114 protein-coding genes and 3 pseudogenes (2 of these 117 only partly in view) are annotated in these 108,747 nt (G+C 63.7%); 72 read left to right on the top strand and 45 right to left on the bottom strand.

Annotated elements, in window-relative coordinates; translation table 11 throughout:
- Both ACVIHF_RS23230 and ACVIHF_RS23225 read right to left on the bottom strand, forming a co-directional pair.
- A protein-coding gene (locus ACVIHF_RS23230; protein ID WP_253607666.1) for a helix-turn-helix domain-containing protein crosses the window boundary here: on the bottom strand, positions 1-107 show its 5' end (the start). Its footprint begins 925 nt before the window's first position; only the first 107 of its 1,032 coding nucleotides appear in the window; it begins with the start codon at positions 105-107; the stop codon falls past the left edge of the window.
- 13 nt (positions 108-120) lie between these two features.
- The gene (locus tag ACVIHF_RS23225; protein ID WP_092083044.1) at positions 121-942 is read right to left on the bottom strand and encodes a DeoR/GlpR family DNA-binding transcription regulator; all 822 of its coding nucleotides are present in this window, start codon (positions 940-942) and stop codon (positions 121-123) included.
- A 352-nt stretch (positions 943-1,294) separates the two neighbouring features.
- Here ACVIHF_RS23225 and ACVIHF_RS23220 point away from each other — a divergent pair, with 352 nt between their 5' ends.
- The 7 genes from ACVIHF_RS23220 (at position 1,295) to ACVIHF_RS23190 (ending at position 10,333) form a co-directional block, all read left to right on the top strand.
- Positions 1,295-2,638: an aspartate aminotransferase family protein gene (locus tag ACVIHF_RS23220; RefSeq protein WP_456792602.1), complete on the top strand. Its 1,344-nt coding sequence runs from the start codon at positions 1,295-1,297 to the stop codon at positions 2,636-2,638.
- Positions 2,639-2,688: 50 nt separating this feature from the next.
- On the top strand, positions 2,689-4,056 hold the full coding sequence (locus ACVIHF_RS23215; protein WP_456780073.1) for a glutamine synthetase family protein: 1,368 nt from the start codon (positions 2,689-2,691) through the stop codon (positions 4,054-4,056).
- Between the two features lie 35 nt (positions 4,057-4,091).
- Complete coding sequence (locus ACVIHF_RS23210) at positions 4,092-5,477, top strand: aldehyde dehydrogenase family protein (protein ID WP_076834237.1); 1,386 nt, start codon at positions 4,092-4,094, stop codon at positions 5,475-5,477.
- 16 nt (positions 5,478-5,493) lie between these two features.
- Entirely contained in the window at positions 5,494-6,666 is a 1,173-nt protein-coding gene (locus tag ACVIHF_RS23205; protein WP_168856093.1) for an iron-containing alcohol dehydrogenase, read from the top strand.
- Positions 6,667-6,669: 3 nt separating this feature from the next.
- Positions 6,670-7,500: a type 1 glutamine amidotransferase gene (locus tag ACVIHF_RS23200; RefSeq protein WP_253607669.1), complete on the top strand. Its 831-nt coding sequence runs from the start codon at positions 6,670-6,672 to the stop codon at positions 7,498-7,500.
- A complete protein-coding gene (locus tag ACVIHF_RS23195) occupies positions 7,497-8,723 on the top strand; it encodes an allantoate amidohydrolase (RefSeq protein ID WP_456792601.1) in 1,227 nt (408 codons plus the stop codon). Before ACVIHF_RS23200 ends, ACVIHF_RS23195 begins: the two co-directional genes overlap by 4 nt.
- Positions 8,724-8,980: 257 nt before the next feature.
- On the top strand, positions 8,981-10,333 hold the full coding sequence (locus ACVIHF_RS23190) for a transposase (protein WP_456792600.1): 1,353 nt from the start codon (positions 8,981-8,983) through the stop codon (positions 10,331-10,333).
- Between the two features lie 290 nt (positions 10,334-10,623).
- Here ACVIHF_RS23190 and ACVIHF_RS23185 read toward each other — a convergent pair whose 3' ends face one another.
- The 3 genes from ACVIHF_RS23185 to ACVIHF_RS23175 all read right to left on the bottom strand — a co-directional run bounded on the left by ACVIHF_RS23185 (position 10,624) and on the right by ACVIHF_RS23175 (position 11,719).
- On the bottom strand, positions 10,624-10,788 hold the full coding sequence (locus tag ACVIHF_RS23185) for a hypothetical protein (RefSeq protein ID WP_158074243.1): 165 nt from the start codon (positions 10,786-10,788) through the stop codon (positions 10,624-10,626).
- 267 nt (positions 10,789-11,055) lie between these two features.
- Entirely contained in the window at positions 11,056-11,253 is a 198-nt protein-coding gene (locus tag ACVIHF_RS23180; RefSeq protein WP_076834229.1) for a hypothetical protein, read from the bottom strand.
- 85 nt (positions 11,254-11,338) lie between these two features.
- The gene (locus ACVIHF_RS23175) at positions 11,339-11,719 is read right to left on the bottom strand and encodes a hypothetical protein (protein WP_253607672.1); all 381 of its coding nucleotides are present in this window, start codon (positions 11,717-11,719) and stop codon (positions 11,339-11,341) included.
- A 160-nt stretch (positions 11,720-11,879) separates the two neighbouring features.
- Between ACVIHF_RS23175 and ACVIHF_RS23170 the strand changes: the two genes are divergently transcribed.
- Genes ACVIHF_RS23170 through ACVIHF_RS23155 form a run of 4 tightly spaced genes read left to right on the top strand, consistent with a single transcriptional unit; the run spans position 11,880 to position 15,435 of the window.
- On the top strand, positions 11,880-12,197 hold the full coding sequence (locus ACVIHF_RS23170; RefSeq protein ID WP_083715219.1) for a DUF485 domain-containing protein: 318 nt from the start codon (positions 11,880-11,882) through the stop codon (positions 12,195-12,197).
- Positions 12,194-13,888: a cation/acetate symporter ActP gene (gene actP, locus ACVIHF_RS23165; RefSeq protein ID WP_256558674.1), complete on the top strand. Its 1,695-nt coding sequence runs from the start codon at positions 12,194-12,196 to the stop codon at positions 13,886-13,888. The genes ACVIHF_RS23170 and actP overlap by 4 nt, the downstream gene beginning before the upstream one ends.
- A 23-nt stretch (positions 13,889-13,911) precedes the next feature.
- A complete protein-coding gene (gene fahA / locus ACVIHF_RS23160) occupies positions 13,912-15,267 on the top strand; it encodes a fumarylacetoacetase (RefSeq protein ID WP_456792599.1) in 1,356 nt (451 codons plus the stop codon).
- Between the two features lie 15 nt (positions 15,268-15,282).
- On the top strand, positions 15,283-15,435 hold the full coding sequence (locus tag ACVIHF_RS23155) for a hypothetical protein (RefSeq protein ID WP_176936898.1): 153 nt from the start codon (positions 15,283-15,285) through the stop codon (positions 15,433-15,435).
- Here ACVIHF_RS23155 and ACVIHF_RS23150 read toward each other — a convergent pair.
- Positions 15,398-16,474, bottom strand: coding sequence for an AraC family transcriptional regulator (locus ACVIHF_RS23150; RefSeq protein WP_253607674.1), 1,077 nt, complete (start codon positions 16,472-16,474; stop codon positions 15,398-15,400). The two genes, ACVIHF_RS23155 and ACVIHF_RS23150, sit on opposite strands and share 38 nt — an antisense overlap.
- A gap of 249 nt (positions 16,475-16,723) precedes the next feature.
- Between ACVIHF_RS23150 and ACVIHF_RS23145 the strand changes: the two genes are divergently transcribed.
- The 8 genes and pseudogenes from ACVIHF_RS23145 to ACVIHF_RS23110 all read left to right on the top strand — a co-directional run bounded on the left by ACVIHF_RS23145 (position 16,724) and on the right by ACVIHF_RS23110 (position 24,527).
- Positions 16,724-17,491 (top strand): enoyl-CoA hydratase/isomerase family protein, encoded by a 768-nt coding sequence (locus tag ACVIHF_RS23145; RefSeq protein ID WP_057020596.1) that lies wholly within the window; start codon positions 16,724-16,726, stop codon positions 17,489-17,491.
- Positions 17,492-17,493: 2 nt separating this feature from the next.
- Positions 17,494-18,705 carry a CaiB/BaiF CoA transferase family protein gene (locus ACVIHF_RS23140; protein ID WP_456792598.1) on the top strand — a complete coding sequence of 404 codons (1,212 nt, stop codon included), beginning with the start codon at positions 17,494-17,496 and terminating at the stop codon, positions 18,703-18,705.
- Between the two features lie 803 nt (positions 18,706-19,508).
- Complete coding sequence (locus tag ACVIHF_RS23135; protein WP_456792597.1) at positions 19,509-19,922, top strand: hypothetical protein; 414 nt, start codon at positions 19,509-19,511, stop codon at positions 19,920-19,922.
- A gap of 3 nt (positions 19,923-19,925) precedes the next feature.
- Positions 19,926-20,189: pseudogene (locus tag ACVIHF_RS23130) on the top strand (helix-turn-helix domain-containing protein); the annotation flags it as partial.
- A gap of 216 nt (positions 20,190-20,405) precedes the next feature.
- Positions 20,406-21,656, top strand: coding sequence for an acetyl-CoA C-acetyltransferase (locus tag ACVIHF_RS23125; RefSeq protein WP_456780078.1), 1,251 nt, complete (start codon positions 20,406-20,408; stop codon positions 21,654-21,656).
- An 18-nt stretch (positions 21,657-21,674) separates the two neighbouring features.
- Positions 21,675-22,457, top strand: coding sequence for an SDR family NAD(P)-dependent oxidoreductase (locus tag ACVIHF_RS23120; protein ID WP_028336964.1), 783 nt, complete (start codon positions 21,675-21,677; stop codon positions 22,455-22,457).
- A gap of 20 nt (positions 22,458-22,477) precedes the next feature.
- Entirely contained in the window at positions 22,478-23,245 is a 768-nt protein-coding gene (locus ACVIHF_RS23115; protein ID WP_057020591.1) for a crotonase/enoyl-CoA hydratase family protein, read from the top strand.
- A 121-nt stretch (positions 23,246-23,366) separates the two neighbouring features.
- A complete protein-coding gene (locus ACVIHF_RS23110; RefSeq protein WP_253607676.1) occupies positions 23,367-24,527 on the top strand; it encodes an acyl-CoA dehydrogenase family protein in 1,161 nt (386 codons plus the stop codon).
- 37 nt (positions 24,528-24,564) lie between these two features.
- Here ACVIHF_RS23110 and ACVIHF_RS23105 read toward each other — a convergent pair whose 3' ends face one another.
- Positions 24,565-25,242: a GntR family transcriptional regulator gene (locus ACVIHF_RS23105; RefSeq protein ID WP_456780079.1), complete on the bottom strand. Its 678-nt coding sequence runs from the start codon at positions 25,240-25,242 to the stop codon at positions 24,565-24,567.
- A gap of 145 nt (positions 25,243-25,387) precedes the next feature.
- Here ACVIHF_RS23105 and ACVIHF_RS23100 point away from each other — a divergent pair, with 145 nt between their 5' ends.
- Positions 25,388-28,789 carry a molybdopterin-dependent oxidoreductase gene (locus ACVIHF_RS23100; protein WP_456792596.1) on the top strand — a complete coding sequence of 1,134 codons (3,402 nt, stop codon included), beginning with the start codon at positions 25,388-25,390 and terminating at the stop codon, positions 28,787-28,789.
- A 53-nt stretch (positions 28,790-28,842) separates the two neighbouring features.
- Positions 28,843-30,297 (top strand): short-chain fatty acid transporter, encoded by a 1,455-nt coding sequence (locus tag ACVIHF_RS23095; protein WP_456792595.1) that lies wholly within the window; start codon positions 28,843-28,845, stop codon positions 30,295-30,297.
- A 42-nt stretch (positions 30,298-30,339) separates the two neighbouring features.
- On the opposite strand, the gene ACVIHF_RS23090 is transcribed toward ACVIHF_RS23095, so the two are convergent.
- Positions 30,340-30,537, bottom strand: a complete 198-nt coding sequence (locus tag ACVIHF_RS23090; protein WP_143271242.1) for a hypothetical protein — start codon at positions 30,535-30,537, stop codon at positions 30,340-30,342.
- Positions 30,538-30,657: 120 nt separating this feature from the next.
- Between ACVIHF_RS23090 and ACVIHF_RS23085 the strand changes: the two genes are divergently transcribed.
- Positions 30,658-30,879 carry a hypothetical protein gene (locus tag ACVIHF_RS23085; RefSeq protein ID WP_253607681.1) on the top strand — a complete coding sequence of 74 codons (222 nt, stop codon included), beginning with the start codon at positions 30,658-30,660 and terminating at the stop codon, positions 30,877-30,879.
- A 9-nt stretch (positions 30,880-30,888) separates the two neighbouring features.
- On the opposite strand, the gene ACVIHF_RS23080 is transcribed toward ACVIHF_RS23085, so the two are convergent.
- The 3 genes from ACVIHF_RS23080 to ACVIHF_RS23070 are packed head-to-tail and all read right to left on the bottom strand — an operon-like array spanning position 30,889 to position 35,418.
- Positions 30,889-31,614 (bottom strand): formyltransferase family protein, encoded by a 726-nt coding sequence (locus tag ACVIHF_RS23080; protein ID WP_456781884.1) that lies wholly within the window; start codon positions 31,612-31,614, stop codon positions 30,889-30,891.
- Positions 31,615-31,652: 38 nt separating this feature from the next.
- On the bottom strand, positions 31,653-33,011 hold the full coding sequence (locus ACVIHF_RS23075; protein WP_456792594.1) for a hypothetical protein: 1,359 nt from the start codon (positions 33,009-33,011) through the stop codon (positions 31,653-31,655).
- Between the two features lie 58 nt (positions 33,012-33,069).
- Complete coding sequence (locus tag ACVIHF_RS23070) at positions 33,070-35,418, bottom strand: hypothetical protein (RefSeq protein WP_456792593.1); 2,349 nt, start codon at positions 35,416-35,418, stop codon at positions 33,070-33,072.
- Positions 35,419-35,882: 464 nt separating this feature from the next.
- On the opposite strand from ACVIHF_RS23070, the gene ACVIHF_RS23065 reads away from it, so the two are divergent.
- The 12 genes from ACVIHF_RS23065 to ACVIHF_RS23010 all read left to right on the top strand — a co-directional run bounded on the left by ACVIHF_RS23065 (position 35,883) and on the right by ACVIHF_RS23010 (position 46,220).
- On the top strand, positions 35,883-36,089 hold the full coding sequence (locus ACVIHF_RS23065) for a hypothetical protein (RefSeq protein ID WP_253625916.1): 207 nt from the start codon (positions 35,883-35,885) through the stop codon (positions 36,087-36,089).
- Positions 36,086-36,787, top strand: coding sequence for an RNA polymerase sigma factor (locus ACVIHF_RS23060; protein WP_028336955.1), 702 nt, complete (start codon positions 36,086-36,088; stop codon positions 36,785-36,787). The genes ACVIHF_RS23065 and ACVIHF_RS23060 overlap by 4 nt, the downstream gene beginning before the upstream one ends.
- Before the next feature lie 140 nt (positions 36,788-36,927).
- Positions 36,928-37,752, top strand: a complete 825-nt coding sequence (locus tag ACVIHF_RS23055; protein WP_028336954.1) for a flagellin — start codon at positions 36,928-36,930, stop codon at positions 37,750-37,752.
- A 63-nt stretch (positions 37,753-37,815) separates the two neighbouring features.
- Complete coding sequence (fliD, locus tag ACVIHF_RS23050; protein WP_456792592.1) at positions 37,816-39,513, top strand: flagellar filament capping protein FliD; 1,698 nt, start codon at positions 37,816-37,818, stop codon at positions 39,511-39,513.
- Positions 39,513-39,956 carry a flagellar export chaperone FliS gene (locus ACVIHF_RS23045; RefSeq protein ID WP_253607687.1) on the top strand — a complete coding sequence of 148 codons (444 nt, stop codon included), beginning with the start codon at positions 39,513-39,515 and terminating at the stop codon, positions 39,954-39,956. The genes fliD and ACVIHF_RS23045 overlap by 1 nt, the downstream gene beginning before the upstream one ends.
- 103 nt (positions 39,957-40,059) lie before the next feature.
- Complete coding sequence (locus ACVIHF_RS23040) at positions 40,060-40,566, top strand: hypothetical protein (protein ID WP_456792591.1); 507 nt, start codon at positions 40,060-40,062, stop codon at positions 40,564-40,566.
- Between the two features lie 231 nt (positions 40,567-40,797).
- Positions 40,798-41,457: a flagellar hook assembly protein FlgD gene (locus ACVIHF_RS23035; RefSeq protein WP_225647635.1), complete on the top strand. Its 660-nt coding sequence runs from the start codon at positions 40,798-40,800 to the stop codon at positions 41,455-41,457.
- 19 nt (positions 41,458-41,476) lie between these two features.
- Positions 41,477-42,766: a flagellar hook protein FlgE gene (gene flgE, locus ACVIHF_RS23030; RefSeq protein WP_028340077.1), complete on the top strand. Its 1,290-nt coding sequence runs from the start codon at positions 41,477-41,479 to the stop codon at positions 42,764-42,766.
- Positions 42,763-43,017, top strand: a complete 255-nt coding sequence (locus ACVIHF_RS23025; RefSeq protein WP_456780086.1) for a hypothetical protein — start codon at positions 42,763-42,765, stop codon at positions 43,015-43,017. Before flgE ends, ACVIHF_RS23025 begins: the two co-directional genes overlap by 4 nt.
- A gap of 19 nt (positions 43,018-43,036) precedes the next feature.
- Positions 43,037-43,492 carry a hypothetical protein gene (locus ACVIHF_RS23020; protein ID WP_038379117.1) on the top strand — a complete coding sequence of 152 codons (456 nt, stop codon included), beginning with the start codon at positions 43,037-43,039 and terminating at the stop codon, positions 43,490-43,492.
- Between the two features lie 27 nt (positions 43,493-43,519).
- On the top strand, positions 43,520-45,295 hold the full coding sequence (flgK, locus tag ACVIHF_RS23015; RefSeq protein WP_456792590.1) for a flagellar hook-associated protein FlgK: 1,776 nt from the start codon (positions 43,520-43,522) through the stop codon (positions 45,293-45,295).
- 16 nt (positions 45,296-45,311) lie between these two features.
- The gene (locus ACVIHF_RS23010; protein WP_456780088.1) at positions 45,312-46,220 is read left to right on the top strand and encodes a flagellin; all 909 of its coding nucleotides are present in this window, start codon (positions 45,312-45,314) and stop codon (positions 46,218-46,220) included.
- Between the two features lie 12 nt (positions 46,221-46,232).
- Here ACVIHF_RS23010 and ACVIHF_RS23005 read toward each other — a convergent pair whose 3' ends face one another.
- The 4 genes from ACVIHF_RS23005 to ACVIHF_RS22990 all read right to left on the bottom strand — a co-directional run bounded on the left by ACVIHF_RS23005 (position 46,233) and on the right by ACVIHF_RS22990 (position 49,667).
- A complete protein-coding gene (locus ACVIHF_RS23005; RefSeq protein WP_456792589.1) occupies positions 46,233-47,171 on the bottom strand; it encodes a substrate-binding periplasmic protein in 939 nt (312 codons plus the stop codon).
- Positions 47,168-47,455 (bottom strand): c-type cytochrome, encoded by a 288-nt coding sequence (locus tag ACVIHF_RS23000; RefSeq protein ID WP_253609934.1) that lies wholly within the window; start codon positions 47,453-47,455, stop codon positions 47,168-47,170. Before ACVIHF_RS23000 ends, ACVIHF_RS23005 begins: the two co-directional genes overlap by 4 nt.
- Positions 47,456-47,531: 76 nt before the next feature.
- The gene (locus ACVIHF_RS22995) at positions 47,532-49,196 is read right to left on the bottom strand and encodes a methanol/ethanol family PQQ-dependent dehydrogenase (protein ID WP_018272901.1); all 1,665 of its coding nucleotides are present in this window, start codon (positions 49,194-49,196) and stop codon (positions 47,532-47,534) included.
- A gap of 225 nt (positions 49,197-49,421) precedes the next feature.
- Positions 49,422-49,667, bottom strand: a complete 246-nt coding sequence (locus ACVIHF_RS22990) for a hypothetical protein (protein WP_246786780.1) — start codon at positions 49,665-49,667, stop codon at positions 49,422-49,424.
- Between the two features lie 193 nt (positions 49,668-49,860).
- On the opposite strand from ACVIHF_RS22990, the gene ACVIHF_RS22985 reads away from it, so the two are divergent.
- From ACVIHF_RS22985 to ACVIHF_RS22970, 4 genes are all read left to right on the top strand, one after another.
- Entirely contained in the window at positions 49,861-50,259 is a 399-nt protein-coding gene (locus ACVIHF_RS22985; protein ID WP_456792588.1) for a calcium-binding protein, read from the top strand.
- 335 nt (positions 50,260-50,594) lie between these two features.
- Positions 50,595-50,675: a pyrroloquinoline quinone precursor peptide PqqA gene (pqqA, locus tag ACVIHF_RS22980; RefSeq protein WP_009031067.1), complete on the top strand. Its 81-nt coding sequence runs from the start codon at positions 50,595-50,597 to the stop codon at positions 50,673-50,675.
- Positions 50,676-50,898: 223 nt separating this feature from the next.
- The gene (locus ACVIHF_RS22975) at positions 50,899-51,783 is read left to right on the top strand and encodes a hypothetical protein (protein WP_375167067.1); all 885 of its coding nucleotides are present in this window, start codon (positions 50,899-50,901) and stop codon (positions 51,781-51,783) included.
- 117 nt (positions 51,784-51,900) lie between these two features.
- The gene (locus ACVIHF_RS22970) at positions 51,901-52,137 is read left to right on the top strand and encodes a hypothetical protein (protein ID WP_168856069.1); all 237 of its coding nucleotides are present in this window, start codon (positions 51,901-51,903) and stop codon (positions 52,135-52,137) included.
- Positions 52,138-52,142: 5 nt separating this feature from the next.
- Here the strand turns inward: ACVIHF_RS22970 and ACVIHF_RS22965 are convergent, their stop codons facing one another.
- From ACVIHF_RS22965 to ACVIHF_RS22950, 4 genes are read right to left on the bottom strand one after another with little or no spacing between them, the layout of a single operon-like run.
- The gene (locus ACVIHF_RS22965) at positions 52,143-52,496 is read right to left on the bottom strand and encodes a hypothetical protein (RefSeq protein WP_057020572.1); all 354 of its coding nucleotides are present in this window, start codon (positions 52,494-52,496) and stop codon (positions 52,143-52,145) included.
- Between the two features lie 40 nt (positions 52,497-52,536).
- A complete protein-coding gene (locus tag ACVIHF_RS22960; protein WP_076834171.1) occupies positions 52,537-53,247 on the bottom strand; it encodes an ABC transporter ATP-binding protein in 711 nt (236 codons plus the stop codon).
- Complete coding sequence (locus ACVIHF_RS22955) at positions 53,237-53,974, bottom strand: ABC transporter permease (protein WP_057020570.1); 738 nt, start codon at positions 53,972-53,974, stop codon at positions 53,237-53,239. The genes ACVIHF_RS22960 and ACVIHF_RS22955 overlap by 11 nt, the downstream gene beginning before the upstream one ends.
- Before the next feature lie 2 nt (positions 53,975-53,976).
- On the bottom strand, positions 53,977-54,909 hold the full coding sequence (locus ACVIHF_RS22950; RefSeq protein ID WP_456794115.1) for an ABC transporter substrate-binding protein: 933 nt from the start codon (positions 54,907-54,909) through the stop codon (positions 53,977-53,979).
- Positions 54,910-55,058: 149 nt separating this feature from the next.
- On the opposite strand from ACVIHF_RS22950, the gene ACVIHF_RS22945 reads away from it, so the two are divergent.
- Positions 55,059-55,400, top strand: a complete 342-nt coding sequence (locus ACVIHF_RS22945; RefSeq protein ID WP_371852187.1) for a hypothetical protein — start codon at positions 55,059-55,061, stop codon at positions 55,398-55,400.
- Positions 55,401-55,524: 124 nt separating this feature from the next.
- On the opposite strand, the gene ACVIHF_RS22940 is transcribed toward ACVIHF_RS22945, so the two are convergent.
- Both ACVIHF_RS22940 and ACVIHF_RS22935 read right to left on the bottom strand, forming a co-directional pair.
- Positions 55,525-56,349 carry a quinoprotein dehydrogenase-associated SoxYZ-like carrier gene (locus tag ACVIHF_RS22940; RefSeq protein WP_456780090.1) on the bottom strand — a complete coding sequence of 275 codons (825 nt, stop codon included), beginning with the start codon at positions 56,347-56,349 and terminating at the stop codon, positions 55,525-55,527.
- A 43-nt stretch (positions 56,350-56,392) separates the two neighbouring features.
- Positions 56,393-57,319: a quinoprotein relay system zinc metallohydrolase 2 gene (locus ACVIHF_RS22935; protein ID WP_456792587.1), complete on the bottom strand. Its 927-nt coding sequence runs from the start codon at positions 57,317-57,319 to the stop codon at positions 56,393-56,395.
- Positions 57,320-57,486: 167 nt separating this feature from the next.
- On the opposite strand from ACVIHF_RS22935, the gene ACVIHF_RS22930 reads away from it, so the two are divergent.
- Positions 57,487-58,368, top strand: a complete 882-nt coding sequence (locus ACVIHF_RS22930; protein WP_456792586.1) for a substrate-binding domain-containing protein — start codon at positions 57,487-57,489, stop codon at positions 58,366-58,368.
- The gene (locus tag ACVIHF_RS22925) at positions 58,365-58,919 is read left to right on the top strand and encodes a PQQ-dependent catabolism-associated CXXCW motif protein (protein ID WP_456792585.1); all 555 of its coding nucleotides are present in this window, start codon (positions 58,365-58,367) and stop codon (positions 58,917-58,919) included. The genes ACVIHF_RS22930 and ACVIHF_RS22925 overlap by 4 nt, the downstream gene beginning before the upstream one ends.
- Before the next feature lie 27 nt (positions 58,920-58,946).
- Here the strand turns inward: ACVIHF_RS22925 and ACVIHF_RS22920 are convergent, their stop codons facing one another.
- The 6 genes from ACVIHF_RS22920 to ACVIHF_RS22895 all read right to left on the bottom strand — a co-directional run bounded on the left by ACVIHF_RS22920 (position 58,947) and on the right by ACVIHF_RS22895 (position 63,827).
- Positions 58,947-59,243 carry a copper-binding protein gene (locus ACVIHF_RS22920; protein ID WP_016847793.1) on the bottom strand — a complete coding sequence of 99 codons (297 nt, stop codon included), beginning with the start codon at positions 59,241-59,243 and terminating at the stop codon, positions 58,947-58,949.
- Between the two features lie 142 nt (positions 59,244-59,385).
- On the bottom strand, positions 59,386-60,003 hold the full coding sequence (locus ACVIHF_RS22915; protein ID WP_076834158.1) for a hypothetical protein: 618 nt from the start codon (positions 60,001-60,003) through the stop codon (positions 59,386-59,388).
- Positions 60,000-60,848, bottom strand: coding sequence for an ABC transporter permease (locus ACVIHF_RS22910; protein ID WP_253607697.1), 849 nt, complete (start codon positions 60,846-60,848; stop codon positions 60,000-60,002). The genes ACVIHF_RS22915 and ACVIHF_RS22910 overlap by 4 nt, the downstream gene beginning before the upstream one ends.
- Positions 60,845-61,666, bottom strand: coding sequence for an ABC transporter ATP-binding protein (locus ACVIHF_RS22905; RefSeq protein WP_456792584.1), 822 nt, complete (start codon positions 61,664-61,666; stop codon positions 60,845-60,847). Before ACVIHF_RS22905 ends, ACVIHF_RS22910 begins: the two co-directional genes overlap by 4 nt.
- A complete protein-coding gene (locus ACVIHF_RS22900) occupies positions 61,663-62,640 on the bottom strand; it encodes a YVTN family beta-propeller repeat protein (protein ID WP_253607699.1) in 978 nt (325 codons plus the stop codon). The genes ACVIHF_RS22905 and ACVIHF_RS22900 overlap by 4 nt, the downstream gene beginning before the upstream one ends.
- A 5-nt stretch (positions 62,641-62,645) precedes the next feature.
- On the bottom strand, positions 62,646-63,827 hold the full coding sequence (locus ACVIHF_RS22895; RefSeq protein WP_168856063.1) for an ABC transporter substrate-binding protein: 1,182 nt from the start codon (positions 63,825-63,827) through the stop codon (positions 62,646-62,648).
- A gap of 146 nt (positions 63,828-63,973) precedes the next feature.
- Between ACVIHF_RS22895 and ACVIHF_RS22890 the strand changes: the two genes are divergently transcribed.
- Positions 63,974-64,492, top strand: a complete 519-nt coding sequence (locus tag ACVIHF_RS22890; RefSeq protein ID WP_456780093.1) for a DUF3280 domain-containing protein — start codon at positions 63,974-63,976, stop codon at positions 64,490-64,492.
- 179 nt (positions 64,493-64,671) lie between these two features.
- Here the strand turns inward: ACVIHF_RS22890 and fghA are convergent, their stop codons facing one another.
- Both fghA and ACVIHF_RS22880 read right to left on the bottom strand, forming a co-directional pair.
- Positions 64,672-65,511 (bottom strand): S-formylglutathione hydrolase, encoded by an 840-nt coding sequence (gene fghA, locus ACVIHF_RS22885; protein ID WP_141339819.1) that lies wholly within the window; start codon positions 65,509-65,511, stop codon positions 64,672-64,674.
- Between the two features lie 30 nt (positions 65,512-65,541).
- Positions 65,542-66,162, bottom strand: a complete 621-nt coding sequence (locus ACVIHF_RS22880; protein ID WP_016847801.1) for a response regulator transcription factor — start codon at positions 66,160-66,162, stop codon at positions 65,542-65,544.
- 181 nt (positions 66,163-66,343) lie between these two features.
- Here ACVIHF_RS22880 and ACVIHF_RS22875 point away from each other — a divergent pair, with 181 nt between their 5' ends.
- Positions 66,344-67,708: a histidine kinase gene (locus ACVIHF_RS22875; protein ID WP_456792583.1), complete on the top strand. Its 1,365-nt coding sequence runs from the start codon at positions 66,344-66,346 to the stop codon at positions 67,706-67,708.
- On the opposite strand, the gene ACVIHF_RS22870 is transcribed toward ACVIHF_RS22875, so the two are convergent.
- Both ACVIHF_RS22870 and ACVIHF_RS22865 read right to left on the bottom strand, forming a co-directional pair.
- On the bottom strand, positions 67,705-68,139 hold the full coding sequence (locus tag ACVIHF_RS22870) for a YkvA family protein (protein ID WP_456792582.1): 435 nt from the start codon (positions 68,137-68,139) through the stop codon (positions 67,705-67,707). The two genes, ACVIHF_RS22875 and ACVIHF_RS22870, sit on opposite strands and share 4 nt — an antisense overlap.
- A 30-nt stretch (positions 68,140-68,169) precedes the next feature.
- Positions 68,170-69,144, bottom strand: a complete 975-nt coding sequence (locus ACVIHF_RS22865; protein ID WP_016847804.1) for a helix-turn-helix domain-containing protein — start codon at positions 69,142-69,144, stop codon at positions 68,170-68,172.
- Positions 69,145-69,566: 422 nt separating this feature from the next.
- Here ACVIHF_RS22865 and xoxF5 point away from each other — a divergent pair, with 422 nt between their 5' ends.
- The 7 genes and pseudogenes from xoxF5 to ACVIHF_RS22830 all read left to right on the top strand — a co-directional run bounded on the left by xoxF5 (position 69,567) and on the right by ACVIHF_RS22830 (position 78,061).
- A complete protein-coding gene (gene xoxF5 / locus ACVIHF_RS22860) occupies positions 69,567-71,372 on the top strand; it encodes a lanthanide-dependent methanol dehydrogenase XoxF5 (RefSeq protein WP_456780098.1) in 1,806 nt (601 codons plus the stop codon).
- Positions 71,373-71,495: 123 nt separating this feature from the next.
- Positions 71,496-71,978, top strand: a complete 483-nt coding sequence (locus ACVIHF_RS22855) for a c-type cytochrome, methanol metabolism-related (protein ID WP_253609935.1) — start codon at positions 71,496-71,498, stop codon at positions 71,976-71,978.
- A 50-nt stretch (positions 71,979-72,028) separates the two neighbouring features.
- On the top strand, positions 72,029-73,138 hold the full coding sequence (locus ACVIHF_RS22850) for an S-(hydroxymethyl)glutathione dehydrogenase/class III alcohol dehydrogenase (RefSeq protein WP_024580243.1): 1,110 nt from the start codon (positions 72,029-72,031) through the stop codon (positions 73,136-73,138).
- 33 nt (positions 73,139-73,171) lie between these two features.
- Positions 73,172-73,735: an S-(hydroxymethyl)glutathione synthase gene (gene gfa, locus ACVIHF_RS22845; protein WP_016847312.1), complete on the top strand. Its 564-nt coding sequence runs from the start codon at positions 73,172-73,174 to the stop codon at positions 73,733-73,735.
- A 137-nt stretch (positions 73,736-73,872) separates the two neighbouring features.
- The gene (locus ACVIHF_RS22840; protein ID WP_456792581.1) at positions 73,873-74,826 is read left to right on the top strand and encodes a hypothetical protein; all 954 of its coding nucleotides are present in this window, start codon (positions 73,873-73,875) and stop codon (positions 74,824-74,826) included.
- Positions 74,827-75,135: 309 nt separating this feature from the next.
- A pseudogene (locus tag ACVIHF_RS22835) lies at positions 75,136-76,276 on the top strand (epoxide hydrolase family protein).
- A gap of 66 nt (positions 76,277-76,342) precedes the next feature.
- Positions 76,343-78,061 carry a metallophosphoesterase family protein gene (locus ACVIHF_RS22830; RefSeq protein ID WP_456792580.1) on the top strand — a complete coding sequence of 573 codons (1,719 nt, stop codon included), beginning with the start codon at positions 76,343-76,345 and terminating at the stop codon, positions 78,059-78,061.
- Here ACVIHF_RS22830 and ACVIHF_RS22825 read toward each other — a convergent pair.
- The 3 genes from ACVIHF_RS22825 to ACVIHF_RS22815 form a co-directional block, all read right to left on the bottom strand.
- Positions 78,058-79,092 carry an AI-2E family transporter gene (locus tag ACVIHF_RS22825; RefSeq protein ID WP_253609936.1) on the bottom strand — a complete coding sequence of 345 codons (1,035 nt, stop codon included), beginning with the start codon at positions 79,090-79,092 and terminating at the stop codon, positions 78,058-78,060. The two genes, ACVIHF_RS22830 and ACVIHF_RS22825, sit on opposite strands and share 4 nt — an antisense overlap.
- A gap of 85 nt (positions 79,093-79,177) precedes the next feature.
- Complete coding sequence (locus ACVIHF_RS22820) at positions 79,178-79,642, bottom strand: GNAT family N-acetyltransferase (RefSeq protein ID WP_253607707.1); 465 nt, start codon at positions 79,640-79,642, stop codon at positions 79,178-79,180.
- 67 nt (positions 79,643-79,709) lie between these two features.
- On the bottom strand, positions 79,710-79,835 hold the full coding sequence (locus tag ACVIHF_RS22815; RefSeq protein WP_456792579.1) for a hypothetical protein: 126 nt from the start codon (positions 79,833-79,835) through the stop codon (positions 79,710-79,712).
- A 108-nt stretch (positions 79,836-79,943) separates the two neighbouring features.
- Here ACVIHF_RS22815 and ACVIHF_RS22810 point away from each other — a divergent pair, with 108 nt between their 5' ends.
- Entirely contained in the window at positions 79,944-80,576 is a 633-nt protein-coding gene (locus ACVIHF_RS22810; RefSeq protein ID WP_456792578.1) for an invasion associated locus B family protein, read from the top strand.
- 418 nt (positions 80,577-80,994) lie between these two features.
- Positions 80,995-82,401: an adenylate/guanylate cyclase domain-containing protein gene (locus ACVIHF_RS22805; protein ID WP_253607709.1), complete on the top strand. Its 1,407-nt coding sequence runs from the start codon at positions 80,995-80,997 to the stop codon at positions 82,399-82,401.
- A gap of 227 nt (positions 82,402-82,628) precedes the next feature.
- Here ACVIHF_RS22805 and ACVIHF_RS22800 read toward each other — a convergent pair whose 3' ends face one another.
- Positions 82,629-82,874 (bottom strand): hypothetical protein, encoded by a 246-nt coding sequence (locus ACVIHF_RS22800; protein WP_253607710.1) that lies wholly within the window; start codon positions 82,872-82,874, stop codon positions 82,629-82,631.
- A gap of 437 nt (positions 82,875-83,311) precedes the next feature.
- Between ACVIHF_RS22800 and ACVIHF_RS22795 the strand changes: the two genes are divergently transcribed.
- Positions 83,312-83,659: a hypothetical protein gene (locus tag ACVIHF_RS22795; RefSeq protein WP_456792577.1), complete on the top strand. Its 348-nt coding sequence runs from the start codon at positions 83,312-83,314 to the stop codon at positions 83,657-83,659.
- A 349-nt stretch (positions 83,660-84,008) separates the two neighbouring features.
- On the opposite strand, the gene ACVIHF_RS22790 is transcribed toward ACVIHF_RS22795, so the two are convergent.
- Positions 84,009-84,209, bottom strand: a complete 201-nt coding sequence (locus tag ACVIHF_RS22790) for a hypothetical protein (protein WP_225645917.1) — start codon at positions 84,207-84,209, stop codon at positions 84,009-84,011.
- A gap of 690 nt (positions 84,210-84,899) precedes the next feature.
- Between ACVIHF_RS22790 and ACVIHF_RS22785 the strand changes: the two genes are divergently transcribed.
- Positions 84,900-85,535 carry a hypothetical protein gene (locus ACVIHF_RS22785; protein WP_375167068.1) on the top strand — a complete coding sequence of 212 codons (636 nt, stop codon included), beginning with the start codon at positions 84,900-84,902 and terminating at the stop codon, positions 85,533-85,535.
- On the opposite strand, the gene ACVIHF_RS22780 is transcribed toward ACVIHF_RS22785, so the two are convergent.
- On the bottom strand, positions 85,532-85,774 hold the full coding sequence (locus ACVIHF_RS22780) for a hypothetical protein (protein WP_253607713.1): 243 nt from the start codon (positions 85,772-85,774) through the stop codon (positions 85,532-85,534). The genes ACVIHF_RS22785 and ACVIHF_RS22780 overlap by 4 nt on opposite strands.
- A gap of 540 nt (positions 85,775-86,314) precedes the next feature.
- Here ACVIHF_RS22780 and ACVIHF_RS22775 point away from each other — a divergent pair.
- Entirely contained in the window at positions 86,315-86,818 is a 504-nt protein-coding gene (locus tag ACVIHF_RS22775) for a hypothetical protein (RefSeq protein ID WP_253607714.1), read from the top strand.
- Positions 86,819-86,916: 98 nt separating this feature from the next.
- Positions 86,917-87,111 (top strand): hypothetical protein, encoded by a 195-nt coding sequence (locus ACVIHF_RS22770; protein ID WP_456792576.1) that lies wholly within the window; start codon positions 86,917-86,919, stop codon positions 87,109-87,111.
- Between the two features lie 170 nt (positions 87,112-87,281).
- On the opposite strand, the gene ACVIHF_RS22765 is transcribed toward ACVIHF_RS22770, so the two are convergent.
- On the bottom strand, positions 87,282-87,719 hold the full coding sequence (locus ACVIHF_RS22765) for a PaaI family thioesterase (protein WP_229163160.1): 438 nt from the start codon (positions 87,717-87,719) through the stop codon (positions 87,282-87,284).
- Positions 87,720-88,333: 614 nt separating this feature from the next.
- On the opposite strand from ACVIHF_RS22765, the gene ACVIHF_RS22760 reads away from it, so the two are divergent.
- The 3 genes from ACVIHF_RS22760 to ACVIHF_RS22750 all read left to right on the top strand — a co-directional run bounded on the left by ACVIHF_RS22760 (position 88,334) and on the right by ACVIHF_RS22750 (position 90,206).
- Positions 88,334-88,750 carry a helix-turn-helix transcriptional regulator gene (locus ACVIHF_RS22760; RefSeq protein WP_229163156.1) on the top strand — a complete coding sequence of 139 codons (417 nt, stop codon included), beginning with the start codon at positions 88,334-88,336 and terminating at the stop codon, positions 88,748-88,750.
- 314 nt (positions 88,751-89,064) lie between these two features.
- Complete coding sequence (locus ACVIHF_RS22755) at positions 89,065-89,343, top strand: hypothetical protein (RefSeq protein WP_456780104.1); 279 nt, start codon at positions 89,065-89,067, stop codon at positions 89,341-89,343.
- A 20-nt stretch (positions 89,344-89,363) separates the two neighbouring features.
- Positions 89,364-90,206, top strand: coding sequence for an MBL fold metallo-hydrolase (locus tag ACVIHF_RS22750; RefSeq protein ID WP_456792575.1), 843 nt, complete (start codon positions 89,364-89,366; stop codon positions 90,204-90,206).
- A 721-nt stretch (positions 90,207-90,927) separates the two neighbouring features.
- Here ACVIHF_RS22750 and ACVIHF_RS22745 read toward each other — a convergent pair.
- A complete protein-coding gene (locus tag ACVIHF_RS22745; RefSeq protein ID WP_456792574.1) occupies positions 90,928-91,722 on the bottom strand; it encodes a class II aldolase/adducin family protein in 795 nt (264 codons plus the stop codon).
- Positions 91,723-91,908: 186 nt separating this feature from the next.
- On the opposite strand from ACVIHF_RS22745, the gene ACVIHF_RS22740 reads away from it, so the two are divergent.
- The gene (locus tag ACVIHF_RS22740; protein WP_253607716.1) at positions 91,909-93,405 is read left to right on the top strand and encodes a M81 family metallopeptidase; all 1,497 of its coding nucleotides are present in this window, start codon (positions 91,909-91,911) and stop codon (positions 93,403-93,405) included.
- Entirely contained in the window at positions 93,402-94,412 is a 1,011-nt protein-coding gene (locus ACVIHF_RS22735) for a glutathione S-transferase N-terminal domain-containing protein (RefSeq protein ID WP_253607717.1), read from the top strand. Before ACVIHF_RS22740 ends, ACVIHF_RS22735 begins: the two co-directional genes overlap by 4 nt.
- Positions 94,413-94,451: 39 nt before the next feature.
- Here the strand turns inward: ACVIHF_RS22735 and ACVIHF_RS22730 are convergent, their stop codons facing one another.
- The 5 genes from ACVIHF_RS22730 to ACVIHF_RS22710 form a co-directional block, all read right to left on the bottom strand.
- Positions 94,452-95,081 carry a DsbA family protein gene (locus ACVIHF_RS22730; RefSeq protein WP_456780108.1) on the bottom strand — a complete coding sequence of 210 codons (630 nt, stop codon included), beginning with the start codon at positions 95,079-95,081 and terminating at the stop codon, positions 94,452-94,454.
- A gap of 508 nt (positions 95,082-95,589) precedes the next feature.
- Complete coding sequence (locus ACVIHF_RS22725; RefSeq protein ID WP_253607718.1) at positions 95,590-97,512, bottom strand: flavin-containing monooxygenase; 1,923 nt, start codon at positions 97,510-97,512, stop codon at positions 95,590-95,592.
- Between the two features lie 9 nt (positions 97,513-97,521).
- The gene (locus tag ACVIHF_RS22720) at positions 97,522-98,295 is read right to left on the bottom strand and encodes an SDR family NAD(P)-dependent oxidoreductase (protein WP_225645907.1); all 774 of its coding nucleotides are present in this window, start codon (positions 98,293-98,295) and stop codon (positions 97,522-97,524) included.
- Positions 98,292-98,936, bottom strand: a complete 645-nt coding sequence (locus ACVIHF_RS22715; protein WP_157345231.1) for a TetR/AcrR family transcriptional regulator — start codon at positions 98,934-98,936, stop codon at positions 98,292-98,294. Before ACVIHF_RS22715 ends, ACVIHF_RS22720 begins: the two co-directional genes overlap by 4 nt.
- Entirely contained in the window at positions 98,933-100,429 is a 1,497-nt protein-coding gene (locus ACVIHF_RS22710) for an AMP-binding protein (protein ID WP_456792572.1), read from the bottom strand. The genes ACVIHF_RS22715 and ACVIHF_RS22710 overlap by 4 nt, the downstream gene beginning before the upstream one ends.
- A 171-nt stretch (positions 100,430-100,600) precedes the next feature.
- Here ACVIHF_RS22710 and ACVIHF_RS22705 point away from each other — a divergent pair, with 171 nt between their 5' ends.
- From ACVIHF_RS22705 to ACVIHF_RS22675, 7 genes are all read left to right on the top strand, one after another.
- The gene (locus tag ACVIHF_RS22705) at positions 100,601-101,860 is read left to right on the top strand and encodes an ABC transporter substrate-binding protein (RefSeq protein ID WP_038383532.1); all 1,260 of its coding nucleotides are present in this window, start codon (positions 100,601-100,603) and stop codon (positions 101,858-101,860) included.
- A gap of 98 nt (positions 101,861-101,958) precedes the next feature.
- A complete protein-coding gene (locus ACVIHF_RS22700; RefSeq protein ID WP_076834117.1) occupies positions 101,959-102,861 on the top strand; it encodes a branched-chain amino acid ABC transporter permease in 903 nt (300 codons plus the stop codon).
- The gene (locus tag ACVIHF_RS22695) at positions 102,858-103,886 is read left to right on the top strand and encodes a branched-chain amino acid ABC transporter permease (RefSeq protein ID WP_168856040.1); all 1,029 of its coding nucleotides are present in this window, start codon (positions 102,858-102,860) and stop codon (positions 103,884-103,886) included. The genes ACVIHF_RS22700 and ACVIHF_RS22695 overlap by 4 nt, the downstream gene beginning before the upstream one ends.
- Positions 103,883-104,662, top strand: a complete 780-nt coding sequence (locus tag ACVIHF_RS22690; protein WP_456792571.1) for an SDR family NAD(P)-dependent oxidoreductase — start codon at positions 103,883-103,885, stop codon at positions 104,660-104,662. The genes ACVIHF_RS22695 and ACVIHF_RS22690 overlap by 4 nt, the downstream gene beginning before the upstream one ends.
- 2 nt (positions 104,663-104,664) lie before the next feature.
- Entirely contained in the window at positions 104,665-105,423 is a 759-nt protein-coding gene (locus ACVIHF_RS22685; RefSeq protein ID WP_076834112.1) for an ABC transporter ATP-binding protein, read from the top strand.
- A complete protein-coding gene (locus ACVIHF_RS22680) occupies positions 105,420-106,136 on the top strand; it encodes an ABC transporter ATP-binding protein (RefSeq protein WP_075968245.1) in 717 nt (238 codons plus the stop codon). Before ACVIHF_RS22685 ends, ACVIHF_RS22680 begins: the two co-directional genes overlap by 4 nt.
- A 92-nt stretch (positions 106,137-106,228) precedes the next feature.
- Complete coding sequence (locus ACVIHF_RS22675; RefSeq protein WP_456792570.1) at positions 106,229-107,428, top strand: CaiB/BaiF CoA transferase family protein; 1,200 nt, start codon at positions 106,229-106,231, stop codon at positions 107,426-107,428.
- A gap of 36 nt (positions 107,429-107,464) precedes the next feature.
- On the opposite strand, the gene ACVIHF_RS22670 is transcribed toward ACVIHF_RS22675, so the two are convergent.
- Positions 107,465-107,602 carry a hypothetical protein gene (locus ACVIHF_RS22670; RefSeq protein WP_456792568.1) on the bottom strand — a complete coding sequence of 46 codons (138 nt, stop codon included), beginning with the start codon at positions 107,600-107,602 and terminating at the stop codon, positions 107,465-107,467.
- On the opposite strand from ACVIHF_RS22670, the pseudogene ACVIHF_RS22665 reads away from it, so the two are divergent.
- From ACVIHF_RS22665 to ACVIHF_RS22650, 4 genes and pseudogenes are all read left to right on the top strand, one after another.
- Positions 107,538-107,945 (top strand): annotated as a pseudogene (locus tag ACVIHF_RS22665) (enoyl-CoA hydratase/isomerase family protein); the annotation flags it as partial. The gene ACVIHF_RS22670 and the pseudogene ACVIHF_RS22665 sit on opposite strands and share 65 nt — an antisense overlap.
- Entirely contained in the window at positions 107,944-108,222 is a 279-nt protein-coding gene (locus ACVIHF_RS22660; protein WP_456792567.1) for an enoyl-CoA hydratase-related protein, read from the top strand. The pseudogene ACVIHF_RS22665 and the gene ACVIHF_RS22660, both read left to right, overlap by 2 nt.
- Positions 108,223-108,678, top strand: coding sequence for a MaoC family dehydratase (locus ACVIHF_RS22655; protein ID WP_016847346.1), 456 nt, complete (start codon positions 108,223-108,225; stop codon positions 108,676-108,678). It abuts the gene before it with no gap.
- 3 nt (positions 108,679-108,681) lie between these two features.
- On the top strand, positions 108,682-108,747 hold the 5' end (the start) of the coding sequence (locus ACVIHF_RS22650; RefSeq protein ID WP_028336895.1) for an HpcH/HpaI aldolase/citrate lyase family protein. 789 nt of this gene lie beyond the right edge of the window; 66 of the gene's 855 nt are visible here — the first part of the coding sequence; it begins with the start codon at positions 108,682-108,684; the stop codon falls past the right edge of the window.

Below are 108,747 nucleotides of genomic sequence, written 5' to 3'. Positions count from 1 at the left end.
CGTCCGATCCGGGTCCGCCAATCCTGCGTGGGACCGGGGCCCTTGTCGTTGCCAGCATGAAGGCCGGTGTGTTCCTCGCGGGAAGCAACAGATGTCAGGCGTGCCATGGCTGGGCCTTTCTCAGGGTTGCGCAACGATGATCTCCGTTCCGGCTTCACGGAGAGCGGTTGCCAGAGCTCCCTCTGGCTGCCGATCGGTAACCAGGCGATCGATATCGGTCCAATGTGCGAAGACGGTGAGCGCACGCTGGTCGAATTTGCCGTGATCGGCCACCAGGATGGCTTCTGCGGCGCGCTTGGCCATCGCGCCATAGATGGCACCGGCCTCATCGTCGGCATCATTCGCGCCGCGCGCGCTGATGCCGGTCGCGCTCACGATGGCGCGGTTGGCTTCATAACTGTTGATGTTCGCGATCGTCTGCGTGCCGAACACATAACCTTCGGTGGGGTGATAGCGGCCGGGACAGCAGAGCACGCGGATCGACGGATTGACGGCTAGCGCGGCCGCAATGGCGTAATCATGGGTGATCACGGTGATGTCGTGCGCGCGTGAGGCCAGCCGTCGCGCGATGTGAAACGTGGTCGCGCCGGCGCCGAGCATCAACACCTCGTTCGGCAGGATCAGGTCGGCGATCACCGCGGCCATCGCCTCGCGCTCGGCGATCATGATCGCCTTGCGATCGGTCAGCGCCGGCTCGAGCGCGAAGGGACGGGACGCTCCGCCATAGGTGCGGTTGATGAGCTTCTGCTCCTGAAGCTCCATCAGATCGCGCCGGATGGTCTCGCCGGAGACGCCGAGCACGGCGGCGAGCTCGGAAGCCCGCAGCGTCGGCGCGGCGGTGAGTTGCGAGATGATGTGCTTGTGGCGCGCGAGCTTCGAGAGGCGGTCGCCGTCGGCCTTTCGTGGCCGCTTGTCGGCCGCAGCAGGGGCGTCGCTCGTCATTCCGCTGTCTCTCCGGCTGCAAACCTCTCCAGCGTCCGTGCCATGATCGTTCCCCAAGTGATGTTGTGAGTCCACATCAATTGTGTGGCATATTCCTCATTTTTTGGGCGCCGTGCTGCCTATGGAATTCGCAAAGGAATCATGGCGATCACATAAGACACTGAAACATATGAAGTATGGCTTTGGAATGCGGAGCGCATGTCTGACGTTCTGGTGTCTCTTGCCTGCAATCTGCTTTTCAGTTGTGGGGATTCGCACATAGATCCAAGGTCGCGGTGGAACGGCTGGGGAATGATCGCCGCAGGGGACGGCTTTGGTCCGCGCAGGCCGCGGGCCAAAGGGAAGGCAGGCGATGCAGCAGGAGAAAGGGATTCTGGCGTTGAACGCCTTCGATCAGAGCCGGGTGTCGTCAATCGACCCAGCGCTCGGCGAGGCGGTGCAACGACGCCTGCGTTCGTTCGGAAAAGCCTCGGTGCTGTTCTATCAGGAGCCGATCAGGATGGCGCGCGCCGAAGGCGTCTATATGTTCGACGTCGATGGCCGGCGCTATCTCGATCTCTACAACAACGTCCCGTCGGTCGGGCATTCGCATCCGCGCGTTGTCGAGGCGATAAGCCGTCAGGCCGGCCTGCTCAGCACGCACACACGCTATCTCAACGACGTCGTCGATGGCTATGCGGAGCGTCTCCTGGCGACGTTTCCGCGCGGGATCGATCATCTGGTCCTGACTTGCACCGGCAGCGAGGCGAATGACCTTGCGCTACGGGTCGCGAAAGTGACAACCGGGCGGATGGGCTTCATTGTCACGGAGACCGCCTATCACGGCAATAGCGCCGCAGTGACCGATGTCTCGCCGTCCTCGCGTCCCGGTCAGCCGCTGCCGCCCCACGTGCGGGCAGTTCCCGCACCCGAGATGTATCGCAATCCGGTCGGCGATCCCGGCCAGCGCTTTGCCGACAGCGTTGCCGCAGCGATCACCGATCTCGAGCGAAGCGGCTTCGGCTTTGCTGCGCTGCTGGTGGACACCATCTTTTCGAGCGATGGCATCCATGCCGACCCTGCCGGCTTCCTGGCCCACACCGTGAAGCTCGTGCACGAACGTCAGGGACTGTTCATCGCCGACGAGGTGCAGCCAGGCTTCGGACGAACCGGGGCGGCGATGTGGGGCTTCGCGCGCCATGGCGTCGTCCCCGACATCGTCACGATGGGCAAGCCCATGGGCAACGGCTTTCCGATGGGAGGCGTCGCCATGCGCGCCGCGCTGCTCGATCGCTTTGCCGCGGAAGTGAAGTACTTCAACACCTTCGGCGGCAACCCGGTGGCCGCGGCCGCAGGCCTTGCCGTGCTCGACGTCATCGAGGACGAGGGCTTGATGCAGAGTGCGCGCGAGGTCAGCCGTCACCTGATGGATGGATTGCGCGAGATCGGCAATCGCCACATGACCATCGGAGACGTTCGTGGTGCCGGCCTGTTCATCGGGCTCGAGCTGGTGCGCGACCGCGACAGCAAGGAGCCCGCACCGGAGCTCGCTAGCCTGCTGATCAATCGCCTGCGCCGGCGCGGCATCCTGATCGGTGTTGCCGGTCCGTTCGGCAGCACGCTCAAGATTCGTCCGCCGCTGTGCTTCGGCAAGGACCACGCCGACATGTTCATCACCGCGTGCGACGAGGAGTTGAGCGAGGTGGCCGCGTCGTGACGCGATCGCCGATAGCCCGCGATGCCACAGAAGCCGAAGATTTGAAGATCATGGATGCAAGAAGCGTACGAACTATCGCCGAGGCGAAGGCCCTTGTCGAGGAGCGGGGCCTCTCCCACGTCAAGCTCGGCATCGTCGATCTCGACGGCGTCATTCGCGGAAAATATCTCGCGCGCGACAAGTTCGTCGGCGCGCTGGAGGCCGGCTTCAGCTTCTGTGACATCGTGTTCGGCTGGGACTCCAACGACCAGATGTACGACAATTGTGCATTCACCGGCTGGCATACGGCCTTTCCCGACGCGACCGCGCGCATCGATCCTTCGACCTGCCGCAATGTGCCGACGGAAGAGAACATGCTGTTCTTCCTCGGTGAATTCGAGGGCGCCGCGGCGGGGGTGTGTCCGCGCCGGCTGCTGCGGCGCGTCATTGACCGCGCCGAGGGCATGGGATTCTCGCCGTCCGTGGCCGCGGAGTTCGAGTTCTTCGTGTTCGACGAGACGCCGCACAGCGTGCGCGAGAAGGGCTTTCGCGGCTTGAGGAATCTCACGCCGGGCTGGTTCGGCTATTCCATGCTGCGCGCCTCCGTCGAGTCCGAATTTCATCGCTCGCTGCTCAAGCTCTGCAACGAGATGGACATGCCGGTCGAAGGCCTGCACACCGAGACCGGACCCGGCGTGCTGGAGGCCGCGATCCAATACACCGATGCGCTCGCGGCCGCCGACCGCGCCGTGCTGTTCAAGACCTTCTCCAAGGTCTGGGCCGAGCGTCAGGGCAAGATGCTCACCTTCATGGCCAAATGGTCGAACGCCTATCCCGGACAATCCGGGCATCTGCATCTGTCGCTGCGCGACCGGGATGGCAAGCCGGTGTTTCACCAGAGCGGCAGGCCCGGCGACATGTCCGACACCATGCGCTGGTTCGTCGGCGGCCAGCAGGCGCTGCTTCCGGAGCTGCTCGCGATGGTGGCCTCGACCGTGAACAGCTACTCGCGCCTGATCCCCGGCTTCTGGGCACCGACCGACGCGACCTGGGGAATCGAGAACCGGACCTGCGCGTTGCGCGTCATTCCCGGCAAGCCGGCCAGCCAGCGCGTCGAGTACCGCGTCGCTGCCGCCGACATCAATCCGTATCTGGCGATCGCGGCCGCGCTCGGATCGGGCCTCTGGGGAATCGAGCACAGGATCGAACCGGACGAGCCGATCATCGGCAACGCCTATGAGCGCAAGCATCCGCCCGAGCGCGCGTTTCCGCGCACGTTGTCGGAGGCGGCCGACCGGCTGGTCGCCTCGCAGGCGGCGCGCAATCTGTTTGGCGACGTCTTCGTCGATCACTACGCGATGACGCGGCAGTGGGAGGAGCGCGAGTTCCGCAAGGCCATCACCGACTGGGAGCTCGCTCGCTACTTCGAGATCATTTGAGACGGATCCTCCCTTCCAAAAACGAGTGACATCACGTGAACGATATCGTCTGCATTTCGCCGGTCGACGGCAGCGAGGTTGCCCGGCGGCCCGTCGCAACGGGTGCCGAGGTCGCCGCGGCTCTCGCGCAAGCACGGAAAGCGCAGCAGGAATGGTCGAGCATATCGCTCGCCGAGCGCAAGGCCATGATGCTCGCCTTCCTGCACGAGATGCGGGCGCAGAACGACGAGGTCGTTCCGGAGCTCGCGATGCAGATGGGCCGGCCGGTGCGCTATGGCGGCGAACTGCGGAGCCTGGAGGAGCGCGTCCGCGTGCTGGTCGAGCTCAGCGATGAAGCGCTGGCGCCGATCGTGCCGACCGGGCAGCCCGGCTTCCGCCGCATGATCAAGCGAGTTCCTGCCGGCATCGTGCTGGTGATCGCGCCCTGGAACTATCCCTATCTCACCGCGGCCAACACCATCGTGCCGGCGCTGCTGGCCGGCAACGCCGTGATCCTGAAGCATGCCGCGCAGACCCTGCTGGTCGGTGAGCGCTTCCAGGCGGCACTGGACCGGGTCGGCCTGCCCAAGGGGGTGTTCAGGACGCTCACGCTCGACCATGTCATGACCAGTGAGCTGATCTCATCGCGCTCGGTCGACCATGTGAACTTCACCGGTTCGGTCGCCGGCGGCCGGGCCGTCGAGCGAGCGGCGGCCGGGACATTCATCAGCCTCGGGCTAGAGCTCGGCGGCAAGGATCCGGCCTATGTGCGGCCGGATGCCGATTTCGATTTTGCGGTCGAGCAACTCGTGGACGGCGCCTTCTACAACTCCGGCCAATGCTGCTGCGGCATCGAGCGGATTTACGTGCATGAGCGGATCTATGACTCCTTTGTAGACGCCTTTGCCGGCCTGACCGCGCGCTACCGGCTCGGCAACCCGCTGTCGCAGGACACGACGCTCGGCCCGATGGCGGCGACACGCTTTGCCGATACCGTCCGCGCCCACATCGGCGAGGCCGTCGCAAAAGGCGCGCAGCCTCTGATCGATCCGGCCCGGTTCCCGGCGGACAAGATCGGTACGGCCTATCTGATGCCTCAGGTCCTGGTCGGCGTCGATCACTCCATGCAGGTGATGATGGAGGAGAGCTTCGGGCCTGCGGTCGGTCTCATGAAGGTCTCCTCCGATCAGGAGGCGGTTGGCCTAATGAACGACAGCCCCTATGGCCTGACTGCATCGGTCTGGACCGAGGACGCCGCCGCAGCCGAACGTATCGGTGACGGCATCGCAACGGGCACCGTATTCATGAACCGCTGCGATTATGTCGATCCCGCCCTGGCGTGGACCGGCCTCAAGGACACCGGACGTGGTGTCGGCATGTCGCGCCTCGGCTTCGAGGCGCTGACCCGCCCAAGATCATTCCACCTTCGCATCGAGCATTGAGCATTGAGAGCAGCACATGGACGTTCAGATCACCGGCGCCTGGAATTTTCCGACGCGCGTCGTCACCGGCGCGGGCCGCATTGCCGAGCTTCCCGAGGCGTGCCAGACCAACGGCCTCACCAGGCCATTGCTGGTCACCGATCACGGGCTTGCCAAGACCGATCTCATCGCCAGCATCGTCGACCGTGTGCGCGAGGCGGGCATTCCGCTCGCCGTGTTTTCCGACGTGAAGACCAATCCGACCGAAACCAACCTGACGGCCGGCGTCGAAGCCTTCAAGGCCGGCGGTCATGACGGCGTGATTGCGGTGGGCGGAGGTTCGGCGCTGGACGTCGGCAAATGCGTGGCGTTCATGGTGGCGCAGTCGCGCCCGGTCTGGGATTTCGAGGACGTCGGCGATTGGTGGACGCGCGCCAACACCAAGGGCATCGCGCCGATCATTGCGGTGCCGACGACGGCAGGCACGGGGTCCGAGGTCGGCCGCGCCGGTGTGATCACTCGTGAGGATACCCATGAGAAGAAGATCATCTTCCATCCCATGATGATGCCCAGGATCGCAATCGAGGATCCCGAGCTCGCGGTCGGTCTCTCGCCGTTTCTCACCATGGCAACCGGCATGGATGCGCTGTCGCACTGCTTCGAGGCCTACTGCGTCAAGGCATTTCACCCGCTTGCCGACGGCATCGCACTGGAGGGGATGAAGATCGTCGATAACTATCTGCCGCGCGCGGTCGAGAACGGTCGCGACCTCGAAGCGCGCGCCTACATGTTCGCCGCGGCCTCGATGGGAGCCACCGCGTTCCAGAAGGGGTTGGGCGCGATCCACTCGATATCCCATCCGGTCGGCGCCCGATACGATACCCATCACGGGCTGACCAATGGTGTGGTCTTCCCTTATGTCCTGGTCTGCAACAAGGCTGCGATCGCCGACAAGATTCCGCACATTGCCCGCGCGCTCAACCTGCCGAGCCAAGACTTCGATGCCGTGCTGTCCTGGCTGCTGGCCTTCCGCAAGAAGCTCGGCGTGCCGCATACGCTCGCCGAGCTCGGGGTGAAGGAGACCGACGCCGGAACGATCGCGGCCGATGCCGTCAAGGATCCGACTGCGGGTGCCAATCCGCGGCCGTTGACCGAGCCGGAGTTCAAGCAGCTGACGCTGGCCGCCATTCGAGGCGATCTTGGAAGCTGAGCCGTGCTGAGGCTGCTCGTTCTCGAGGGCAACACGCTGGCCGGCCGGCGACGGATCGCCGAGACGGCGGGCGCAATGCCTGCGGAGAGCTATGCGGCGGTCCTGCGGTCGCTTGCACCTCGCGTCGTCGTCGACATCGCGACACCGGCGGATGCGAGCTTCGCGCTGCCGCAACCGCTCGAAGCTTACCACGGCATCGCGATCACGGGGTCGGCCCTCAATATCTACCAGCGAGAGGTCGAAGCGCTGCGGCAGATCGACCTCGTGCGCGAGATCTTCGTTCGCGGAGTGCCAATGTTCGGCTCGTGCTGGGGCTTGCAGCTCGCCACGGTCGCAGCGGGCGGCGAGGTCGGTCTCAACCCGGCGGGGCGCGAGGTCGGGTTCGCGCGAAGGATCATGCTGACGGCTGACGGCCGCGCTCATCCCATGCATGCTGGCCGTGCGGCGGTGTTCGACGCGCCGGCCATCCACAGCGATATTGTCACCCGCCTTCCGCAGTCCGCAACCGTCACCGCCTGGAATACCATGTGCGAGGTTCAGGCGGCGGAGATCCGTTTCGGTCGCGGGCTATTCTGGGGCGTGCAGTATCATCCCGAATATCGCCTGCACGACGTCGTCGCCGTCATCCGGCGCTACGGACAGCTCCTGGTTGACGAGGGTTTCTTTGCCGATCTGGACGCGCTCGCGCGTTATGCCGGCGACCTCTCGGCGCTCGAGGCGGACGAACGGCGTGGCGATCTCGCCTGGAAACTGGCACTTCACCGCGACATTCTGAGCCATGATTGCCGGCAGACCGAGCTGAGGAACTGGATCGCATCGCTGGAGCAGACATGACCGCATTGCATGACCTCATCGCGCGCTTTGCCAGGATCGGTGCGACCGACGACGGTGGCGTGTGTCGGCTGGCTGGAACGGCGCGCGACAAGGAGGCGAGGGACCTCTTCTTGCACGAGATCGCCGATCGCGGCCTTGTTCCGAGGATCGATGCGATCGGCAATCTATTTGGCGTGGCGATGCTGGCACCGGCGTCTACGGACGTCGTCATGACCGGCTCGCACCTCGATTCCCAGCCGACCGGAGGGCGATATGACGGGGTCTTCGGCGTGCTCGCCGGGATCCTCGCGGTCGAGGCCGTCAGGGAGCGTTGCCGTGCCAATCCCGGCGCCGCGCGACGCAACCTCGCCGTCGTGAACTGGACCAATGAGGAGGGTGCCCGCTTCCAGCCCAGCCTGACCGGCAGCTCGGTTTTCGCCGGCGCCCTGAGCCTGAAGGATGCATATGCGTGCAGCGACGCAGAGGGCGTCACCCTGGGCGAGGCGCTGTCCGCGATCGGCTATTGCGGGACGACGCCGCTCGAACACAATCCGGTGCGCTATGTCGAGTTGCATGTGGAGCAGGGCGATCGCCTGGAGCAGGCGGCTGGCGACATTGCCGCAGTGTCCGGCGCGTGGATGACGCGCAAGATATCGGTGATGTTCGAAGGCGACTACTCGCACACCGGACCGATGCCGATGGCGCTCCGCCGCGACGCACTGCGCGCAGCGGCCCGGGCGATCGAGGCGCTGTACCAGGAGGTCGCGAGGGAGACTGCGGGCGCCCATGCCTCCGCGGGGCGCATCAGCGTTTATCCCAACTCGCCGAATGTCGTGGCGGGCCGTGTTCGGGTCTGGTTCGAGATCCGGCATGAGGCCGAAGCCGTGGTCTCGGCGATCAGCGATCGCTTTCTGAAGCGAATCGCGCGTGAGTCGGGCGAGATCGGCGTTGGTATCTCGATCGCTGCCGACGAGAGGCGAGCGGGGACCGTGCTTGATCCCGGCGGCGTGACACTGGTTCTTTCTGCCGCCGCGGATCTCGGTTTCAAGGCCATGACGTTCAAGACCATCACTGGCCACGACGCGCTGGCGATCCAGAAATCTGTTCCGTCCTCGCTGATCTTCGTCCCGAGCCAGGGCGGGCTCAGCCACAATCCGCGCGAGTTCACGGCGCCCGCGGCCCTCGACAAGGGCTACGCGGTGCTGACCGAGGTGCTGTGGAGAATGGTTACCGCGAAGGCGTGAGGCATTTCGGGTGGATGATCCTAAATGGGCGATGAAGGGACACCACCCGACAAGTAATTGATTTGCTGGTGGGTCCGGCGGGACTCGAATCTGCAACCAGACCGTATGAGCGACGATCGCGTTCGAAGCTCGTCTGCCGCTTATCAAAGTAGACCGCTAGCTGATTTCCGCTTCTGGCCGATTTTGTTGAAAAAGGCGGCTGTTGCGACGCAGAGGTATCAGTGATTCAGTCTGTCTAATTGGCAGGACTGAAGATCATGATGGGACATCGGCAACTCGACCAGGCTGCGTTGTTCTATGAGTTCTCGCTCGAAAGGCATATCCTCGCCGACCACTTGCTCCGGTCGATCGACAGGTTTGTCAACCTTGAACGGGTCAGGCAGGAGCTGGCGCCTTTCTACAGCAGCATCGGCCGACCTTCGATCGATCCCGAGCTGATGATCCGGATACTCTTGATCGGTTACTGCTTCGGGATCCGATCGGAGCGGCGGCTGTGCGATGAGGTCCACCTCAATCTGGCCTATCGGTGGTTCTGCCGGCTCGGTCTGGATGGGGCGGTGCCGGATCACTCGACATTCTCCAAGAACAGGCATGGCCGCTTCCGGGAGAGCGACCTCTTCCGTCACGTGTTCGAGAGCGTCTTGTGCCGCTGCATCGAGGAGCGACTGGTCGGCGGTGAAGGATTTGCAGTTGATGCGAGCCTGATCAAGGCCGATGCCAATCGGCAGAAGGGCATCGAAGGCGACAAGGGACTTCCGCCCGAAGCCGCCGGCCGTGCAATCGATGAGTACCTGGCTGTCCTTGATGATGCCGCTTTCGGAGCAGCGACCGAGGTCACCCCGAAGTTCGTGTCGCCCTCCGACCCGGCGGCGCGCTGGACGGGGGCACACGGCGGCCAAGCCTTCTTCGCCTACTCGACGAACTACCTGATCGATGTGGAGAACGCGATCATCATCGATGTCGAGGCGGCTACGGCAATTCGACAGGCGGAGGTGTTGGCCCCCAAGCGCATGATTGAGCGCTCGCTCGAACGGTTCGATCTTTATCCGAGCCGGCTCCTCGGCGACAGCGGCTATGGCTCGGCCGAGATGCTCGGCTGGTTGGTTTACGAGCACGGCATCGAGCCATACGTCACTGTGTTCGACAAGTCGACCCGCACAGATGGGATCTTCTCGCGCGAGGACTTCGCCTATGACCATGCAGATGACGTCTACCGCTGTCCCGGCGGCAAAGTTCTTACCACGACCGGAGCGCTGGTGAACGATGGCGCCACGATGCTTTACCTCGCCAGCAAGCGCGATTGCGATCGATGCGCATTGAAGTCCCGATGTTGCCCCAAGCAACCTTCACGGAGGGTACCGCGCTCAATCTATGAGGGCGCTCGCGACATGGCCCGCCAGATCGCAAGGTCGTGGGAAGGACGCACCTCGCGCCGGCTCCGCAAGAAGATCGAGATGCTGTTCGCGCACCTCAAGCGCATTCTCAAGCTCGACCGTTTACGTTTACGAGGCCCAAACGGCGCGCGCGACGAGTTCATCCTCGCTGCCACCGCCCAGAACCTTCGAAAGATGGCCAAGCTGATCAAGATGCCAACCCCGAGGCTCGCATAGGACCGGTAGGGGCAGCGCGGCCATGTCGCGGCGGAGTCATACAACCAAATACTGCCGGTCTTTTTCAACGGAATCGGCCCAAAGCCGAACTTTGCAGAAGGTTGCAATGTCCGCCTTCGGGAGGAAAGCCGACCAAGGCGAAGCGGACCGCCGAGGTCGGCTTGGACCCATATGACGGACCTCGTGCGCATTGAGCCCAGTTACGGAACCAGTATCGCAATCGATAAACTTCGATTTGCTCTGCAAGCCTTTCTTTTGAACGAGCCGATAAACGCTTCGGGCACGAAGGATTATTTCGGGATGATGTTGAGCAGGAATTCGGCGATGGTCTGCTCTTTGGCTTTGCCGGCGTAGACTGCAACGGCCGGCCACGGCGATGCCGCAGAAGAAGCCATAGCCGCGGCGGGCGGATAACGGTAGTCATCCCTTAATGATGAGGCGCCCCAGGAACGCATTGCAGGCCCGCTCGGCTTCAGCGAACGAACTGAAGGGAGACCCGGATACGTGAGCCGCTGGCATATTCAGAAAGTCGGGGCGATATGATGCAACAAAGCCCGGCTCTCCATGCAATCCAGGTCCACTCCGGCTCTCGTTGCTGATGACGAATGAATAGTCGTCGCTGCTTGCGATCCATATCTCCAGTTCAGTATCGACTCGGCGGAAGTGCAGGGCCATTTCACCCTCACAAACTTTGGTCCTCCGTGATCATCCACATGGGACGCTTAGTCTGCTTTTGTGCGGTTGGCCGCTTCTGCCTCCCGCGCCAGCCGTTCGGCCTTTAGGCGCTCTCGATTATCATGGACCGCTTTTTGCGCTTTGGCGTAATCCGTCATAGCATCCTTCGGCCTGACAGTTTTGAATGCCTTGTTTGCTTCGCGTTCCGCAGCCGTCGGCGCCCGTCGGTCTCGCTCTTTAATCATTGTTGACCTCCCATTTGGGCTGACTAATTCAACGCGCGAAGCAAGCTTTCGATCCTATTATGGGGCAATGATCTTGAGGGTGTGATCATTTTAGATTTCTGTCGCGGCGCACCTTGTGAAACTCCTCCGGCCCTTTGATCAGCTTGCGCTTGCGGCTGGCCTGATCGTCTTGGCTGGCTGTACTGTCGGTCACCTTGTGGATTGCGTCGCCTGCCAATTCGCGGGCGCGCTCCCTGGGGCTGTGCCGTTCAGCGCGCAGCGCCGTGGGCGATACAGTTAGCTCGAACTCGATGAGCCGGCGGACGTCCTCAGAGCGGCCCGGAGTATCGTCCTGCTTTGCCGCCCAGGCATCGACGACGGCCCGCAGGTCGGCTGACAGGCGAATTACGACTCTCCGGCTTGTGCATCGTCCCGGGATGTCGAGACAGGCGATGGCGCGACAATCGCGGCGCACCCAGCATGGCATGAAATCACCCGGAGTTTGGCAGGATATCACCTTGCCGGATGTGGTCCGGATTCTAATGCTCGGAGCCTCGGAACAGAGACGCCCTGAGCCCCGAATCCCTGCGGCGCAACGCACGCGGAAGGACGCGACGGTCGGAAAATGTCTCTGAGGGAGGAATCGGATGCCACAACTGTCGCCCGAGCGCACGCGAAAAATCCTTGCCGATAGCGCGTTCAGAGAGCTCGTCTCAGGCCGCGCGAGGTTGCGATGGTGGCTCTCCATCCTGACGCTAGTCATGTTCTTCGGCTTCATCGCGCTGATCTCGACCGCGAAAGCCGCGCTCGGCGCGAGTTTCGCCGGCAGCGCGATGCCGCTCGGCTTCGCGCTCGCCCTTCTCATGGTTGCGGCGATCATCGCTTTCACCGCCTTCTATGTTCAGCGCTCGAACACGCGCTTCGACGAACTCGCGCGCAGAGTCAATCGGGAGCTCGGCCGATGATCGCCAGATGGCTGCTGATCGCACTTTGCGTGGTGTTTCCATTCGCGGCGATGGCCCAGGGCGCGCCCGCCGCGGCGGCGCGTGGGCCCGACTGGATCGCGATCGGAATGTTCCTGATTATCGTCGCCGTCACGCTCGTCATCACCTGGCGCTCGGCCGGCAGCACCGGATCGAAGGCGGGCTTCTACACCGCCGGACACGCGATCACGCCGGTGCAGAACGGTCTGGCGACCGCTGGCGATTTCCTGTCGGCGGCCGCATTTCTCGGCATATCCGCGCTGGTCTACGCCAACGGCTTCGACGGCTTCATTTACGCGCTCGGCTTTCTCACGGGATGGCCGATAGTGCTGTTCCTGATGTCGGAGCGCATGCGCAATCTGGGCAGCTACACCTTCGCGGATGCCGCCGCGTTTCGCCTGCAGCGGACGCCGGTCCGGCTCGTCGCCGCGACCGGAAGTCTCGTCGTTGTGCTGTTCTACCTGATCGCGCAGCTGATCGGCGCGGGCAAGGTGATCCAGCTGCTTTTCGGCATCAACTACATCTTCGCCGTGCTCGGCGTCGGCGTGCTGATGATCCTTTATGTGATCGTGGGCGGCATGCAGGCGACCACTTGGGTTCAGATCACCAAGGCGGTGCTGCTGCTGTGCGGCGGAACGCTGCTCGCGCTGGCTGCCCTGTGGCATTTCGAGTTCAGCCTCGGACGGCTGCTGGAGGCCGCAAGCCACGTCCATCCCAAGGGAGCCGCTATTCTGGTCCCCGGCGGACTGTTCGCCGAACCGGTGTCCGCCATCTCGCTCGGCCTCGCGCTAGTGTTCGGCACCGCCGGCCTGCCGCATATCCTTATGCGGTTCTTCACGGTGAAGGACGCCGCCGCGGCCCGCAAATCGGTGTTCTATGCGACGGCCTGCGTCGCGTATTTCTGCTGGATCATTCCGGTGCTGGGCTTTGCCGCCGCAGCGATCCTTATGACGGATCCGAGCTATTTCAATGTCGCGGCATCCGGGCAGTTCAACAAGATCGCCGATCTGGTCGGCGGGCCGAACATGGCGTCGATCCATCTCGCCCACGCGATGGGCGGTCCGCTGCTGCTCGGATTCATCTCCGCGGTGGCATTCGCGACCATCCTTGCCGTCGTCGCCGGCCTGACGCTCGCCGGCGCCTCCGCCGTCAGTCATGACATCTACGGCCAGGTGCTGGCCGGCGGCAAGGCATCCGAAGCGCGCGAACTGCTGGTCTCGAAGGTTTCGGCTGTGGCCATCGGCGTCGTTGCGGTTCTGCTGGCCTACGCCTTCGAGAACCAGAACGTGGCGTTCATGGCCGGACTTGCGTTGTCGGTGGCCGCGAGCTGCAATTTTCCGGTGCTGGCGATGGCGATGTTCTGGCGTGGCACCACGACGCGCGGCGCCGTCGCCGGCGGTCTCGCGGGCCTCGTCGCGTCGGTCGTGCTGGTCGTGCTGAGCAAGACGGTCTGGGTCGCCGTCCTCGGCTTTCCGACGGCGCTGTTCCCCTACGACAATCCGGCTCTGGTCTCGATGCCGCTCGCCTTCCTGTTCGTCTGGCTGTTCTCGGTAACGGATCGCAGCGAGCGCGCTGCGCGCGAACGCGAGGCGTTTGCGGCGCAGTTCATCCAATCCGAGATCGGAGCGGCTTTGGCCAGCGAGCGGCCGGCTCTCGCAGCCGCAGCCTCGTGACATCGAGGAACCTGGAAAACAGCATGACCAACGCAGTTCAACTCGACGAGACCCACGACCCGGCCCGGCGGAGTTTTGTCGAGACGGCAAACGGCGGCGCGACCGACTTCCCGATCCAGAATCTGCCGCTTGGCATCTTCAGCACCGCGGCCGATACGCAGCCGCGGATCGGCACCGCGATCGGAGATTTCGTCTTCGACCTGAAGCGAGCGCTCGGTTCCGATGAGTACCTCGCGGCGCCGATCCGCCAGGCGCTCCAGCAAGGCACGCTCAATGCGCTGTTCGCGCTCGGACCTATGGCGATGCGGGAGCTGCGCCGCCGCGCCGCCGATCTGCTGGGGCAGGGCAGCGCGGCCAATGACACCAGGCGCCGCGCCTCCGAATTGCTGACGTCGATCGCGGATGCGACGCTGCATCTGCCCACACGCATCTCGAACTACACGGACTTCTACGCCGGCATCTATCATGCGCGGGCGGCGGGCGCGCTGCTGACGCCAGAAAATCCGCTTCCCGCGAACTACAAATGGGTGCCCATCGCCTATCACGGCCGTGCCTCGTCGGTGCAAGTGGGGCGCGGGATGGTGCGACGGCCACTCGGGCAACGCCCGCCCACGGTGGCGGGCGCAGCGCCGGGCTTTGGCCCGTGCGAACGGCTGGATTTCGAGCTCGAGATGGGCTTCTACCTCGCTGCCGGCAACCGGCTCGGCAATCCTGTCCCGATCGCCGAAGCATCGCAGCAGATCGTCGGCTATTCGCTGCTGAACGACTGGTCGGCGCGCGACATCCAGCGCTGGGAGATGTTTCCGCTCGGACCGTTCCTCAGCAAGAGTTTTGCTACCTCGGTGTCACCGTGGGTCGTCACGTCGGATGCGCTGGCGCCGTTCCGTGTCCCGGCGCTGGCGCGGCCGGACGGCGATCCGCGTCCGCTCGACTATCTGTTCGACGCGGCCGATCAATCGCACGGCGGACTCGATGTCCACCTCGAGGTCCTGCTCTCGACCGCGCAGATGCGCGCCGCGAACCAGCCCGCCGCGGCGATTCTCACATCCAATGCCAAATACCTGTATTGGACCCCGGCGCAGATGATCGCGCATCACAGCATCAATGGCTGCAATCTGCTGCCGGGCGACCTGATCGGCACTGGCACCATTTCGGGGCCTAGCCCGGCGCAGCTTTCGAGCATGCTCGAGTTCACCGCCGCCGGATCACGGCCGGCCGTGCTTCCGAGCGGCGAGCGCCGCGGCTTCCTCGAGGACGGCGACGAGGTTACCTTCCGCGGCCGCTGCAGCCTGGAAGGTTTTGCGAGCATCGGCTTCGGCTCATGCGTCGGCAGGATCGGGCCGGCGGACGCCGTCATTGCCGGAAACAACCATGCCTGATGGCGGGAGGGTGATATGGAGTGTCAATCGCTGCTAACCTACGCACAGCTCCAGAACGCGGCGCTCGATCCAGACGACTTCCGCTTCGGACAGCTCCTGACATTGGCGGTCGGGTTATCGCTGCTGCTGATCACGCGTCTGGCGACACTGCTGGCCGCTGCGCTGTAGGGTGACGGAAGTCCGACGGCGAGCGGTTGGTCCACTTCTTGAACGCCTTGCGGAAGCTGGTAGCGTCGGCAAAGCCGACACGCTCGGCGACCTGATCGATTGCCAGATGGGTGTTCTCGAGCAACTCCGTCGCAATCGACTGCCGCATCCCGTCGACGATCGACTGGAACGACTGCCCGTCCTCCGCCAGCCTGCGGTGGAACGTTCGCAGCGACAGCCCGAGCTTGGATGCGATCTCCGGCGCGCCCGCAAATCGGCTGGGGCTGTTGAGGCAGGCGGCTCTGATCCGCCTTACTAGCTCGGATTCGCCGGGATGCTCGGTCAAGACGACGTCACAGAGCTGCTGGCAGATCTTCGCGGTGATCGGGTTTGCATTGGGGCAGGGTAGATCGAGCACCTTGGCATCGAAATGCCATTCCATGCGATCGGCGCCGAAGTCGATCGGGCAGTTGAACATCCGCTCGTAGTTGCGCCAGTGCACGGGTGCGGCAAACGGAAAGATCATCCTCTTGCTCGGGAACGGCGACTCGAGGATGCGGCTGAACACCGCGGTCATCGAGCTGCGCCAGAATTCCGCGGCGAACGGCAGCAGCTCGCCGAGCGGGTCGAGCCCATGGCTGCGAAGGATCGCGGTCGTCCCGTGCTCGATCCGGAAGCTGATCTGCCTGACCGCCGGCCCGGCCATGGTGATGTGATCGAGCGAGAACATCAGCGCTTCGCCGAATGTCCGGCTCGACACCAGCGCATAGCCGTAAATGCCGTAATCGCTGATGCGCTGCCGAGCGCCTGCGAGCAACCCTATATCGGAGCGCTTCGCCAGCCGCATCGCGTTGCGGTAGATCGCCAGCCGCTGGCGGTGCGAGATGCGAGCGTGGGGATCCTCGAGCTGGGAGGCATCGAGACCGGTCCGTGCAAACAGCTCCCGAACCGACAGGCCCTGCGCCGCCAGCTCGGCGGCCAGCGCGCCGAGTCCGAGCAGGCTCTGCGTCGGCGCATCGGGGTCGCTCGAGATCGGCATCACGATCTTGATCGGCTTCATGGCACTTCCTCCACGTCCGGCTGGCACAGATTGACAGGCCGACGAACGGCTCTTCCGGCCGTTTGGCAATCTTCGACATCATAATTGGCAGAGCTTGACGTTGTCACGTTTGTTATGACGGACGACATTCAAATCATCAGAACAGCGGGATCTGCGCCGGGCAGGCCCGCAGCGAGGAGACGTCTGACCGCCGTGACGCTGCGTCGAAAGCGCTGCCGGCCGGCTTTTGCATCGAGCGGAGGGAACCTGATGACGACAGTACTTCACGAGATGGACGGCAAGGTTGGCGTGGTGACGCTGGCGAAGCCGCCGCACAATTTGCTCGACGACCAGCTCATCAACGATGTGGTCGGCGCCTACCACGCGGTGGTTGCGGCCGGCTGCCGCGCTATCCTGCTGCGTAGCTCGATGCGGCACTTCTGCGCCGGCGCGGAGATGGCGTCCTGGGGAATCGGCACCAAGCTGCACACCGATCAGGCCGGTCTCGAAAAAATCTGGCGTAGTCTCGAGGATGTACCGGTTCCCACGGTTGCCGCCGTCAATGGCGGCGTGCTTGGCGGCGGGCTTGAGCTCGCGCTGACCTGCGACATGATTATCGCAGCGAACACCGCGTTCCTCGGCCAGGTCGAGGTTGCGGTCGGGTTGCTGCCGCTGCTCGGCGGCACGCAGCGCATCGCGCAACGCGCCGGCATCGCGCGGGCCAAGGAGATCGCGATGCTCGGCCGCCGTCACACTCCCGAGGCGTTCGAACGCTGGGGCATCATCAACCTCGTCGTCCCGGAAGCCGAATTGGGCGCTTCATCGATGACCATGGCGCGGCAGCTCGCCGCCGGCCCGACCAAGGTCATCGCGGGCGTCAAGATGCAGGCGAACCTGCAGGCGCGCGGCGGCGTCGCCGCTGCCGACGCGCGACAGGTCGAGATCAACGACATGATCTGGAAGGCCAGGGATCGCCAGCGTGGCGCCGACGCCTTCTTCGCGTCGGGCCCGGCAACAGCTGTCTTCGAGGGAGACTGACGATGTCGGCTGCGCCTCTTCAGGGATTGCGGGTGGTCGATTTCACTCGCGTGCTGGCCGGTCCGCATTGCACCAAGGCGCTGCGTGACCTCGGCGCCGAGGTCACCAAGATCGAGCCGCCGTCCGGCGACATTGGCCGCGCCGGACTGCCTTACGTCGGTGGTATGGGTCTCTATTTCGTGCAGCAGAACGCCGGCAAGCGGAATCTCAGCATCGACCTGAACTATGTTGAGGGACGCGAGATAGTCACCCGCCTGTGTAGGGGGGCCGACGTCATCGTCGAGAATTTCCGTCCCGGCACCTTGGCGCGGTTCGGCTTCAGCTACGACGACGTCCGTGCCTTCAACCCCGGCATCATCTATGTCTCGCTGAGCGGCTACGGGCAGTCGACCTCCTGGCGCAACCGGCCGGCCTTTGCGCCTACGGTGCAGGCCGAGACCGGCCTGACCTCGATCGTGCAGGACCATTTCGGTCCGGCATTGTCGGAGCCACGCGGCGATTCGTGCAGCCATGCCGATGTCTATACCGGGCTGCAGGGCGTGATCGCCGTGCTCGCCGCGCTCCAGCATCGCAACCGCACCGGCGAGGGACAGCACGTCGACGTGTCGATGGCTGCGACGATGCTGTCGGTCAACGAGCGCGCCGGCGCGATGATGTCGGGGATCGACACCGACGGCGAGCCTATCGCGCTGTCGGCTAATGAGTCGCACATCTTCGAGATGTCCGACGGCACCCGCCTGACGATCGCCGCCAGCCCGATCTATTCGCCGATGTTCACGCGCTACTGCGCGATGATGCGGCGAAGCGATTTGCTGGCCGATGCCCGCTACGCCACCGCCAGCCTGCGCCGGCAGAACCTCGCGCCGTTGCTCGCCGAAATCCGCGCCTGGATTACGACGTTCGAGAATCTCGAGCAGTTGCAGGCGCAAGTCAGTGAAGCCGGGCTCGCGGTTGGGCGCGTGCGCACCGTCAACGAGTTCGTGGAGACCGATTGGGCCAAGGAGTGGAATGCCGTGGTCGAGGTCGATGACCGGGCCGGCGGATTGGTCCGAATGCCGGGCAATCCCTGGATCTTCAGCCGCTCGGAACTGCCGTCGCCCGGCACGCCGGCCTATCAGGGCGAACACAATGAAGACGTCCTTGGCCAGCTCGACTTTGCGCCCGAGAGGATCAAGGATCTGCAGTACCGCAACATCCTGCTCAGCCGGCGATAGGCGGAGCTTGTCCGGGCATGGCAAAAAGATCGCTTCAATTGGATGGAGGAGGAATCCGACGACATCGAGCGATCCGCTCCGACCTTCTCGGCACTTTCCGCAACCGACATTTCGCGACGCGAGCCTCCCGAGGCCGGCACCTAACTGGTTCCAACCCTCTCGCAGTGGAATTGCGGGCGAAAGGAGGCCTTTGACGGGGTATCAGGAGGCGACCTCGCGAGTTTGCCTGCCCGTAGGTAGAAAAGAGGGCTTCGAGAATAGTGGGCTTAGCGATGCAGCGGACCAGTGCCTCGAATTCCCGACGCCTTATCGTTAGTTGGTCCGGGCTCGCTCGAAATTTGCCTTGCCCCATTCCGACAAGAGGAAATCAAACTGGAGGTTCAATGCACGCGAGCCCTGGTGCGCCCACCAAGCTTTCATAGCTTAAGTCCGCCCTCGTAACGGTCATCCCGGCCAGCGGTCGCGTCTGTTCCGGCAACCGCTATCGCCTGCTTCCTCACGCCGCTTCCTGATCTCCGCCCTCAATTGCTTGCGCCTGCGTTTCGCACCGGCCGGCAAATCGTCGGGGCATGTCCGCTATCGCGCGCGGAATTTCGATCGCCGTTCGGCAGCGGTCTGAATCTGACGAAGTTCATCACGACAGGTCCGCGATCACTGCGCTGACAGGCGTTGGGGTGAAGGTGCGGGCTGAGCGCGGGGCGCCCTGCAGCGAGGGCGGTTGACAGGGGAGAGCGCCCACTTTAATCACCTGACTAATTAATCAATTAATTAAGGCCCAAAACCCTAGGGAAAGAATCCGCCTGATGCTGGCCGGCCAGAGACATCCGAAGCTGCTTGCCCCGCGCGGCCGCGGCCTCACTTGGCTGGAAAACAAGGTGCTCGTGCATTCCGTGCGCAGCGGCCTCGAACAGGCTGAGAATGACCTTGTCGAGCAGGCCGCACGCTTTGCCGAGCGCAGCGTCGGTGTGATCACCGCGGGCAGACCGAACGCCGGTGCGACCGGCCATCGCGTCAGACCGTCGATCCCGGAAAAACCCGTGCAGCACCACTGCAATCGCCCACGCGGTGCTCGCCGCCGATCACTGCCGCCGAATCCCGCACATCAGTTCGGGCGCGCGAGCGTTGCGCGCCCGGCCGTGATGTCGCGGATCGGCGTCTGCCGCCCGAAGCAGAGTGGGCTTCGTTCACCCGTATGGAAAATGAGGAGTGAGGCGTAAACGATGGGACGTCGATCTGAGGTACTGATGGCGCAAGAGACCGCCGGCACGGACAACCGGCGCGTGATCCAGGTGGTGTCGCGCGCATTCGACATCGTGCGTTGCTTCGAAGGTCGAAGCATACGCCTGGGAAATCGCGAAATCGCCGATCGCTGTGGTCTTCCCCGATCGACGGTGTCGCGTCTCACCTTGACGCTTACCCAGATCGGCCAGCTGATCTATCTGCCGCAAGAGCAAAAATATGCTCTCGGTCCCCACGCCGCCGCGCCCGGCGCGCCGTTGTTTGCGCAGGGTTGCGAGAAGCCTGCCTGCGCCGACGAGCCGCAACTCCGCCAGGTGCCGCGCTTCGGGTACTTCGAAGATCAGCGCAACTCGATTGCCGAGCCGCTTGCAGTGACGCCACACCGTTGACGCCTCGCGGAGACGGTTGGGACTATCGGTACGAGCGCAAGCTAACGAAACATCCGAAGCAAAGGGAAACGCATGTCTGAAGCATACATCATTGACGCTGTTCGCACGCCGCGCGGCATCGGCAAGCCGGGCAAGGGAGCGCTGTCGCACCTGCATCCGCAGCATCTGGCCGCGACGGTGCTCGGCGCGCTCAAGGAGCGCAACAAGCTCGATACGTCGACCGTCGATGACATCATCTGGTCGACATCGACTCAGGAAGGCAAGCAGGGCGGCGATCTCGGACGCATGTCGGCGCTCGCGGCAGGCTACGATATCAACGCCAGCGGCACGACGCTGGATCGTTTCTGCGGTGGCGGCATCACCTCGGTGAACCTCGCGGCAGCGTCCGTGATGTCGGGGATGGAAGATTGCGTCATCGCCGGCGGCACCGAGATGATGAGCTATCAACAGACTCTCGCAGCCGAGCGTTCCAAGGCCGGGCAGCCGGCGCGGATGATGGGTTCGGGCAATCCGGCGCTCGACGAGATTCACCCGCAGTCGCACCAGGGCGTGTGCGGCGACGCCATCGCGACGCGCGAGGGGATCAGCCGCGAGGCCTGCGATGCACTGGCACTGACGAGCCAGCAGCGCGCCAAGCGGGCCATCGATGAAGGCCGCTTCGCCAAGTCGGTGATCCCCGTCCTCAACGACGACGGCAGCGTTGCCCTCAATCGCGAAGAATTCCCGCGCCCGGAAACCACTGCCGAAGGACTGGCTTCGCTGAAGCCGAGCTTCGAGCAGCTTGCCGATTTCGACCTCGGCAACGGCACGACGTTCAAGAAGCAGATCCAGCGCCGCTATCCGGACCTCGACTGGAAGGGCGTGCACCATGCCGGCAACAGCTCGGGCGTGGTGGACGGCGCCGCCGCGGTGCTGATCACGTCGAAGGAATATGCCGAGAAGCACGGCCTCAAGCCGCGCGGCCGCATCGTGGCCTATGCCAACCAGGGTGACGATCCGACCCTGATGCTCAACGCGCCGGTTCCGGCGGCCAAGAAGGTTCTGGCCAAGGCCGGCCTGACCAAGAACGACATCGACGTCTGGGAGATCAACGAGGCTTTCGCGGTCGTCGCCGAGAAGTTCATCCGCGACCTCGAGCTGGACCGCGAGAAGGTCAACATCAACGGCGGCTCGATCGCGCTCGGCCACCCGATCGGCGCGACCGGATCGATCCTGATCGGCACGGCGCTCGACGAGCTCGAGCGCAGCGGCGGACGCTATGGCCTGGTCACCATGTGTGCCGCCGGCGGCATGGCACCGGCCATCATCATCGAACGCATGTGATCGCGAAAGGATATTGCCATGAAACTCGATTCATCGGTCGCCGCCGTCGTCACCGGTGGGGCTTCCGGCCTTGGTGCTGCCACCTCGCGCGCGCTGGCTGCGCAAGGCGTGAAAGTCGCGATCTTCGACTTCAACGAAGAGAAGGGTGAAGCAATCGCCAAGGAAATCGGCGGTGTGTTCTGCAAGGTCGATGTCACCTCGGACGAGCAGGTCGATGCGGGCTTTGCCAAGGCCCGCGCGGCGCATGGCCAGGAGCGCATCCTGGTGAACTGCGCCGGCACCGGCAACGCGGTGAAGACCGCCGGCCGCGACAAGAAGACCGGCGAGCCCACCCACTTCCCGATCGACGCCTTCAACCGCATCATCCAGATCAACCTCGTCGGCACGTTCCGCTGCATCGCCAAGTCGGCGCAGGGCATGCTGTCGCTGGCTCCGCTGGAGCACGGCGAGCGTGGTGCGGTCGTCAATACAGCCTCCGTCGCGGCCGAGGATGGCCAGATGGGGCAGGCGGCTTATTCTGCCTCGAAGGCCGGCGTGGTCGGCATGACCCTGCCGATCGCGCGCGACCTGATGGCCGAAGGCATCCGCGTCAACACCATCCTGCCGGGCATCTTCAACACCCCGCTGCTGCAGGGCGCCCCGGAAAACGTCAAGGCCGCGCTCAGCGCGTCGGTGCCGTTCCCCAAGCGTCTCGGCATGCCGGAGGAATATGCGCATCTGGCGCTGACCATGATCACCAATGGCTACTTCAACGGTGAAGACGTCCGTCTCGACGGCGCCATCCGCATGGCTCCGCGTTAAGCGATCAGGAGACCAAAGCGATGTCCGAAGAAACCCCGGTCCTCACTGAAGTCCGCGGACCGATACTGATCATCACCCTGAACCGGCCGGAAGCCAAGAACGCGGCCAACCTCGCCCTCTCCAAGGGCGTGGCCGCGGCGATCGACCGGCTCGACGCCGACGATTCCCTGAGCGTCGGCATCATCACCGGCGCCGGCGGCACATTCTGCTCGGGCATGGACCTCAAGGGGTTCCTGAAAGGCGAGCGGCCGTCGATCCCCGGCCGCGGCTTCGCCGGCCTCACCGAGGCCCCGCCGAAGAAGCCGCTGATTGCGGCTGTCGACGGCTACGCGCTCGCCGGCGGGATGGAGATCGCGCTGTCGTGCGACATGATCGTCGCCAACCGCAACGCGAAGTTCGGGATCCCCGAGGTGAAGCGCGGACTTGCGGCAGCGGCCGGCGGGCTAATCCGCATGCCGCGCCAGATGCCGTTCCGTGTGGCGATGGAGTTCGCATTGACGGGCGAGTTCTTCGGCGCCGAGCGCGCCCATCAACTCGGCATCATCAATCGCGTAACCGATGGCCCGGCGCTCGACGCCGCGCTTGAGCTCGCGGCAGCGATCGGCGCCAACGGCCCGCTCGCCGTCAAGGCATCCAAGCAGGTGATCGTCGAATCCCGGCTCTGGCCGGAAGATGAGATGTGGAAGAGGCAGCAGGAGATCGTCGGTCCTGTCTTCGTATCCGAGGATGCCCGCGAGGGCGCGGCTGCCTTTGCCGAAAAGCGCGCGCCGAACTGGAAGGGCAAGTAGGGCATCGCCTGTTTCGATGACGGGGCGTCGGTTTTGATTGCAGCAGAACCGGCGCTCTAAACTTTTTACGATGCCTCGCCGTACGTCGGTGGGCTTCCACGAGAGCGCTATTGGGTGATTGATGCGCAGCTTTACCGAAGACCAGGTCATTTTCCGCGACTCCTACCGCAAGTTCCTCGCCAGCGAGATCACGCCTCACATGGAGGAGTGGCGGGAAGCCGGCATCGTCGACCGCAGCGCGTTCAAGAAGGCCGGTGACCTCGGCTTCCTGATGATCTGGCCCGAGGAAAAATACGGCGGAATGGGCGACGAGGACTTCCGTTACGAGCAGATCATCATCGAGGAGACCGCGCGCTCGGGCTGCAAGGGCTGGTTCAACACGCTGCACAGCCGACTGGTCGGATCCTACTTCAAGCGCTTCGGCACCGAGGAGCAGCGCGACCGATTCCTGCCGAAATGCGTCAACGGCGAGACCATCCTGGCCATCGCGATGACCGAGCCCGGCGCGGGCTCAGACCTCGCCGGCATGCGGTCGACCGCGGAAGACAAGGGCGATCATTTCCTGCTCAATGGCTCGAAGACCTATATTTCCAACGGCATCAATTCCGACGTGGTGATCGTGGCGGCCAAGCTCGCGGGCGCCGAGAAGAAGCATGCCATGGTGCTCCTGATCGTCGAGCGCGGCATGGAAGGTTTTGAGCGCGGCCGCAATCTCAAGAAGATGGGCATGCCGGCGCAGGACACTGCCGAACTCTTCTTCAACAATGTGAAGGTGCCCAAGGCCAACGTGCTGGGAGAACCCGGCAAGGGCTTTTACTATCTCATGGAAGGCCTTGCCGAGGAGCGGCTAATCTCCGCGGTCGGATCGATCGCCAATGGCCGCAAGGCGTTCGACATCACGCGCACTTACGTGATGGACCGCAAATTGTTTGGCCGGCCGCTTGCCGAACAGCAGAACACCCAGTTCCGCATGGCGGAGATGGATGCCGAAATCGATCTCGTGCAGGTCTATGTCGATCACTGCGTGGCCGAGCACAATGCCGGACGCCTGACCAGCAATATGGGCGCCAAGGCCAAGATGATGTCGTCGGAGGTCGAGTGGAAGATGCTCGATCTTGGCGTCCAGTTGCACGGCGGCGCAGGTTACATGGATGAATATCCGATCAGTCGCATGTTTACCGACGCGCGCGTCAATCGAATCCTCGCTGGAAGCTCTGAAGTGATGCGGCTGATCATCGGCCGCGATGTCTTCTCGGAGCACTACAAGAGCATTCTGGACTAGCCGGTCAGCACGACCGGCTAACTGCCTCCGTTCCGCATCAGCCGCGGGCCTGCCGCAGCGGCTCGCGCGCATGCTCCTTCGAGCGCAGCAATGCATCGACGAAGATCGGCTCCCAGGAGCGGATGTGAGTGCGGAGCAGGGCGGTCAGCGCCTCGGTCTCGCCGGCGAGCGCGAGCTCGATCAACCGGTAATGTTCGGGCACTGACGCTTGCTGCCGCTCGTGGCCCGCGCGGGAGCTGATGCCGTAGAGCCGCATCTTGTCGCGCAGCCCCATCACCGTGTCGGTCAGCAGGTCGTTGCCGGCGGCGGCGATGAACTCGCGATGATAGTTGCGGTCGGCTTCCAGATAGAGCTGGACGTCGTCGGTCTCGACGGCCCTGGCGATCTGGTCGGCCCAGCCGCGCACGATTGTTAGATCCTTCGGCGGATTGGTGGCGACCAGCACGGCGGCGTGCAGCTCGAGCACTTCGCGCATGTCGAACAGGTTGCGCAGTTCGGTCAGCGTCGGCTCGACCACCTTGAAGCCGCGGTTGCGCATCGGCTCGACCAGACCGCCGCGGCTGAGCTCGAGCAGCGCCTCGCGCACCGGCGTCGAGGAGACGCCGAGGCTCGCCGCGAGACTCGGCACCGAATACATCGTGCCCGGAAGGCTCTGCCCGGAAATGATCTCGGCCCGCACCCGCTGCAGCACCTGTTCTCGCAAATTCTGGTCCATCGGTGGTCGTGGCCGCCTCTCGCTGGGAACTCCGATTCGTCGCTGATTATTACTTAGCCTTGACGCGGCCGGTAGCGTATGACGTAAATGTGTAACGCATTACAAAAATGCGTCACATGGATTGACTGGGATAGGTGAGACGGCGGTGAAACAGCGGCTGCCCGGCTATTGCACGCTTTGTCGCTCGCGCTGCGGTGCCGTCACCGTGGTCGAGGATGGGCGTCTTGTCGGTGTAGAGGTATTGAATAACCACCCGACCGGCGGCGCGCTTTGCGCCAAGGGCAGGGCGGCGCCCGAAATCGTCGCCAGCCCGCGCCGTCTGACCGTCCCGCTGAAGCGGACCCAGCCGCGCGGCGCCGCCGATCCGGGCTGGGTCGAGGTGTCGTGGGACGAGGCCTTGACCGAGATCGCTGCTCGGCTCGGCACGATCCGCGCCGAGAGCGGCGCCGAAGCGGTGGCGTTCGGCGTCACTACGCCGAGCGGCACGCCGATGGTCGACAGTTTCGAGTGGGTCGAGCGCTTCATCCGCGGCTTCGGCAGCCCGAACCTGATCTATGCGGTCGAGATCTGCGGCTGGCACAAGGACTATGCGCACGCGCTGACCTTCGGCCGCGGCATCGGCTTTCCCGATTACGACAATGCCGATGCGATTATCCTGTGGGGCCACAATCCGGCGCGGACCTGGCTTGCCCAGGCAACGCGGATCGCCGATGCGCGGCGGCGCGGCGCCAAGGTCGTGGTGATCGATCCCAAGCCGAACGGCTCGGGGCAGCAGGCCGATCTGTGGCTGCGCGTTCGTCCGGGCGCCGACGGCGCGCTCGCGATGGGCGCGATCCGTCACCTCATCGCTACCGGCAGCTTCGATGCGGATTTCGTCGGCGCATGGACCAATGGATCGCTGCTGGTCGATCGTGCGACCGGACGCTTCCTGCGCGCCGACGCATTGTGGCCGGATGGCGCGCCGGAGGCTTTCGTTCGTCTCGATGCGTCGGGCGCGCCCGTGCCTTGCGACACCCGCTACGCGCCGGAGAGCTGTGGCCAGCTGCGTGGCGCGCTGCAGGTCCGCACACGCGACGGCCGGCTGATGGCGGCGGCTACCGCGTTCGAACTGCTCGTCGAGCGAGCCGCGCCATACACGCCGGCGCGCGTCGCGGAGCTGACCTGGCTTCCTGTCGAGGACGTCGACGCGTTCAACACGCTGCTCGCTCGCCGGCCGCGGCTCGCCTACCATTCCTGGACCGGCGTCGGCCAGCACACCAACGCGACCGCGATCGAGCGCACGATTGCAACGTTGTATGCGCTGACCGGCGCTTGCGATCGGCCCGGCGGCAATCGCTGGCCGGTGCCGCCGCCGACCCGTGCCCTCAACGACTACAACATCCTGTCGCCGGAGCAGCAGGCCAAGGCGCTGGGCATTACTGAGCTGCCGCTCGGCCCGCCGGCCAAGGGCTGGATCACGGCGCGCGACTTCAGCCGGGCCGTGCTTGACGGCGAGCCCTACCGGGTGCGCGCGCTGGTCGCCTTCGGCACCAACTTCGTCGTCTCGCAGGGCCATTCCGAGCGCAACCGCGCCGCGCTGAACGCGCTGGAATTCCAGGTCCATATCGACATGTTCATGAATCCGACCGCGGAGAGCGCCGATTTCGTGCTGCCCGCCAGCACGCCGTGGGAGCGCGATGCGCTCAAGATCGGATTCGAGATCACGCAGGAAGCTGTCGAGACCGTGCAATTTCGCCCGCGCATGGTCGAGCCGGTCGGTGAGGTCAAGGCCGATTACGAGATCGCCGCCGCGCTTGCGCTCAAGCTCGGGATGGGCGAATTGTTCTTCGGCGGCGATATCACGGCCGGGTGGAATTACCAGCTGGCGCCGCTCGGCATCGGTGTCGAGGATCTGCGCGACCATCCGGAAGGCCGCCGTTTCCCGCAGATCTTCCGCGACGAAAAATACGCCGTGGCGCGCGAGGACCGCACGGTTGCCGGATTCTCGACGCCGACGCGCCGCGTCGAGATCTATTCGGAGCTGATGCTGGGGCACGGGTATGATCCCTTGCCCGACCATGTCGAGCCGGTCGGCAGCCCGCTCACGGCAGCGCCGGATGCACGCTTTCCGCTCGTGCTTTCCACCGCCAAGAGCGGCTGGTTCGTTCACTCCTCTTATCGGCACGTCGCCTCGCTGCGGCGCAAGTCACCCGATCCGGCCGTCGAGATCAGTCCGCAGCTCGCCGCGCGGCGCGGCCTTGCCGAAGGCGACTGGGCCGTGGTCGAGACGCATGGCGGTGACGTGCGCCTGAAGGTGCGCCTCAATGCGGCTCTCGACGATCGGGTCGTCGTCGCCGAATTCGGCTGGTGGGAAGACTGTCCGCCGCTCGGCCGCGAGCGTTCCGCGACGGCTGGCATCCACACCCGCAACATCAACGCCGTGCTGCACGACGATGCGCGCGATCCGGTCAGCGGCTCCGTCCCGCTGCGCGCGATCGTCTGCGACATCAGGCGCGACGGCGTTGCCAGTCGTGGCCTGTGGAGCGGTCAGCGGCGGTTCACGCTCGGTGCGCGCCGCGCCGAGGCGGATAATGTCATCGCGCTCAACCTGCTGCCGCTTGACGATGGTCCGCTGCCCGACTTCCTGCCGGGCCAGCACGTGATGGTCTCGCTGCCCGGCGCAACGCAGGCACGGGCCTATTCGCTGACCGGATCGGGCGATCGGCCGGATGTGCTCTCGATAGCGGTGAAGGGGCGCTTCTTCAATGAGGCGCCGAGCGGCGACGCGCCGTTCTTCATGCCGGATCGTCTGCACCGTCTTGCCGTCGGAGACGAGGTTGTGCTGGAGCCGCCGGGCGGCATCTTCACGCCGCCGCTGAAGGGGCCGCGGCCGCTGATCTTCCTCGCCGCCGGCATCGGCATCACGCCGTTCATCAGCCATCTCGAAACGCTGCAACGGATTGCACCACAAGATCGCGTTGGCGAAATCCTGCTGCTGCATGGCTGCCGCAGCAGCCGGGAGCATCCGTTTGCCGAGCGGCTTGCGGAGCTGGAAGCCGGCACCCCAGGGCTGAAGCGTGTGACGTTCTATTCCGCGCCGTTCGCGCAGGACCCGATCGACTCGCATGCGTTGCGCAAGGGGAGGGTTGATCTCGGACAGGTCAAGCCGCTGTTGCCGCGCCGGCCGCTGGTCTACATCTGCGGCTCGCCGGAATTCGTTGCGGCACAGATCGAGGCCGTGACGGCGCTCGGCGTGCCGCGCTTCGACATTTTCGCCGAAAGCTTCGTGTCGCCGCCGTCGGTACCGAGCAATCTTGCGCCGCGCACCGTCCGCCTTCTGGGCAGCAAGCAGAATTTTTCCTGGCGGCCGGAGCAGGGGACGCTGCTTGATGCGGCGAGTGCGGCGGGCGTCGCGCTGCCGAGCGGCTGCCGTGTCGGGCAATGCGAAAGCTGCGCGGTTCAGGTCGTCGATGGGGAGTTCACCCATCTTGGCGCTGTCGATGGCAGCGAGGGACAGTGCCTCGCCTGCCAGGCCGTGCCGCTGACCGATCTGACGCTCGCGCTTTGATGACCAAACACGATTGAAGGCTGTAACCGCATTACCGGAAGGGGATCAGATTGATGACGAATGCAACGCACGATCAAACCGTGAGCTTGCGAAAACCTGTCGCGGACAACATCATAGCGCGATTTTCGCAAGCCCTGGTGGCGTTTGCGGAGCGCTGGTTTCCGGATGCCTACGTCTTCGTCCTGATCGCGGTGATTGCGGTCGCGATCGGCGCGATCCTGCATGGCGGTTCGCCGCTCGCCGTCAGCCGCGCGTTTGGTGACGGGTTCTGGAACCTGATTCCCTTCACGATGCAGATGGCGCTGGTCGCGATCGGCGGCTATGTCGTGGCGATGTCGCCGCCGGTGGCGGCGGTGCTGGCACGGCTCGCCAGCGTGCCGAAGACCGGGCGCGGCGCCGTGGTCTTCGTCGGCGTGCTCAGCATCTTCCTGTCGCTGCTGAACTGGGGCCTGAGCCTGATCTTCTCGGGTCTTCTGGTGCGCGAGATCGCACGGCGCACCGACATCAGGCTCGACTACCGGGCGGCCGGCGCCGCCGGCTATCTCGGGCTCGGCTGCGGCTTCACCCTCGGTATCACCTCCTCGGCCGCGCAGCTGCAGGCCAATGCCGGCAGCATTCCGGCGTCGCTCCTGCCGATCACCGGCGTGATCGGCTTCTCGGAAACCATCCTGACCTGGCAGAACATGATCACCGTCGCGATGGTGACCGTGGTCTCTGCTGCGATCTGCTATTTCACGACGCCGGCGCCCGAGCAGGCCAGGACCGCAGAAGACCTCGGCGTTGCGCTCGGCAATGATCGCATCGAGGCCAGGAAGCCGGCGCGTCCGGGCGACTGGCTCGAGTTCAGCCCGCTGCTGACGATCCTGATCGCCGTGCTTGCCGCCGGCTGGTTGTGGCAGACATTCCAGTCGGGCAATCCGTTGATCACGCTGTCGGGCCTCAACACCTATAATTTCGTCTTCCTCATCCTCGGCATCGTGCTGCACTGGCGACCGCGCAGCCTCATCGAGTCGTTCTCGAAGGCGATGCCGAGTGTCTCCGGCGTGCTGTTGCAGTTTCCGTTCTACGCCGGCATTGCGCAGATTTTGACCAAGGTCCCGAACAGCAGCGGCACGACGCTGTCGGACACGATCGCACACTGGTTCGTCGGTGCCTCCAGCAATTCCACCGTGTTTTCGTTCCTGGTCGGAATCTATTCGGCGCTGCTCGGCTTCTTCGTGCCATCGGCCGGCGGAAAGTGGATCATCGAGGCGCCCTACATCATGAAGGCGGCCAACGACATCGGCGCGCATCTCGGCTGGACGGTGATGGTCTACAACATCGCCGAGACGCTGCCGAACTTCATCAACCCGTTCTGGATGCTGCCGCTGCTCGGCATCCTCGGCCTGAAGTCGAAGGATCTGATCGGCTACACCTCGGTGCAGTTCTTCATCCATTTCCCGATCGTGATGCTGTTGGCGGCGATCCTGATGGCGACCTTCACCTATCACCCGCCGATCCTGCCCTGAGCGACCTTGGCCAAGCACCGGGATGCACGGTGTCCGGCCAATTCAGCGCTCCACGACCGTCACCACCAAAACTGTGCTGTTTTTCCGCTGGCCGCGAATGAGGCGTCGCGCCGGGCTCTTATCTTTGGTCAGCCATTTCATTGACCGCCGCGCGGTTCGGCCGGATATTGCTGCGCGATACCCCGCGTTGTTCAAGGCCACCGCAATGAGACACGACCACCGCAGCTTGATGTGCGACATGCGAAACCGCATGCAGCATCGCTGCGTCTCGGCGGCGACCGGCGTCTGTTGTTGATCGCTCCAACAAGTCAAGCACCCGACAATCAGACAGGAGCGCCGTCGTCCGGCGATCGAACACGCATGTCCCAAGCCCAAATGTCTCAAGCCTATGTCATCGAAGTATCGGATCGGACCGCTGGTATCGTCGTCAGCGACAAAAGCGGCTTCTGCTTCTTCTCCTCGGATCGCGCCTTTGACGGCCTCGACGGTGGCTATTTCGGCTCCGCGCGCGCCGCGGAGCGCGCGGTGAGGGCGCATTTGCAGCGGCACCGCGAGGTCCGGGGCCGTGCGACGCGCGGTTGAGGCCGTTTCTCAGGAGGCCGCGGCGAGCGGCGGCGAGACCACCTGTGGTGCCTCGGGCACCTGCATGGCAGTCGTTGCCAGCTGGAAGCGGATGCCGTGCAACGAGCAGGTCAGCGGGATGCCGCGAAAGTCGTCGTGGAAGGCACGGATCCGGCGCGCCAGCTCGCCGGCGCTGATGTCGGTGGGGAGCTCGCACATCTCGCGGTACATCCACCGCGTGCTCTTGATTCCGCACCAGGCGATCTCCAATTCCGCCAACGGCGTGGGATCGCAGGCGAGATCGCGTGACATCCGCCAGAACAGATGGGCAAGCCGCACATAGGCGATCTGTTCGAGACCGCGCACGCTGATCTTGTCGGGAATGATGAAGGACTCGACCCCGACGATCGGGCCGGAATCGACGCGCGCGGCCATCACATGGGCCGTCGCGCCGAAGGTGCGGGCACCGTCATAGAGCGCGAAATGCGCCGGCGCCCAGCCGGGATATTGCGGCGGGCCGGGATGGAAATTGTAGGCGCAGTGGCCGAGCGCCGCCAGAATGTGCTCCGGCACGATGACGCTGGTGGTGAAGGCCAACAGCCGGGCCTCGCGCAAGACCTCCGGCTCGATCGCGGCGAGCTCGTCGGCCGTTACCGCGCAGCTGAACGACAGCGCCGGATTGTGCGCCTTCAATAGTTCGGTGAGCGCGAATTGCTGGTTGGCGGCACCGGTAAGAAGGATGATTGTCTTCATGATGTCGATGTCCTTCCCTTGCTCTGTCTTTCCGGCGTTAATCAGCCGTGCTGCCCGGCCATCACGACGACGCTGCCGGCATCGCGGGACTGGCCCACGGTGCGGAACAGATCGGCCGGCAGCGCCTGCCACGGCGCGATCTCGATGATGCGGTTGTTCGCGCTTTTCGCGGCCGATTTCGCCGCGCGGATATCGTCCTGCCAGGGGCAGAGTGCGAGCTCGAGCCGGCCGAACCCGCCGCAATCGGCTGCGAACGCGCCGGTGACCGCCTCGATGCTGGCAGCCATTTCGCGCGCGTCGCTGGCCGCGATATCGCGCATGATCACGGTGATCGCATCATTCGAGGCCGCCTGCGACCGGATCACGATCATGGCGTCACGGCCGCCGCTGCGGCTGGCGCGCCGCGCGGCCCGCATCGCGACGCCGAATTCGGCGTCCGGTCCAAGATCGCTGCTGTCGGTGGGCAGGTTGTGAACGACCGTGGTGTGGCGGGGCGTGCCGGCGTCTTCGGCCGGAGCGTGGTATGAACGCGGCAGCCAGACGGTGTCGAGCGCCATCTGCGACGATGTCAGGCTCCAGGCCTGGTCGAGCAGATAGCCTTCCCAGACCGCGGGATAGGCGCTCGCGATGTGATGCCAGTTGCGCAGCACCGTTTCGGCGGCGGGCGAACGGGCGAGATAGAGGGTGCGCGCCGACATTTCCCACCGGTTCCATTTGTGAAGCGCGATGTCGCATGCGAGGGACGACGGCAGCATTGGCGGCTCGCTGAGGACTGCGTCGGCCTCGATGAACAGCAGCGGCTCGCGATGCTGCTCCCACATCCGCAGCAAGAAGGCGGATTTCTCGGCTGCGCGCATGTGCTCGCCGTCTGCGGTGTCGATCGGTGCGATATCGCAGGGGATCCGAAATTCGGCCAGCTTGTCGCGGAGAGCGCGGGCATGGTCGTCGCCGCAAGCGCGGGGGTAGCAGGAGACCACGCGCAGCGATGCCTCGGACCTTGAGCCTTGCTCGGGCGCGATCGGGCGCCAATTGAGGCCGCCCCACCACATCTCGTGCGGGCCATCGAAGCTCGGCCCGATCGTTCCGAGGTCGGTCAGCTTGGATTTCAGGAAGTCGAAGGCGGGATTCTCGCCGAAGGGGACGACGACCGCGCAGTCGGCGCGAAGCGACCGGTAAAGCATCTCGGCGGCGGGGCCGCTCGGTGGCTCGACGAGGATGATGACGCCATGGTCCCTCGCCGGCGCCGAGCCGGCCTGATGGACGACCGCGGGTCCGAGCCGCTCCGACAGCCAGGCGAGCCGCCGGCGCTGCGCAGCACTCATCCGGATGCCGTTCGCCGCCAGCAAGTGGTCGAAGTCCGTCTGCAAGCCGTCCGCTTGCGCCGTGTCAGCCGAAATCATGCCCGCACTACCCCTCGTTAACCTTCTACGTGCGGGGCGGCCGGATCAGGCGGACAAATCAGCTGTCGTTGTTCATTGTCGGCATGCCTCTGGCGCTGCGCCAGGTCAGTGTGGCCGAAGCGGCGCCGTTGCCGTCGCGGTCCGCGACCGCAAGGATGCGGTCATGGTCGAGGGCGGTCAGCGCGACCGTGTAGATGGCGACGTCGTCTTCGAAGCCGTCGACGGGGATGAGCAGCATGCCGTCGTCACTGGTGGCGCGGAAGTGACGGCCGCGCCGTTCGAGGCCGGCATCGATGAGCCGTCCCTCGGCGATCGCTGTCACGTTCGAACTCTCGGCGGCTGTCGCGGCGCTCTCGCCGTATTGGACCGTGATGCCGTGGAGCATCCCGTCGCGGGTGAGCTTGGCCAGCGGCAGCGCGATAGTCGCGATTGCCATCCGGCGCGACAGCGGTATCCGCAGGCGGAGGTCGCCGAGCCCGGTATGATAGACGTTGATCGCCTCCAGCGAAGCCTGGCCGTTCCGATCGAACAGACCGACCTGCAGCGTCCCGCACAGCGCTTCGCCGAACACATTCGCGGGCAGGCGATTGGCGCCGAACAGCGTGTAGAGATAGGCATGCGACGGCGACAGGGCGGCAAAGCTGCCCGCCAGCCACATCGGGGGCGCCGGAGCCGTGCAGGCGGTCATGAGGCCGCGGGCGATGATGCTATCATTGACGAAGTCGGCATCGAGCAATGGCGCCAGCGCCGGGGTGCCGAGATTGACGTCATGCTTGATGCCGCCGAGCAGCGCGAGCTCATCATCGTCCGGCAGCAGCAGGAGGCGGCCGAGCACGGCGGCCGTCCAGCGCGCCGCGACCGCGGGGGCGGCATCGGGCTGCAATCCGTAGCGTGGTGCCAGCTCGCGGGCGCGCGAAACATAGGCCAGCGTTCCGGATTGCACCTCGGTCGCCAGCGCCAGCTGGGCGGCCGGGCGCTGATCACCCTCGCGCAATACCTCACCGTCGCGATAGTCCCGCGCCGATCCTTCGGTCGAACAGCACAGCTGCTCCAGCAATGCGACGTTGCGGATCAGCATGCGCTTGACGTGCGGCGTGACGACGCGATCAGAGACCAGGCCCTCCGCGGTGTCGTCATCGGACATGCCGTCGAAGGCATCGTCAAGCGTCAGCAGATAGGCGCCGTGCAGGCGGATGCGGATGCCCTCGCGATCGAAAATTCGCCGCAACGACTTCTGCACGCTTGCGGAATAGCCGAGGTCGACCAGGATCAGATCGGTGCAGCCGTCGAAATCCCGGATATGCGCGCGAAGATAGGTCAGCAAACGGGTCCGGACACCGGCAGCGATATCGGTGATCTCGCGCGGGTCCATCAGATCGGGCAGGGCGTCGGCGAGTTCGCGGCCGCTGGCAATGCCGTCGGGATACTGCGCGAAGAACTTCATCACGGCGGGCGGCTGCACCTTGACGATGTCGATAAAGGTCGCCGCGTCGATCTTGACGACCCGGCTCAGCAGCTCACAGAGTGGTTCGAGCGTATCGGCAGACCCGACCAGGCTGACGCGACGATTGATCTCGATATAGGCGCCGGTCTCGCCGTGGTTTGCCTGCCAGACGCGATGCGGCAGCAGGCCGTCGCGGCCGAGGAAGCCGACCGCAACGCGCGCGCCCTCGCGAGCAAGCGCGCTGCGCCGCGCGGCAATGAATGCGTCGAACGCCGCCATCACCGGGCCGAGCACGGTCACGCCGAGGTCGAAGGCGGGAGCAGGCTCCGCGCTCTTCGCCGTCACCGCGCGCCGCAGCGTGCGGGCGCCGCAATCGAGCCGCGACGGCTGATCGGGACACAGCAATTCGAAGATCGATGCTTCGCGTTGAAACTTGGAAGCCAGCGCCGCGCCGGCCTGCGGGTAGTAGCGCGGACGGATGCCGTGACGGCGCGCGCCGTTGACATCCGCGGTGTGGTTGTCGCCGACATGGAACGAGCTTGCCGCGTCGATGCCTTGCTCGGCGAGATAGGCTTCAAACAGTGCCTCGCTCTTGCTGCTGCCGTGATCGCAGGACGCATAGAGGAAATCCCAGCTCAGCCCGGGACTGCAGGAACGCAGCAGCTGCGCGAGTTGGTCGGTGCTCCAGTAGGTGTCGGAAATGAAGCCGACGCGAAAACCGCCGCGCTTCATGTCCAGATATTGCTCGAGCATTTCGGGATTGGCGCGGCACAGCTCGAGCTCGGTCTCGAACTCGATCTGCGCGAGATCCTGCAACGCATCGCGGCTCAGGCCGAACAGCCTGAACGGAAAGTATTTGTAGATGTCGGCGATGCGCACTTCAGTTGAGCCGCACCGCTCCTGCGATACTTTGCGCGCCCGCGCCTCCGCCTGGATTCGATGCTGAACGAAACTGGCGGACATGTTCGGAAATTTTTCAGCAATGCAGGAACGCTGAAAAACCCCTTCAAATATGCCATCCGGCGTCGTGCAGGCGCGCAACAGAAATGTATCGAAAACATCGAATGAACATGCCGAAACGTTCTGCGCTCGACGCGTCGCGTCGACCGTCATGATTGTCATGCGCAAAATTCCCGCCAGTCCTCATGCGTTGAACGCGCGCGTGAGACAAATCAGGCGCGACAGTTCAAAAAAGTTGATGCGGGATTCGAAAACGCGCGCTTCGCGACTGACAGATTCAAAAAATCCGATAACGTCGAAACAGTGATTCGGAAAAAATTGCCTAGTCGCAATCGTCGAATGCAAGATGGCGACCAACGGCGGTGAGTCACTCGCATGCTCGGCGCATGCATGGGTTCGCGTGGCGTTAGTTGGTGTGACAACAGCGTTTTCCGACGCGACGATCTCTTCCGCGGAAATGCGAGGCGATGCTGAACGACTGCTCCAAACTCCGTCGCATTTTTCCCTGCGCCTACGCGCAGCGGCAGCTTTTGCCGGGCGGTCGGCAAAAACATCCGGCTAAGCATTTGAAAAATAACAAAAAAAGTTCGCCTGGTTTGCTGACGCTCTCCGTTCAACGCTCAGAAGCCGCATGGAATGTGTGCCAGCGGCGTTGGTTGGAGAGCGGCGGATGAGTTACGCGCTTGATATGAGGGCACCGGCCGAAGTGGAGGCCACGCCGGCCGCGGTTGCGCCGGCCGAAGCGGCTGCTCCGTGGAGCAACGTTCCGACCGTTGCCGATGCGGGTCCGCTCGACACCGTCGAGATCCACGACGAAGACAAGGAATTGCTCGACCGTCTCGCCGCCGGCGACGAGACGGCGTTCCGTGCTCTGGTCGAACGTCACGTCGATCGCGCCTACGCGATCGCGCTGCGCATCGTCGGCAACGCCGCCGACGCCGAGGACGTGGTGCAGGACACGATGCTGAAGGTGTGGACGCATCGCGGCCGCTGGCAGCATGGCCGCGCCAAGTTCTCGACCTGGCTCTATCGTGTCGTCAGCAACCGCTGCATCGATCTGCGCCGCAAGCCGCGCACCGAGAATGTCGATGTCGTGCCCGAGGTCGCCGACACCCAGCTCGATGCCTCCGCCGTGATCGAGCGCAACGAGATCGGCAATCTGCTGGAGGTCGCGATGCAGCGGCTGCCCGAGCAGCAGCGCGTCGCGGTGATCCTCTCCTATCACGAGAACATGAGCAACGGCGAGATCGCCGAGGTCATGGATACGACCGTGGCCGCGGTGGAGTCGCTGTTGAAGCGAGGACGGCAGCAGCTGCGCGAGATGCTGAAGCGGCACGAGCGCGACCTGCGCGGCGCGTTTACCGACTGCTAACCATAAATTCCGGCTTCTGAAGATTTTGCGCCTGACCACCGGCGGCCGGCCCGTTTGATCGGGCGGACGGGGGCTGGATCCGCGTCACCTCTCTTTTTCACGATGCGGCATGCCATGCCCCATCAGCACAGGAGCTACTCATGCCGGCAATCTCCACCAACACCGCCGCGAACTCCGCGGTCCGTTACCTCAACATCAACTCGCAGCAGGAAACCAGCGCGCTGTCGAAGCTGTCGAGCGGCTCGCGCATCACCTCGGCTTCCGACGACGCGGCCGGTCTTGCGATCTCGACCCGCATCTCCTCCGACATCACGACGCTGCAGCAGGCCGCCACCAACGCGGCGCAGGCGACCTCGATCCTGCAGACCGCCGACGGCGGCGCCTCCAACATCTCGGACATCCTGGCCCGCATGAAGTCGCTGGCTTCCGAGTCCGCCTCGGGCACCGTGGCCGATTCCAGCCGCGCCTACATCAACTCGGAATTCACGCAGCTCAAGGGCGAAATCGACTCGATCGCCAGCGGAACCCGCTACAGCAGCCAGAGCTTGCTCGACGGTTCGAGCGTGTTCTCCTCGGGCGTCTCGGTGCTGGTCGGTTCGACCTCGGCCGACACCATCACGATCACGCTGACGAGCCTCACGGCCTCGTCGCTGTCCGTGACGTCGCTCGATGTGTCCAGTCTGTCGAGCGCCACCAGCGCGATGACGGCTCTCGACACCGCGATCGACAAGGTTTCGTCCGCACGCGCCGAGATCGGTGCTCAGGAATCCCGCTTCAACTTCAGCGCTGACTCGATCTCGACCCAGACCCAGAACCTGCAGTCGGCGAACTCGGCGATCAAGGACGTCGATATCGCTTCCGAGCAGGCGACGCTGTCCTCGGCCGAGGTGAAGACCCAGGCCGCGGTCTCGGCGGAAACCGCGGCGAACCAGATGCCGCAGTACCTGCTGAAGCTGCTCGGCTAATTCGAAAGATCGATCGGGCCGGCATGATGCCGGCCCGGTTCCTATCGCGGCGGAAGTGTCGACATGACGGTTAGCAGCGCCACCTCGAGCACATCAAACACGACGTCGACCAGTTCCGCCAGCACGGTGACAACGACCGGCACGACCAATTCGACCAGCATCGATTGGGATGCCCTGATCGAGGCCGAGGTCAACGCCAAGCTCGCAGCGGCGACCTCGATCACCACGACGATCACCGCGAACCAGGCCAAGATCACGGCCTATCAATCGCTGCAGACCGAGCTGTCGACGCTGGCGACCGGGTTGTCGTCGCTCAGCACCTCGATCATCAATTCGATTGCCACCAACGCGTTCGCCACCCGGGCGGCGACGATCTCGTCCACCGGTGACGTCAGCGCCTCGTCGGCGCTCAACATGAGCGTCAACAGCGGCTCGGCGACCGGCGATCACACGCTCCAGATCACCCAGCTCGCAACCGCGCAGAAGGTGATCGGCTCCTCGCAGTCGAGCAGCTCGACGGCGCTGGGCCTCTCCGGCACTTTCTCGCTCGGCCTGTCCGGCGGCACCAGCACGGCGATCTCGATCACCAGCGGCATGTCGATGCAGGATATCGTCGACACCATCAACGCCCAGACCTCGACCACCAATGTCCAGGCCTCCATCGTCCAGGTGTCGAGCGGGTCCTACGAGATGGTGCTGACGGGGACGCAGGACGCCGCTGACATCGCCTATTCGTCGACGTCGGGCGATGACATCCTGAACAAGCTCGGCGTCACCGACACGTCCGGGGCGTTCACCGACGTGCTGCAGAAGTCGCAGTCCGCGGAGTTCACCCTCGACGGCATCGCGCTCACGCGTAACACCAACGACATTTCCGACGTCCTGTCCGGCGTCACGTTCGACCTGCTGCAGCCGACGCCGAGCGGCACCAGCCTCAACATCAGCATCGAGACCGACACCAGCCAGATCACGTCAGCGCTGCAGACCTTCGTCACCAACTACAACGCATTTCGCGACCAGGTGATCGCGCAGTCGGCGCAGAATTCCGACGGCACGGCCGCGTCGAGCGCGGTGCTGTTCGGCGACAGCACGATGCGCGATCTCATGACCCAGCTGCAGCAGGTGCTCAGCGGGACGGTCGGCGGCATGACGATGGCCGATCTCGGCCTGTCCTTCAATGAGAACAACGAGCTCCAGCTCGATACCGGAACGCTGTCGACGGTGCTGACGCAAAATCTCGCCGGCGTCACCCAGCTGCTGTCGGCGCAGACCGCCACTTCGTCCAGCCAGCTCAGTGTGGTCAATACCGGCACATCGCCGCAATCCTTCACGCTCGACCTCACGGTGGACTCCACCGGTACGCTGACCGGAGCCTCGGTCGGCGGCGACAGCTCCCGCTTTTCGGTGGTCGGCAACACCATCATCGGCAATTCAGGAACGATCTACGCCGGTATGGCCTTCACCTATACGGGCTCGACCTCGCAATCGATCACGGTGACATCGTCGTCCGGTTTGGCGACGCAGCTCTACCAGCTCGCGCACACCAGTTCCGGCACCAGCGGTCAACTCCAGACCATGATCTCCAACTTGCAGTCGCGCGATACCGACCTGCAGTCCCAGGTCAGCGACATTCAGAGCAATGCGGCGACGTTCAAGGCTCAGCTGCAGGTTCAATACGCCAATTACCAGGCGGCCATCGAAAGCGCGAACAACACGCTGGGCTACCTGAAAGCACTCCTAGACGCATCATCGAGTAACTAATGACCCAGAACGCGACCGCCTACCACGCCAACAATGCCTATCGATCCGCCGCAGTGGCGGTGCCGCCGCTGAAGGCGGTGGTGATGCTGTGCGACGGCGCGATCACGCTGTTGCAGAAGGCGCTGGAAGCGCACGAGGCGAAGCGCTTCGAGGAAGGGCACATCTATCTGACGCGGGCGACCGCGATCCTGCGCGGGCTGAGCCACAATCTCGATTTCACCCGTGGCGGCGCGATGGCCGATCGTCTCTACCGCACCTATAGCGCCCTGATCATGGCGTGCCTGCGCTCCTATGGCCGGCCGCAGGCCAGGGAGAATTTCCGGCGCATCATCGCGAGCCTGGCGGAACTGCGCGACGCCTGGAAGTTCGTCGAGGCGACCGCCGGCAAGGCCGCCAAGGCCAGGGCACTCGACAAGACGCTCGAATCAGCCGCCGGCCGCTGAGCTTGGAGAGGGCCGCGAATCACCCGACGAGGGCGCTTAGCCGGCGCAGCAAAGGGCCTGAGCGGGCGCCCTGGTTGGGGAAAATAGCCGTGCGGCAAGCACCTTGCTGGACCTGATGCGGCAGCGGCGGAAATTGATTTCCGCCGTCCTGCGAATGCTTTATGACAGCCTTGGCGACGAGGCTGGATCTGCGCGCGCGATGGACGTTGCGACATTCGAAGACCTGATCGACCGGCTGGGGGAGGATCTGTCCCGCTGGCCCGACGATCAACGTCTTGCCGCCGTCCAGCTCCTGGCATCTTCGGCCGAGGCGCGGACGCTCTACGAAGAGGCGAGTGCGGTACGCGGCGGGCTCGCGGCGCCGCCGGTTCGCGCACCCAAGGGTCTTGCCGACCGCATCGTGACCGCGGCGGCGAAGTTGCCCCAGAAGCCCGCTTCGGGGCCGGCCTCGGCTGACGATCAGCCGAACGATGCACAAGCACCGGGCCAATCCGCACAGCAAGGCAAGGTGCTGCCTGCGCTGCTGCTGGCCCTCTGCCTGTTGCCCGCATTGACGCCGCCGGCATTGATGCTCGGCGAGCCGGATCTGCCGATCAGCCTTTCGCTCTAAAACGCTGCGCATTGCCGTTGCAGCTCTCCGCGGGCTCTCGCGGCGAGATGCACGCCTGCGAGCCATGAACCTGCCACGGACACGGCAAATTCTGCCGATTCATCAAGTGATTCCGGGTGGATGAATCCGCGCCTGAAATCGGCGCGTCATCCGTTCTATCTGCGAACGACATCACGACCCCAATGTTCCACCGCGTTCCGTCGCGCATTCCGCGGCGAAGAGAGCCTTGTCATGACCGTCTCCTCGGCAACCTCTGCTGCAACGTCCACCACGTCGAGCTCGTCGTCGAGCGCGTCGATGGGAATGAGCTCGACCGATTTCCTCAACCTTCTCGTCAGCGAGCTGCAAAACCAGGATCCGCTGAACGCCACCAGCACGACCGACTTCATCAACCAGCTCACCTCCTACGCCAACTTCACCGAGCAGCAGTCGACCAACGCCAGCATGACATCGCTGGCGAGCTCGTTCTCGAGCCTCGTGACGCTCAACTCGGTCAACTATATCGGCCACACCGTCGAGGCGAAGACGAACACGGCGGAACTGACCAACGGCTCGGCGACCTTCGGCTACTCGCTCACATCGGCCGCGTCCAACGTCGCGATCACGATCCAGGACTCCTCGGGCAACACGGTGTGGAGCGGCAAGGGAACCGGAACCGCCGGCTCCAACACCTTCACCTGGAACGGCCAGACCTCCGACGGGACCCAGCTCAAGGACGGCGGCCAGTACACGATTCAGGTGACCGCGACCGACTCCGCCGGAAACTCGCTGCTCAGCTACACCACGATGACGGGAACGGTGACCGGCATCGATGCCTCCGGCTCGACGCCGTCGCTGCTCGTGAACGGCGTCCCCGTCAGCGCCGCCAACATCATCGGCGTCACGTCCTGATTGCTTCCGGAGTCATATCATGAGTCTCACTGGTGCTCTTTCCTCGGCGATCTCGGCGCTCAATGCGCAGAGCCAGTCGTTGGCAATGATCTCCGACAACATTTCCAACGCCGATACCACGGGCTACAAGACCACGTCGGCGATGTTCCAGGATCTGGTGACCGCGTCGAACAGCGCCACCTCATATACGTCCGGCGGCGTCACGGTGTCCGGCCGCGCCAACATCACCCAGCAGGGCTTGCTGTCCGCGACCACCAACGCCACCGACGTCGCGATCCAGGGCAGCGGCTTCTTCGTCACCACCAACGCGACGTCCGGCGGCACCACCTCCTATACGCGCAACGGTGCGTTCACCACCGACAATCTGGGCTACCTCGTCAACAACGGCAATTACCTCGAGGGCTGGCGCACCGACGCTGACGGCAACATCATCGGCAATGCCTCCGCCGCGAGCCTTGGTCCGATCAATACGCAGGTGGCTTCCACCAGCGGCAGCGCCACCACCAAGACCACGGTCGCGGCGAACCTGCCGGCCGATGCCGCGGTCGGTGCGACCTTCAATAGCTCGATGACGGTCTACGATTCGCTTGGCACGGCAAGCACGATCCAGATCGATTGGAAGAAGACCGCCGACAACAGCTGGCAGGCCAGTTTCGAGACGCCAAAGCTCGCCTCGGACTCCACGACAGACAGCGCCAACGCGATCACCGATACGGTGGATATCACCTTCAACAGCGACGGCTCGCTCGCCTCGACCAGCCCGAGCCCTCCCGTCATATCGGTGACGGGTTGGAAGGATGGGGCGGCCGACAGTTCTGCCGCCAATGGCACGGCCATCACGCTCAATCTCGGCACGGCTGGCAAAACCGACGGCCTCACGCAGTATTCGTCAGGCGAGACCACGCCGGCCGTCGACCTTACGAGCATCACGTCGGACGGTCTGCCCTATGGCAAGCTGAGCAGCATTTCGATCGGCAAGGGAGGCGTGGTCGACGCCACCTACTCCAACGGGCAGACGATCGCGATCTACAAGATTGCGGTCGCGACTTTCAGCGATCCCAACGGATTGAGCGCGGCCAGCGACGGCATGTACTCCGCGACGGCAGCTTCCGGCAACGCCACGCTGCAGACCTCGGGCACCAACGGCGCCGGCACGATCTACGGCAGCGAGCTGGAGTCGAGCACCACCGATACCAGCGGCCAGTTCTCCAACATGATCTCGGCGCAGCAGGCCTATTCGGCGGCCTCGCAGGTGATCACCACAGTCGACAAGATGTTCGATACGCTGATCTCGGCGGTGTCGCGATGATGACCGACAAGCGGAATGACCGCTTGCTGGTCAGGCTTCAGCGGCTGAAGGCGAAGGCCGCTGCGGTTCGGCCGGACGACCGGGCGCAGCTCCGTGCGTTGCTCGACGATGTGGGAACGTTGCGGGACCAGCTGATGCGCGAATGCGCTCGGCTCGACCATGAACTCAACCGGGCCACGGTCCGGGTAACGGCGATCACCGCGTACGGGCGCAGCGCACAATCAGTTCGCGCCCTGCGTCGCGGACACTAGCTTGAACGGGAGCGATGACATGACACCGGAACGCAACATCAAGATCAATCCCGCGGGCAATGACGAGCGCGCCAGGTCGTTGATCGCGCTGATCGACAATCTGATCGCGATCGTGAACGAGGAGAATGTCGAGCTCGCCAAGGGGCTGCCGGCCTCGCGGCTGAAGCAGGTCGACGAGAAGCACCGCCTCGCCACCCTGTTCGAGCAGTGTGTGGCGGAGGCGGTCGGCAAGACCGCAAACCTCAACGTCCAGGATCGTGTGCTGCGGGAGCAGCTGATGGATCGGATCCTGAAGCTTCGGATGGCGATGGACGAGAACGTGATGCGGTTGCGGGCGGCGATCGATGCGAGCAACCGCAGGATCGAGGCGATCATGCAGGCAATCCGCGAGCAGATCGCCAACGTATCGCCCTATGGTGCCGGCGGCCGTCGCGTCACACCCGCGATGTCCTATGGCACCAACGTACGGGCGTGATCGGGCCGGCGCCGGAGGGAGGTTGTCGTGTCGTCGCTCGATATTGCACGGAGCATCGCATTCAGCGGGCTGTCAGCCACGCAGGTGCAGATCAGCGTAGCCTCGGCCAACATCTCCAATGCCGACACCAAGGGCTATACCGCGAAGACCGCCAACCAGAGCAGCAGCGTCACCTCTGGTGTCGGGACCGGCGTCACGATCACGGGGATCAGCAGCGCGGTCGACAAGCTGCTGCTGAAGTCGCTGGTCGGAGCCGATTCCGATCTCGGCGCCGCCGACACCAACAACAACTATCTGACCGAGCTCCAGCAGCTCTATGGCAGCACCTCGAGCAGCGACAGCTCCACGACAGGCACCTCGCTGGCGAATACGATCGCGGCATTCGAGTCGGCGCTGTCGTCGTTGGCGAGCACGCCGAGCAGCGCGTCGCTGCAGTCGAACGCCGGCAGCGCGCTTGCGGCCGTGACGACGCAGCTGCAGCAGACCTCGAGCGGCATCCAGAAGCTGCGCTCCAATGCCGACCAGGACATCGCCTCGTCGGTCAGCGACATCAATTCCGATCTGCAGCAGATCTCCGACCTCAACAAGCAGATCAAGCAGGAAGCGGCCGCCGGCCAGTCGACCGCCGATCTGGAGGACCAGCGCAACAGCGCGCTGCAGGATCTCGCGTCGATGATGAATGTGAGCTATTTCACCACGTCGAGCGGCGATCTGCAGGTCTATACCGGATCGGGGCAGGCGCTGGTCGATAGCACGGCGCATCCGCTGAGCTATACGGCGCTGCCCAGCGTCACGGCGTCCACGACATATAGCGCGGGATCGTTGAGCGGTTTCAGCGGCATCACCGTCAATGGGGTCGACGTCACCTCGCAGATCTCCTCGGGCAAGGTCAGCGCGCTGATTACCTTGCGTGACCAGACGCTGCCGGCGGCGCAGTCGCAGCTCGACGAGCTGGCCCGGCAGCTGACCGCGACCGTCAACGCGGTATCGAACCAGGGCGCGTCGGTGCCGCCGCCGGCGAGCCTGACCGGGACCGGCACCGTGAGCAGCACGACGCCGCTGTCGGCGACCGGCACGGTGCGCATCGCGGTTGCGGACAAGAGCGGCAATCTGGTGTCCTACCAGGACCTCGATCTGTCGTCCTACGCAACGGTCGGTGATCTCGCCACCGCGATCAACGGTATCTCGGGGCTGTCAGCTTCGGTCGATGCCAACGGACACTTGTCGATCTCGACGACCACATCCGGCAACGGCGTTGCGATCAACGAGATGACGAGCTCGGTCGGCAGTTCGGGCGAGGGCTTTTCGGATTACTTCGGGTTCAACGACCTGATCACCGGGACCGGCGCGTCCGACATCGCCGTTCGCAGCGACATCCTCAACGGCACGGCGGCGCTGCCGACGGCGACGCTCGATGCGTCGTCCACGATGACGGCCGGAAACTCGGTGCTGTCACCGGGCTCGGCGACGGTGGTGAACGCGCTCTCGAGCGCGCTGACGGGGTCGACCAATTTCGGCATGGCCGGCGGCCTCGGGGCGACCACCGGCTCTTTCACGGACTACGCGGCCGCCATCGTCGCCAACGTCGCCGGCAAGGCGACCCAGGCGTCGGCGGCCTACACCGCCAAGCAAACCGCGCAGTCGACATATGCGAATTCGCTGTCGTCGCAGTCCGGCGTCAACATTGACGAGGAATCCGCAAATCTGAGTGCGTTGCAGAACAAATACGCCGCCGCGTCCCAGATCATTACGGCCATCAACGCCATGTTCTCGGCGCTGATGACTGCGATGAGCGCCAGCTGAGCCCGAGGCCGTCGTCATGATGATGCGTGTTGCCACCTTTGCTCAGTCGGACCAGATGATATCAAACGCGCTGCGGGTGCAGGCGGTCATGGCCAACGAGCAGGTGCAGGAGTCCTCCGGGCTGCAATCCGAGGATTTCGGCGGCTATGGTTCCGGCGCCGGGCGCGTCATCAATTTGCAGGTGTCGGTGACGCGCGCGCAGTCCTATATCGATGCCGGCCAACTGGCCGGTAACAAGGTGCAGGTGATGTATTCGGCGGTCGGTTCGGTGACCGACATCATCACGCAGCTGCGGACCCAGCTCAGCGCGGCCACCACCGGCAGCGGCACGGCGACGGCATCGGTGATCAACTATGCCCAGCAGGCCATGGCGCAGATGCAGGGGCTGCTCAACACCCAGTATGACGGCGAATATGTCTTCAGCGGCGCCCGCACCGACACCGCGCCGGCGGATTTGTCGAGCTTCGACACCGGCACCGGATCGCTGACGACATCAGACGCCAGCTATTACAAGGGCGACAGCGAGATCGCGTCCGTACGCGTGTCGGACAGCCAGTCGATTTCCTACGGCGTCACCGCCGACAATCCGGCGTTCGAGCAGGTCATGCGGCTCTTGAAATTCGTCGGCAACAGCACGACGCTGTCGTCGAGCGACATCACGCAGGCGCTCGACCTCGCGAGTAATGCGCTGGATGCCACATCCACCGTGCAGGCAAAGTTGTCGGCCGCGGCGTCGCAGATCGAGACCGCCAGCACAAACCAGAGTGACTATCAGAATTTTGCGAAGACGCTGTCGACGGACCTCACCAGCGTCGATGTCGCGGCCGTGACGGCACAGCTTTCGACCTATCAGGCGCAGCTGACGGCGTCCTATTCGGCGATCTCCAAGATCCAGAGCATGAATCTGGCGAGCTATTTGCGATAGCTATCGCCGGCATCACCGGTTCAGGATCTTCAGCCAGACATCGCCGAGGATGATCGGCTCACGCGGCGGAAGCCAGGTGAGGCCGGCGGCCTTGCCGAGCTCCGCGATGGTGCCCTTGGCCTGCAGATCGGCGAGGACCTTGTTGACGGCTTCCAGCAGCGCCTTGTCGGATTCGAGCGCAACGTAACCGCGGTTGGCGCCGATCGGATAATAGTAGCCCGAGGCCGTGATCCTGGTGTCCGGATGTTCAGCGCGGTAGGCGTCGAAGCGGCGCAGGTCGAGCAGCGTGGCGTCGAATTCGCTGCGTTCCAGTTCTCCGAGCAGGTCGCTGCGCCCCGGAACGAGGTGCGTGATGTCGTCGATCAGCTTACCCTTGTCAAAGGTCATCAGGATGGCGTCGCCCAGCGTGCCGCTTTCGATCGTCAGGCGAAGGCCGGCGAGATCGCCGATGCCGGTGATCTTGCGCTCCTTGAGCTTGTCCTTGGCCTTGGGACCGAGGACGATGGTCATCGGCGAATAGATGTAGGGCTGGCTTGGCGCCAGCACGCCGATCGGGATCCGCCGGCGGCGATCCTCGCGGGTGGCGCCGTCGAAGTCCGGCAGCTTGGCTGTCGTGACGCCGGGTGCCTTCAGCGAGTCCGTGGTAAGCGCGTAGCCGCCGACCAGCGAGCAGCGCCCGTCCGACAGCAGCGCATTGGCTTCGAGCGCCGGGCTCGAATCTTCGTCGAGCTTGCTCTCGAACCACTGGATCTTGAGCGGCCGTCCAAGTCGCTCGGCAATGGCCTGCGCGAGCGCGACGTCGAAGCCGGCATCGGGCTTGCCGCGATGATGCGCCGATAGCGGCGGCAGATCCTCGTCGAGGCATACCTTGAGCGGTTCGTCGGCGGCATGCGCTGCCGACGACAAAGCGAGAAGCAGGGCTGTCGCGGCGCCCGCAAGAAGAGCCCTCATTGGGTCCTCCGGCTCGACACGAAGGCCCAGACGTCGGCGATCTCCTGCTCGTTCAGGATGTCGACCCAGGGCGGCATCTTGCCGTTCTTGCCTTGCTTCACGGTGGTCACGAAGCGCGTCTTGTCGTCGGGAAACGCGCGCAAGTCCGGCGTGATGGTGCCGGAATTGACCATGTTGGGCCCATGGCAATGCGAGCAGTTCTTGGCGTAGGTGACCTTGCCCTGGTCGGCCTGACCCTCAAGGTCGATTGCGGTGGTTTGCTGTGCGGCGGCCGGAATCAGCATGATCACCGCCGCCGCGACGGCGGCGAAGATCGCCGCCGTCAACAGGGTTACTCGTTCAGTCACGTGTGCTCCGCGCTCAGTTCTTGACCGCGAAAACCCATAGCGAGCCGCCGGGTGGGACCTTGGCAAGCCGCTCGTCGCCCGAGAACAGCGAATAGACGCCGCCATAGCCGGAGGTGACGGCGACATACTGCACGCCGTCCTGCTGCCACGTGACGGGTTGTCCTTCGATGCCCGAGCCGGTCTGGAACTGCCAGAGCTTCTTGCCGGTATCGGCGTCGAACGCCTCGAATTCACCGGTCAGCTGACCGGAGAACACCACGCCGCCACCGGTGGAGAGCACGCCGGAGAAGCGCGGAATATCGCTCGGCGCTTCCCACTTCGCCTTGCCGGTCATCGGATCGATCGCCTTCAGATGGCCGCGCGGTCCGGTGCCCCATTCCCAGGGATCGGTGAGATCCATGCCGAGATACCATTCGCCCTGCTTGAACGTCACCGGCTCGGCCTTGTACTTGCCGCCGAACGCGAGCGTGTTGGCGTAGGCGAGGCCGGTCTGCGGATTGAACGACATCGGCTCCCAGTTCTTGCCGCCGAGGATCGACGGGTAGACGGTGACCTTCTTGCCTTCACGCGCATCCTTGGTGATGTCGGTCTCGATCGGCCGTCCGGTCTTCATGTCGATGCCGGTGGCCCAGTTGACGTTCACATAAGGATTGGCCGCGAGCAGCTTCCCGTTGGTGCGATCGAGCACGTAGAAGAAGCCATTGCGGTTGGCGTCCATCAGCACCTTGGTCGGCTTGCCCTCGACATTCATGTCGGCGAGCACCATCTCGGCCACCGAGTCATAGTCGAACGGATTGTTCGGCGAGAACTGGTAGTGCCACTTGATCTTGCCGGTCTTCGGATCGAGCGCCAGCACTGAGCAGGTGTAGAGGTTGTCGCCGGGACGCACCGCCGAGTTGAACGGTCCAGGATTGCCGATGCCCCAATACACCGTGTTCAATTCGGGATCGTAGGAGCCGGTGATCCAGGTCGAGCCGCCACCGAGCTTCCAGGTGTCGCCCTTCCAGGTGTCGCCACCGGGTTCGTCCGGGGTCGGGATCGAGTAGGTACGCCAGAGCTTCTTGCCGGTGGCGGGATCCCAGCCGTCGATGAAGCCGCGGGTGCCGAACTCGGCGCCCGAGATGCCCGTGATCACGACGCCGTCGGCAACCAGCGGGGCCACCGTCATCGAGTAGCCTTCCTTGATATCCGCGGCCTTCTGGCGCCACAGCTCCTTGCCGGTCTTGGCATCGAGCGCGATCACATTGGCGTCGAGCGTGGTGCGGAACACCTTGCCGTCATACAGCGCAGCACCGCGATTGATGATGCCGCAGCAGACGATACGCGGCGTCTCGGCGGGATACTCGACCTTGGTCTTCCAGATCTGCTTGCCGGATTTGGCGTCGATCGCGATCGTGGCGTTGTGCGTGGTGACGTAAATGACGCCCTGGTAGACGAGCGGCTGCGATTCCTCGCTGCGGTCGTCGTTCAAACTGTAATTCCAGACCGGCACCAGATTTTTGACGGTGTCCTTGTTGATCTGGTTCAGCGTCGAGAAGCGTTGAAGATTGTAACCCATGCCGTAATTGAGAACGTTCGAAGTATCAGTCGCCCCCTTGACCAACTGCTCGTTGGTCTGGGCGCTTGCACCATACGATGCAAGAATCACGAGGCTTGCGGCCAGCGCAATGCGTCTCATCCTATCCTCCCAATGAATCTTTTTTCCGCACGCCTATTCCTGACGTTGCGGACGGAACCATCCGCCTGAAACCAAAACGGGTCAATACGAAAACGTGAACGAGCGCCCGCTAACCGCAAGAGACTGATCGAAAGCGTCAGGTCTTTCGCAGATGCGTTCGTGGCTTGCCGTCGCGTGGAATACGCTACACCAGCGCGGCCCGCCGTGATGCCGCGGCGCGAACGGTCAGCTGGACGGCGTCGGGGGACAGACACTCGGCCGCGGTTTCGCGCCCCGCTTGTCCGGCGGCACATTGCAATTATCGATACGCTGCTCGTCGGTCCATTTGCGACCGAGCCGTTCCTTGCCGGTGAGCACGCGCTGCTGGACCGCCTCCGCCGATGGGGCAGGGTGCCGGGTCTGCGCGGACACGGGCGCAAGCAGACCGAGCACAACCAGACAGCCCAATGCGCTCCTCCAAATGTCGCTCATGGCTCGCCTCGATCATCTTGGTGCGATACGTCGGAGCTTCACAGGTGACCAGTCGGGAGGTCTCTTTCCACCCGAAAACCGACAAGGGCTCACCGGTTGCGCCAGCTGTCGAAGGTTCGCCAAGGCTGTTATGGTGCGCTTTTCGTGGCGCACTTCGCCCCGTCGCCGGAGCGGCACGTAAGGGAGATGAATGATGATTTCGCGTCGATCGTTTGCTCTGACTTTGGCCATGGCCGTCCTGTCGGCGCCCGCCCTGGCGGCATCCGGCCGCAAGGGCGCGCTGAAGATGCTCGATCCTGACAATGACGGTACGGTCGATCTCGCCGAAGCCAAGAAGGCAGCTGCCGACCTGTTCGCGAAGCTCGATCCCGACCATGACGGCACGCTCGACGCGCGCGAATTGCGCGGACGGCTGACCGCGAAAGAACTGGCCGCTGCCGATCCGGATCACGACGGCACCCTGACGCTCGACGAATACCTTGCGGTCGTCGAGCAGCGCTTCAAGGCCGCAGATCCCGACAATGACGGAACGCTGGACGCGAAAGAGTTGAAGTCGCGTGCCGGCCGAGCCCTGTTGCGCCTGCTCCAATAGGTTGCCAGCCGGCGAACTTTGCCGGGCGGACTTGCCGGATATTGACGCAGAATTCCGCGCATAACAAAAAAAGTTGCGATTTCGCTCTTGGGCAAGACGCGGCTGGATGAATCGGGTCTCCTTACCCACGCGTCGCCGCCCGGCAGCTGGAAAATGCCCGACGGATCAATGTCGGAGTTCCCGATGCCGGGCAGATGTCAGCGAGCCGTCGTCCGCTTCGGCATGTCCAGCAGCGAAGTCGGGTCCTTACCCGGCCGGCTTGCGCCCTGGAAAAGGCAGCCCTAGCTTGCCGCGCGGCGCGAGGCTTGCGCCAACTTATGACTTGGGAGAAGGAAATGGCCTGGAAAACACCGAAGATCGTCGAAGTGCCGGTGGGCATGGAAATCAACATGTACGCCTGCGCAGCGCGCAAGTAATCTTAAGACAAGTAACGCGAGACAGCCTGCCCGGCTCGTGCAGCGCGCTGCATCGAGCCGGGCAGGCGTCTTTTGTCGAACGTGTCTTTCTCGGGCGCTGCGGCCGCTCGGACAGCTTCTCTCATACCCTTCCCACAAGACCTTGAGACCGACACCACCTGCGCGATTGGCGGGCCTAGCTGCTTTGTCCTACAGTGTGGCCTGAGGCGGTGGTGCGGGGACAATGAATCCAAAACTCAAGACCGGGCGTTGGGCGGGGATGCTGTGCGCGGCGATTGCCGGCATCGCGGCGGTGTTGCCGCCTGGCGCATATGCCGAGGACTTTGATACCGAGCACATCTTCGGCTTCATGATCGGCTCCGACGTGGGCAATGTCGGTGAGCGCGAATTCCAGAGCCAGACCACAGGGCGCTTCGCCAAGGACGGCGGCCGGTATCGCACGCTCAATCAGGAAATGGAGCTCGAGCTCGTGCCCGCGCAGAATTTTCGTGTCGAGCTCGGAACGTCATTCGGCGCATACGACATCAACCGCGTTCCGGGTCTTGACGATCGGCGCCAGCTGTCGTGGCAGAGCGTCTCGGTCGATTTCCGCTATCGCTTTCTGAATCGCGAGACGGCGCCCTTTGGCATGACGGTCGCGCTGGAGACGCGTGCCGATCGCGTCGACGAGACGACGGCCGCAGCCGTCCGTAGTTATGGCACCGAACTCACGGTCGCGTTCGACCGCGAGGTGATCCCGAATTTTGTCATCGCGGCCCTCAACCTAAGCTATGAGCCGGAATGGACGCGCACGCCGCGCACCGGCGCTGCGGATCAGGATGCCACCATCGGTGCCGCATTCGGCCTCATGGCCAGGGTGAAGCCGGATATCCTGATCGGCGGCGAAGCGCGCTATTTCAGGAAGTACGAGGGAATCGGCCTGGATGAACTGTCCGGGCAGGCGCTGTTCATCGGACCGACCGCCTATTTCCAGCTCTCCGAACGTTCACGCCTGACCGCGACCTGGAGCGTCCAGGCCTGGGGGCAGCGGGCCGGGAGCAATGCCGCCCTCGACCTCGTCAATTTCGAGCGCCATCAGGCGCGGCTGGTGTACGGTTTGAACTTCTAGAGCGTGAAGCCTCCCGGACCGGGTTCCCCAACCTCTCACGGGGCTGTGAAACCCGGACGTGGCTGATTACGTATTTCGCCGTGTTATCTATTGCATGAGCACGCTTAGGGATCGCGCATGAACCCGATTGATCTGATCGTCACGGTATGTGCCGTGCTGTCGCCCGCCACCTGCGAGGAGCAGCATCTGGTGTTCAACTGGAACGGCTCGCTGCAGCAATGCGCCATGGCCGCGCCGCCTTACATCGCGCGGTGGGTCGGCGAACATCCGAAATGGACCGCGGTGCGCTGGCGTTGCGAATATCCGCACAGCAACGATCGGGCCGGCACGGGCGGCGAGCTGCCGGCGGGTTAGCCTTCCTATTTGTTGCAGTCCTTCAAGTCCTTGTCGGATACCGAAAACACGGCGTCGGCCTTGATCTCGATGTCGCGAACGAAGCACTGCCTGGCGCCGCTGTAGCCGACCTTGGCGTCGTAGCGGCCGGGCTCGACGCCGGTGATCCGCAGGCGCTCGTCATGGTCGACTTCCTTGTCCTTGTCGTTGAGCGTCTGGTTCGGACCCCACTCGTTCTTGCCTGCCGGCGACAGCGCGAAGCTCGAAATCGTGGCGCTGGTCAGATTCCACAGCCGAATGCCTTTGCCCTTGCTTTGGGCGAGCACCGTCGCCGGCAGCACAAGCGACGCAACACCAACAGCGATCAACGCGCGCGACATCCAGCCTCTCCTTTATGCTTCGTCCAAGGATGACGGCGTCTCACATATTTGCAAGGTCCAACTGTGAGAGTTGCCGCTTGATTTCGTCGATCTCGGGTTCGCCGCGCGTCGCGCGTGGTGTGGCAATGGTCTCGACGTGGAGGATTCGGGCCGGCCGCGATGACAGGAAGAACAGGCGATCGCCGAGGCGAACGGCGTCGTCGAGATCGTGGGTGACGAGCAAGGTCATCATTTTCCGGCTCGCCACCAGCGTCGCGACCTGGTCGCGCAGCCGCCCCGCGAGCGCATTGTCGAGCGAGGCCAGCGGCTCATCGAGGATCAGGAAATCGGGCTCGATGGCGAAGGCGCGGGCCAGCGCGACGCGGCGGGCGAGGCCGAGCGACAGCTCCGCGGGAAAATGGTTGCGGTGCGCGCCCAGTTCGAGCACCTCGAACAGCGCAGAGAGCGTGCTGTCGTCGACATGCGGCGCGGCCAGCCGCACATTTTCCTCGACCGTGCGCCAGGGCAACAGCCGCGGCTCCTGGAAGACCATGCCAAGGCGCATGCCCGGCGACCGCGCGACATGGCCCCGGTAGTTGGCGTCGAGCCCGGCGAGGATCCGGAGCAAGGTGCTCTTGCCGCAGCCTGACGGGCCGAACAGCACGCCGACCTCGCCAGCGTTCAGCGTGAAGGTGACGTTGTCGAGCACGTCGTGCCGCTTCCCGGCCGCGCTCTCAAAACTCTTGCCGGTGATATTGACTTCAAGCTGCACGGAGCCGCCACCGCGTTAGCCTGGTTTCAAACGGCTGCACCAGCAGGGTTTCGATGATGAGCACGACACCCGCAAAGCTCAGCGAATAGGCGAGCAGCAAGGGGATATCGAACAGCTGGAAGGCAACCCCGATCTCGAAGCCGACACCGTTCGGCCTTCCGAGATATTCGGCGACCAGCACGATCTTCCAGACCAGCGAGAGCCCGGAGCGCGCAGCGGCCGCGATGTAGGGCGCAAGCTGCGGCAGGATCACATGACGGAAGGCGCGGCCGCGCGGAAAAGAAAACGCCGTCGCCATTTCGTCGAGCGCAGGATCGAGCGCGCGGGCGCCTTCGCGCAGGGTGACGACGGCGGTCGGCAGCTTGTTGATGGCGATGGCGGCGATCGCGGCGACCTCGGTCAGCCCGGCCCAGATGTAAGCGAGCACGATGACGACGAGCGCGGGCAGGTTGAGCAGCAGGATCAGCCAGGGATCGCCAAGGCGATTGGCAAGCGAGACGCGGCCCATCAAATAGCCGATCGCCGAGCCGAGCGCCATGGCAAGGGTGAAGGCCAGCGCGACCCGGGCCAGGGTTGCGCCGAGATTGACGAACAGCGCGCCCGATCGGGCTTCGGCGACGAGCACCGACAGCACCGCCGGCGGCGCCGGCAGCTTCGCATCGCCGATCAGGAGAGAGGCAATCCACCAGGTCGCGATGAACAGCGTGAATGAGAGGAGACGCAGCACCGCTAGTCTCCCGGGATCGCTTGGTAGAAGGTGCCGGGATCGAGCTCGGTTGCGGTGCCGACCAGATCGCGGCCGCCGAGCTGCGCCAGCACCCGGTAGAGCACGCGCGCATCGGCCTCTTCGTCCGCGATCGGACGGCGCGGGATGCCTTCGCGGTAGCGCTCACGATAGGCATGCAGGGTTGCGGCATCCTGCGCACCGGTGAGCGGCGCGATCGTGTCCCATTCGGCATCCGAGGTCGCCAGAATCTCTTTCGCCGCGCGGGTCACCGCGATGAAGCGGGCCACCAGATCCTTGTTGGCATTGGCCCAGGCTTCGTCGAACACGTAGCCGATCATGGCGATGCGGCCCTTGCTGCCGAGCTTTTGCAGGATCTCTTCCATCCCGGCGAGCCGGCGAAAGCCCTTGGCTTCGAGCGCGGCGCAGAAATTCCAGTAATTGAGCGTCGCGTCCATCTCGCCGCCGAGCGTCTTGGCGGCGAGCAGCGGCGGCGCGCCGTAGACGATGGTCGCCTGCGACTTCAGGTCGACGCCGTCCTGCTTCGATGCGGCTTGCAGCAACAGCCAGTTCTTGTCGATCGCCCCGCCGGCAATAGCAAGCTTCCGCCCCTTGAGGTCCGCGAGCGTCTTGACCGGCGAGGAGGCCGGGACCATCACGGCGCCGAGCGCGCTCGAATAGGGATAGAATTGCAGCTTGGCGCCGAGCGACCGCTCGCGCGACACCCAGGGCCAGTCCGATACCATCACGTCGGTCGTGCCGGCGCGCAGCGCGATCTTGCCGGCCTCGGGGCTGGCCAACTCGACGACGTCGATCGACAGATTGGCCTTCTTGTCGAGACCATGGGAGCGAATGACGGCCAGTTCCCAGGCCAGCGTTCCGGTCTTCTGCGCTGCAACGCGGATGGTCTGCGCGTAGCACGAGGTGCCGAACTGCATGACCGCCAGAACTGCCGCAGCCAACACCGTGCGTACAGAGATGATCATCGTTTCTTGAGCCACTTCCCCGAATGTTTTCTTTTCTGATCAACATCCATAGCATAGCTTGCGGAAAGAGAAGAGGAAGCAGGACCATGGCAGGAGCTGGCATGCTACGACCGATTGTCGCCATCCTGGTGCTTGCCGGGACGGCCGTCAGCGTGCGGGCCCAGGAGATCAACGACTATCCTACCTCGGCGCGGGCGGAATATGTGTTCGGCTGCATGAAGGCCAATGGCGAATCCCGGCAGTCGATCGAGCAATGTTCCTGCTCGATCGACGTCGTCGCCTCGATCATCCCCTATGATCGCTATGTCACCGCCGAGACCGTGCTGAGCATGGCGCAGGTGCGGGGCAATCTGGGCGGCCAGTTCCGCTCGTCCGAGCAGGCCGCGAACGCGCTCAACGACCTCAGGCGCGCCCAGGCCGAAGCCGAAGTCAGGTGCTTCTAGAGCATGATCCGAAAAAGTGCGAAGCGGTTTTCCGGAAAGATCATGCTTAAATACCGGGCTAAGGCGCGATAGCGATCCAACCTGATCTCATTGCATTTTGCGTCCGTCGTGAGATCGCGAGGCGTCAGGTGCCGGGATTCTCGACCTTCCATTCGTGCTCGAAGATATGCCCTTCGGTGTCCTTGGCTTCGGCACGGAAGCGCTTGGCGCCATTCGAGACGTAGGTGAAGCGGATATTGGGATCCTCGGAAATCGAGATTCCGCCCTCCATCGCCAGCACCGGACTGTCGTCCTGCCAGATGTGCAGCTCGTTGACGAAGAAGGCCGGGATATAGAGCTGCGTGACCTGGTCCATCTGCAGGCCTGAATTATTCGGATGCCCGATCATGATCTGGGCTTCCCGCGTGCTGGTCGCAGGTCCCTGTTCGGACTTGGTGAATTGCCGGTAGCGCATCTGGCCGAGGCGGTTCCTGGCTTCCTCGACGTTCTTGCCGGCCGGCGCCGAGCAGCCGCCGGAGGCTTTGACATAGATCTTGCTCACATAGAGCTTGCCGTCGCTGAGCTCCGCGACGGCGTGCACATTGGTGTAGTTGTTGACGCGGACACGGGTCGAGATCTCGGTGACGTTGGCGGCCGGCCCCAGCGTGAACTTCGCGGCCATCGGCGCCGGATTCTCGTCGATCACAAGCGTGATCGCGACGACGCGGCGGCTGTCGCTCGGCTGCAGCTTGGTGCGCAGCGTCACTGGCACGATCGCGGCGTCTTCCGCGCGCATCGGCATCTCGATGCCGATGACATCATTGCCGTCATTCATCGGGCGGTTGCTGAAGATGTCCTGGACAAGACCCGGCCAGGGATCATAGGCCTCCGCGGCGGGCGCAGCCGGTGTGCCCAGCGCGATCGTGAGCAGGCTTGCGATGCAAAGCAGGCGGGCGCGATGTCCGGTCATGTTCGCGAAATCCTATGTAGCCGCGTCATCATAGGACGAACAGCTACTCCCATTCAATTTCCGAGAATGCTGCAGTTGCGTTGCGGGCGTTGTAGTCGTCGAACAATTGCCAGCGCGGCCGCTCGGCGGCTGCGGCGTGCTCGGCCGCGGCCGTGATCGGTTTGCCGCTTGCGAGCAGTGCGCGCACATCCGCGGCCAGCACCCCAAGATAACGCCGCTCGTCGGCAAGCGCAGCCGGCCACGCGCTCACGGGTCCGTGACCGGGAACAACACGCTCGGCGGAGATCGCCGCGAGCTCGTCGAGCGCACGCAGCCAGCCCTTGAGGCTGCCGTCGACCACGGGAATATGGATGAGAAACACCATATCGCCGGCGAACAGGGTCCTGGTTTGCTCGTCGAGAACCGTGAGGTCGTTGTCGCTATGGGCGGGCGGCCACGCTTTCAGGGTGAGGGCCCGTCCGCCGAGGTCCAGCTTCAGCGTGTCCGCGACCAGCACGGTCGGGGGGATGATCTTCACCTCGTCGATCAGCTCATCGCCCATGGTCCGGCGAAACCCGTCGAGGTAGAATTGTCCGCGCGCGGCCAGCGCGCGTGGCAGGGACTTATGGCCGACGAAGCTGGTCCCGTCACCGACGAAAGCCGCATTGCCGAAGCTGTGATCTGGATGGGCGTGGGTGTTGATCACGTAGCGGATCGGCTTGTCGGTACGGCTGCGGACCGCGGCGAGCAGCTGTCGTCCTTCGCGGACGCTGCCGCCGGTGTCGATGACCGCAACGGCACTGTCGCCGATCACGAACCCCACATTGGCGATGGCGCCTTCGTTCTCGCGCGTCATCAACGCGGTGACCCCGGTGTGAACGAATATTCCGGGAGCGACTTCGCTTACAGGCAATTCCACCTCTTGCGCCCGCGCTATGGTCGGCGCCCAAAGCATCAGGAGCAGCGCAAGCACCGAACCGCCATGAGCCATGTTTCCGCCTCAGTTACTCCGGGACGCGCGATCGATGTCGTCGCGTTCCAGTTTGCGCTGCAGCAAGCAGCGCGGCGTGGTCGCGATCATTATTCCTGTTGCACGTCATGGTGCGCCGGGCAATTGCTGGATGGCGGCGATCGATCCGATCAAGAGGAGACCGCGTAATGAGAATTGTCGGATGCCGTCCTGTTCTGCTCGCGCTTGTCGGCTTCATCGCCTGTCTGGCCGGCCGCGACATCGCGCGCGCGCAGGTCAATGATCAGGGCGAGCTTTCCATCGAGCTCATCGATGCCCGCGTGCTGCGCATCTGTGCCGATCCCCGCAACCTGCCGTTCTCGAACGACAAGGGCGAGGGGTTTGAGAACAAGATCGGCGAACTGCTGGCCGGGAAGCTGCAAAAGAAGCTCGACTACATGTTCTTTCCGCAGGCGACCGGCTTCGTGCGGATGACGCTCGGTGCGCATCGCTGCGACGTGATCATGGGCTTTCCGCAAGGCGATGACCTCGCGCAGGGCACCAATCCCTATTACCGCACAGCCTATGCGATCGTCGCGAAGCCGGGCAGTGGGCTCGATGAGGTCACGACGCTCGAGGACCAGCGGCTGAAAGGCAAGCATATTGGCATCGTGGCGGGAACGCCGCCCGCGACCAACATGGCCATCAACGGTCTGATGACCAATGCGAAGCCTTATCCGCTGATGATCGATACGCGCTACGATTCGTCGGCCGAGGCGATGATGAACGATCTCGCCAAGGGTGAGATCGACGCCGGCATCCTGTGGGGACCGATGGCGGGCTTCTACGCCAAGAAGGCCAACCCGCCGCTGCACATCACCCCGCTGGTCAAGGAGAGCACGGGACCGAAGCTGATCTATCGCATCGGCATGGGCGTGCGGGCGTCCGACCAGAACTGGAAGCGCCAGCTCAATCGCCTGATCCAGGAGAACCAGCCCGAGATCAACAAGATCCTGCTCGACTACGGCGTCCCGCTGCTCGACGAGAACGACCGTCCAATCGGGCCGGAGACCGCGACCAAATCACCATGATCAGGCTCGCGGCCATGCTTGCGGTGATGCTCGTCGCCGCTTCGCCTGTCCGCGCGCAAGACCCACCCGCAGAGCCGGAGGGCTATCGCACCGAGGACTACCGCGCTCCGGTGCCGGTGACGCTTGCCGGCGCACGGGTGCTCACCACCGCGGAAGCGGAAGCGATCTGGCGCGACAAGTCCGCCGCCTTCGTCGACGTGCTGCCGCGCGCGCCAAAGCCAAATCTGCCCGCCGGCACGGTATGGCGCGAACGGCCGCACCTCAACATTCCCGGCAGCATCTGGCTGCCCGATACCGGCTACGGCAAGCTCGCCGCGCCGACGGAGGATTATCTGCGGCGCGGGCTGGTCCGCGCCTCAGGAAGCGACGCCACCAGATTGCTCGTGATCTACTGCCAGGAGAATTGCTGGATGTCGTGGAACGTGGCCAAGCGCGTGCTGTCCTACGGCTACCGCAACGTGGCGTGGTATCCGGAGGGAACCGACGGATGGGGGCGTGCCAAATTGCCGCTGGCGGATGCCGAGCCCGAGCCGCGCGAGGGAGAGCAGTAAGCCCGGCCTCGCGCGCCACGTGGGCCGTTACTTCTGCTTGTCGAGCTTGTTGATGGTCTTGCCGCCGTCGCTGTCCGTTGTGGTGAACGAGACCTTGTCACCGGCGTGGAAGGCCTCCAGCGATTGTCCCTTCGGCACCTTGTATTCCTGGATCGCGCCGCCGGACGCGCCCACTGTGCCGCCTTGCGTCTGCTGGATCGAGATGGTTCCACTCAGTCGGTCAATCTTGGTGACCATTCCCGACATGGATTGCTGGGCCAAAGCCGCTGTGGTGACCAGGCTCGCGGCGGCAAGGCTGGTCATGACGATCTTGGCTGCTTTCATGGAGGTCTCCCAAGTTCAGATATAGTTGGAGACAACGAGCGGGCAGTGCAGTTTGTTCCGGATCGGCGTGGCCCAACAGACTGTTACCCAAAAGACCGTCAAAACGGCGCGTTGACGATCCCGGGGCGTTCGGTCGCAGGCCTCAATCGAGCTCCTGCTGGATGGTGCGGCCGAGCGCGAACAGGCGCTGATCGATGGCGGTCGGCACCTCGCAGACGAATTTCACCACGCGCCCGCGGTCCTCGAAGATGCGGGTCTCCCAGACCAGCTGGTTGCCGAGCTCGTCGACCTTGGCCTGGTCCGGCGGTGTCGCGTCCTGCAGCGCCTGCAGCTTGAGCGTATCGTCGCGGATCTTCTCCGCGGCCTCGCGCTGCTTGCGCATCACGCGCTCGAGCCCGTTCATCACCGAGGCGCGCTGTCCGTTCAGCGTATCGAACAGACCGGCAAACAGCAGTTTTCCCGCATTCGCCTTGTCGGCCGCGGCAGCTGAAAGGAATTCGGTGATTTCCTTCTGCGCTTCTTCGAGCGGAACGCGGCGCGCCGCGAGCTTGATCGCGAGCGCGCTGACTTTCGGGTCGTCCTTCCACTTGGTCTCGGCATCGCCGAGCGGCGGCCCGGCCCAGACTGCGGCGAGCGAGATCTCGGGCACCTTGGCCTGTTGGCAGGGCCAGTCCGGATAGCGCGGGTCGGCAGCCGATGCGGCCTGGTTCGACAGAACCATCGCGAGCAGCGCGCCCAGTCCTGTTCGCCAGCCTGTCATGCCTCGCCTCCGCCGGGTCCGCGGCGCACCAGGCCGCGCGATGGATCGTAAGCCAGGATCGCGCCGATCATGAAGACGACGGTGCAGCCGCCGACCACCGCGAGCGAAACCCAGTTCATCTTGCCGTACAGTGCAAACCGGATCAGCTCCACCGCATGCGTGAACGGATTGCACTGGCAGATATAATACAGCATCGGGCTGCCTTCCTGCACGCGCCACAGCGGGTAGAGGGCCGACGATGCGAAGAACATCGGGAAGATCACAAAGTTCATCACGCCGGCGAAATTTTCCAGCTGCTTGATGCTGGCCGAGATCAGCATGCCCAGCGCGCCGAGCATCAGACCCGACAGCACCAGCGCCGGAAGCACGGTGAGGTAGCCGATGGTCGGCGGCGAGATGTCCCAGAACCACGCGATGACAAGGAAGGCATAGACCTGGAGCAGCGACACCGCCGTGCCGGCAAGCAGCTTGCAGAACAAGAGATAGCTGCGCGGCAGCGGGCTGACCAGCAGCGTGCGCATGTTGCCCATCTCGCGGTCGTAGACCATCGACAGTGAGGATTGCATGCCGTTGAACAGCTGGATCATCGCCATCAGCCCGGGCGCGATATAGACCTCGTAGAGGATGTAGGTCTCGTAGGGCGGGATGATCGAGATACCGAGCACCTGCCGGAAGCCGGCCGCGAAGATGAACAGCCAGACCAGCGGCCTGACCAGCGCCGACACGAAGCGCTCGCGCTGATGCAGGAAGCGCAGCGCCTCGCGCCACACGATGCCGTTCAGGCAGACGATGTATTCCGACAGCGAGAAGCCGCTTCGCTCAGGCGTAACCGTCGTGCTGGTCATGACGGCGGTCTCCCCGCGAGTGTTGCCGTTCCGGTCAGGCGCATGAACGCGGTGTTGACGTCCTGGGCGCCGGCGTCGGTGATCACCCGTGACATCGGGCCGTGCGCCAGCATTCGGCCCTGATGCAGCACGACGAGGTCGTCATTTGGCATGATCTCGTCGAACAGATGCGTCGCCCAGAGCACGCCGATGCCCTGTTCGGTGACGAGCTGCCGGACATGGTCGAGAATGTCGGCGCGCGCCTTGACGTCGAGCCCGACCGTGGCCTCGTCGAGCAGCAGCAGCCGGGGCCGGTGCAGCAGCGCGCGGGCGATCTCAAGCCTTCGCATCTGGCCGCCCGAGAGATCGCGCACCTTGCTGGCGGCGCGGTCGGCAAGCCCGATGCGGCCGAGCACCTCGGCGCTGCGCAGCCGCGCCTCGCGCCGCGAGATGCCGTGCAGCGCGGCGTGATACAGCAGGTTCTGCGTCAGCGAGAGGTCGAGATCGAGCGTGCGCGGCTGGAACACCACGCCCATCAGCCGCAGCGCTTCACCCGGCGTCCGGCTGATGTCGTGGCCGAAGATCTTGATCTGGCCGTTCTGGATGCCGAACAACCGCGTCACCAGCGAGAACAGCGTGCTCTTGCCGGCGCCATTGAGGCCCAGCAGCGCGGTGAAGCTCGCAGGCTGAACCGCGAAACTGACGTCGATCAAAGCGCGGCGCGGACCGTAGCTGTGGCTCACATTGCCGATCGACAGCGCCGGCTGCACGGCCGCGGCTGTTCCAGGGCTTGCATCCGGCGAAGGCTGGTTCGCGATATGGGCGTCGGTTGCGGTCATGGCTGCGCGATCGTGATCCCCCAGGGCAGTTCGCCGACCTGAATGGTCTTGATCACCTTCTGGGCCGCGACGTCGATCACGGAGACGTCGTTCGAGACGCCGTTGGTGACCAGCAGATATTTTTCGTCCGGGGTGAAATCCATGTGCCAGACCCGCTGGCCGACCAGGAGATATTTGAGAACCTTGTGGCTCGTGCCGTCGACCACGGCAACGCGGTTGGCGGGGCCGAGCGCAACGAATGCGGTCTTGCCGTCCTTGGTCATGCCGATGCCGACTGGCTGGATCGCCTCGTTGCGCAAGCCCGGAATTTCGAAGGTGATCTTGCCGGTCACCTCGCGCTTGACCGGATCGATGATCGACACCGTGCCGCCGATCTCGGAGGAGACCCACAATTCGGAACCGTCGCGCTTGAACTGGGCGAAACGCGGCCGCGAATCGACCAGCACATTGGCGACGATCTGGCGCGTCGACGTATCGATGAAATGCGCCATGTTGGTGGTCTCGGACGTGTTGATCAGGATCTTGCCGTCCGGGCTGATCGTCATGCCCTCAGGCTCGACGCCGACCTGGATGTCGCCGATCCGGGCGCGCTTTTCGAGATCGATCACGGTGACCGTGTTGTCGTTCTCGTTGGCGACATACATGGTCTTGCCGGCGGCATCCTGGGTGAACAATTCGGGGTCGGGACCGGAGGGCAGGGTGTCGACGATCTCCTGGGTCTTGGTATCGATCACCTGGATCGTGTCGTCGTCGCCGACCGCAACCATCACGAACTTGCCGTCACGCGAGAACTCGATGCCGCGCGGCCGCTGGCCGACCTTGATGGTTTTGGTCACCGTCCAGCTGTTGGTGTCGATCACCGTGACGGTGTTGCCCTTCTCGTTGGAGACGTAGGCAACGAAGGCGGACGCCGGTGTCGCGGCAAGCCAAACGAGCATCCCGGTCAACAGACAGCGGCGCCACATGCGTATCATCTCCCTCACTGCAGCTTGCACTTCGTTTCAGGCCGGTCAACTCCGAGCGTGTCGAGTTCGGAGACCTGATGCAGGAAACCTTCCTGCGGCGAGACCGAAACGACCATACGACCATCGGCCAGCAGGATCGGCTGGCGGAGCTGCAGATTCCAGTCTCGCAGGGTCAATCGCGTGCCCTTGAAGGCGGCAATCGAGAAATCCTTGCCCTTGAGGAAGGCGATAACCTTCTTGGGGTCCCCCGAATTGGTGCGGGATGTGGCTTCCCCGATCATGCGCGCGGCGGTCCAGGCCTGCATGTCGAGCGCCGTCATGCGGCGCATGTTCAGCTTGACGAAGCGGTTCTGGATCTGGACCGCGCCCCACTGGTCATGCGCCGCGTCCCAGCTGGTCGGCACGAGACCCGCCGAGCCCGCCACCGGACGCGGGTCCCAGGTGCGGTACGGCAGATAGTTCGCGAACACCTCGCTCTCGTCGGCGGCGACCAGCACGTCGTAAGCCGGCGCCTGCTGGGTGAACACCGGCATCTGGCGCTGGATCAAGGTCACGCCGCTGTCGGTGCGGCGCGCGCCGCCAGTGTCCTCGAAGGTCCGTTCCTGGACGATCTTGGCGCCGAAGCGGGTCGCGGCGCGGCGCAGCGCGTCGGCGTAAAGCTTGTCCTGATCATGCGAGCCGACCACCAGCAGCCAGCGTTTCCACTGCTTCCACACCAGATATTGGCCAAGCGCATCCGCCAGCATCGAGCGGGTGGGTGCGATGTGGATGACATTGGCGCGGCAGTCCTGCTCGCGCAGCCGATCGTCGATCGCGCCGGCATTGAGCAGCACGGTGCCGCGGTCGCGCAGCGCGTCGGCGACCTTGAGCAAGGCGTCGGCGGGCAGGTCGGTGATGATATAGTCGTTGCGTCCGGCGAGGTCGGTCGCGACCTTGGCGACATCGTCGCTATCCTTGACCTTGACCTCGTCGAGCACGAAGCGCTGGTTGAGGAATTTGCCGGTCGTGTTGTTGTCCTCGATCGCAAGGCGCGCGCCTGCGATGCCGTCATTGTCGGCGGGCTGCTCGACCAGCGAGAGCGTCGATTTGACGCCGGCATGACCGAGATAGCCGATATGAACCTCGACGGGATCAGCCGCCAGCGCGCCGGTCGCCACCATGCTGAGCGCGATCGTGCCGATCAGCCATCGCAACATAACTCCTCCCGCAGTCTTTTTTCACTCGGCATGGCGTTCGGAAATCCGGCTTCCATGCTGTTGACTTGCAAGATGCCGGAATTGGCCTAGCTTGCAACCCCGCTTTTTGTCGTTGCGACGTTACAAACTACGATTGGTTCACAATCATGAGATCAGCGTTTGCCTTCGCCGTTTCTTTGCTGGTGGTGTCTTCGGCGGCAGCGCGCGCGGAGCCGCCCAAGCTCGCGGTGTTCGACCTCGAGATGATCGACACGAGCCTGCAGGGGGAAGTGAGCGGGCCACGCAGTGATGAGCAGGCGCGGCTGCTCCGGGCCGGCGATCAGGTGCGCAAGGAGCTCGCGGACTCCGGCAAGTTCCGCGTGCTCGACATCGCGCCGGTCAATGCTGCGGCGCATGGCAGCAATCTTCAGGCCTGCGGCGGCTGCGATGTGAAGCTGGCCGGCGAACTGGGCGCTGATCTCGTGATGACGGGCGTGGTGCAGAAGGTCTCCAACCTCATCCTCAACATCAATCTCTATTTGCGCGACGTCCACAGCGGGCAATTGCTGGCGGCGGCGAGCGCCGACATGCGCGGCAACACCGACGAATCCTGGTCGCGCGCCACCGACTACCTCGTGCGCAACCGCCTGCTCGCGCCGAACTACGGCGCGCCGCAAGCGCGGTAGCCTGCGCTCACGAATGGACTGCAGTCATCCTGAGGTGCGAGCCTTGCGGCGCAATTGCGCCGCTGGGCGAACTTCGAAGGATGAATCGGCCCGGTTACAGCCACACGTAGAAATTCGGGACGTGCATCCTTCGAGACGGCCGCTTCGCGGCCTCCTCAGGATGACGGACTGCGTGACGCTCAGGCCTTCAGCCGCGCGGCGTGCCAGCGCAGATGATCGGCCATGAAGGTCGAGATGAAGTAGTAGCTGTGGTCATAGCCCGGCTGACGCCGCAGGGTGAGGGGGATGTTGGCCTTCTCGCAGGCGGCCTTCAGGAGTTCGGGCCGCAGCTGCTCGGTGAGAAAGCCGTCGGCATCGCCGTAGTCGACCAGCAGATCGGAGAAGCGGGCACCGTCCTCGATCAGGGCGACGGCGTCATGCTTGCGCCACGCCTGCTTGTTGCTGCCGAGATAGCCGCCGAGCGCCTTGTTGCCCCATGGCACCTGCGACGGCGCCACGATCGGCGCAAACGCGCTCGCCGCGCGATAACGATCGGGATAGCGCAGCGCGACCGTCAGCGCGCCATGGCCGCCCATGGAATGACCGAGGATCGACTGCCGCGTTGTGTCGACCGGGAACTGCTCGGCGATCAGCTTCGGCAATTCCTCGGTGACGTAGCTCCACATCCGGTAATTGGTCGCGAACGGCTGCTCCGTCGCATCGACGTAGAAGCCGGCGCCTAGCCCGAAATCGTATGAGTTGGCGGGATCGCCGGGGACGCCTTCGCCGCGCGGGCTGGTGTCGGGCGCGACGAAGATCAGGCCGAGCTCGGCGCATGCCTGGCGGAATTCGCCCTTCTCGGTGACGTTGGCGTGGGTGCAAGTCAGGCCCGACAGATAGGTGACGACGGGCAGCTTGGCGCCGGCCGCATGCTCAGGGACGAACACCGAAAAGGTCATGTCGGTCTTGGTCTCGCGGCTTGGATGCCGATAGACGCCTTGCGTGCCGCCATGCGACTTGTTCTGGGAAACCGTCTGCATTGTCGTATTCCTCTTGGTTGGAGCGCTGCGTCAGGCGACGCCGCTCTCGATCGCCAGCCGCACCAGCTCTGCCGAAGTGCGCACGCCAAGCTTCTGGCGCATGATCGATGACGTGTTTGCGACCGTCTTGTATGATGAATGCACCAGCCAGGCGATCTCCGACAGGCTCTTGCCGGAGCTGAGCAGGCGCAGGATCTCCATCTCGCGTGAAGTGAGCTTAGAGAGCGGATTTTGCGCAAAGCCCGGCCGCGCAAACGCCACGTTGCGCGCGATCGCTGGCGGCAGATAGACGCCGCCATTGCCGACCTCGCGCACTGCTTCCACCAGATCGTTGGGATCGCCGGTCTTCGAAACGTAACCCTTGGCGCCGATGTCGATGGCGCGGGCGGCGAACACCGGGTCATCGTTCATGCTGAACATGATGAGGCGCGCAGACGCATCATGCGTCAGGATGCGGCGCGCCAGCTCGAAGCCGGAGACCGTCGGCAGGTTGATGTCGATCACGCAGAGATCGGGCTTCTCCGCGACGAACGCCCGTTCGCCGCTTTCGGCATCCGCCGCTTCCAGCAGCGTGATCTCGGGATCGTCGGCGAACACGGTGCGGCAACCGGAGGCAACGATGGGATGATCATCAACGATCAGAATGCGCATGGCGTTGTTCCGGCGACCTGCTTCGATTCACTCATCATCACGTCGGTTTGCGCGAAGGACAGGTCGGTTCCGACCGGTTGTGCACCTCGTGCGGGATTGCGATAGGGTGCGATTAGATAGCCGGGCAAATTTGGCTGTCAACGATCCTCTCGGAGGAGGGATCGCGGTCGGGGGCAACGTCATGTGGCAAAAGCTATCTTTGCGCGCGCGGATCAACCTGCTGCTGGCGCTGATCCTAGCGCTTGGCCTCGGCATCAATATTGCGCGGCTCGTGCTGGAAGCGGGGCCGCGTGTCCAGGCCGAGGACCAGAGCGTGATCCGTCTGGCGCGTGAATTCGTTGCGACGATCGTGGCCGGTCTCGACGAGGCGCCGGATCCCGATGCGCGGCTCGATCAGATCGTCCAGGACCTGAGCCGGCTGCGTCACGTCAGCATCACGCGGCAGGATGGCGCGACCGCAAAATCTCCTGATCGCCCCGAGGACGCCGGCGATCAACGCGCTCCGCCGCAGTGGTTCGTCGCGCTGGTTCATCCCGAGCAGACCTCGGTGCGGGTGCCGATCTCGGTGCACGGCAAGCCGCAATCGCTGGTCATCACCTCGCATCCCGACGACGAAGTCGCCGAGATCTGGGACGGCATCGTCACCCAGATCGAGGTCGGCTCCGCGATCGCGGTCGCGCTGCTTCTGGTCACCATGCTGGTGGTCGGCCGCGCGCTGGCGCCACTGGAGGCACTGTCGCAGGCCATGACCGGCATCGAGGCCGGGGATTACGATGCCCGCGTCGAGCCCGGCGGATCGCCGGAATTGGCCGCCATCTGTGCCAAACTGAACCATCTGGCGGCGACCCTTGGCGATGCCGTCGAGGGCAAGCGGCAGCTCGCCGAGCGCGCGGTCTCGCTGCAGGATTCCGAGCGCAAGGAGATCGCGCGCGAATTGCACGATGAGTTCGGGCCCTATCTGTTTGCCTTGCGCGCGCATGCCGGCGCGCTGACCCGGCTGGCGGAAGTCGAAAAGCCGGACCCTGCGGCATTGCGCAAGCACGGCAACGCCATCCTCGAGCAGGTCAACGCGCTCCAGCAGTTCACGCGCCGGATTCTTGAGCGATTGCGGCCGGTCGGCCTGGCCGAGCTCGGGCTTGCGGAAGCGCTCGGCGCGCTGGTGCGGCTATGGAGCGAAACGCACCCGGAGGTGAAGATCGAGAGCCGCATCTCGCCGGCGCTCGGCGATACCGGCGAGATGGCCGACCTCACGATCTATCGCATCGTCCAGGAGGCGCTCACCAACGTGTTCCGCCATGCCGGCGCGACCGCGGTCGATATCACGGTCGAACCGGCGGAATGCCAGGCCGGCCTGCGCGGCAGCCGCGACTGCGCGCTCGTGCGGGTTCGCGACAATGGCCGCGGCCTGCTGAGGGATCACAGGCTTGGCCGCGGTTTGACCGGGATGCAGGAGCGGATCCTCGCGCTTGGCGGCACGCTTAACATCAATTCCAGCGATGATGGCGTGACGGTCGAGGCGCTCGTGCCAAAGGCCGCACGGTCCTAGACGATTGGCTGTCGCCAATATCTGAAAGCCGCCCAAGCCAGCGCCGCCGCGCCGGCGATCCAGAGCACGACGATCGCGATCATTCCCGCCCGGCTGGTCGGACGCTGCAAGACGGCGCCGGCCTTGGCACGGCATTCCGCCATCACCTCGTCCGGCACGAGCGAGATCGCAAGCCAGATGCCGAGCGGCAGCAGGATCAGATCGTCGAGATAGCCGATCACCGGAATGAAATCCGGGATCAGATCGATGGGAGACAGCGCATAGGCCGCGACGGCGACGGCAAGGGCCTTGGCATACCAGGGCACGCGCGGATCACGCGATGCGAGATACAGCGCAACGCTGTCCCGCTTGAGGTTGCGCGCCCAAACCTTGATCGAGGACAGCTTGATTGAGGACAACTTGGTTGGAGAAAGTCTGTCGGCGGACGGCATGGCGCAACGCCTGCACGTCGGATGGAACCGCTATTCCAGCACCACATCGGCCGGCATACCGCCGTGCAGGCCCTTGTGGACGGAGGAGGGCGCGATGCCGAAATACTTCCGGAAGACGCGGCTGAAATGCGACGAGCTCGAGAAGCCCCAGGAGAACGCGACGTCGGTGATGGTCTTGCCGTTCTGGGACTCCAGCTCCTGCCGGCAGTTCTGCAGCCGGGCCTTCCAGATGTAGTCGCTGACCGTCATGCCGCGATCGCTGAACAGCATGTGCAGATAGCGCTTCGAGCAGCCGAGCGCCGCGGAAATGCGGTCGATGCAGAGATCCGGATCGCGCAGATGCTCGCGGATGAAGCCCTGGGCCCGCACATAGGTGGCCTCGGCGCTGCCGCGGTCGAACATGGCGCCGGTCTCGCGCAGCGGCAACAGCAGCAAGTCGATCAGCGCATCAGCCACGCCGACGGCGTTGACCGGCGTCAGCGTCGGTGCCTCGCCGAAGGCGGCATGGACGAAATCATAGGCGATGCGGCCGGTGCCGTTGCGCGCCGACAGCTTGCACGGCGCCATCTTGGAGAGCTGGAAGCCGCGCTCCTTGAGCAGGTCCTTTGGAACGATGACGACCTCGTGCCGCGTCAGCGACGGGCTGATGATGGTGTGCGGACACGACACGTCGTAGGCGAAGCAGTCGCCCGGCATGATGTCGAAGTGCAGGCCGTCTTGCTCGAAATGCGAGACGCCGTGGGTCTGGAACACGATCTTGATATAGGGGTGCTCGCTCAGCTTGATGCGCGAGATGGTATGCGCGATCCGGTGCTGGCTTGCCTCGATCTGACACAGCTTCAGGCGCGATACCGTCGTGAAATTGACCCGGGCTTCGAGCGAGGATCCTTCCAGCGCATCGACGTCGAACTGGCCGCAAAGGTCAGTGAGCGCATCCGACCAGCGCTGAATCTGCCGCTTGGGCGTCAATCCGTTCGTGCTGAGAGAATGGACTGTATCGGACATCTTTCCAGCCACCGATTCGATCCCCACGTGACTGCTCACCGAGCTTAAGTCTGGCCCGGGATGATGCGCCTTCTCCCTGATTCTGAATAGCTTAGGGAGGCGGCGGGATTTCTTCCCGGTTAATGTCGGGTGATCCTCCGACTTAGTTCTGGGCTCGTCAAGCGCAACCTTAGCACGCGTCAATCTGGCATCCGGATTGCGCCGGCCGCGATTGATGCCCTGCAACATGAAGCAAGCTTTCCAGCTAATTGAGGGCCGGGCGACAAAAATCTGACGAAGCTTCGCTTTTGAGCAAACGGCTCTTCTCTTTTGGGCAAGTCAGCGTGCTTCGAGAGGACTACGACTGGGGCACCAAAATGGAAGAAGTGGGGCCGTTTCGGCGGAAACCCTTGAGCTCTTGAACCTGGGAGAGGAAATCCACGATGCGCAAGATGCTTTACGCGACCGGTCTTGGGGCAATGGCGGTATTTGCCGTCGGAGCGGCCAACGCCAGTGACGAACTCCACAAGATGACGCAGAACCCGAAAGACTGGGTGATGCCGACCGGAGACTACGCGAACACGCGTTACTCCAAGCTGAATCAAATCAACGCCTCGAACGTCGGAAAGTTGCAGGTCGCCTGGACGTTTTCGACCGGCGTGCTGCGCGGCCACGAGGGGGGCCCGCTGATCATCGGCAACATCATGTACGTCCACACCCCGTTCCCGAACAAGGTCTATGCTCTTGACCTTTCGCAGGACAACAAGATCGTCTGGAAGTACGAGCCGAAGCAGGATCCGAACGTCATTCCGGTGATGTGCTGCGACACGGTCAACCGCGGCGTTGCCTATGGCGACGGGAAGATCTTCCTGCACCAGGCCGACACCACGCTGGTCGCGCTCGACGCCAAGACCGGCAAGGTCGAATGGACGGTGAAGAACGGCGATCCCGCCAAGGGTGCGACCGGCACCTCCGCGCCGATGGTGATCAAGGACAAGGTCCTGATCGGCATCTCCGGCGGCGAGTTCGGTGTTCAGGCGCACATGAGCGCCTATGACATCAAGACCGGCAAGCTGGTCTGGCGCGGCTTCTCGGAAGGTCCCGATGACCAGCTTCTGGTCGACGACAAGACCACCGAGCTCGGCAAGCCGATCGGCAAGGATTCGAGCCTGAAGACCTGGCAAGGCGATCAGTGGAAGATCGGCGGCGGCGCGACCTGGGGCTGGATCTCCTATGATCCCGAACTGAACCTCGTCTATTACGGGTCGGGCAATCCCTCGACCTGGAATCCGAAGCAGCGTCCCGGCGACAACAAGTGGTCGATGACGATCTGGGCGCGTAACCCGGATACCGGCGTCGCCAAGTGGGTCTACCAGATGACGCCCCATGACGAATGGGACTATGACGGCGTCAACGAGATGATCCTCTCGGATCAGACGATCGACGGCAAGGCGCGCAAGCTGCTGACCCACTTCGATCGTAACGGGCTCGGCTACACCCTTGATCGCGCCACCGGCGAACTGCTGGTCGCCGAGAAGTACGATCCGAAGGTGAACTGGACCTCCGGCGTCGACATGAAGAAGGACTCGCCGACCTATGGTCGTCCGAAGGTTCTTGACGCAGCGTCGACTGACAAGGCCGGCGAGGACGTCAACGTGAAGGGCATCTGCCCGGCCGCGCTCGGCTCGAAGGACGAGCAGCCGGCAGCCTACTCGCCGGACACGCAACTGTTCTACGTGCCGACCAACCACGTCTGCATGGACTACGAGCCGTTCAAGGTGAGCTACACCGCAGGTCAGCCCTATGTCGGCGCGACGCTGTCGATGTATCCGCCTCCCGGTGAGACCAACATGGGCAACTTCATTGCCTGGGACGGCAAGACCGGCAAGATCGTCTGGTCCAACAAGGAGCAGTTCTCGGTCTGGTCGGGTGCGCTCGCGACCGCCGGCGGCGTGGTGTTCTACGGCACGCTGGAAGGTTACCTGAAGGCTGTCGACGCCAAGACGGGCAAGGAGCTCTACAAGTTCAAGACCCCGTCCGGCATCATCGGCAACGTCACCACCTATGAGCATGCCGGCAAGCAGTACGTCGCCATTCTGTCGGGTGTTGGCGGTTGGGCAGGCATCGGCCTCGCGGCCGGTCTGACTGATCCGACGGCCGGTCTCGGCGCAGTCGGCGGCTATGCCGCGCTGAGCAACTACACCGCGCTCGGCGGAACGCTCACCGTGTTCTCGCTGCCGCAGCAGTGAGCTGAGCAACCTCGTTCCGGCGCATGGGGCGATCTCCATGCGCCGGTCCGTCTTCAATCTGCACGCGAGGATATGCTTTTGCGTAAGATCTGGTTTGTGACTGCCGCGATTTTCGTCGTGGCAATGGGTGGAGTTGCCTCCGCCGAGGACGTGGGTGATCCAACCGCCGTCAAGAACGAGGACGGCAAGTATCTCGACAAGGATGGCAACCCGACGTTCAAGGTGACATCCGACGGCACGGTGGACTGGTACACCTACTCCGGATACCGCCGCTATCATTCGGAGTGCCACGTCTGCCACGGACCCGATGGCATGGGCTCGACCTACGCGCCGGCGTTGAAGGACTCGCTGAAGACCATGAGCTATCCGGATTTCATGGGCGTGGTCGCGAGCGGACGCAAGAACGTCTCGACGGCGCAGGAAAATGTCATGCCGGCGTTCGGCGATAACCCGAACGTTGCCTGCTACATGGACGACCTCTATGTCTACCTGCGCGCCCGCGCCAATGACGCGGTTGGGCGTGTTCGGCCGGCCAAGCACGAAGACAAGTCGGAAGCCTACGGCAAGGCGGAAGACGCCTGCATGGGCAACAACGACAAGAAGTGAGCCCGTCCGGTGCGAACGAGAAACCTGTTTGACGTTTTGTGGAGACCAAGATGAAGACCCGCGCCGCAGTCGCATTTGAAGCAAAGAAGCCGCTTGAGATCGTCGAGCTCGATCTGGAGGGTCCCAAGGCCGGCGAGGTCCTGGTCGAGATCAAGGCGACGGGCATCTGTCACACCGATGCCTACACGCTCGACGGCTTCGACAGCGAGGGCATCTTTCCCTCGATCCTCGGGCACGAAGGTGCGGGCATCGTTCGCGAGGTCGGCGCCGGCGTGACGTCGGTCAAGCCGGGCGATCATGTGATCCCGCTCTACACGCCGGAATGCCGGCAGTGCAAAAGCTGCCTGAGCCAGAAGACCAATCTCTGCACCGCGATCCGCGCCACCCAGGGCAAGGGCGTGATGCCCGACGGCACCTCGCGCTTCAGCTACAAGGGCAAGACGGTCTTCCACTATATGGGCTGCTCGACCTTCTCGAACTTCACCGTGCTGCCCGAGATCGCGGTGGCCAAGATTCGCGAGGACGCGCCGTTCGACAAGAGCTGCTACATCGGCTGCGGCGTCACCACCGGTGTCGGCGCGGTCGTCAACACCGCCAAGGTGACGCCGGGCTCCAACGTGGTGGTGTTCGGCCTCGGCGGCATCGGCCTCAACGTGATCCAGGGCGCCAAGATGGTCGGCGCCGACAAGATCATCGGCGTCGATATCAATGACTCCAAGGAAGCCTGGGGCAAGCAGTTCGGCATGACGCATTTCGTCAACCCGACCAAGGTGGGCGGCGACATCGTCCAGCACCTGGTGGGCCTGACCGACGGCGGCGCCGACTACACCTTCGACTGCACCGGCAACACCAACGTGATGCGGCAGGCGCTGGAAGCCTGCCATCGCGGCTGGGGCGTCTCGGTGGTGATCGGTGTCGCGGAATCCGGCAAGGAGATCGCGACCCGGCCGTTCCAGCTCGTCACCGGACGGGTCTGGAAGGGCACGGCCTTCGGCGGCGCGCGCGGCCGAACCGACGTGCCGAAGATCGTCGACTGGTACATGGGCGGAAAGATCCAGATCGATCCGATGATCACCCACGTGCTGAAACTCGACGAGATCAACAAGGGCTTCGACCTGATGCACGAGGGAAAATCGATCCGTTCGGTCGTCGTATTCTGAAATCACAACACCAAGCACTAGGAGGATAGGTCAATGACTGTTCATATCCACCCGTCGGTCGACAATGGCGTCAAGCAAGGCTCCGGCAGCTTTGCCGGCGGCACGCTGGTCTGCAAATGCGCGGACAAGCCGGTCAAGGTCGGCATCAAGGGCGACGTCGCCCACAACCATGCCTGCGGCTGCACCAAGTGCTGGAAGCCTTCGGGCGCCACCTTCTCGGTGGTCGCGGTGGTGCCGCGCGAGAATGTCACCGTGCTGGAGAACGGCGACAAGCTGAAGATCGTCGATGCCGCGGCGGTGATCCAGCGCCATGCCTGCACGGGATGCGGCACCCACATGTACGGCCGGATCGAGAACAAGGGCCATCCGTTCTATGGCCTCGACTTCATCCATCCCGAGCTGTTCCAGGAGTCCGGCTCGGCTGCGCCCGGATTTGCCGCCTTCGTGTCGTCGGTGATCGAGTCCGGCGTCAAGCCGGCCGATATGGCCGGGATCAGGTCGCGGCTCAAGGAGCTTGGGCTCGAGCCCTATGACTGCTTGTCGCCGCCGCTGATGGATGCGATCGCTACCCACGTGGCGAAGTCCAAGGCGGCCTGACGACGGCACCGTGACAAAGGCGGCCTGACTGACTCGCCTTGACGAGATCCTGCGCCGGCAGAGGGTCTGCCGGCGAGGGATATGCTGGTAGTACCCGTGACCTTGAACCTTGCATGCCCTGCGGACGACCACAGGGCATGCATTTTATTTTCCGCTTTGCCCTCGTCCTTTCCCTGATCCTGCTGCTTTCGCCGGCCCGCGCCGCGTCGCCGGAAGACCGCTATATCGCCGCGCGTGACGCCGCGATCGCCAAATTCGCCAAGCTGTCGAACGACAACAAGATCAATGAGGTCGTCGACAAGGCCGAGGCAGTCGCGCGCGACGAGCTGAAGGGGCAGCTGACGGCCATCCTGTCACAGCCCGCCCGGCCGGGCTTTGCTCCCGCCCAGCTCAACCTCGACACTCTATACAAGGGCGATACGGGGTTCGGCATGCTGGACGGCCTGCGCTTCGATGCCGACACCGGCAGGGACGGGGCAAAGATCGGAGAAAAACGCGCCGACGGCAGCTTCGTCGAGCCGAAAGCCCATATCATCGTCACCACCGAGCCTCTATTCACGCGCTGGCTGCACGAACACAAGACCTGGTGGGACAAGGGCAGCAAGAACGTGCCGCAGCAGGTCGATGCCGCCCTGAAGTTCGAGGGCCTCTACACCCAGGCGATCTCGACCGATGCCGCGGTGGTCAATTTCGACGACCTGCCGATCGCCAAGCCGGCGTCGGCCACCCTGGCTTACGGCTTCCTGGCCGGCCGCACCCAGGATTCGTTCCCCGACAAGGCCGACGAGGCGTTCGTGGCGGCGCTCGCCGGCGGCAAGATGTATGTCGCCTATGGCGAGATCGAGCCGGCGGTGGAAGTGCCGGCCTGCACCGCGATCCGCACAGACTACAACAAGAAGGCCGATGCGGCGGCCGAGAGGCTCGAGCGCAAGCAGATCACCCGGCAGGCCTATGACAAGCTCGGCGACCTGCGCCAGCAGGGCGAGGATGCGTTCAAGCGCTGCTTCACCGAGCGCGCGCCGCAACAGCCGGCCTTCGCCGCGGCCACCAGGCAGGCCCAGGCGCTGCTCGAGGCGGCGATCGGCAAATAGCTCAGCGAGCTATTGACCAGCGGCAATCCCGACTTCAACACGGCATCTTGTCTGTCATGGATGCCAATCAGATAGATTGTCACAACGAGCTCCGTCCTCTGCGACATCAGCGCTTCGATCGCCTGCGCGTGATGTCGATCTATTGTGGCCGATGTCTTAGCAAGATCGCGGTGCCGATAATGGTTCTTGTCGTCAGATTTCGCGGCTAGTCGTGCAGGGTTCGTGCAGGCGAGGTTTGCGGCGCGGGGTTTGATCGGCGACCCGCGCCAGCCTATCTTCCCCGAAAGTTCAGCATCCCGGGGAGACGCCATGACCGCCATCAGCCCGTTCCGCATCGCCGTCAGCGACGATGCCCTCGAGGATCTGCGTAGTCGGCTGCGCCGGACCCGCTGGCCGGAAGCCGAGCTGGTCGACGACTGGAGCCAGGGCGCGCCGCTGCAATGGATCAAGGACGTCTGCCATTATTGGGCCGAGACCTATGACTGGCGGCAGCGCGAGGCGCGGCTCAACCGCTTCAGCCAGTTCACCACCGAAATCGACGGGCTCGACATCCACTTCATTCATGTCCGCTCGAAGCATCCGGAGGCGCGGCCCTTGATCATCACCCATGGCTGGCCGGGATCGGTGGTCGAATTCCACAAGGTGATCGAGCCGCTGACCGATCCCGTGGCCCATGGCAGCCGCGCGGCCCGATGCCTTCCACGTGGTGTGCCCGTCATTGCCGGGCTTCGGCTTCTCGGCCAAGCCTATCGCCACCGGCTGGGGCGTCGACCGGATCGCCAAATCCTGGGCCGTCCTGATGCAGCGGCTCGGCTACGCCAACTATTTCGCGCAAGGCGGCGACTGGGGCTCCGCGGTCACAACCGCGATCGGCGGACAGGATGCTGCGCATTGCGCCGGCATTCACATCACGCTTGCGATGTCGACCCGGCCCAATGTCGAGGGGCAGCCGACGCCGGAGGAGACGAGGGCGCTCAACGGCATCAAATATTATGCCGACTGGGATTCCGGCTATTCCAAGCAGCAGTCCACCCGGCCGCAGACGCTAGGCTATGGCCTGACGGATTCCCCGAGCGGGCAAGCGGCCTGGATCCTGGAAAAATTCTGGGCCTGGACCGATTGCGACGGCCATCCGGAGAACATCCTCAGCCGCGACGAACTGCTCGACAACGTCATGCTGTACTGGGTCACCGCGACGGCTGCGTCGTCGGCGCGGCTCTATTGGGAAAGCTTTGGGCCGGGCAAGCGAACCCCGCACAAGGTGAGCGTGCCGACCGGCGTTGCCGTGTTCCCCAAGGAGATCGTCACGCCGGTTCGCAAATGGATGGAGACAAACTTCACCAACATCCAGCACTGGAGCGAGATGCCGAAAGGGGGACATTTCTCGGCATTCGAGCAGCCCGAGTTGTTCGTCGGCGAGGTGCGCGAGTTCTTCGGGAAGCTGCGCTAAGCCTGACGCGTATGTTGGTCTGAAGCGGTTTGTGACAGAATGCGCCGTGCAACGGAGGACGTCGGCGTGCTGCTTGATCCCCGCCTCGGCGACTTTGAGGACAATGCCGCCAGCCCGGAACAGCGTTCGTTGTTCGCGATCGTGGGTAGCCTTCTGGTTGAGATAAGCCCGGCGAAACTGTTGTTCGCCTGGACGGTCTCGCTTCTGCTTCCGGGCGTACTGCTCGGCCTTGCGCCACTGGTCGCATCCGCCTGGATTTCGAGCCTTTCGCAACACGCTCTTGCCCTGTCCGAAGTGGGCGCCGTGCTGGCGCTGGTTGTGATCGCAGCGTTGGGATGGCTCGGCGGACGACCGCTGCTTCAAATCGCGGAAACAAGCTTCTGGTCGCTGAACGCGCTCGCGGTCCAACCGAGTTATGCCTTCACACGCGAGGCGCTGGGCCATCTGGCGGAGCTGCTTTGGCGCACCGGCGCGACTCCTGCCTCTCGCACGAGGCTGCGCCGCGGTTGCTCGGTCGGCGCCGGCATACTGCTCTCCGCGGGGGCGGCATTGATCGCGGCCCTGGCCTGGCCTGCCTCGCAATGGACTGCGACCGTCAATGACCTTGTTCTGATCCATCGTCTGGTGTTGCCGACGTTCGCGAACGCCGCGGTGCTGGTGTCCTGCTATCTTGCGGTCGCGTCACTGGCCTGGAGCGTGGCCGACGCCAGTATGGAACAACCGGCCGACCTGGCCGGATTCGACGCGACTCCGTCCGGAGGCCGCTGCTGGCGCCTTGCGCATCTGTCCGATCTTCACGTGGTCGGCGAGCGGTACGGCTTCCGCATCGAAAGCGGGACCGCCGGTCCGCGGGGAAACGAGCAATTCAATCGCGTGTTGGCTCGCCTTGCCGAAATTCACAGCGTTGATCCGCTCGACCATGTGCTGATCAGCGGCGATATGACGGACGCCGGCCGGCCCGGCGAATGGGCGGAATTTCTCGATGCATTGGCAGCTCATCCCGAGCTTGCAGCACGCATCATCATGCTTCCGGGCAATCATGACGTTAACGTCGTGGATCGTGCCAATCCTGCGCGCCTCGACCTGCCGTTCAGCCCAGGCAAGCGGCTACGGCAGATGCGTACCCTGTCGGCGATCGCGGCCGTCCAGGGCGATCGCGTGCGTGTCATCGACGGTTCCGGCAAACCGTCGGCCACGCTGAACCAGGCGCTCGCCCCTTATCATGATCGGATAACACGATTTGCGCAGCACGGGGGCGTGCGCCGCGCAGCGGCGCTCCGTGGCCTGTTCGATGATCAATTCCCAATGATCCTGCCGCCGGACCAGGACGGTGGCCTCGGGATCGCCATTCTCAACTCCAACGCCAAAACCCACTTCTCCTTCACCAACGCGCTCGGTTTGGTTTCGGAAGCGCAAACGCGGCGGTTGGAGGCTGCGATCCGTCATTTTCCGACGGCATGCTGGACCATCGCGTTACATCATCACGTGATGGAATATCCCATGCCAGTGAAGACATTTGCCGAGCGCATTGGGACAGCCTTGATCAACGGCAGCTGGTTTGTACGCAGGTTGCAACGGTTTTCCGATCGCTCAGTGGTGATGCACGGTCACCGGCATATCGATTGGATCGGTACATGTGGTGCGTCGAGGATCGTCTCGGCCCCGTCGCCGGTGATGGGGGCCGACGATGAAGTCAGCTATTTCTATATCCACAAAATGATGGTCGGCCCGGACCGGAAGCTTTGCCTCACCGAGCCCGAGCGGGTTGAGATTGCCGCAAGCTAGGACGCTTCCAGCTTATCTTCGTGCGATCCGCCACACAGATCGGCTATCCATGCGGCCGACGGACTCTCGGCACAGAAGGTCAGAATAGCGAGCGTGATCGGTACGCCGATGAAGGTCCCGAACAGGCCCCAAAGCGAGCTCCAGAAGAAGATCGCAAACAGCACCAGAAACGGCGAGATCGACAACGTCGAACCGGCCACCCGCGGTTCGATATAGCTGCCGACCACGAACTGGATGACGTTGAGACAGGCGAACACGCCGAACACCGCGGGCCAGCTCTCGAACTGTGTCATGGCCAGCAGCGTGGGGAACAGCGTCGCGATGAAAGGACCGACGAAAGGAATGTAGTTGAGGACAAAGGCGATCACGCCCCATTCGAATGCGAATGGCAGCCCGGTCACAGCGGCGAACAGGCCGACTAAGAGACCCGTCACCGCGCTCATCTGCGTCCGCACCAGCATATATTTACGAAACTTGGCGGCCGTCGCTTTGCTGCCCTTGAGCAGGACGCGCGCAGCTGTGCGATTCTCCAGCCGCTGGATTCGTCGACCAGCGTCTTCGACCTCGAGAAGTCCCAGCACGACATAGACCAGCGCGATGAGCCAGAAACTCAATGTGGTGTTGACGCGGCCCGTGACGTATTGCGTGGTACGCAGCAGCCAGCCGACATTGAAATGCTCCGCCCAGACGCCGGCGAACGAGACGCCATGGCCGTCGAGCCAGATCACCGCGGCATCGTAGAAGGCCTGATACCGCGCCGCATCCGCAATCAAGGAGCGCCCGACGCGGCCGAACCCCCATGCTGCCAGCGAGGCAAACGCGATGCAGGTGGCAACCGTAACAACGACGGTAATGGCGAGCGCGAGGAGTTTCGGCAGCCACGACTGCAGCCGTTGCTGAACGGGCCAGACGATCGCGATGATAAACAGGGCGGCCGCAAGCGGGGCGAGCACGCTGCGCGCCTGAGCCACCGCCGCAATGACCAGCACCGCGGCGATGATGCCGGTCGTGATCTTCAACCCGCCAGCCATCCTTGGGTTACCCGATCTCCGTGAACGCAGACATTGCCAGTCTGTCTCGTAGCGCGACAAGACCGGAAATGGACCTGCGGCGCAGCTACAGCAATCCTCGATAGATCCCCGGCGCGGAACCTTCGATGGCCACCGCGCCGACAGCTTTCGTATAGAAATCCGCCGGCCCGACGCCGCCGATGATGGCGTAGCCGAACCCCTGGTGCTTCATGTCCTCGAGGCAGGCGAACAGCAGCGCCTTGCCGATTCCGCCTTGCTGCGCCTTCGGCGCGACGCCGGTCGGACCGAAGAAGTTGCGACAGGCCGCGTCATGGCAGGCGAATCCGAGGATCTTCTTTTGCTGGATCGCGATGAAGCAGGAGACTGGTTGGCGGCTGAACGCGACCTCGGTTTCGCTGGCCCACGCCTCGCTGAATGTCTCCCGCACCCAGGCGACAACCTTGTGCTTTTCCGGGGCGAGCGCGCGGCGCATGATAATTCCGGCCTTGAGCAATCGATCGTAGGCGGGCCGGGAATCGGGCAGGGCGTAGAGCTTGACGAGCATGTCCATCCGGTGAGCTTAGTTGAAAACGCATCCCGCGGGCAAATCACGGGAGCAAGGTCGAGGCGCCGGACTACTATTTGCGTTGTTGCTTGTTCGCGGCCTTGTTCGAGGTCATGGCTTCACGTGCAATTGCCCAGAAATACCCGCCGCAGAATGCAACAATCGCGACAATCACGCCGGCGGCGATCAGCTCTTGCATATCAGCGGTTCTCCAAGTAGGTGCATCTCGTTCAGGTGGGAATTATGCCCACGAATACGCCGACGAAAAGGCAGATCGGTCGGGACGTAACGAGGCGGAGCGGATGCGATGGTGACGGTCAGCACAGCAGACAGGCGTCTTCGGGCGATCGTCGCTCTCGTCGTCATGGCCGGCGTCGGTTCGGCGCAAGCCGCCCGAACACCCGATGTGTCGGATGCCAGTGGGAGCGCCGTCTCCATGCCGATCGACACACGGAGCCAGACGTCCGCGATGGATGGCGTGGTCCGCGCCGTCCAGCTTCCCAAGGGCGCTTCCGCGATCAGCGAGACCTACGGAGACTGGATCGTCAAATGCCAGCTCGACGGCGGGGCCAAGCTGTGTACCCTCGGGCGGACACAGCTCGCCAAGGAAACCAATCAGCAAATCTTCGCCATCGAACTGATTCCCAGGGACGGAAAGGCCGAAGGCAACATCTTGATGCCGTTCGGGCTGAAGTTCGACGCCGGGGCCGTCCTCAAGCTTGACGGAAAGGATCTGGAGCAGACGCGCTTCTCCACCTGTACGACGCAAGGCTGCTTGCTGCCGGTATCCTTTCCCACGGTCGTGACCGACACCATCAGCAGGGCCAAAATGCTCACCGTTGCCGCACAGAGCATCAGCAACGGGCAGGCTGTCGTCTTTAACGTCCCCCTCAACGGCTTCGCCGCGGCGCCGGAGCGCACCATTCAGCTCGGAAGCTGAACGGCACGACGCTCCGCGCCCACCGCACGATGGCTGCGACAAATCACCCCGACGGGCAAAATCCCGCTTCCGTCGTCGGGCAAATCAGTGATCCAATTCCGCCCGTCTCACCCGATTGAGGGGCGCTTCGCGGTCGTCACGAACGTGGGTCGAGATGCGGTGGACGCCGATTGCGCAACTGACGAGTGCGCATGACGTGGACGGTGAAGTCGTGTGGTCCTGACGCAAGCTCTTTTTTCGTTATCCAAAGAACGAATAAAAGCCATATCTGTTAATGGTTTGAGCAGCCATTCTGGGTCAGCAGAAAGGTCCAGCCGATTGAGCTGGGCCCCAATAGGCCCTTAGAGCGTTCACCTTCAGGTGCCAGACCACAGCTTCGGCCCATCGCGTGACGGGCAATACCGGGTATCTACGGTGGATGACGTCCGTTGATGTCCGGCCTGATCTGGAAGATAGTTGGAAACGCGAACAAATGGTGGGGGCCGCGATGACGGAAGTAGCGTTGCCCGAGACGCAGTATGCGCAGAGCGGCGACTTCAACATCGCCTATCAAGTCATGGGCGACGGGCCTACCGACATTATCCTAGTTCCGGGCATTATATCCCACATCGATTTTCAGCACGAACTCCCGGGCTATACGCGCTTTCTTCGTCGCTTGGCGAAGTTCTCAAGGGTCGTCACGTTCGACAAGAGAGGTCAAGGACTATCAGATCGGTTGGCCGACGTACCGTCTCTTGAGGAACGTATCGACGATGTCCGCACGATCATGGACGCAATCAACTCCAAGCGTGCTGCGCTAGTTGGCTTCTCTGAAGGCGCGTCGATGAGCGTTCTATTCGCAACGACCTACCCAGAGCGCGTTTCCCACTTGGTCTTATTCGGAGGGCTGGCGCGGATATCAGACCTGCTCCCGCCCAACCTCACGCCATCCGAGGTTCAGGAACGGTTAGCTTACGTCGTAAAGAGTTGGGGAAACGGGGACTTCCTCAAGCGAGTTTTCGCGAGTGATGCTGGCAATTCGGAGATACTCGCTCGCATCGCAAAATTCGAAAAGTTGGGCAGCAGTCCTGGCGCACTAAAATCCTACATACTTTCGAACCGACGGATAGACATCAACCCCATCCTCCCAGTCGTCCGCACGCCAACTCTAGTGCTGCACCGAACAACCGACGCGCAGGTGCCTGTAACGTTAGGCCGCAAGCTCGCCGCCGGTATCCCGGGAGCGAAATACATTGAATATCCGTCGGGCGATCACGCGTTCTGGACGGGAGACATTGAGCGCGTTACCGGAGACATCGAAGAATTCATCACTGGACAACGCGCCAGCGAGGGAATTGATCTGGAGCGCATACTCGCTACCGTTCTCTTTACTGATATCGTTGGATCGACCAATCTCGCTTTGCAACTCGGCGATCACCGTTGGCGCGACCTCTTGGACAATCACGACGATCTTTCCGGCCGGATTGTCAGCAAGCATCGCGGCACTTTGGTGAAGAGCACAGGCGATGGCGTTCTGGCGACCTTTGACGGGCCGGGGCGGGCTGTGCGATGCGCCTTGGCGCTCAGTGAAGAGAGCAAGAGTATTGGCCTGCCCGTACGCGCAGGTCTTCATTGCGGCGAGGTCGAAATCAGAGGCAACGACATCGGTGGCATTGCCGTCCACGCAGCCGCGCGGGTGATGTCGCAGTCGGGAAGCAATGAGGTATTTGTCTCGCGGGTGGTCACCGACCTCGTAGCAGGCACCGATCTGAAGTTCTCCGAGCGAGGCTCATACGAATTAAAGGGGCTGCCCGGGAAATGGGACCTTTTCGCCGCGAGCAAATAGTATCCCGAGCGCTTGCGTCGTATTGTTCCTCCGCTATAAGCCGCGCAGGCCTCCGCATTTTGCGCTTCCGTTTCGTGTCGAGGCCGAGATCGCCGAGATGTCTATGCGTGTCTACTTTGCCCTCAACATCAACTTGACGGATAAGCAGCAAAGTACGTTCGAGGAACTCAACCTCAAGCCTGGCGCTGTTTGCAGACTGACAAAGTAAGGCGCCCGCATTGCGATGCCTACGTAGGCTTACGCCGTTCGCGCTCAGCCCTGTTCGCTGCTTTGAGCAGGTCTCCGATGTAGTCGGAGATGTCGCCGATCTCAGCTTGCAAGTCGGCCGCCGAGAAACCCTGCTCCTTGGCAGCCGCGACAAGACGGCGGGTCAGTTCGGCGATATCCTGCGACGCGCCGACAGTGCGAAACTGCTCGACAGCGTGAATGCTATTCTCGACCCAGAAATCGATAAACTCGCGGGCCTTGCTCACCGGATACCCCCCAACGCCAAACCAAGAACTAGCGTTAGCGCCGGTGCGTGAACACGGCAGGGCCGCCTCAGTTGTCCCTCTTCGTTTGCCATCGTAGCGATGGCCACGCCGCCGCCGCACCCCACAAGTCGAATTGCGCCCCGCTAGGCTTTATCCCAACGTCGGAGCACGCAGCCGACGGGGACGGCCTTTGCATCTATTGTTCCGACTATTGGTGGCGTCGGTTCTGTTGGGTTTTGCCGTTTGGCTGACGATGGGACCGCCGCCGAAGAATGCCCCGAAGCCAGGTCTGCTCGCGCATCGAGTGCCGTAAGCGCAGCTTTCCCGGGGGAGCAGGGTTGTCGTGGTAACCTCTGCCACCGGGCTGAGAGGGCAAAATATGTCCATCTATTCGCACTTACAAATCGACGCCATGGCGTCGAAAGACGCCAACCTTATTGAAAAAGCTGCACGCGCTCAGCGTCAAAGATCGCGATGACCCGCTGACGGAAATGATCGCGAAGACGATTATCAAGGTCGCGCAATCTGGTCTCAGGGACCCCGCCGAGATTTCGGCGCAGGCGATCAAGGCACTGGAAGTTCCGGTGACGCCGGGAGTTGATGTCTTCCCGCGCGCGCTCTGGAACGACCGCCTTATCCCAATTAGGAACGAGATACGCGAGCCAGCATTGGCGACAATGGACGACAAAAACCTGCAAGCGCACAGTGAACAAGCCCTTGTCGTGGTGGCCCTCAGCACGGCAACTCTGATCACGTCCGTCGCCCTCTTGGTATCCGCATGGTAAGGCCGTCTCAGGTTAGGGCCTCGATGCTGAGATCAGATCAGGCTCAATATTTGAACCGCGTTCCCGAGTGGAACCAGGACGACAGCACCGATCGCAACATCCGCTCCCGCGTTCGGGAACCGAAACATTCCGGCCCTCGGAGAATTAGCGCTTGGAGGCTTCGGGGCTTCGCAAGATGCGAGGCATATCATGATCCCACTGTCAGCGGGCAACGCCTTCCTCATAGTTGCGATTATGAGCGTCACTTTCCTGACTGAGGTCGCCTTTTTCATCGTGATCGGGCTGTTCTGAAAGGAACGCGCGCACTGGCACGGCGCAGCCGATGTGAGGACCCAGTCCTTCTCCCGGCTCAACGACGAGGCTTATCCCAGCGCTCACCCGCTGGAATGATTGAGGGCGACTGCTCTTCAAATTCGCGGAGCCGGTCGATTTGCATTTTGAGCCTCGGCGAGAGTTCCGTCTCTGGTTCCAGCGACGCTCGCAGCGTCTCGCCGATCTCCCGGACAATGGCCCGGCTGTGAACGTGGTCGATGTCGATGCGGTTGCGCATTACACAGCCTCCGGTCGGAATGAACAACGCACCGGCAGGCCGAGAGTGCGCTCCCCCCGCAAACACATCGGGGCGCGGCTAGCGATTGTGACTAAACCGGAGACCGCCGCTTTTGGCTATCTTGCGCGAGCGCTGGTTTTTGACAACAGCGGGTCTTTGGTAACGACCTTTGGCTATCTGCGACATGCGCCGGGTTGTTCACCAGCGAGCGGCGGCCTCATGGCTTCTAAGTCTTGGCTAGCCTCTTCGTTCCCCAATTCTGATCGCGAACGGAATGAGGAACCTACGGAGCACAGAGCCGAAGCATCGACCATGCAAAGCGCCGGGCAACGCCGGCGATACTCATAGGAAATCGCTCGCGCTCGGGAACCAATTCCAAAAGTGTCGGGTTAATTGATGGGGCCGATGCAAGGGACCATCGCCATGAGGATCGAATATCTCGCTGCAATTGCGATAGCTGTTTGGACCGCTGGTGCTGGATTGGCAGCGGTCCATTCCGTCGGCTCGCCGCTCGAAACGCAGTCCACGCCGACCGCCACTGAATTGGCGACCCGAATAGCCGCGTCCGTGGATGCATTCTCGCCTCGGCCTGGCGGTTAACAGCCGCCCCCACGCGAGTGCGTCTAGGCACCGGCCGCCACCCGTATTCGTCCGGGATGGAAGTTTTTCCCGCGCCGCAGCATATTCGCGGTGTTCATCGAGTTCATATTTCCTCTCCGCCCGGCCGTCTCATTGACGGCCGGGCTTTTGCATGCGCGCCACGCGTTTTTTCGGCAGTTAGTTCTTCTTGAGATCGCTCAGCCTGCGCATGTAATAGCCGTGGCTCTGAACCGCCTGCCTGATCTCCTCGCTAACCCTGACGACCCTCTTCTTGCTCTTGCGCCATTTGCCCTGAGCGCTGATGTCCGGCACTGGAAATCCTTTTTTCACAACGAGGAGATCGCGCCTGACGTTGAAATACACCTCGACCATATTGTCTCCCAAAAGGCTGAAAGTATCCGTTCAGAGCAGAGCGCGGCCCGCAGAAATGCAACCGGCTCTTTCGCGCCTGCCTGTGAATATCGAGGAGAAATGCTGCGCTCGTTGTTTCGACAAGACATTTTCTGGTTGGATGTTGTTCGCATGCCGCACCCAACGACCAACGATTATCTGGACGAGTATGACCGGGAGCTAGACGAGATCGTTGCCGCCTGTGACGGCGATGTGCGGAGCGCTCTCAGGGCGCTCTTGCTGGTCAATGAGCAGTTGGAGCACATCCTAAACTGTTTGAACGCGGAGCTCGTTGATCACGTGTCGCGGCATCACCGACGGCAGACGTTACATTAAACCGCAACTATCGCTTCACCGGCAGGGGTCAGCCTCACGAAAGTCCCGCTGCCATCGCGGTCCTCGATCCAGCCGAAGCTTTCGGCAAACTTGAGCCCGGCAGCTAGATCATCGCGCTTTGCACCAGCAGCGCTCCAAACCGCATCAATCGTCTCTCGGCGGATGACCTGTCCCGCGCCAAGTCCGGCGGCCTTCATGACGTCGATCAATTTGAGGCCGTGTTTCTCGATCTCGTCCATTTTGTCCTGGCGTGGTTTCAATCCTGCGGGCGAGCCAACCGGCTTCCAATTTACACGCCGGTTGTGGCACGATGAAGCTAGCTCAATCATAACGGCAGCAACCATGGCCGATTTCATCTTTCGGGCCAACATCGCTCACACAAAGAACTTTTGGAAACGGAAGCCAACGCTCGGAAGATCGAGACCTTGCACAAGCTTTTGGCCGAGGAGGAAGCCAAGCTAGCCGAATGGCAGGCGCAAAATCGACGGTCACGCGGTAAGGATTGAGGACGCCGTTGACAATAATCAATGAGCCGCGCCGGTTCGCCGGCTAGTCAGTGATGATGTGGATGCCGATTGAAACCGCCCCGTTCGATCGCGACTTGGAATTGGCCGTTATCGACGCTAAGGGGGACATATACTCTCTGATCTTCCCCTGTCGTCGTGACCACAATGGCTGGATCAAGACGGCAACGAACCGCGCCGTGGAGGTTCATCCCACTCACTGGCGCAATTGGGGCGAGCAGCAAGGCCGCTCGGCGTAGGGGCTACGCGAGCCCGATGCGCGACCGCTCACCTCAGGAATACCGCCGCAACATTCATGAGTATGCCGATGGTCGGGATGTTCCACACGAGCGAGCGCGCCAGCGGCAAGTCTGCTGCATACAAGATCGCGTAGGCGACACGTCGGCCGCGCCGCATGTGGTGCCGTTCGTCGCCGCCGCCGTGGCGCAGAGCAAGGAACGGTACAATAAGAGCATCGGCGAAGCGCGCCTGATGATCGGCAATGCCATCCGCATGATGGCGCCTGCACCGAAGTCGCGCGCGGGCTGCCATTTCGCGGCGGCCATCGGCTTGCGGTCATCGCTGGAGGATTTCGCCCCGACGATACCGGACTGGGCTCATGATCAGCACACGATCAAGGGCAAGGCGATGGGTCGCGGCCTCGATCACTTCCGCCGCGAAGGTGCCAAGCTGATCCCGCCGCCGACAGAGGATGATCCCTACGAGGACGAGGCCTACCGGCATTGGGCGCTCAAGCAGCGCGGCAATGGGCTGATCTAGGGCCGTGTACTCCTAAAGGCGAGTGGCCGCCGAGCCGCGCCCCTCCCCATTTTGGTGTACGGGACGAGCAGGTCCTCGTGTGCCATCGGAGATGGGCAATGACCGTAAGAACCTTCTGCACACTTGCCGCCGCCTTCTTTGCCCTGATCGCGCTTCTGCAGTTGATCCGGATTGTGATGGGTTGGTCCATCACGTTGAATGGCGTCGATGTACCGTTCTGGCCGAGCTGGATTGCCGTCATTGTGGCGGGCGCGTTGAGCTTCGTCGGCTTCCGCGCCGCCTTGCGCAGCTAAAGGCTGGCAGAGCGCCCGGCCAATCTGTCGCTGGGTAGCGGAGCCACTTTCCTACTCGCGGGCGTCGGGCCGTCGTGCTCTACCGCGACAGCGGTGTGGTGAACGTCCGGTACGGCCTAAGAGCCGACGTAGAACGCAAGTCGCGTTTTGACCCGGATCGGACGTAGACGCTAACGGGGATGAGTGTCACCCTCATGCTTCGGCACCACGCGAAACGTGGCGTTCGCACGCGCGATTACACTGTCGTCGGCCTTGATTAGGCTTTGTGCGAAGCAGATCGTTCTGCCGGTTTTGATCACCTCGCTGTCCACGGTGATCCATTGCCCGATCTGCGCGATGCCGGTGAAGTCGACCGCAAGAGTGATTGTCGCCAGCGACGATGCCCAGCCAATCGCCTGTGCGCAGCTATAGCCCATCGCGTTGTCAGCAAGCGCGGAGATCAGCCCGCCATGAACGTTGCCACGCGCATTGGTGTGCGGCTTGGCCAGCCGTAATCCGATGATCACGGCTTTGTCCGTGCGCTTCGAATAGAGCGGTTCCCAAGGATCGGTGAAAGGGCTCTTGCGGAAGTGAGGCTCGAAACCTTCGGGGATACCGATGCTGTTCATGGTCATGCGCGAGCTCCGTTGTTGGCGAAGACCTGTTCGCAGACGATCTGCTCAAGAGTTACGACAAGTACGATAGGCGCGACGGCTGCACTGACGGCTCGGACTTCGACAATGTCGGACGACGGCATTGCGCCACATCGCGCACCGCCTTTTTGTGCCAGTTCGTACAAAAATAAAATCGAAAATGCGCGATGGCAAATATCCTCACACGTCGCCGTCGCGCGGTCCCCGCGCCAAGTTCCGGCCTCCACAGGACCCTGTCGACTGATTGCGGAGGGGCTGCCACCGCTCGACGGTCGCGCCGTAATACGTCGAGATCGAGCGCGGCATCGTCCTCGACCCCGGAGTTACGCTCACCGTGATGTGCTCGGTTGCAGGTCTGGCGGATGTCTCCCTTTGGGTGCATAGTTCCAGCGCCGATCCGACCGCGCGGACGCTGGGGCTGCTGGTGGGGTCGAGGAGGGCATGGTCATGCATCACCCATTCCAACCGCTGCCTCATCGCGAAATCGCGTTCACCATGGGCATCATCGGCCTCGGGTTGCTCCCGATAGCGATGGCAATTGCGGCGCTGTTCGTGTCCTGACCCAATTCGACGGACAGCTAGGGCCGCCGATGCTTGAACGACCGCCGATCTTGAGCCCGCGCGAGAAGCAGCTATTGCGGCGTTTCGCCCAAGGCAAATCGGACAGGACAACTGGGCTGGAGATCGGCGGCACCGAGAAGCAGGTCGCCGCACAGCGCGCAATGCTGGTCAAGAAGCTGCAAATTTTTCGCAGGAGCATCTCTTGTCGGTCGCCAGCCAGTTTGCTGCTTGGCGTGTGCGGTCATCCGATTGATGTTCGCTTGCGCCGCGCGTCAAGCGCGGCTTGCAGGCCAACTCTCCGCACGATCAGTTCACGCCCTCCACGGTATCTCGGGCAGATCGATCACCTTGTCGTCCTCGACGCGACCGCGACACCACGGCGGCGGCAGACGGCGCGCATCGGGAGCGGACAGCATGCTGCTAACAGCGGCCATGTCCGCTTTTAGGGCTGGAGCAGACCTTCGGCGAGTAACTCCGGTATGCCGCCTTTTGACCGAACCGGACCAAGCACTGCGCTTGTATCCCCGATCACACGCGCGCACGGCCAGCTTCTACCTTGCCGTCGAAACTTGGCTCGGCCTCGCCCGTGCCGAATGACACTCGCCACGATGTCCAACGGGGGATAGGATGCAATGATCCTCGGTGTGCGGGCTGCCAGACGCTGGTGTGTTCGGCACTCCAACGCCTCCGCCCTTGGTTGGAGTGCGTTTCCGCGCGATGCCTTGCGGCAGCAAAGGCCGCGCAAAGGGAGGATTTGACTATGTTCATTTGCCAGTGCAACGCAATTCATCGACGCGATGTGGTGTGCGGCGGTGGTGCTGCCCTGTTCAGCGCCGTCGTGGCGTCGTTGATGGGCGGCGCGAAGCCGGTGCGGGCAGAAGCGATGGCGGGTAAGGTTCCGGAGATCGACCGCGTGGCAGTACGTGTAGTGGTCGACAGCTATCAATTCGCCGTGGCACCGAGCCGGAAGGTTGCCGATGTAGAGATCGAACACTTCGGCTGGGGCATCGGCGGAGGCAAGCCGCCGGTAAAACGCTGATCAGTGAGTTCGGCCTGTCGATGCACGTCGAGACGCGGCGCGGCACCGAGGCACGTAATGTCTTGGTGGATTTCGGCTTCTCACCTGACACGCTTGTCAACAATGCCAATCTCGTCGGCATCGATCCGGCCGCGCTTGACGCCCTTGTCTTGAGCCATGGTCACTACGATCATTTTGGCGGTCTTGCTGGCTTCCTAAAGCAAAACAGCAGCAAGCTGAAAGCCAAGCTGCCTATCTACATCGGCGGCGAGGAAGCATTCTGCTCGCGCGAATGGACCGCTCCGCCGGTGCGCGGCGACTTCGGAGCCTTGGATCGGAAAGCGCTGGAAGACGCCAATGTTGCAGTCACCTATGTAGAAGGACCGGCACTGGTCGCCGATCACGGCTTCACCACAGGACACATCGACCAGACAAGCTTTGAGAAGCTGCTGTCCCCCAGCGCCATGAGGATCGGCGTGGACCACGGCATTGGATGCTATGCCGACAAGCTTCCAGAGGACGAACGGACGAAGGCTGTCATCCCGGACCAGTTCCGGCACGAGATCGCCACCGCATTCAATTTAAGAGGCCGCGGGTTGATCGTATTGACCTCTTGCAGTCATCGCGGGGTGATCAACGCAATCAAACAGGCCCAAGCGGCTTCGGGCGTCAACAAGGTTCATGCGGTGATCGGCGGCTTCCACCTCGCGCCCTACAACGAAGGCTATGTGCGCGACACGATCACAGCGCTCAAGAGTATCGATATCGACTACGTTATTCCACTGCACTGCACTGGTGAGCCGTTCTACGAGATGGCCAAGGCCGAGGTGCCGAACAAGCTCCTGCGCTCCTACACGGGCACACGCTTCGTCTTCGCTTCCTGAGCAAGAAGGACACACGCAATCCGAGCGCTTACGGCCGCGATAGGAAGGCCAAACAGCGGCCCGGCGCGAGGGGGCTACAGGGCACCGGGCCAGCCGCGCTCGCGCATACGTGAAACTAGGGCCTATCGGGGCCCAGCGGGTCCGGACGGGCAACTCGCTCGCCCAACACAATGCGGAAAATGCCTTTATTTTCCGGCACTTCCACCGTTTTCAACAAGTCGAAAAAGTGGCTAGACATCAAGTCGTGTGGTCCTGACGCCCTAGCGGTAGGTGTCTTTTCGAATTGCGCGATGCGCGTTGCGAAGACGGTGACAAGCAAGCCCAGTCTCGCCGGGGAGAGCACGAAATAAGCCGTAGCCCATCGCGCTGGGAAAGCCGGGTTGTTTCCGGTTACACCTGTGGTCCTACCCCCGAGCTTACTACCCATTGCTCGGGGCCCATGGGTGCGATCGGCACCCAGCTTTCCCTGCGCCCTCTCTTTCAGAGGGTGAAACGAACAGCAAAGCTCGGGCGAAAGGCGCCGCGAGAATGGGATGTGTGACTCACAGATCGTGCAACAATTTCAGCGTCGTCCCGGCGAAGGCCGGGACCCATTGCCACGAATGCGAATTGTGGCGCGACGCTGGGCCACGGCCTGTTTTTCAACAACGCTATTCTGTGGTTATGGGTCCCGGCCTTCGCCGGGACGACGAATGGAGAAGGCCTAAGCCGGCTTTCGCTCTCAATCCCGATACGACGGATCCGCCCGGTCGAGCTTGCGCAGCAGCGCGGGCCAGGCGAGTTCGCCGTTGCGGGCGGCGCGGCCCGGCTTCGGCAGCATCCGCTCATAAGTGTCTTCGAGGATGTTTTGCGGCGGATAGATCAGCTTGGTATTGCAGGACAGCGCCATCACCTGGGTCTGGCAGGCGCGCTCGAGGCGGAACAGCACGTTGAAGGCGGCGGGCACGGTACGGCCGACGACCAAGAGGCCATGATTGCGCAGGATCATCGCCTCGTTGTCACCGAGGTCGCGGACCAGGCGTTCGCGCTCGTCGACATTGTCGGCGATGCCCTCGAAGTCGTGATAGGCGATGTGCAGGAAGCGCATCGAGGTCTGCGCCAGCGGCAGCAGGCCGCATTCCATCGCCGAGACCGCCATGCCGGCCGGGGTATGGGTGTGCGCGACGCAATCCATGTCGTGCTTGGCCATGTGGATGGCGCTGTGAATGACGAAGCCGGCGACGTTGACGTCGTAGTCGGTGGCGTTGAGCAGCGTGTTGCCCTCGACGTCGACCTTGATCAGGCTGGAGGCGTCGATCTCCTCATACAGCATGCCGTGGGCGTTGATCAGGAACTGGTCGGTGGTGCCGGGCACGCGGCAGGAGATGTGGTTCGCGATCATCTCGGTCATGCCGTACATCGCCGTCAGCCGATAACAGGCGGCAAGATCGACGCGGGCCTGCCACTCCTCGGCGCTCACCTGCTCGCGAACCGATTTGACGACCTTGATCGCGGGCGAACTGACGGGGGGATTCATGGCGTTCTCTCCTTGAGATATCTGCGGGGCCGCGGCCCGATTGTTGAGGCGACCATAGCAGAATCCGCGCGGCGGCAAGCTGTGCTGCGCCTGCTTATTTGCAGGTCTGGCGGGCAAAAACCGAATGCGGATTGGCGCGCAGCGCCTTCAATGCCACAATGCGGAAAACAGCCGAGGCGCACCAAAATGAGCGATCGCAAGATACGTATCGCCGTCCTGCATTTCTCCCACGAAACCGTCTCGTTCCTGCCGAACGAGACCACGCTCGACGACTTCATCTATCCGGGCTCGCCGGCCAAAGGCGAGGCGCTGCTGCGGTTCGATCCCAAGAACTATATGGGCGGCTTCGTGCAGGTGGCGCGCGAGTTCTCCGAGGTCGAACTGGTCGGCATCGAATCCCCGCTGTGGCCGAAGACTTACACCGGATCCGGCTGGATTACCGAGGAAGCTTATCGCACCTTCACCGGCAAGATGATCGCCGGATTGAAGGAGGAGGGACCGTTCGACGGCGTCTATCTGTGCCTGCATGGCGCGATGGCCGTGCGCGGCGTGCCGCGTCCCGAAGCCGATCTGGCGCGGCAGGTGCGCGAAGTGGTCGGCCGCTCCGCCTTCATTGCGGCGACGTTTGATCCTCACGGCAATGAGGACGAGGCGTTCCTCGAGCAGGCGGACATGGCATTCGCGGTCAAATATTTCCCGCATTATGACGCGCATCTGCAGGGCGAACGCGCGGCGCGTATGCTGGTGCGGGCGATCCGAGGCGATTACAAGCCGGCGCACAGGACGATCAAGGTTCCCGTGATCTTGCCCACGGTGCTGCAATGGACCGGGGCGCGGCCTTGGATGGACCTCGTGCAGCGCGCGCTGGTCTGGGAGGCGCGCGAGGTCGACGTCTACGTCAACATCTTCTTCGGCTTCCCGTTCGCCGACGTTCCCGATCTCGGCATGACCGTGCAGGTTCTGACCAACGACAATCCAAAGCTCGCCGAGCAGGTCGCGCGCGATCTCGCCGGCACGATCTGGCGGCTGCGCGAAGCCTTGCTGCAATCGACTAGGCTGTACAGCATCACCGAGGGTGTTGCGCTGGCCAAGCAGGCCGTCGCCGCTGGCAATACACCGGTGGTGCTGGCCGATCACAGCGACCGGTCGGGGTCGGCGACCTGGCTGCTGCGTGAGATCATCGCGCAGGACCTCGCCAACACCGTGATCGCGACCATCGCCGACGCCAGGGCGACCGCAAGCCTGAAGGCCGCCGGCGCCAAGGCCGGCGATACCTTCGACATGGAGATCGGCGGCCGCGCCGACGAGTCGGCAGGCGATCCGGTTCGGATTCAGGGTACGGTTTCGGCGGCGGGCGAGGGCTACGGCCAATTCTGGGTCTGCGTGCGCTTCGGCCGCAACAATGTGCTGATCCTGTCCACTTATCTGGTGCAGATCATGGAGCCGTTTTCGCTGAAGGCGCTGGTGCCCGACATCGGCGCCTTTGACGTGATGGCGATCAAGTCGCGGGTCCATTTCCGGCGCGGCTTCGACGACAATGGATTTGCCAAGACGATCCTCCTGGTCGAACCCGACGAGCCGTTCCTCGGTACCACGCGTCTCGACAAGCTGCCGTACAAGAACGTCGATCTCGCGCAGTTCTATCCGTACGGCAATCCGGCATTTTCGGAGGCGTCGCCATGACGGAGAACCGCTATCGCCTGATCGGCTCGACCGCCTCGCCCTATGCGATCAAGTTGCGCGCGCTGATGCGCTACCGTCGGATCCCGCACGACTGGGTGATCATGACCAAGGCTTTGCGCGAGGCAACCGCGCATCTGAAGCCGATGCTGATCCCGGTGCTGCAATATCCCGACGGCAGCTACCGCGGCGAGACCACGACGCTGGCCTATGATCTGGAAGCGCGGCATCAGGGACGGTCGGTGATCCCCGAAGACAAGGCCATCGCTTTCATCTGCGATCTGCTCGAGGACCTCGCCGACGAATGGGCGGTGAAGCCGTTGTTTCTCTATCGTTGGTGGGATCCGGAAGACCAGGCCTATGTCTCGCGCTGGGCCGGCGAGGAGTGGTCGACATCGGAGGCCGAGGCCGGCAGCTGCGAGGAGATCGAGGAGTTCCGGCAGCGGCAGATTTCGCGCATGGTCATTCTCGGCGCAACGGATGAGAACAGGCCGCTGCTGGAGGAGAGCTACCGGCGTACGCTTGCCGCGTTCGAGCCTCAGGTCGGCATGAGGAGCTATCTGTTCGGCAGCCGGCCGTCGCTGGCGGATTTTGCCTGGTTCGGCCAGCTCAGCGAGATGGCGACCGACCCGACCCCGATGCGGATCATGCGCGAGCGCGCGCCGTTCACCGATCACTGGGTGCGGCGGCTCGACGATGCGTCAGGTGTCGAGGGTGACTGGTATCCTCGTGAGCAGGCGCTTGGCGGATTCGCGGAGGCGCTGCTGCGGATCGCCGGCGAACTTTATCTGCCGTTCCTGGCGGCCAACGCGGATGCCTTCGCGAAGGGCCTCGAACGGCTCGAGATCAACGTCTGGGGACTGCCCTACGCGCTGGCGCCGTTCAAATATCAGGTCAAATGCCTGCAGCAGCTGCGCGAGAAGTTTGCCGCGCTCGATGCCGGCGAGCGCGCGGCGTTGAAGCCGGTGCTGGAACGCACCAGGTGCTGGGCGATCCTGAACGGAGGCTGATCGATCAGCGACGATAGGCCGATTCGAAACGGTCGGCGCCTACGTCCGGTGCCGGCTGCCAAGCGCGATCGCAATCGTCTCAGGCTGCTTGATCCGCTCGATCAGCATGTCGATGCGGTCGCCGCCCCAGAACAACTCGCCGTTGAACACCATGCTGGGCACGCCGAACACGCCGAGGGCTTCGGCCTCGTCGATGATGCGATCATGTTCGGCGCGGGCAGGACCGCGAACATAGGCCTCGAAGGCGTCGGCGGAGCCGCCGACCGCGGTGATCACGTCGGCAATCTCGGGCAGTTCGTCGATCTCGAGCTCATGGTTCCAGAATCTCCGGAACACCGTGTCGTGATAGGGTCGGAACAGCCCGTGACGCTGCGCGAACAGCATCCCGGCGCTGGCGTAGAAGGCGTCGTAGATCCGGCGCGGGCCCTTCATGGTCAATCCCTGCGCGTTGGCGAACCGCCGCGCATCCATGTAGGCGTAGCGCACCTTGCGCCAGAAGTGCGGCGTGCGTTCCTCGACCGTGCCCATGAATTCGGGAATGCGAAGCGTGTAGGGCAGCCATTCCAAATCGACGCTGTAGATCTCCTCGAGTTCGAATAGCCGCTTGTTGGCGACGTAGGCATAGGGAGACTTGTAGTCGGTGTAGATGCGTACGCGCGGCTTTTCCATCATCGTTCCTCACCCGGTCGGGACAATTGTTTCCGATCCCGCGCGGGGGTGCAATGCGGCCTGATGAAGGGAGATGGCAGGCAAACGAATGGGCCCCGGTGCATTCAAGCATCTTGCGGGGCCCTGCTACTTCGTTTTAGCGAAGGATGTCTGGTAAAGACCAGTGGTGTTTCGGGACCTAAAAGCGCGTGGCCTTTGCGCTCTCGTCCTGCGGATATCTTCAGATTGTCGGCAGTGCACGCGGCTAGCAGCTGCTGTTCGCCTCAACGTGCACCGTGACCTTGCCGCTGAGCAAGGTCGCTGGCTTTCGCCGGTGGCGTCATGCTCCTCTCCGAGGGGTGGTCCAACGGACATCTGTCCGCTTCTGCTGCCTGGCGGCCGATCCCATAATCGTCCGTCAATTCCTGCGACGCGAGGAGCAAGCGCTCCAGCACCCCAACAGGTGCAGTCAGCGAAATGCTGCGGCAGTTATGGCCTTCTGTCAAGTTAACGAGCGAGGGAACTCAGGTCAGGAGTCCTGTCGCGCCTTGGTCTTTCGATATTGGGTGAAGTCCGGATCGTGCGTCATTTTCCAGTAGTCGACGAACCGCCACGGCATCGCCGAGAACACGCGGCCGCCGCTGTTGCGGTAGTAGGTCGTCATGCCCGGGTGCGTCCAGATCAGTTGCTCATGCTCGGCGTCGACGTTGCGGATATACGCGTCATGCGCGTCGGGATGCACGTCGATCGCGGCGATGTCGTTCTCGATCATCTCGACAAGGCAGGCGGAGATGTAGCGGCTCTGGCATTCCGACTGGAAGATCACGCTGCCGCCATGCGCGGGCCCCGAGTTGGGACCAAGCATCAGAAACAGGTTGGGGAAATCAGGCACGGTGAGGCCGAGATAGGCGGTCGGATTGTCGTCGTGCCAGGTCTGCTTGAGGTTCTTGCCGTCACGCCCGGTGATGTTGAGCCGCGCCGCCATCTCGGAGACCTTGAAGCCGGTCGAGATCACGACGACGTCGTGCTGCCGCGACGTGCCGTCGGCCGTGACGATTCCGTGCCGATCGAAATGGTCGATCTTGTCGGTGACCAGCTCGACATTCGGTTTGGTCAGCGTCTTGAACCAGTTGTTGTCGAGCAGGATGCGCTTGCCGTAGGGCGGATAGGTCGGCATGCATTTCTCGATCAGGTCGGGGCGATCCTTCAGCTCGGACAGGATGAAGTCGGCGAGCTCCTGGCGATGCCGGTCGTTGCCCTTGTTGACGGCGCGGTCCGGATGCGGCCAGGCCGGATCCTTGCGCAGGAACGGCAGCAATCCGTCGCCGTAACGCCAGAACATGTTGAAGCGATACCACTGCACATAGAACGGCAGATGCGCGAGCAGCCACTGCGCACCTTCGGTGATCGGATCGGAATAGCCCTTCACCGGCCGCGCCCATTGCGCGGTGCGCTGGTAGACGGTGACCGAGGCGACGCGGTCGGCGATCGACGGCACCAGCTGCATCGCGGTTGCGCCGGTGCCGATCACGGCGACATGCCTGTCGTCGAGCTTGATGTCGTCGGACCACAGCGCCGAATGGACCTTCAGGCCTGTGAAGGCCTCGTCTCCCTCAAAGCGGGCAGGCAGGGGATCATTGAGCTGGCCGATCGCGCTGACCAGCGCGGTGGATTCAAAGGTTTCTTCGCCGCGGGCAGTCTTCAGCGTCGAGATCCAGCGTCGCTTGCCTTCGTCCCAGCGCGAGGCGACGAGCTCGGTATTGAGGCGGACATGCTTGCGGATGTCGTATTCGCGCACGACCTTGAGCAGATAATCGAGCAGCTCCTGGCGCTGCGCGAAATAGCGGGTCCACGGATTGCGGGCGCCGAACGAGAAGGAATAGGAGTGGTTCGGCGTATCGACGCCGCAGCCGGGATAGCGGTTGACGTACCAGGTGCCGCCGATCTCGTCCTGCCTCTCGACAATCGTATAGGGGATGCCGAGCCGGCCGAGCGCGACGCCAAGCGCGATCGCGCAGACCCCGGCGCCGACGATCAGCACATGCTGCTGCGCCAGCTTCTCGCCAGAAGGGCGCTCGCGCCAGCGCGCGTCGCGTGGGATGAAGCCCATCTCCTCCCGCATCAGCGGCGCATATTCCGGCGCGACATTGTCGCCGAGCGTCGCGCGCATCATCCGCAGCATCAGCTCATTGCCGGGATCGGTGATGACGGGCTTCGGGGTGCCGTTCGCGAACAGGTTCAGGACCGCCGCGCGAATCTCGTCCTGGATCTCCTGAGGCACACCGGCGTCGGGATCCGGGATCAGGCGGACGTCGCGCTTCGGCTTGTAGGGCGGCTCGAGCCACTTCTCGTCGCCGGTCATGTGCACCAGCACCATCAGCAGCACGCGGATGTCACCCTCGGCGATGGCGGAGGACAGATCGAGGTGTTTGCGCGGAAGCTCGATATTCATGCGTTGTCCTCAGCTGCGTGGGGCTTCCGGCAGGCCGCCATAGGCGGCCCAGGTGGTGCCTGCGATGTAGCCGGCATCGACCGGCAGGTTGATGCCGGTGATGCCGCTGCTCTGCGGCGAGAGCAGCCATGCGATCGCCTGCGCGACTTCGATCGGCTCGACCAGCCGGTTCAGCGCGGTCGGCCGCGCCAGCAGGTCCTTGTTCAGGGCGCCCGATGCGATGCCGGCCTCGAGCGCTGCCGTGCGGGTGAAGCCGGGCGACACCGCGTTGACGCGGACGCCGGAACGGCCCCATTCGGCGGCGAGCGTCTGCGTGATCTGGATGACGCCGGCCTTCGCCGCGGTATAGGCGTGGATCGGGCCCGACGTCATGCCGGCCACCGAGGCGACGTTGACGATCGCGCCATGCCGCCGCTTCGCCATGGCGATGCCGACGCTGCGCGCGACCAGGAAGGTGCCGCGCAGATCGATATTGACCTCGCGGTCCCATTGCTCCATCCGCACCCGTTCGATCGTGTGCATCTTACCGAACACGCCGGCGGCGTTGACGAGGCCGCTGATCGGACCATGCGCGGTCTCGATATCGGCAATGCCCGCGACAACGGCGCTCTCGTTCGCGACGTCGAACGGCGCCGGCCACAGGACGGCGGCAGTTCCAACCAGCGGCTCGGGCGCGATGTCGACGATGACGACGCGATGCCCCTGATCGGCGAGCAGTGTCGCGGTCGCCGCACCAATGCCGCGGCTGCCGCCGGTGACGAGGATGGTGCCCTCAGCGCTCATGATTTTCTTCCCTTGTCGCTGGTGGTGAACAGGCCGCGGGTGACCAGTTTTTGATAGGCGGTGATCACATAGTCGGGCACCGCGGTGACGCCGCGCTCGGAATAGGAATAGCGGCGGCTGAGATAACCGCGCGCGCCCATCAGCACCTGGACGATGGCCTCGAATTCCTCGTCGCTGAACGCGTTGGTCGCACCGGCAGCCCGCGCGCGTTGCAGGATCCGCACATAGGCGCTCGAGATGTTGTCAAAATGCTTCTGGTAGCCGATCGGCGCGAAGAATTCGGCCTCGTTGAGGATGCGCAGGAATTCCGGCACCTCGCGGATGAAATCGAAGAAGGCGCTGAAGCGCTCGACCTCCTGCCGGGCTTCGCTTGCGGTGCCGGTGCGCGCATGGATGAAGCGGACCATGTCGAGGCCGATCTTCGGCAGCAGCTGGTCGAGCAGCTCCTGGCGGTTCTCGAAATGATTGTAGAAGGTGCCCTGCGCGACGCCGGCGGCCTCGGTGATGCGCGCGACCGAGGCTTCGGCATAGCCGTATTTGCCGACGACCTTGGTCGCGGCGTCGAAGATCTTCTGCTTGGTCCAGGCGTTGCGCTCGACCCGGTTGAGCTTTGTCACTTTGGCGGTTGTCGCTTGCGTCATGCGGTGGCCTCGAGTTCGGCGCGGAGCACGCGTTTGAGCACTTTGCCGGATGGATTGCGCGGCAGGCTGTCGCGGATGACGAGCTGCCGCGGCACCTTGAAGCCGGCGAGCCGTGTCCGGCAGTGGTCGGTGAGACCGGGCAGGTCGAGCTTGGCGTCGTCGGCCAGCACCACGATCGCGACCGGCTTCTCGCCCCAGCGCGCGTCCGGCAGGCCGATCACCGCGACCTCGCGCACTTCGGGCATTTCGTAGATGACGCGCTCGACCTCGGAGGAGGCGATGTTCTCGCCGCCGGAGATGATCATGTCCTTCTTGCGGTCGGTCAGATACAGGAAGCCGTCATCGTCGAGATAGCCGACATCGCCGGTGCGGAACCAGTCGCCGAAGAACGCGGATGCGGTCTTCTCCGGATCCTTCCAGTAGCCCTGCGTGACCTTCGGGCCGCGCAGGCAGATCTCGCCGTTCTGGCCGGCCGGCAGGCGCTTGCCGGCATCGTCGCGAATCTCGATCTCGACATGGGCGATGGCGCGGCCGGTCGAGCCGATCTTCTCGATCTCGCGGCCGGCGTCCATGAAGGTATCGCCGCCGCAGCTTTCGGTGAGGCCGTAGGCATCGATGTAGCGCGCGTTCTTGAAATAGTCAGAGAAGGCGCGGATGCGGACTTCCGGTGTCTTCTCGCCGCCGCCGATCGCCCATTGCAGGCTGGAGACGTCGTAGCGCTCGCGGTTCGGGCAGGTGAGGAGGGCCGTGGTCATGACCGGCGCGAACCACGCCGCGTTCAGCTTCTCCCGCTCGATCGCGGCGAGCGCAGGTTCAGGCTCGAAGGTGCGGTGAATGCACAGCATGCCGCCATGCCAGAGCACCGCGATGCCGGGCAGGTCGAGCGCGCCGACGTGATAGAGCGGGCCGACGACGAGCAGCCGCGTGTCGGCGTTGAGCCCGAGCACCAAGGTCTGGTCGGCGGACTTCCAGTAGATGTTCTCGTAACTGAGCATCACCCCCTTGGGACGATCCGTCGTGCCCGAGGTGTACATCAGCCGCATCAGGTCGCGCGGCCCGCGCACATGGATCGGCGCCGGCGCGATGTCGGGCGCGAGGTTGGTGACGCTGGACTGCGCGACCTCATCGAGCAGCACGACCGGCGCGCCGCCGGTTGCGATCGCGGCAAACTCCTCGTCGGCGACGAGGAGGCGCGCGCCGGAATTGCCGACGATGTAGCCGACCTCATCGGCCGAGAGGCGATAGTTGATCGGCAGGAACACCGCGCCGATATGGCTGGTCGCGAACGCCAGCTCGAGAAAGGCCGTGCTGTTCTTCATCAGCACGGCGACGATGTCGCCGGGCGCGATCCCGCGCGCCGCGAGCCAGCCGCCGACCTGCCGGATCCGCAGATCAAAGTCGGCGTAGGAGACGTCCTCACCGCGATATTTCAGCGCACAGCGGTCCGGAGTCCGCCGGGCATGAAATGCGATGAAGCTGGAAAGGTTGATCATTTGCCGCCCGCGGGGCCGATTCCGGCGCCGTTTTCTCCCTGGATGAATTGTGAGTCGTAATTCATCTTTGGCTTGACGTCACCCCCCTTGCTCTGAAAACATCGTGGTCATGGAGACGGAACGATCTCCGGCAGGGATTTTGGGAACGCGAATCCGACAGGGAGGGGAATGATGAAGAGGACCCGGAAACCGGGCATCACCCGGCGCTCGACGCTTGCGCTGATGGGCGCCGGTGCGGTGAGCTTTGCCGCGCCATGGGTGGCGCGCGCACAGGCCAAGACGATCAAGATCGGCATGCCGACCATTCTGTCGGGCCGCGTCGCGCAGCTCGGAACGTCCTCGCGCAACGCAGTGCTGCTGGAGGTCGAGAAGGTCAATGCCGCCGGCGGCCTTGCCGGGCGGCAGATCGAGATGGTGATCCGCGACTCCAAGGGACAGCCGCAGGAAGCGGCGCGCATCGCGCGCGAGCTCGTCAACACCGACGGCTGCGAGATGCTGCTTGACGGCGAAGCGTCCTCGGGATCGTTCGCGGTTCACGAAGTGGCGCGCGATCTCGGCGTGCTGTGCATCCACACCTGCTCGGAAGCGTCATCGCTGACCGCCGATCCCAAGCAGCACATCCCGAACGCCTTCCGTTGTGTGCGGCAGGGCATTCATGATTCGATCGTCGGCGCCAGCTACGCTGCAGGGATCGCCAAGGCCAAGGGCCTGAAGAAATGGGCGACCTGTTCGCCCGACTATGCCTATGGCCGCGACACCACCGGCGAGTTCGTGCTCTACCTGAAGAAGTTCGCGCCTGACGTCGAGATCATCAGCGAGTCCTGGCCAAAGCTGTTCCAGCCCGATTACACCGAGGTGGTGACCAAGATCCTGCAGGCCAAGCCGCAGGCGCTTTATTCGTGCCTGTGGGGCGGCGATCTCACCTCCTACATCGACCAGGCCAACATCTACGCGATGTTCACCCAGATGGAGGTGTTCGCGGTCAACATGGCCGACTACACCGCACTCACGGTGGTGAAGAACTTGCCCAAGGGCATCCACTCCGGCGACCGCTACATCAAGACATTCCCGCCGACGCCGGAAAATGCGGCCTGGGGCGATGCCTACAAGGCCAAGTACAACGAGTACCCGACCAACTGGTCGTGGCAGAACGCCACGGCGGTCATGTTCCTCAACGAGGCCGTCAAGAAGGCGAACTCGACCGACGGCAAGAAGGTCGCGGAGGCGCTCACCGGCCTCACCATCAAGTGCCCGTTCGGCGCCGACGGCACCGTGACCATGCGCGCCGACGATCACACGCTGGTCGGCTACGCCATCGGCTGGGGCACCACGATCCCGCAGGAGCCCTACGTGCCCGATGTGAAGGCTGGAGACTGGAAGACCATCTTCGAGCTCGAAGCCGAGTGGAAGAAGAGCAAGGGCTACACCTGATCCGCATGTGCGGCGGAGGCTGCCGCCGGCTGCCTCCGCCTCGCATCTGATGTTTGTCGCGCGCCGACGTTGCGGCCCGCCGTGATGGATGATTTTCCGTGGACCTCGACGCGCTCGCCAGTTGCCTCGCCAGCCCTGCCTGCCTGGTGACGCAAACCACCAGCGGCCTGATCATCGGCATGCTGCTGTTCCTTGTCGCCGTTGGGCTGACGCTGATCTTCGGCGTGCTCAAGGTGGTCAATTTCAGCCACGGCGCCTTCTATATGTTCGGCGCCTATTTCGCGATGACGGCCTATCAGCTCACCGGCAGCTTCGCGCTGGCGATGCTGAGCGGCGCCGTCGGCACCGCGATCCTCGGCCTGATCTTCGAGCGCGTGTTCATGAGCCGGGTTTACGGCCGCGACGTCTTGATGCAGCTCCTGGTCTGCTACGCCTTCGTGCTGATCTTCGACGATGTCGTCCGCATGATCTGGGGGCCTGAGTTCAAGTCGATGGGCATGCCGGCCGCGTTCCAGGTGCCGCCGCTGTTCATCGCCGGCGGCGTGGTGCCGCCATATTATCTGCTCTTGATCGGGGTGGCGCTCGCCGCGGCGGTTGTTCTCGGCCTGGGGCTGGCGCGCTCCAGGATCGGCAAGGTGATCCGTGCGGCTGCGCATAATCCCGGAATGGTCTCGGCGCTGGGGATCAATACCGGGCTGATCTATGGCGGCGTATTTGCGCTTGGCGGCATGCTGGCGGGACTGGCAGGAGCGCTTGCCGCGCCGGTGCGCTCGCTGACACCAGGCATGGGCTTCTCGGTGCTGATCGAGTCCTTCATCGTCACCGTGATCGGCGGCATGGGTTCGATCCTCGGCGCGTTGATCGGCGCGCTTTTGATCGGCCTGATCCGCTCCTTCGGATCGCTCGGCTTCCCGCTGTTCACCGAGGGCTTGATGTATCTGTTCATGGTGGTCGTGCTGGTGTCGCGTCCGAGCGGGCTGTTCGGCAAGGAGGTCGCATGACCGAATTGCAGGCCGGGCAGGGCACGCAGCCCCTCGATGTTGCCCGGATCGACGCCAGGCCGCAGCGTTACCGCGATGTGCTGATCGCGCTCGCGGCCTTTGTCCTGCTCGCGCTGCTGCCGTTCATCTTCGGCAGCAAGCAGCTGCTCGACTTTGTGATCCGCTGCGCAGCCTACGGATTGTTCGCGACGTCGCTCAACCTTCTGGTCGGCTACACCGGTTTGATCTCGTTCGGCCACGGCATGTTCTTCGGCCTCGGTGCCTATGGTTTCGGGCTGATGATGCAGAAGACCGGCGTGCCGATCCCGGTGGCCTTCGTCGCCACGCTGGCGATGACCCTGGTCGTTGCCGTCGTCATCGGCGCGATCTGCGTGCGGCTGAAGGAGATCTATTTCGCCTTCGTCACGCTGGCATTCCAGATGCTGATTCACTCGACCATCCTGTCGTGGCAGTCGCTGACCGGCGGCGACCAGGGCCTGCGCGGCGGGATCCCGAGGCCGCCGTTTCTCGGCATCGATCTGTCGAATCATCTACATCTCTACATCACGAGCTGCGCCCTGCTGGTAATCGGCCTGCTGCTCATGCGCCAGATCGCGCAATCGCCGTTCGGCTACACGCTGCGCATGATCCGCGACAACGCCACGCGGGCGAGCTTCATCGGCATCGATGTCTGGCGCGCCAAGCTGACGATCTTTGTGCTCGCCGCGCTGTTCGCGGCAACCGGCGGCATCATCATGGCGCTGTTCGTCTCCGGCGCCTATCCCGAGTTCGCCTATTGGACGATCTCGGGCGAGGGCATCTTCATCAACATGCTCGGGGGCGTGACAACCTTCCTCGGACCGATGGTCGGTACGGTGCTGCTGCTGATCCTCAACGATACCGTTACCCGCCTGACCGAGTATCACGGCATCGTGCTCGGCATTGTGATCCTGTTCTTTGCCATCGGCCTGCGAAAGGGCCTGATGGACTTTGTCGTCGAATGGTTCGCGCAGCGTCGCGGAGAAGCCGGGGAGCGCGCGCCATGAGTGCACAGACGCGGATCAGCGTCGTAACCGGCGGCGCCAGCGGCATCGGCGCGGCGTGCGTGCGTGAGCTCGCAGCGGCCGGCGATCTCGTCGCCGTTCTCGACCGCGATCTTGCCAAGGCGCAGACGGTTGCGGCGGAAGTCGGTGGCAAGGCGTTTGCGGCCGACGTGGCGGACGAGCGCAGCGTCGAGGCCTGTGCGGCCGCGATCGAGCGCGACTGCGGCCCGGTCGCGGTGCTGGTCAACAGCGCCGGCATCATCCAGGTGCCGGTCCGGCCGCACGAGCTGCCGATGACCTCCTGGGACGACGTCGTGCGCGTCGACCAGCGCGGGACCTATGTCGCCTGCGTTGCCTTTGCGCGGCAGATGATCGCGCGCAAGCGCGGCAGCATCGTCAACATCGCCTCGATTGCCGGCATGCGCTCGATGCCGCTGCATGCCTATGCGCCCGCCAAGGCGGCGGTGATCGCCATCACCGAATGCCTCGCGGCCGAATGGGGGCCGTCCGGCATCCGCGTCAATGCCGTGTCCCCTGGCTATACGCTGACGCCGGCGCTGAAGAATGCCATCGATCGAGGGGAGCGGGATGTCTCGGCGTTGGCTGCCAATGCAGCACTTCGCCGCCTTGTTGACCCCTCGGAGATCGGCCGCGTCGTCGCATTCCTGGCCTCCGACGCGGCCTCCGCGATGACCGGCGCCAACGTGCCGGTCGATTGCGGCTGGCTTGCCGGCACATCGTGGAGCACGTACGGCGGTCTACGGGAGGCGAGTGGCTAGCCATGCTGGAGATTCGCGGACTCTCGAAATCCTTTGGCGGCGTCAAGGCGACCGACAACGTCTCGCTCGACTTCGCCGATGGTTCGCTCACCGCCGTGATCGGCCCCAACGGCGCCGGCAAGAGCACATTCTTCAACCTGATCACGGGCGCGCTGCAGCCTGATGCCGGGCAGATCTTGCTCAACGGCGTCGACATGGCGGGCAAGGCCCCGCCGGAGATCGTGCGCCATGGCATCGGCCGCGCCTTCCAGGTCGCGAGCATATTCCCGTCGCTGACGGTGGAGGAGACGATGCTCGCTGCAGTCTGCGCCGATCAGCGCCGCGCCGGCGTGATGCATCGCCGGTTTCCGCTGGCCGAGACGCGCGACCGCGCCGAGCATACGATGGAGCTGCTCGGCCTCGCCGGGAAGCGCAACCGGACCGCGGCGACGCTGTCGCATGGCGACCAGAAGCTGCTCGATATCGCGCTCGCGCTGGTGCTCGAGCCCAAGGTGCTGCTGCTCGACGAGCCGACCGCGGGCATGGGTACCGAGGAGCGCTGGCGCATGATCGACAAGGTGCGCGAGCTCTGGGAGAAGCAGAAGATCACCGTCGTGTTCATCGAGCACGACATGGACATCGTGTTCAAGATCGCGCCCCAAATCGTCGTGCTGTGCTACGGCCGGATCCTGGCGACCGGGACGCCGGACGCGATCCGCAGGAACGATGCCGTGATCGAGGCCTATCTCGGCAGCGACGACCACGCGGGAGCGGTGGCATGAGCGCGCAGCCGGTGGTGCAGGTCGAGGACCTCGACGTCTATTACGGTACCAGCCAGATCCTGTTCGGCGTCGGCCTGTCGGTGCGGCAGGGCGAGACCATGGCGCTGCTCGGCCGCAACGGCGCCGGCAAGTCGACCACCATGAAGGCCATCATGGGGCTGGCGCCGGCGCACCGCGGCAGGGTGACCCTGCGCGGCCAGGTGGTCTCGGGAATGCGGCCGCATCACATCGCGCGGGCCGGGCTCGGCTTCGTGCCGGAAGACCGCCAGATCTTTCCCGAGCATACCGTCGAGGACAATCTCGTCATCGGCCAGAAGAAGGGGCCTGATGGCGAGGACGAGTGGTCGATCCGCCGCGTCTATGATGTGTTCCCGCTGCTCGAGCCGCTGCGGCACCGGATCGCCGGAAGGCTGTCCGGCGGCGAGCAGCAAATGCTGGCGATCGCCCGCACGCTGATGGGCAATCCGGTTCTGCTGCTGCTGGATGAGCCGAGCGAGGGGCTGGCGCCGATCATCGTGCAGCGCATCGGCGAGCTGCTGCGGCAGCTCCGCGGAACCGGTGCCACAGTATTGATCGCCGAGCAGAACATGCATTTTTGCCTTGGCCTTGCGAGCCACGCGACGGTTATCGACAAGGGACAGATCGTCTACACATCCTCCATCGAAGAGCTGAAGGCCAACGACAACATCCGGCAGCGCTATCTGGCGCTGTAGGGCATGATCCGGAAAAAAGCGACAAGCGCGTAGCGGTTGCGCGGGGATCATGCCCAAAGGACAGGGCTCTTTCGACAGCGATGGGAGGACAAATGGCGGGCAAGCTGTCGCCGACGCATGAAGCGCCGTATCGCGGGCTGAAGGTCCTCGATTTCGGGCAGGGGATTGCCTCGCCCTATTGCGCGATGCTGCTTGGGGTCTACGGCGCCGACGTCATCAAGGTCGAACCGCCGGAGGGCGACTGGTCGCGCTATCTCGGCACGACCTACGGCAATCACACGACGCTGTCGGCGGTCTACAACCGCGGCAAGCGCAGCCTGTGCCTCGACATGAAGCACAAGGATGGGATCGCGATCGCGCAGCGGCTGTCGCGCGAGGCCGACGTGCTCATCGAAGGATTTCGTCCCGGCGTCGCGGAGCGGCTCGGGCTCGGCTACGAGGGCCTGTCGCGCGACAATCCCGCCCTGGTCTATCTGTCGGTCAGCGGCTTCGGGCAGAGCGGCCCGTACGCCAAGCGGCCCGGCTCGGATTCGGTGGCGCAGGCGTTCTCGGGGCTGGTCTCGGTCAATCTCGGCGCCGATGGCGTGCCGCATCGGGTCGGCACCACGATTTCCGACGTCGTCACCGGCGTCTATGCGTTCCAGGCCATCGCCACGACGCTATTCGCGCGTGCGACCGTCGGCACCGGCCGCTGGATCGACGTCAATCTCTGCCAGTCGACGTCGGCGCTGCTCGGCCACAAGGTGGCGGAGTTCATCCTCGAGGGCGGCGCGCCGCGCGCGCTGAACGTTCCGGCCGGCACCTACCAGACCCAGGACGGCTGGATGATGGTCACCCTGGTGAACGAGCCGCAATACAAGCGGCTGTGCGGTGCGATCGGCCGTGAGGATCTCGCCGCCGATCCGCGTTTTGCCGACTTCGCCCGGCGCGCCGACGCGGCCGACGCGCTGATCCCGCAATTGCGCGAGGTGTTCCTGACCCAGGCGACGGATGCCTGGCTGACCCGGCTGCATGCGGCAGATATCATCGCCGAGCGGATCCTCGATCCCGGCGAATGGCTGCGCAATGTCCATGTCGAGGCGACCAGGGCATCGGTGCGCCAGGACACACCCGGCGTCGGCGCGGTCTACACGCCACGCACGCCGGGGATCGCGAGCCTGTCCGAGGATCACCTTTGCCCCGCGCCTGACGTCGGGCAGGATAGCCGCGCCGTGCTGACGGAGGCCGGCTTCGGTTCCGCCGAGATCGATGGCCTGCTGCTCTCGGGCGCGGTGCGGCAGACCAAGAGCTAACGGGAGGCAATACATCATGAGCACCGACCTCGTTCGTTACTCGGTCACCGACCAGATTGCGGAGATCGTGCTGGATCGCGCGCCGGTCAACGCACTCAGCATTCCCCTGATCGACGCGCTGCTGGCGGCGCTGGCGAAAGCGCGCGACGACGACGCGGTGCGTGCCGTCATCATCAGCAGCGCTCACAAGGTGTTTTGCGCCGGCCTCGATCTCGACATCGTCAGGGGCAAGCCCGCGATCGAGACCAAGACGTTCCTCGAGCGGCTGTATTTCGCGCTGAACGATACGCAGTACCGCATGGGCAAGCCGACGATTGCGGCGATCGATGGCGCGGTGCGCGCCGGCGGCATGACGATCGCGATCTCCTGCGACATGATCGTCGCGGGCGACGGCTCGACCTTCGGCTATCCCGAGATCGATGTCGGCCTGATCCCGGCGATCCATTTTGTGCAGTTGCCGCGGCTGGTCGGTAAGCACCAGGCGTTCGGCCCGCTGTTCCTTGGCGAGCCCTTCGATGCCGCGACCGCCTTTCGCATGGGCCTGCTCAGCGAGGTGGTGCCGAAGGGCACTGCGCTCGCGCGCGCCCCGCGAGATCGCACGCAAGCTCGCGGCGAAATCGCCGATCGTGATGAAGATCGGCCGCGACGCCTTCATGCGTGCGGTCGATGCCGATTTCCGCCGCTCGGTGGAGAACACGGCGGAAAGTTTCGTTGTGGTCGCATCGACGGAAGATTGCCAGGAAGGGCTGAATGCGTTCGTCGAGAAGCGGGCGCCCAACTACAAGGGACGGTAAATGGCTGGATTGTATTTCGAGGAGTTCGAGATCGGACAGGAATTCCATCACGAGTTCAGCCGCACCGTGACCGAGATGGACAACACCATGTTCAGCCTCCTGACCATGAACCCGCAGCCATTGCATATCGACGCGCATTTCTCCGAGAAGACCGAGTTCGGCCAGCGGCTGTTCAACAGCCTCTATACGCTCGGCATCATGATCGGCATGAGCGTGTACGATACGACGCTGGGAACGACCGTCGGCAATCTCGGCATGACCGACGTCAAGTTCCCGAAGCCGGTGTTCCATGGCGATACGCTGAAGGCGCACACCAGGATCATCGGCAAGCGCGCCAGCAAGTCGCGGCCGACCCAGGGCATCGTCGAGTTCGAGCACACCATGACCAACCAGCGCGGCGAGGTGGTGGCGAGCTGCCGCCGCACCGGCCTGATGCACTGCAAGCCGAAGGCGTAAGCGATGCGATCGTTCCTGTTCGTTCCCGGCGACAGCACCCGGAAATATGAAAGCGCGAAGAAGACCGCA

It is taken from the genome of Bradyrhizobium sp. USDA 4506 (assembly GCF_054058795.1).
The sequence above is the reverse complement of the archived record's forward strand: the minus strand, read 5'-3'. Positions and strand labels throughout refer to the sequence as shown.

What these genes read in the sequence shown, in the direction of transcription:
- ACVIHF_RS23135 (WP_456792597.1), top strand. Translation starts at nt 19,509, where the DNA reads ATGCTGGCCGGCCAGAGACATCCGAAGCTGCTTGCCCCGCGCGGCCGC.
- ACVIHF_RS22820 (WP_253607707.1), bottom strand. Translation starts at nt 79,642, where the DNA reads ATGGACATGCTCGTCAAGCTCTACGCCCTGCCCGATTCCCGGCCCGCC.
- ACVIHF_RS23090 (WP_143271242.1), bottom strand. Translation starts at nt 30,537, where the DNA reads ATGTCGCACATCAAGCTGCGGTGGTCGTGTCTCATTGCGGTGGCCTTG.
- ACVIHF_RS22855 (WP_253609935.1), top strand. Translation starts at nt 71,496, where the DNA reads ATGGGTGGAGTTGCCTCCGCCGAGGACGTGGGTGATCCAACCGCCGTC.
- ACVIHF_RS22910 (WP_253607697.1), bottom strand. Translation starts at nt 60,848, where the DNA reads ATGACCAGCACGACGGTTACGCCTGAGCGAAGCGGCTTCTCGCTGTCG.
- ACVIHF_RS23125 (WP_456780078.1), top strand. Translation starts at nt 20,406, where the DNA reads ATGTCTGAAGCATACATCATTGACGCTGTTCGCACGCCGCGCGGCATC.
- ACVIHF_RS23035 (WP_225647635.1), top strand. Translation starts at nt 40,798, where the DNA reads ATGACCGTCTCCTCGGCAACCTCTGCTGCAACGTCCACCACGTCGAGC.
- ACVIHF_RS22735 (WP_253607717.1), top strand. Translation starts at nt 93,402, where the DNA reads ATGACGGAGAACCGCTATCGCCTGATCGGCTCGACCGCCTCGCCCTAT.
- ACVIHF_RS22935 (WP_456792587.1), bottom strand. Translation starts at nt 57,319, where the DNA reads ATGGCTCATGGCGGTTCGGTGCTTGCGCTGCTCCTGATGCTTTGGGCG.
- ACVIHF_RS23195 (WP_456792601.1), top strand. Translation starts at nt 7,497, where the DNA reads ATGACCGCATTGCATGACCTCATCGCGCGCTTTGCCAGGATCGGTGCG.
- ACVIHF_RS22745 (WP_456792574.1), bottom strand. Translation starts at nt 91,722, where the DNA reads ATGAATCCCCCCGTCAGTTCGCCCGCGATCAAGGTCGTCAAATCGGTT.
- ACVIHF_RS22880 (WP_016847801.1), bottom strand. Translation starts at nt 66,162, where the DNA reads ATGCGCATTCTGATCGTTGATGATCATCCCATCGTTGCCTCCGGTTGC.
- ACVIHF_RS22895 (WP_168856063.1), bottom strand. Translation starts at nt 63,827, where the DNA reads ATGTTGCGATGGCTGATCGGCACGATCGCGCTCAGCATGGTGGCGACC.
- ACVIHF_RS23010 (WP_456780088.1), top strand. Translation starts at nt 45,312, where the DNA reads ATGATGATGCGTGTTGCCACCTTTGCTCAGTCGGACCAGATGATATCA.
- ACVIHF_RS22915 (WP_076834158.1), bottom strand. Translation starts at nt 60,003, where the DNA reads ATGACAGGCTGGCGAACAGGACTGGGCGCGCTGCTCGCGATGGTTCTG.
- ACVIHF_RS22965 (WP_057020572.1), bottom strand. Translation starts at nt 52,496, where the DNA reads ATGTCGCGCGCGTTGATCGCTGTTGGTGTTGCGTCGCTTGTGCTGCCG.
- ACVIHF_RS22660 (WP_456792567.1), top strand. Translation starts at nt 107,944, where the DNA reads ATGCCGCGACCGCCTTTCGCATGGGCCTGCTCAGCGAGGTGGTGCCGA.
- ACVIHF_RS22975 (WP_375167067.1), top strand. Translation starts at nt 50,899, where the DNA reads ATGAATCCAAAACTCAAGACCGGGCGTTGGGCGGGGATGCTGTGCGCG.
- ACVIHF_RS22695 (WP_168856040.1), top strand. Translation starts at nt 102,858, where the DNA reads ATGACCGAATTGCAGGCCGGGCAGGGCACGCAGCCCCTCGATGTTGCC.
- ACVIHF_RS22870 (WP_456792582.1), bottom strand. Translation starts at nt 68,139, where the DNA reads ATGCCGTCCGCCGACAGACTTTCTCCAACCAAGTTGTCCTCAATCAAG.
- ACVIHF_RS23170 (WP_083715219.1), top strand. Translation starts at nt 11,880, where the DNA reads ATGCCACAACTGTCGCCCGAGCGCACGCGAAAAATCCTTGCCGATAGC.
- ACVIHF_RS22690 (WP_456792571.1), top strand. Translation starts at nt 103,883, where the DNA reads ATGAGTGCACAGACGCGGATCAGCGTCGTAACCGGCGGCGCCAGCGGC.
- ACVIHF_RS22900 (WP_253607699.1), bottom strand. Translation starts at nt 62,640, where the DNA reads ATGATACGCATGTGGCGCCGCTGTCTGTTGACCGGGATGCTCGTTTGG.
- ACVIHF_RS23025 (WP_456780086.1), top strand. Translation starts at nt 42,763, where the DNA reads ATGATGACCGACAAGCGGAATGACCGCTTGCTGGTCAGGCTTCAGCGG.
- ACVIHF_RS22805 (WP_253607709.1), top strand. Translation starts at nt 80,995, where the DNA reads ATGACGTCCGTTGATGTCCGGCCTGATCTGGAAGATAGTTGGAAACGC.
- ACVIHF_RS23095 (WP_456792595.1), top strand. Translation starts at nt 28,843, where the DNA reads ATGACGAATGCAACGCACGATCAAACCGTGAGCTTGCGAAAACCTGTC.
- fghA (WP_141339819.1), bottom strand. Translation starts at nt 65,511, where the DNA reads ATGCAGACGGTTTCCCAGAACAAGTCGCATGGCGGCACGCAAGGCGTC.
- ACVIHF_RS23000 (WP_253609934.1), bottom strand. Translation starts at nt 47,455, where the DNA reads ATGCTGATTCCGGCCGCCGCACAGCAAACCACCGCAATCGACCTTGAG.
- ACVIHF_RS22930 (WP_456792586.1), top strand. Translation starts at nt 57,487, where the DNA reads ATGAGAATTGTCGGATGCCGTCCTGTTCTGCTCGCGCTTGTCGGCTTC.
- ACVIHF_RS22945 (WP_371852187.1), top strand. Translation starts at nt 55,059, where the DNA reads ATGCTACGACCGATTGTCGCCATCCTGGTGCTTGCCGGGACGGCCGTC.
- ACVIHF_RS23180 (WP_076834229.1), bottom strand. Translation starts at nt 11,253, where the DNA reads ATGATTAAAGAGCGAGACCGACGGGCGCCGACGGCTGCGGAACGCGAA.
- ACVIHF_RS22780 (WP_253607713.1), bottom strand. Translation starts at nt 85,774, where the DNA reads ATGGACGAGATCGAGAAACACGGCCTCAAATTGATCGACGTCATGAAG.
- ACVIHF_RS22710 (WP_456792572.1), bottom strand. Translation starts at nt 100,429, where the DNA reads ATGATCAACCTTTCCAGCTTCATCGCATTTCATGCCCGGCGGACTCCG.
- ACVIHF_RS23115 (WP_057020591.1), top strand. Translation starts at nt 22,478, where the DNA reads ATGTCCGAAGAAACCCCGGTCCTCACTGAAGTCCGCGGACCGATACTG.
- fahA (WP_456792599.1), top strand. Translation starts at nt 13,912, where the DNA reads ATGACCAACGCAGTTCAACTCGACGAGACCCACGACCCGGCCCGGCGG.
- ACVIHF_RS23145 (WP_057020596.1), top strand. Translation starts at nt 16,724, where the DNA reads ATGACGACAGTACTTCACGAGATGGACGGCAAGGTTGGCGTGGTGACG.
- ACVIHF_RS23110 (WP_253607676.1), top strand. Translation starts at nt 23,367, where the DNA reads ATGCGCAGCTTTACCGAAGACCAGGTCATTTTCCGCGACTCCTACCGC.
- ACVIHF_RS23205 (WP_168856093.1), top strand. Translation starts at nt 5,494, where the DNA reads ATGGACGTTCAGATCACCGGCGCCTGGAATTTTCCGACGCGCGTCGTC.
- ACVIHF_RS23105 (WP_456780079.1), bottom strand. Translation starts at nt 25,242, where the DNA reads ATGGACCAGAATTTGCGAGAACAGGTGCTGCAGCGGGTGCGGGCCGAG.
- ACVIHF_RS22680 (WP_075968245.1), top strand. Translation starts at nt 105,420, where the DNA reads ATGAGCGCGCAGCCGGTGGTGCAGGTCGAGGACCTCGACGTCTATTAC.
- ACVIHF_RS22770 (WP_456792576.1), top strand. Translation starts at nt 86,917, where the DNA reads ATGACCGTAAGAACCTTCTGCACACTTGCCGCCGCCTTCTTTGCCCTG.
- ACVIHF_RS23155 (WP_176936898.1), top strand. Translation starts at nt 15,283, where the DNA reads ATGGAGTGTCAATCGCTGCTAACCTACGCACAGCTCCAGAACGCGGCG.
- ACVIHF_RS22940 (WP_456780090.1), bottom strand. Translation starts at nt 56,349, where the DNA reads ATGACCGGACATCGCGCCCGCCTGCTTTGCATCGCAAGCCTGCTCACG.
- ACVIHF_RS22725 (WP_253607718.1), bottom strand. Translation starts at nt 97,512, where the DNA reads ATGAATATCGAGCTTCCGCGCAAACACCTCGATCTGTCCTCCGCCATC.
- ACVIHF_RS22990 (WP_246786780.1), bottom strand. Translation starts at nt 49,667, where the DNA reads ATGAGCGACATTTGGAGGAGCGCATTGGGCTGTCTGGTTGTGCTCGGT.
- ACVIHF_RS22755 (WP_456780104.1), top strand. Translation starts at nt 89,065, where the DNA reads ATGTTCATTTGCCAGTGCAACGCAATTCATCGACGCGATGTGGTGTGC.
- ACVIHF_RS22890 (WP_456780093.1), top strand. Translation starts at nt 63,974, where the DNA reads ATGAGATCAGCGTTTGCCTTCGCCGTTTCTTTGCTGGTGGTGTCTTCG.
- ACVIHF_RS22995 (WP_018272901.1), bottom strand. Translation starts at nt 49,196, where the DNA reads ATGAGACGCATTGCGCTGGCCGCAAGCCTCGTGATTCTTGCATCGTAT.
- ACVIHF_RS22760 (WP_229163156.1), top strand. Translation starts at nt 88,334, where the DNA reads ATGCTTGAACGACCGCCGATCTTGAGCCCGCGCGAGAAGCAGCTATTG.
- ACVIHF_RS22840 (WP_456792581.1), top strand. Translation starts at nt 73,873, where the DNA reads ATGCATTTTATTTTCCGCTTTGCCCTCGTCCTTTCCCTGATCCTGCTG.
- ACVIHF_RS23190 (WP_456792600.1), top strand. Translation starts at nt 8,981, where the DNA reads ATGATGGGACATCGGCAACTCGACCAGGCTGCGTTGTTCTATGAGTTC.
- ACVIHF_RS23220 (WP_456792602.1), top strand. Translation starts at nt 1,295, where the DNA reads ATGCAGCAGGAGAAAGGGATTCTGGCGTTGAACGCCTTCGATCAGAGC.
- ACVIHF_RS23075 (WP_456792594.1), bottom strand. Translation starts at nt 33,011, where the DNA reads ATGATTTCGGCTGACACGGCGCAAGCGGACGGCTTGCAGACGGACTTC.
- ACVIHF_RS23120 (WP_028336964.1), top strand. Translation starts at nt 21,675, where the DNA reads ATGAAACTCGATTCATCGGTCGCCGCCGTCGTCACCGGTGGGGCTTCC.
- ACVIHF_RS23070 (WP_456792593.1), bottom strand. Translation starts at nt 35,418, where the DNA reads ATGTCCGCCAGTTTCGTTCAGCATCGAATCCAGGCGGAGGCGCGGGCG.
- xoxF5 (WP_456780098.1), top strand. Translation starts at nt 69,567, where the DNA reads ATGCGCAAGATGCTTTACGCGACCGGTCTTGGGGCAATGGCGGTATTT.
- ACVIHF_RS22775 (WP_253607714.1), top strand. Translation starts at nt 86,315, where the DNA reads ATGCGCGACCGCTCACCTCAGGAATACCGCCGCAACATTCATGAGTAT.
- ACVIHF_RS23045 (WP_253607687.1), top strand. Translation starts at nt 39,513, where the DNA reads ATGACCCAGAACGCGACCGCCTACCACGCCAACAATGCCTATCGATCC.
- ACVIHF_RS22705 (WP_038383532.1), top strand. Translation starts at nt 100,601, where the DNA reads ATGAAGAGGACCCGGAAACCGGGCATCACCCGGCGCTCGACGCTTGCG.
- ACVIHF_RS22670 (WP_456792568.1), bottom strand. Translation starts at nt 107,602, where the DNA reads ATGATGACGGCACGCACCGCGTCGTCGTCGCGCGCTTTCGCCAGCGCC.
- ACVIHF_RS22850 (WP_024580243.1), top strand. Translation starts at nt 72,029, where the DNA reads ATGAAGACCCGCGCCGCAGTCGCATTTGAAGCAAAGAAGCCGCTTGAG.
- fliD (WP_456792592.1), top strand. Translation starts at nt 37,816, where the DNA reads ATGACGGTTAGCAGCGCCACCTCGAGCACATCAAACACGACGTCGACC.
- ACVIHF_RS23140 (WP_456792598.1), top strand. Translation starts at nt 17,494, where the DNA reads ATGTCGGCTGCGCCTCTTCAGGGATTGCGGGTGGTCGATTTCACTCGC.
- ACVIHF_RS22740 (WP_253607716.1), top strand. Translation starts at nt 91,909, where the DNA reads ATGAGCGATCGCAAGATACGTATCGCCGTCCTGCATTTCTCCCACGAA.
- ACVIHF_RS23215 (WP_456780073.1), top strand. Translation starts at nt 2,689, where the DNA reads ATGGATGCAAGAAGCGTACGAACTATCGCCGAGGCGAAGGCCCTTGTC.
- ACVIHF_RS23055 (WP_028336954.1), top strand. Translation starts at nt 36,928, where the DNA reads ATGCCGGCAATCTCCACCAACACCGCCGCGAACTCCGCGGTCCGTTAC.
- ACVIHF_RS22875 (WP_456792583.1), top strand. Translation starts at nt 66,344, where the DNA reads ATGTGGCAAAAGCTATCTTTGCGCGCGCGGATCAACCTGCTGCTGGCG.
- ACVIHF_RS23060 (WP_028336955.1), top strand. Translation starts at nt 36,086, where the DNA reads ATGAGTTACGCGCTTGATATGAGGGCACCGGCCGAAGTGGAGGCCACG.
- ACVIHF_RS22815 (WP_456792579.1), bottom strand. Translation starts at nt 79,835, where the DNA reads ATGCAAGAGCTGATCGCCGCCGGCGTGATTGTCGCGATTGTTGCATTC.
- pqqA (WP_009031067.1), top strand. Translation starts at nt 50,595, where the DNA reads ATGGCCTGGAAAACACCGAAGATCGTCGAAGTGCCGGTGGGCATGGAA.
- ACVIHF_RS23225 (WP_092083044.1), bottom strand. Translation starts at nt 942, where the DNA reads ATGACGAGCGACGCCCCTGCTGCGGCCGACAAGCGGCCACGAAAGGCC.
- ACVIHF_RS23185 (WP_158074243.1), bottom strand. Translation starts at nt 10,788, where the DNA reads ATGCGTTCCTGGGGCGCCTCATCATTAAGGGATGACTACCGTTATCCG.
- ACVIHF_RS22905 (WP_456792584.1), bottom strand. Translation starts at nt 61,666, where the DNA reads ATGACCGCAACCGACGCCCATATCGCGAACCAGCCTTCGCCGGATGCA.
- ACVIHF_RS22950 (WP_456794115.1), bottom strand. Translation starts at nt 54,909, where the DNA reads ATGCAGTTCGGCACCTCGTGCTACGCGCAGACCATCCGCGTTGCAGCG.
- ACVIHF_RS22715 (WP_157345231.1), bottom strand. Translation starts at nt 98,936, where the DNA reads ATGACGCAAGCGACAACCGCCAAAGTGACAAAGCTCAACCGGGTCGAG.
- actP (WP_256558674.1), top strand. Translation starts at nt 12,194, where the DNA reads ATGATCGCCAGATGGCTGCTGATCGCACTTTGCGTGGTGTTTCCATTC.
- ACVIHF_RS23065 (WP_253625916.1), top strand. Translation starts at nt 35,883, where the DNA reads ATGCTGAACGACTGCTCCAAACTCCGTCGCATTTTTCCCTGCGCCTAC.
- ACVIHF_RS22765 (WP_229163160.1), bottom strand. Translation starts at nt 87,719, where the DNA reads ATGAACAGCATCGGTATCCCCGAAGGTTTCGAGCCTCACTTCCGCAAG.
- ACVIHF_RS22750 (WP_456792575.1), top strand. Translation starts at nt 89,364, where the DNA reads ATGCACGTCGAGACGCGGCGCGGCACCGAGGCACGTAATGTCTTGGTG.
- ACVIHF_RS23175 (WP_253607672.1), bottom strand. Translation starts at nt 11,719, where the DNA reads ATGCCATGCTGGGTGCGCCGCGATTGTCGCGCCATCGCCTGTCTCGAC.
- ACVIHF_RS22675 (WP_456792570.1), top strand. Translation starts at nt 106,229, where the DNA reads ATGGCGGGCAAGCTGTCGCCGACGCATGAAGCGCCGTATCGCGGGCTG.
- ACVIHF_RS22925 (WP_456792585.1), top strand. Translation starts at nt 58,365, where the DNA reads ATGATCAGGCTCGCGGCCATGCTTGCGGTGATGCTCGTCGCCGCTTCG.
- ACVIHF_RS22985 (WP_456792588.1), top strand. Translation starts at nt 49,861, where the DNA reads ATGATTTCGCGTCGATCGTTTGCTCTGACTTTGGCCATGGCCGTCCTG.
- flgE (WP_028340077.1), top strand. Translation starts at nt 41,477, where the DNA reads ATGAGTCTCACTGGTGCTCTTTCCTCGGCGATCTCGGCGCTCAATGCG.
- ACVIHF_RS22730 (WP_456780108.1), bottom strand. Translation starts at nt 95,081, where the DNA reads ATGGAAAAGCCGCGCGTACGCATCTACACCGACTACAAGTCTCCCTAT.
- ACVIHF_RS23150 (WP_253607674.1), bottom strand. Translation starts at nt 16,474, where the DNA reads ATGAAGCCGATCAAGATCGTGATGCCGATCTCGAGCGACCCCGATGCG.
- ACVIHF_RS22790 (WP_225645917.1), bottom strand. Translation starts at nt 84,209, where the DNA reads ATGCGCAACCGCATCGACATCGACCACGTTCACAGCCGGGCCATTGTC.
- ACVIHF_RS22655 (WP_016847346.1), top strand. Translation starts at nt 108,223, where the DNA reads ATGGCTGGATTGTATTTCGAGGAGTTCGAGATCGGACAGGAATTCCAT.
- ACVIHF_RS22720 (WP_225645907.1), bottom strand. Translation starts at nt 98,295, where the DNA reads ATGAGCGCTGAGGGCACCATCCTCGTCACCGGCGGCAGCCGCGGCATT.
- ACVIHF_RS23085 (WP_253607681.1), top strand. Translation starts at nt 30,658, where the DNA reads ATGTCCCAAGCCCAAATGTCTCAAGCCTATGTCATCGAAGTATCGGAT.
- ACVIHF_RS22865 (WP_016847804.1), bottom strand. Translation starts at nt 69,144, where the DNA reads ATGTCCGATACAGTCCATTCTCTCAGCACGAACGGATTGACGCCCAAG.
- ACVIHF_RS22970 (WP_168856069.1), top strand. Translation starts at nt 51,901, where the DNA reads ATGAACCCGATTGATCTGATCGTCACGGTATGTGCCGTGCTGTCGCCC.
- ACVIHF_RS22810 (WP_456792578.1), top strand. Translation starts at nt 79,944, where the DNA reads ATGGTGACGGTCAGCACAGCAGACAGGCGTCTTCGGGCGATCGTCGCT.
- ACVIHF_RS22685 (WP_076834112.1), top strand. Translation starts at nt 104,665, where the DNA reads ATGCTGGAGATTCGCGGACTCTCGAAATCCTTTGGCGGCGTCAAGGCG.
- gfa (WP_016847312.1), top strand. Translation starts at nt 73,172, where the DNA reads ATGACTGTTCATATCCACCCGTCGGTCGACAATGGCGTCAAGCAAGGC.
- ACVIHF_RS22920 (WP_016847793.1), bottom strand. Translation starts at nt 59,243, where the DNA reads ATGAAAGCAGCCAAGATCGTCATGACCAGCCTTGCCGCCGCGAGCCTG.
- ACVIHF_RS22825 (WP_253609936.1), bottom strand. Translation starts at nt 79,092, where the DNA reads ATGGCTGGCGGGTTGAAGATCACGACCGGCATCATCGCCGCGGTGCTG.
- ACVIHF_RS23005 (WP_456792589.1), bottom strand. Translation starts at nt 47,171, where the DNA reads ATGAGGGCTCTTCTTGCGGGCGCCGCGACAGCCCTGCTTCTCGCTTTG.
- ACVIHF_RS23020 (WP_038379117.1), top strand. Translation starts at nt 43,037, where the DNA reads ATGACACCGGAACGCAACATCAAGATCAATCCCGCGGGCAATGACGAG.